Origin of the sequence: Anaeromyxobacter sp. K, assembly GCF_000020805.1 — a bacterium.
Taxonomy (GTDB): domain Bacteria; phylum Myxococcota; class Myxococcia; order Myxococcales; family Anaeromyxobacteraceae; genus Anaeromyxobacter; species Anaeromyxobacter dehalogenans.
In genome coordinates this window covers 2,409,704-2,522,336 of the sequence record NC_011145.1, presented here as the reverse complement: position 1 = coordinate 2,522,336, position 112,633 = coordinate 2,409,704, and the positions used below count along the sequence as shown (strand labels likewise).

Sequence of the window (112,633 nt, the reverse complement as noted above, 5' to 3'; positions counted from 1 at the left end):
GGGTGTCGCACGTTCGGTGAAGGGGCGCGCCGATATCGTCCGGAAGCGGGAGCGTCCGGCGCGGGGACCGGCGCCGTGGTCCCCCCGCCGCCGCCGTGTTAAAAGCCTGCCGCCCCGATGGCCGAAAAGAACTCACACATCCGCAACTTCTCCATCATCGCCCACATCGATCACGGGAAGTCCACGCTCGCCGATCGCCTCCTCGAGCACACCGGGACCGTGACCAAGCGCGAGGCCCAGGCCCAGTTCCTCGACAACATGGAGCTGGAGCGGGAGCGCGGGATCACGATCAAGGCCCAGACCGTCCGCATGAAGTACCGGGCGAAGGACGGCCGCGACTACGAGCTGAACCTGATCGACACCCCCGGGCACGTGGACTTCGCGTACGAGGTCTCGCGCTCCATGGCGGCCTGCGAGGGCGCCATCCTGGTGGTGGACGCGACGCAGGGCGTGGAGGCGCAGACGCTCGCGAACGTCTACCAGGCGCTCGACCACGACCTGGAGATCGTCCCGGTCATCAACAAGATCGACCTCCCGTCGGCGGACGTCGAGGGCGTCCGCCAGGAGATCGAGGAGGTCATCGGCCTCGACGCGAAGGACGCGGTGCCCGCCTCCGCCAAGGAGGGGATCGGCATCGGCGAGATCCTCGAGCAGATCGTGCACCGGGTGCCGGCGCCGGAGGGCGATCCCGACGCGCCGCTGAAGGCGATCGTGTTCGACTCCTGGTACGACTCGTACCGCGGCGTGGTCATGCTGGTGCGGGTGTTCGAGGGCACCGTCCGCCCGAAGCAGAAGATCCGGCTCTGGTCGAACCGCAAGGAGTTCGAGGTCCAGGAGCTGGGCGTCTTCGCGCCGTTCGCGAAGGCGGTCGGCGAGCTGCAGGCCGGCGAGGTGGGCGTCGTCGTCGCGAACGTGAAGGACGTCCACGACGCCAAGGTGGGCGACACCATCACCGACGCGGCCCGGCCCACCGAGGAGCCGTTCCCCGGCTTCAAGGTCGTGAAGCCGATGGTGTTCTCCGGCGTCTTCCCCATCGAGGCGGCGGATTACGAGCAGCTCCGCGACGCGCTGGAGAAGCTCTCGCTCAACGACTCGGCCTTCACCTACGAGCCGGAGACGTCGCAGGCGCTCGGCTTCGGGTTCCGCTGCGGCTACCTCGGCCTGCTGCACATGGAGATCGTGCAGGAGCGGCTGGAGCGCGAGTACCAGCTCGCGCTCATCACGACCGCGCCCTCGGTGGTGTACCGGGTGACCGACACCTCCGGCGCGGTGGAGGAGATCGACAACCCCGCCAAGCTCCCGCCGGTCCAGAAGATCGCGAAGCTGGAGGAGCCGCACCTCACCTGCCACATCCACGCCCGCACCGAGGACGTGGGCGCCATCCTGAAGCTGTGCCAGGAGCGGCGCGGCCTGCAGCGCGACCTCAAGTACCTGGGCACCAAGCGCGTCCAGATCACCTACGACATCCCGCTCGCCGAGGTGGTGTTCGACTTCTTCGACAAGCTGAAGAGCGTGTCGCGCGGCTACGCCTCGCTCGACTACGAGCTGAAGGGCTACGAGGAGGCGGACCTCGTCAAGCTCGACATCCTCATCAACGGCGAGCCGGTCGACGCGCTCTCCGTGATCGTCCACCGGGAGCGCGCGTACCAGCGCGGGCGCGACCTCTGCCAGCGGCTGCGCGAGGTGATCCCGAAGCAGATGTACGAGGTGGCCATACAGGCGGCCATCGGCGCCAAGGTGATCGCGCGTGAGACCGTGAAGGCGTTCCGCAAGAACGTCCTCGCGAAGTGCTACGGTGGCGACATCTCGCGCAAGCGCAAGCTGCTCGAGAAGCAGAAGGAGGGCAAGAAGCGCATGAAGCAGGTGGGCTCGGTGGAGATCCCGCAGGAGGCGTTCCTCGCGGTCCTGAAGGTGGAGGAGTAGCGCCGCCGTGGCGGACGCCGCCCGCCTGGCGCGCGCGCGCCGCGACGCGCTCCGCTTCGCGCGCGACGCCCGCCGGCTGGCCGCCCGGCACCGCCGCGCCCTGGGCGACGCGCGCGGCGCGGTGGACGCGGCCGCCGCCGAGGTGACCGCCGCGGCGCGGGGCGGGGAGCCGGACGCGCTCTCCGCCGCGCTCCGCAGGCTGGACGCGCTCTGGGAGGAGCACCTCGCGGCGCGGGTCAAGCCCTGGTGGCGCGAGTACGCCGAGTCCATCGCGCTCGCGGTGGTGCTGGCGCTCCTGGTCCGCGCGTTCGTGCTCGACGCGTTCCGGATCCCGTCCGGCTCGATGGTCCCGACGCTGGTGGTCGGCGACTACATCTTCGTCTCCAAGGTCGCCTACGCGGTGCGGCTCCCGTTCACGCACCTGCGCCTGGTCGAGACCGGCGCGCCGCGGCGCGGCGACGTCATCGTGTTCGAGAACCCGCGCGACCCGAGCAGCGACTACGTGAAGCGGGTGGTGGGCGTCGCCGGCGACGTCATCGAGATCCGCGAGCAGGTCCTCTACGTGAACGGCGTCCCGCAGCCGCGCGCGGCGGCCGGCGAGTACGCCTACGCCGAGCGGAGCCCGTCCACCGGCGAGCCGCTGGCGGAGCGCTGCCGCCGCTACCGGGAGGCGCTCGCCAAGGGGCCCATCCTCCCGCCCCGGGGCGATCTCCCCGGCGACGCCGAGTCGAGCTGGCAGGCGGCCGCCGCCGACGGGGTGGCGAGCTACGACGTGCTCCAGTGCCGGCGGGCGCGCCTCGCCTCGCGCGAGGGGCCGTTCGAGGTGGTCCGCCCCGGGCATGTGTTCGTGATGGGCGACAACCGCGATCTCTCGGCCGACAGCCGGGGGATGGGCGGGTGGCAGGTCCCCGTGGGCCACATCCGCGGCCGCGCCGCGCTGGTCTTCTGGAGCTGGGGGGACGGGGGCCTGTGGCCGCGGGGCGCAGGAGGCCTCCGGCTCGACCGGCTTTTCAAACCCATCGACTAGCGCTAGAAACACCCCCTGATGCCCAGCCTCTCCCCGTCCTCCCTGCCGCGCTCCGCGCGCGGGCAGATCACGTGGGTCACGGCCGCGATCCTCGCTGCGCTGCTGGGCGGTGGCTACCTGGCCTGGGTCTGGGTCCCCGTCTACGTCGTGGACTTCGAGGCGCGGCAGGTGGTGCGGGACTTCATGAACCGCGCCGTGAAGGACCGCGACGACGAGCGGCTGCGCACCGAGATGATCCGCCGCCTGGAGATGCTCGCCACCGACCAGATCGTGGACGAGCGCGGCGCGCCGGCCACCGTGCCGGCCGTGGCGCTCGAGCCCGGCGACCTGGTCTGGGAGCGCGACACGAGCGGCCCGGCGCCCACGCTCCACGTGGCCTTCGAGTACGTTCGCGTGGTGGAGCTGCCGTACCTGGATCGAACCGTGGAGAAGTCGTTCACGGTGGACTTCACGCAGGACATCTCCATCCCGGACTGGGGTCCATCGCGGTAGGGGGGGCGCATGAACGCTGCGGAGATCGAACGAGCGGTACGACGCCTGGGCCGCGACATCGCGGAGCGTGCCCGCGCGGCGGGCGCGGCCGGCGACGTCGCCATCGTGGGCATCCGGCGGGGCGGGGTGCACCTCGCCCAGCGGCTCCGCCGCGAGCTGGCCCGGGAGCTCGGCGCCGAGCCGCCGCTCGGGACGCTGGACATCGCGCTCTACCGCGACGACCTCGCGGAGCAGGGCGCGGCCCCGGTGATCGGCCCGACCGACGTGCGCTTCCCGGTGCAGGGCAAGACCCTGGTGCTGGTGGACGACGTGCTCTACACCGGCCGCACGGTGCGCGCGGCGCTCGACGAGATCGTCGACTTCGGCCGCCCCCGCCGCGTCTGGCTGGCGGTGCTGGTGGACCGCGGCGGGCGCGAGCTGCCCATCGCCGCCGACTTCGCCGGCGCGCGGCTGGAGGTCTCGGACCGGGACGACGTGCAGGTGCGCCTGGTGGAGTCGGGCGCGCCCGAGGACGCGGTGGTGGTCAAGCCGAGGAGGGCGCCGTGATCGGTCGACACAAGCACTGCATCGCGCTGGAGGACTTCTCCCGCGAGGAGATCCTCGAGGTCATCGACCTCGCCGCCTCCATGAAGGAGGTCCTGCAGCGGCCGATCAAGAAGGTCCCGAGCCTGCGCGGCAAGATGGTGGTGAACCTCTTCTTCGAGGCCTCCACCCGCACCCGCAGCTCGTTCGAGACCGCCGCCAAGATCCTGTCCGCCGACGCGCTCAACTGGACGTCCTCCTCCTCGTCGGTCACCAAGGGCGAGACGCTGGTGGACACGGCCAGGAACCTCGAGGCGATGCGCCCGGACGTGCTCGTCATCCGGCACTCGGCCGGCGGCGCCCCCCGCCTCGTGGCCGAGCACGTGGGCTGCTCGGTGGTCTCCGCCGGCGACGGCGCCCACGAGCACCCGAGCCAGGGGCTCCTCGACTGCTTCACGCTGCGGGAGAAGCTCGGCACGCTGGAGGGCAAGACGGTCGCCATCGTCGGCGACGTCAGCCACTCGCGCGTGGCCCGCTCCGACCTGCACGCGTTCCCGAAGCTGGGCGCGAAGGTCCGGCTGTGCGGGCCGCCCACCATGATGCCGGCGGGCGTGGAGCGGCTCGGCGCCACCGTCCACACCGACCTGCGCGAGGCGGTGGACGGCGCGGACGCGGTCATCATGCTGCGCATCCAGCACGAGCGCATCGGCGACCCGCTCATCCCCGGCACGCGCGAGTACTCGAAGGTGTGGGGCCTCAACGCGAAGAAGGCGGCGGACTGGCTGAAGCCCTCCTGCGTGATCCTGCACCCCGGCCCCATCAACCGCGGCGTGGAGCTCTCCCCCGAGGTGGCGGACGGGCCCCGCTCGGTGATCCTGGACCAGGTGCAGAACGGGGTGGCGGTCCGGATGGCGATCCTGTACCTGCTCGCGGGCGGCGCGGGCGAGGAGGCCAGGGCGTGACGGCGCGGCTCGGGACGGGAGGCAGGCGCGATGTCTGACGTGCTCTTCATCGAGGGCGGCCGGGTCATCGACCCGGCGAGCGGCGTGGACGGCGTCCGCACCGTGGTGATCCGCGACGGCAAGGTGGCGGAGGTGGCCGAGCGGGTGGAGCGCCCGCGCGACGCCCGCGCCGTGGACGCGCGGAACCGGTGGGTGACGCCGGGGTTCGTGGACCTGCACGTGCACCTGCGCGAGCCGGGGCAGGAGTACAAGGAGACGGTCGCGACCGGCGCGCGGGCGGCGGTGGCGGGCGGCTTCACGGCCGTGTGCGCCATGCCGAACACGAAGCCGGTGAACGACTGCGCCGCGGTGACCGAGCTCGTGCTGGCGCGCGCGGCAGCGGCCGGCCTGGCCCGCGTCTACCCGGTGGGCGCCATCTCCCGCGGCTCGAACGGCGAGGAGCTGGCCGAGTACGGCGAGCTGAAGGCCTCGGGCTGCGTGGCGCTCTCCGACGACGGGCGGCCGGTGATGTCGTCGGCGCTGATGCGCCGCGCGCTGGAGTACGCGCGCGCGTTCGGCCTGCCGCTCACGGTGCACGAGGAGGACCTGCACCTGGTGGGCAAGGGCGTGATGCACGAGGGCGCCGCCGCGACGCGGCTCGGCCTGAAGGGCATCCCGTCCCAGGCCGAGGACGTGATGGTGCTGCGCGACATCGCGCTGGTGGAGCTGACCGGCGGGCGGCTGCACGTGGCGCACGTCAGCACCGCCGGCGCGGTCCGCGCCATCCGCGAGGCGAAGCGGCGCGGCCTGCCGGTCACCGGCGAGGTCACCCCGCACCACCTCGCGCTCACCGACGACGACGTGGGCGCCTCGGGCTACTCGACCGACTTCAAGATGAACCCCCCGCTGCGCTCGGCGGAGGACGTCCGCGCCTGCCGCGAGGGGCTCGCCGACGGCACGCTCGACGCGATCGCCACCGACCACGCGCCGCACTCCGCGGTGGAGAAGGACGTGGAGTTCGACGCCGCCGCGAACGGCATCGTCGGGCTGGAGACCGCGTTCTCGGTCTGCCTGGGCCTGGTGCGGGAGGGCGCGCTGACCGAGCGCCGGCTCGTCGAGGCGCTCACCGTGGGGCCGGCCAGGGCGTTCGGGCTGCCCGCCGGCACGCTGGCGCGCGGCGCGGCCGCGGACGTGGCGGTGCTCGACGCCGCCGCGGAGTGGACGGTGGACCCGGCCCGGCTCCACTCCAAGGGCCGCAACACGCCGTGGAAGGGAAGGCGGCTCGCCGGGCGTTGCACGCACACGATCGTGGGTGGCCGGATCGTCCACGAGGAGGGCAAGGCAGACCGATGAAGCAGGCGATCCTGGCGCTGGCGGACGGCACCACCTTCGAGGGGTTCTCGCTCGGCGCGACCGGCGAGGCCACGGGGGAGGTCGTCTTCAACACCTCCATGACCGGGTACCAGGAGATCCTGACCGACCCGTCGTACGTCGATCAGATGATCTGCATGACGTATCCGGAGCAGGGGAACTACGGCGTGAACCGCGCCGACGAGGAGTCGGCGCGCCCGCACGCCACCGGCTTCATCGTGCGCCACGCCGCCGAGCAGCCGTCGAACTTCCGCGCGGAGCGGAGCCTCCACGCGTACCTCGCGGCGCACGGCATCGTCGGGATCTCCGGCATCGACACCCGGCGGCTCACCCGCCACATCCGCACCGCCGGCGCGCAGATGGGCGTCATCGCCACCGAGGGGAGCGCGAAGGCGCTGGTGGAGCGGGCGCGCGCGCTGCCCGGGATGGAGGGGCAGGACCTCGCCACCCGCATCTCGACGGCGGCCCCGTACGAGTGGACCGAGCAGGGCGCCGACCGATGGACCGACGCGGAGCGCGCGCCGCTCGGCAGGCCGCGCTTCCACGTGGTCGCGTACGACTGGGGCCTGAAGCGCGCCATGCTCCGCCTGCTGGCCGAGGCCGGCTGCCGCGTGACCGTGGTGCCGTCGCGGACCAGCGCCGCGGAGGCGCTGGCGCTGCGGCCGGACGGCGTGTTCCTCACCAACGGCCCGGGCGATCCGGCCGCGGTGGCCGGCGCGCGCGAGACCGTGGCGGCGCTGCTCGGCAAGGTGCCGGTGTTCGGCATCTGCCTCGGCCACCAGATCCTCGCGCTCGCCATCGGCGCGCGCACCTACAAGCTGAAGTTCGGCCACCGCGGCGCGAACCAGCCGGTGAAGGAGCTGGACACCGGCAAGGTGGACATCACCGCCCAGAACCACGGTTTCGCCGTGGACGACGCCAGCCTGGGCAAGCGCGCCCGGGTCACCCACGTGAACCTGAACGACGGGACGGTGGAGGGCATCGAGGTGCTCGACGCGCCCGCGTTCAGCGTCCAGTACCACCCGGAGTCGTCGCCCGGGCCGCACGACGCGCGCCCGCTGTTCGCGCGCTTCGTGGCGATGATGGAGCGGTCTCGATGACGCTGCAGCTGCTGCACGAGCGCCTGCTCGCCTGGGCCACCGACGGCGCGCGCAAGGAGGAGCTCCTCGCCGCGCGCCGGTTCCACTTCGACCGCTACGGCGAGCCGCACGAGGAGGATCGCACCTACGAGCCCCGGCTGAACGGGATGCTCGACTTCTACCTGTACGACTACCGGCCCGCGGGCGGCACCGGCACCACCATCGAGCGGTTCATCGAGGCGGAGGGGCCGTCGCTCTCGCCGGAGGAGCTGGCGGCGTACCAGGACCTGGCGCGCAACGTCCACGGGCTGTTCGAGGTCCGCAAGATCCGCGACGGCCTGCTGCGGCTGCGGGACGTGTTCACCGCAGGTGACTACGACGTCACCGAGCGGCGCCACGTGGCCGGGCTCGACAAGGGCGACGTGCTGGAGGCGCGGCTGCTCCCGTTCCAGGGCGCGCTCTACTTCTCCGGCGCGTTCCTGTATCACCCGCGCGAGGCGCACAAGGCCATCCACGCAGAGGTGAAGCGCCTGCGCAAGGCGGCGGGCAAGGGCGGCACGGTGGACGTGAAGGAGTTCCTGGCGACGCTCTCGCGGATGGCGTTCAAGCTGGAGCGCTACCGGAACGTCCGGCTCGAGTCGATCTACGACTTCGCCGCGGAGTCGCGCCTGCCGACCCCGCGCCCGGCGCGCCCGCCCGGCGAGCCGAGCGCGCAGTAGCCGCTACATCCGCTGCGGCTCCCGGGCGTCGCGCGCGGCCCGCTCGCGCGCCCGGTCCACCTCGTCCGGCGACAGGCCCGACTCGTCCATCACCCGGCGGCTGGTGAAGATCGGCGCGCCCGCCGCGACCGCGAGCGCGACCGACTCGGAGGCCGCGCCCGGGAGCTCGAGCCGCCGCGCCCCCTGCACCAGCCGCACCCGCGCGCCCCCCGGGCCCTCGTCCGCCGACGCGATCTCCACCTCGCGCACGCGCCCGCCCAGCGCGCGGATGGTCTCGGCGAGCAGGCCCGGGGCCGCATCCCTGCGCACCCGCCGGCCGAGGTCGTGCTCCTGGGCGCCCGGCACCACCAGCGGCAGCAGGTTCTTCGCGCCCTTCTCCCGGAGCACCAGGATCGACGCGGCGCCCTCCGGCATGGGCAGCACCCCGGCGACCTCCAGCTCGACGCGCGCCGCGGGCGGCGGCGCCGCGTGCGCGGAGATCCCGGCCAGGCCCGTCATGAGCACGAACCACGGGATGGAGAGGGAGGCGCTGACTCGCATGGACGCTCCGGGTCCGCCGCGGGACCACCTTGAAGGTGGGCTCCGCCGGCCCGCGGGGCCGGGGCGGGCGGGCGAGCGCGGGCTCGCACCGGGAGGGCGCGGGACTTCACGGAGCGCGCCGGACGCCGCATCTCAGAGGGCGGCGTGGACTTCTCCCTGCTCGACTCGGTGCCGGACGCCATGGTCATCGCCGACGACGCCGGCGCGATCGTCTTCGTGAACGCGCACGCCGAGCGCCTCTTCGGCTACCGGTGCCAGGAGCTGGTGGGCAGGCCGGTGGAGCTGCTGCTCCCGGCGCGCTACCGGACCATGCACCAGGTGCACCGGACGGCGTACCAGGCGGCGCCGCGCACGCGCCCCATGGGGCTCGGCCTCGATCTCTCCGGGCTGCGTCACGACGGGGCCGAGTTCCCGGCCGAGATCAGCCTGTCGCCGATCCTGGTGGACGGGCGCCCCTGCGTGATTGCGGCCGTGCGCGACGCGACCGAGCGGCGGAAGATCGAGGAGCGCGCGCGGCTGTGGCGGCGGGCGCAGGAGGAGGTGCGCGAGCGCGACGAGTTCCTGTCGGTGGCCTCGCACGAGCTGCGCACCCCGGTGACCGCGCTCCAGCTCCAGCTCCAGCTGCTCCACCGCGCCGCGCTCCGCTCGGGCGAGGGGCTGCCGGCGGTGGTGGTGGAGCGGCTGGAGACGCTGGAGCGGCAGACGCGCCGCCTGGGCGCGCTGGTGGGTGAGCTGCTCGACGTCTCGCGCATGCGCCTCGGCAAGATCGAGCTCCGGCGCGAGCCGCTCGACCTGGCCGAGGTGGCGCGAGAGGCGGCGGGCCACGCGGTGGGCGATCTGGAGCGCTCCGGGTCGAAGCTCGCGCTCGACCTGCAGCCGGTGACTGGCGCCTGGGACCGCACCCGGCTCGAGCAGGTGATCGCCAACCTGCTCGTGAACGCCGCCAAGTTCGGGCAGGGGCGGCCCATCGCGCTGCACGTCGCGGGCGACGACGGCACCGCGCGGCTGCGCGTCAGCGACCAGGGCATCGGCATCGCGCAGGACCAGCAGGCGCGGGTGTTCGACCGCTTCGCGCGCGGCGTGCCGGCCCAGAACTTCGGCGGGCTCGGGCTGGGGCTCTACATCGCGCGGCAGATCGTGGAGGCGCACGGCGGCACCATCGACGTGACGAGCGAGCCCGGCGCCGGCGCCACGTTCACCGTGGACCTGCCGCGCCAGCCGCCGGCGTCCGGTCCCGAGGCCCGCCCGGACGCCGGCGCGGAGGAGCCGCAGCCCGGCGACCTCCACTGAGCGCGATGCGGCGGCGCCGCGCTTGACTCCGCGGACCGGGCGCGCGACGGTCGCGGGCGTCGCCATGCGCTGGCTGATCGTGAACGCCGACGACCTCGGCTACGACCCGGAGATCGACCGGGGCATCCTCGAGGCGCACGCGCGCGGGCTGGTCACGAGCGCCACCGCCATGGTCGAGACGCCGTTCGCGGCCGCGGCGCTCGCCGGCGCGCCGCGCTCGCTCGAGCTCGGGCTGCACGCCGTCGTCGACCCGGGCGCCGGGCGGGCCGGGGCGGAGGCGGCGCTGCGGCGGCAGCTCGACCGGTTCGAGGCGCTGCGCGGCGCCCCGCCCACGCACCTCGACAGCCACAAGCACGCGCACGCCGCGCCGGCGGTGCGGGAGGCGTTCTGCGCGGTGGCGGCCGCTCGAGCGCTGCCGGTGCGGTCCATCGACCCGGCCATGCGCGCGGCGCTCCGCGCGGCGGGGGTGGCGACCGCCGACGCGTTCCTGGGGGACGCGTCGCGGCGCCCGGCCTGGACCGAGGACGCGCTGCTCGCGGCCCTGGACGCGGTGGGGGAGGGCGTGACCGAGCTGATGGCGCACCCGGGTCACGCCCCGAGCCACGCCCGCACCTCATTCGGGGCCGAGCGCGAGATCGAGCTCGCGGCGCTCTGCAGCCCCCGCGCACGCGCGCGCGTGGAGGCGCGAAACCTCCGTCTCTGCGGCTGGTCGGCCGTGGGACGCCCTTCTCAGGGGTGACCCGTGGACGGGCCAACATCGACCGCGACAGTCGTGTAAAGTGCCGCGAATTCCAAATGTTGGAGCGGTCGGCGCCTTTACACCCCACGCGGCGCGATGCTAAGACCCCGGCTCCACCTCTCCCCAACGCGAGGACGCTCGTCATGGCGGACGCGAAGCCGGTGGTCCCGAAGGATGGAGCGAAGATCTCGCTCGTCGACGGGAAGCTGAACGTTCCCGACCGGCCCATCCTGCCGTTCATCGAGGGCGACGGCACGGGCCGCGACATCTGGCGCGCCAGCGTGCGCGTGCTCGACGCGGCGGTGGAGAAGGCCTACCGCGGCCGCCGGAAGATCGCCTGGACCGAGGTCTACGCCGGCGAGAAGGCGTTCACCAAGTTCAACAACTGGCTGCCGGACGAGACGATCCAGGCGTTCCGCGAGTACCTCATCGGCATCAAGGGGCCGCTCACCACGCCCATCGGCGGCGGCATCCGCTCGCTCAACGTCGCGCTGCGGCAGCTCCTCGATCTCTACGTCTGCCTCCGCCCCGTGCGCTGGTTCCGCGGCGTGCCCTCTCCGGTGAAGCGCCCGGAGAAGGTGAACATGGTGATCTTCCGGGAGAACACGGAGGACATCTACGCCGGGATCGAGTGGGAGGCGGGCTCCGAGCAGGCGAAGAAGCTGCTCGCGTTCCTCGAGCAGGAGTTCCCGAAGGAGTACCGGAAGATCCGCTTCCCGGCGACGTCCGGCGTGGGCGTGAAGCCGGTCTCGCGCGAGGGGACCGAGCGGCTCGTCCGCGCGGCGCTCGAGTACGCCGTCCGCGAGCGGCGCCGGAGCGTCACCTTCGTGCACAAGGGCAACATCATGAAGTTCACGGAGGGTGCGTTCCGGAACTGGGGCTACGCGCTCGCCGAGCGGGAGTTCGCCGACCGCGTCTACACCTGGGAGCAGTGGGAGCGCACCAAGGCCTCGCGCGGCGAGGAGGCGGCGAACGCCGAGAAGCAGGCCGCCGTCGCCGAGGGCCGCATCCTGGTCAAGGACGCGATCGCCGACATCACGCTGCAGCAGGTGCTGACCCGGCCCGAGGACTTCGACGTGGTCGCGACGCCGAACCTGAACGGCGACTACCTCTCCGACGCGCTCGCGGCGCAGGTGGGCGGCATCGGCATCGCGCCCGGCGGCAACGCCAACTACGTCACCGGCCACGCCATCTTCGAGGCCACCCACGGCACCGCGCCGAAGTACGCCGACCTCGACAAGGTGAACCCGGGCTCGATGATCCTCTCGGGCGAGATGATGTTCCGGCACCTCGGCTGGAACGAGGCGGCCGATCTCATCGTCAAGGGCGTGGACGGCGCCATCGCGGGCCACCGCGTCACCTACGACTTCGCGCGCCTCATGAAGGCCGAGGGGGTGACGGACGCGGTCGAGGTGAAGTGCTCCGAGTTCGGCGACGAGATCATCAGGCACATGTAGCGTAGCGGCTTCCCAACCCCGGAGAGACCACATGGCCCAGCGGAAGAAGATCGCGCTCATCGGCGCGGGACAGATCGGCGGCACGCTCGCGCTCCTGGCCGGCCAGAAGGAGCTCGGCGACGTCGTCCTGGTGGACATCATGGAGGGCGTCGCGAAGGGCAAGGCGCTCGACCTGCAGGAGACGCGCGGCGTCGGCAAGTGGGACGTGGACGTGACCGGCGGCGGCACGACCGACTACTCGGTCATCCGCGACGCCGACGTGTGCATCGTGACCGCGGGCGTGCCGCGGAAGCCCGGCATGAGCCGCGAGGATCTCCTCAAGGTGAACCTCGACGCGATCACCAAGGTCGCGCACGGCATCAAGCAGTACGCGCCGAACGCGTTCGTCATCGTCATCACGAACCCGCTCGATTCGATGGTGTACGCCATGTACAAGGTCACCGGGTTCCCCAAGAACCGGGTGGTCGGCATGGCCGGCGTGCTCGACACCGCGCGCTTCCAGTACTTCGTGGGCGACGCGGCCGGGGTCTCGCCGCAGGACGTGCAGGCGATGGTGCTCGGCGGCCACGGCGACGACATGGTCCCGCTGCTCCGCTACTCCTCGGTCGCCGGCGTGCCGCTCACCCGGCTGCTCGACAAGGCCAGGCTCGACGCCATCGTCGAGCGCACGCGCAAGGGCGGCGGCGAGATCGTCGCGCTGCTCGGCACCGGCTCGGCCTTCTACGCGCCGGCCGCCGCGGCGATCTCGATGGCGGAGGCGTACCTGCGCGACAAGAAGCGGGTGCTGCCCTGCTCGGCGCTGCTGGAGGGCCAGTACGGGGTGAAGGGCCTCTTCGTCGGCGTCCCGGTGGTGATCGGCGCCGGCGGCGTGGAGCGGGTGCTCGAGGTCGAGCTGAACGACGACGAGCGCGCCATGCTCCAGCGGTCCGTGGACAGCGTGAAGAAGTCCGTCGCAGAGACCAAGCTGTAGTAGGTTTCTCGGGCCGGTCGTCCACCCCATCCGGGGGCGACCGGCCTTCGTCGTCCCAACGAGAGCGAGCTCGGCTTGAAGATCCACGAGTACCAGGCGAAGGAAATCCTGCGGAAGTTCGGCGTGGCGGTCCCGCGCGGCTACCTCGCGGTCACGCCGCTCGAGGCGGAGGGCGCGGCGCGCCAGCTCGGCGGCGGCATCAGCGCGGTGAAGGCGCAGATCCACGCCGGCGGCCGCGGCAAGGGCGGCGGCGTGAAGCTGGCCCGCTCGCCGGACGAGGCGCGCCAGCACGCCGAGGCCATGCTCGGCATGATGCTGAAGACCCCGCAGACCGGGCCGGACGGGCAGGAGGTCCGGAAGGTCTACGTCGAGGAGGGCTGCCGGATCGCCCGCGAGCTGTACCTCGGCATGACGCTCGACCGCGAGATCGGGCGCCTGGCGGTGATGGCCTCGGTCGAGGGCGGCGTGGACATCGAGGAGGTGGCCGCGAAGCACCCCGACAAGATCCTGCGGGAGTGGATCTCGCCGCTGACCGGCCTCATGCCGTTCCAGGCCCGCCGGCTCGCGTTCGGCCTCGGCCTCACCGGCGACTCGGTCACCGCGTTCGTCCGCTTCGCCACCGGCCTGTACAACGCCTACGTCGCCACCGACGCGTCGCTCGCCGAGATCAACCCGCTCGTCATCACGGTGGGCGGCGAGGTGCTCGCGCTCGACGCGAAGATGAACTTCGACGACAACGCGCTCTACCGGCACCCGGACATCGCGGCGATGCGCGATCCGGACGAGGAGGATCCGAAGGAGACGCAGGCCAAGGAGTACGACCTCTCGTACATCGCGCTGGACGGCGACATCGGCTGCATGGTGAACGGCGCCGGCCTGGCCATGGCCACCATGGACGTGATCAAGCTGTCCGGCGGCCAGCCGGCCAACTTCCTCGACGTGGGCGGCGGCGCCGACGAGGACAAGGTCACCGCGGCGTTCAAGATCATCCTCTCCGACCCGCACGTGAAGGCGGTGCTCGTCAACATCTTCGGCGGCATCATGAAGTGCGACGTGATCGCGAACGGCATCGTCGCCGCCGCCAAGCAGGTGGGGCTCTCCATCCCGCTGGTGGTCCGGCTCGAGGGCACCAACGTGGAGCTGGGCAAGGACATCCTCGCCCACAGCGAGCTGAAGATCATCCCCGCGGACGACCTCGGCGACGCTGCCCGGAAGGTCGTCCAGGCCGCGCGAGCCGCCTAGATCCAGGTCCATTCGTCGCGTGAGCGGCGGGAGGCACACGCCTTGAGCATCCTCGTAGATCGCAACACCCGGGTCCTCGTCCAGGGCATCACCGGCTCGGCGGGCAGCTTCCACGCCGAGCAGATGCTCGCCTACGGCACGAACGTGGTGGCGGGCGTGACGCCCAACCGCGGCGGCACCCGCTTCCAGGGGACGGTCCCCATCTTCCACACGGTCGCGGCGGCGGTGAAGGAGACCGGCGCGAACGCGGCCGCGATCTTCGTGCCGCCCCCGTTCGCGGCCGACGCGATCATCGAGGCGGCCGAGTCCGACATCGAGCTCATCGTGGCGATCACCGAGGGCATCCCGGTGCTCGACATGGTCCGGGTGCGCCGCTACGTGGAGAGCCGCCCGAAGACGCGGCTGGTCGGGCCGAACTGCCCCGGCGTGATCACGCCCGGCCAGTGCAAGATCGGGATCATGCCCGGGCACGTGCACCGGCCCGGCCGCATCGGCGTGGTCTCGCGCTCGGGCACGCTCAACTACGAGGCGGTGAAGCAGCTCAGCGACCTGGGCCTCGGCCAGTCCACCTCGGTGGGCATCGGCGGCGACCCGGTCCATGGCACGGACTTCGTGCAGGCGCTGCAGCTGTTCGAGGACGACCCGGAGACCGACGCCGTCATCATGATCGGCGAGATCGGCGGCGGCGAGGAGGAGAAGGGCGCCGAGTTCGTCCGCGACCACATGACGAAGCCGGTGGTCGGGTTCATCGCCGGCCGGACCGCGCCCCCAGGCAAGCGCATGGGCCACGCCGGCGCGGTGATCTCCGGCGGCGCCGGCACCGCCGACGCGAAGATGGCGGCCATGCGCGAGGCCGGCATCGTGGTGGTGGACGGTCCCCACCTGCTCGGCCGGGCCATGAAGGACGCGCTGTCGCGGCGCGCCCGCCCCAAGCCCGCCAAGGCGCCGGCCGGCAAGCGGCCCGCCGCCCCCGCGCCCGCCCGCAAGGGCGCCGCGTCGCGCAGCGCCGCACCCTCGCAGCGCGGCGGCAAGGCGCTGAAGAAGGCTGCCAAGGGGGAGCGCGACTAGCGCGCCCCCGAGGATCCAGGGACGCTCGCGCCCCCGTGCTCACGGTGAGCCGGGGGCGTGGCTTTCCCGCAACAACCCGGAACACCGGACGAACGGAGAGCATCACATGGCGATCGAGCGCACGCTGTCCATCATCAAGCCCGACGGCGTCGAGAAGGGCATCATCGGGAAGATCATCGGCCGCTTCGAGGAGAAGGGCCTGAAGCCGGTGGCCATCCGGCTGACGCAGCTGTCGAAGGCGGAGGCCGAGGGCTTCTACGCGGTGCACAAGGCCCGGCCGTTCTTCGGCGACCTGGTGAAGTTCATGACCAGCGGGCCGGTGGTCCTGATGGTCCTCGAGGGCGAGAACGCGGTCGCCCGGAACCGCGAGATCATGGGCGCCACCGACCCGAAGAAGGCCGACGCGGGCACGATCCGCAAGGACTTCGCGACCGACATCGAGAAGAACACGGTCCACGGCTCGGACAGCGCGGAGAACGCGAAGATCGAGGTCTCGTACTTCTTCCCCGAGGTGCAGGTGCACGCCTACGAGTGGAAGAAGCTCGCCTAACCGGCCGATCTTCCTGCACTCCTGGGGGCGTTCCCCCGCTCGGCCGGGCGCGCCGCGCCCGGTTCGGGCTACAATGCACGAACCCGTCCCGCCCCAGGGACGGGTTTCGTCGTTTCAGGGGACGCGAGGAGAGCCGCAGTTTGGACGCAGTACCGACATGGAAATGGTTGCTGGGGGTGGCGTTCCTCGCCGCCTCCGCCTTCTGCTCGGGGACCGAGACCGCGCTGACCGCGCTGGGCGAGCCCCGGGCCCGGCAGCTCCGCGAGACCGGCGGCCGGCGGGCCCGCCTGCTGGGCCTGTGGATCGAGCACCCGGAGCGCGTGCTCTCGACCCTGCTCATCGGGAACACGCTCGTGAACGTGGGCGCGGGCGCGCTGGCCGGCTCGGTCGGCGCGGACCTGGCCGCCGGGGGCGGCTGGGCCCACGGGACGCTGGTCGCCATCGCCACCGGCGTCACCACCGTGGTGATCCTGTTCGCGGGCGAGATCGTCCCGAAGACCATCGGCAAGCGCCACCCGGCGCCGGTCGCGCTCTGGGCGATGCCCATGGTCCAGGCGCTCTGCCTGGCGATGTGGCCGCTCTCCGCCGCGGTGACCCGGCTCACCGGCCGGGTGGTGGGCCTGCTCGGCGGCGGCAAGGCGCCCACGCCGGCGGTGACGAGCGAGGAGATCGAGTACCTCATCGAGATGGGCACGCGCGAGGGCGTGCTCGACGAGGTGAAGGAGGAGCTGCTCAACAGCGTGCTCGAGTTCGCCGACCGCGTGGCCAAGGAGGTCATGATCCCGCGCACGCGCATGGTCGCCGTGGACCGCGCGGTGGAGCCGGACGAGCTGGTGCGGATCGTCACCGAGAACCCGTACAGCCGCATGCCGGTGTACGAGGGCTCGATCGACAACGTGGTGGGCATCCTGCTGGTCCGCGACATCATCCAGGAGCTCCGGCACGGGCCGCTCAGGCGCATCGCGCTCGACCGGTATCTCAAGCCGGCGTTCTTCGTCCCCGAGCAGATGAAGATCTCGCGGCTGCTGAAGGAGATGCAGCGGCGGCGGACGCACCTCGCGGTGGTGGTGGACGAGTTCGGCGGCACGAGCGGCCTCGTCACCATGGAGGACGTCATCGAGGAGATCGTCGGCGAGATCCAGGACGAGGCGGACGTGGAGTCCGCCCCGGTGAAGGCGGTCGCGCCGGGCGTGTGGCTGGCGGACGCCGCCATCCCGCTCCACGACCTGCAGTCCTTCCTGAACGAGCAGCGCGAGGAGCCCGCGCCGCGCCCCGCCGGCGACGACGCGCCCGAGTTCGAGGACGGCGAGCCGCCGCCCGAGATCCGCTTCCCCGAGCAGGGGGACTACGAGACGCTGGGCGGCTTCGTGACCGCGACCGCCGGCCGGGTCCCGCCGGTGGGGGCCACGCTGGCCTGGGACGGCCTCACGTTCACGGTGCGCGCCGGCGACGAGCGGCGGGTCACCCGGGTCGAGATCGCGCGGCGGGGCGAGGTGGCCGCACCCGACGTCGCGCCGGCCGCGGCCCGGTCTTAGGAACAGGCGCGCATGGACGTCCTGCACGACGACACGCCCGACCTCCGGTCGCTCCCGCAGGAGCGGCTCGCCGCCCTGATCGCCGGGCTGGGCGAGAAGCCGTTCCGCGCCCGCCAGGTCTACCGCTGGCTTCACCTGCGCGGCGCCGCCTCGCTCGAGGAGATGACCGACGTGCCGCGCGCGCTGCGCGAGCGGCTCGCGGAGGGCACCCGCCTCACCACGCTCGAGCGCGCCACCGAGCAGCGCTCGGCCGACGGCACCATCAAGTGGACCTGGCGCACGGGCGACGGGAAGCTGATCGAGTCCGTCTACATGCCCGAGACCGACCGCAAGACGCTGTGCGTCTCGACGCAGGTGGGCTGCGCGGTGGGCTGCACGTTCTGCATGACCGGCACCATGGGCCTCGCGCGCAACCTCGGGCCGGGCGAGATCGTGGACCAGGTCCACCGCGCCAACCGGCGGTTGATCGAGCTGGGGGAGGGGGAGGGGCCGCGGCCGCTCACCAACCTCGTGTTCATGGGCATGGGCGAGCCGCTCGCGAACTACCGCAGCCTGAAGGTCGCGCTCGACCTGCTCCTCTCGGAGGACGGTCCCAACTTCTCGCACCGCCACGTGACGGTCTCGACGTCCGGGCTGGTGCCGGTGATGCGCCGGCTGGGCGAGGAGACGCAGGTGAAGCTGGCCGTGTCGCTGAACGCCACCACCGACGCGCAGCGCGACGCGATCATGCCCATCAACCGGCGCTACCCGCTGGCCGAGCTGCTCCGCGCCTGCCGCGAGTTCCCCATGAAGCAGGGGCGGCGGATCACGTTCGAGTACGTGATGCTGGGCGGCGTGAACGACGCGCCGGAGGACGCCGAGCGCCTGGCGCGGCTGCTGCGCGGCATCCCGGCCAAGGTGAACCTCATCCCGTACAACGAGAACCCGGGCCTCGGGTTCGCCGCGCCGGCGCCGGCCGCGGTGGAGCGCTTTCGCGACCTGCTCGTCGCGCGGAACGTGACCGCGGTCGTCCGCAAGAACCGCGGCACCGACATCGCCGCCGCGTGCGGCCAGCTCGCCGCGGAGGGCGGCCCGGGCGATCCGCGCCGGCGGGCCGGTGCGCCGTTGACCGGGACGCCCGCGGCGGGCTAGGTACGGGTCGCCCGCCGCTCCCGGCGGGCGGAAAGGCTCGATCCCGGATGGCCCTGCTCGTCGTCGGCTCCGTCGCGCTCGACTCGCTCGAGACCCCCTTCGGCCGGCGCGAGGAGGTGCTGGGCGGCTCCGCGTCCTACTTCTCGGCCTGCTCGAGCTTCTTCGGCCCGACGCGGCTGGTGGCGGTGGTCGGGGAGGACTTCCCCGAGGAGCACGTGCGCTTCCTGGCCGGGCGCGGCGTGGACCTGGCCGGCCTCTCGCGCGAGCCGGGCAAGACGTTCCGCTGGAAGGGGCGCTACGAGTTCGACCTCAACACCGCCCACACGCTCGACACGCAGCTCAACGTGTTCGCCGGGTTCCGGCCGGTGCTCCCGGCCAGCTTCCGCGGCTCGGAGTTCGTGTTCCTCGGCAACATCGACCCGGACCTGCAGCGCGCGGTCCTCGACCAGGTGGAGCGGCCCCGCTTCGTGGGCTGCGACACCATGAACTACTGGATCACCTCGAAGCGCCAGAGCCTGCTCGAGACGCTGAAGCGCGTGGACATGCTGTTCGTCAACGACGCGGAGGCGCGCCAGCTGGCCGGCGAGCACAACGTGGTGAAGGCGGCGCGCGCCATCCTGTCGATGGGGCCGCGCTCGCTGGTGGTGAAGCGCGGCGAGTACGGGGCCCTGTTCTTCTCGGGCGACGAGGTGTTCGCCGCCTCGGCGTTCCCGCTCCCGGAGGTGTTCGATCCGACCGGCGCGGGCGACAGCTTCGCCGGCGGGTTCATGGGCTACCTCGCGCACCGCGGCCGCGCGGACGCCCCCACCATGCGGCGGGCCATCGTGCTCGGGAGCGTGCTCGCGAGCTTCGCGGTGGAGCAGTTCTCGCTCGACCGGCTCCGCACGCTCCGCCCGGACGAGATCCGGGCGCGCTACGCCGAGGCGCGCGGCCTGGCCCACTTCGACGACCTCGAGAGCGATCTCTTCAACGGCGCGGCCACCCCGGGTTGACCTCCGATCCGCGCGGCGGCTACCATGCGCCGCCCGGCACGGGTCGAGCATGCGCATCGGGATCATCTCCGACATCCACTCGAACCTCGAGGCCTTGACCGAGTCGCTGGCCGCGCTGGAGCGGCTGCGCCCGGATCGCATCTACTGCCTGGGCGACGTGGTCGGCTACGGCGCGAGCGTGAACGAGTGCTGCGCGCTGGTGCGCAAGGTGGCCGAGGTGACGCTGCTCGGGAACCACGACGCCGCGGTGGCCGGGCGGATGGACTACAGCTTCTACTACGACGCCGCCCGCCACGCGCTGGACTGGACCGCGGCGCGCATCGACCCGGACCACCTCGAGTGGCTGCGCGCGCTGCCGTACACGCACCGGCTCCCCGGCGTCGGGCTGAGCCACGGCAACCCGGCCGCGCCGCAGGCCTACGAGTACGTGTTCGCGAAGGAGCAGGCGAAGGACCTCGTCCCGCACCTCGACGCGCTCGAGGACGTGAACTTCGTCGGCCACTCCCATCTGTGCAAGTCGTTCGCGATCCACCCCTCCGGCGACGTCAACGAGGTGGTGGCGACGCGGTTCGGGCTGCGCCGCGGCTACAAGTACGTGATCTCGGTGGGCTCGGTGGGGCAGCCGCGCGACTGCGACAACCGCGCCTGCTTCGTCACCTACGACACCGAGGAGCGCGTGGTGGAGTTCCACCGCGTGCCCTACGACATCGAGACCTCGGCGCAGAAGATCTTCGACGCCGACCTGGCGCTGAACTTCGGTAAGCGGCTGTTCCTGGGCGTCTGAGCCGCCCGCGGCTCACACCACGCTGAGGTGGGTGGCGAGCCGGAACCCGGTGGTCAGGCCGTCGAGGTCCATCGCCGCGACGCGCAGCGCGCCGTCCACCGCCAGCCGGGCGGGGGCCACCGCCGCGATCGCGCCCACCGGCTCCCCGCTGCGCAGCGACAGGCAGGCGATCCCCTCGCCCGGCACGAGCAGCGTCCCCCGGGCCACCGCCGGCGCGGCCGCCCCGGGCGGCAGGTGGCCGGGCGGCGCGGCCCGGCTCCAGCGCACCGCGCCGTCGCGCCCGAGCGCCACCAGCGCGCCGGCGGCGTCGCGGAGCGCGAGCAGCGGCCCGGCGGCGGCCGCCGCGGGCGCGCCGGCGAGCGGCGGGGCGTCGGTCCAGTCCGCGCTGCCGTCGCCGCGCAGCGCGGTGACCGCCGGATCGCCGCCCACCGTCCCGACCACCGCGAGGCGCGGGCCCCACGCGATGGGCGGGCCGGCCGGGACGAGGTCGAGCGGCGCCTCCCAGCGGCGCGCGCCGGTGGACGGGTCGAGCGCGAGGAGCGCCGTCGCGGCGCCGGCCTCGGCCAGCACCAGGCAGGCGCCGGCGCCGGAGGAGGGGGCGCAGCAGGGCGCTCCGGGCGCGCGCACGCGCCAGGCCAGCCGTCCGGCCGCGTCCACCGCGTAGACGAAGCCGGCGTCCGACGCGGCCACGGCGACGCCGCCGAACGCCGCCGCCCGCAGGCGCGGCCGCCCGGGGAGCTCGAGGCGCCACAGCGTGCGCCCGGTGGCGGCCTCGAGCCCGGTGAGCGCCCCGGGCTCCACCAGCACCACCGGCCCGCCGGCGAGCGCGACCGCGCCGTCCGGATCCGCCCCCGGCGGCGTCCGCCCCCAGCGCAGCCGCCCGGTGCGGAGCGCGAGCGCCTCCAGCCGCCCGGGCCGGAACACCAGCACGGCGCCGGGCAGCGGCGCCACCCGGAGGCCGCCGCCGGCGCGCCACGCCACCTCGCCGCGGGCGCGGTCCACCGCCACCACCGCCTCGGCACCGGCGGCGAGCGTGAGCGCCCCGGCGTTCCACAGGCCCGGGCCGGCCGGCGCGCCCACGTCCACCGACCAGGCGCGGCGGAAGGAGAGCCGCCGCAGGCGCCCCGGGCCGAGCGGTGCGCCGGCGGCGCCGGCGGGGCCGCGCGCTCGCGCCTCGCCGGCGGAGGCGCCGGCGGAGAGATCGCCGCCGGCCAGCTCCTCCACCTGCGCCAGCCGCTCCGCCGCGGCCGCCTCCAGCTCGGCCAGGTACGCGTTCTCCGACTGGCGCGGGTTGCGCGCGCGCGCCAGGCGGCAGAGGTCGAGCGCGGCCTCGGCGACCGCCCTCGCCAGCGCCAGCGGCGGCGCCGGTCGCGCCACGCCGCTGGCGCGCACCCGCCCGCCGGCGAGGTCCAGCTCCAGGGTGCGCGCCGGCGCGCGGCCGGCCCGGGAGAGCGGGACCTCGAGCGCGGCCTCGCGGCGCCGGACCGCCCCCACGATCGCGCCCGCGGCCGCGACCAGGTCGCGCAGCGCCAGGAACGGGAACCCGTGCAGCGCGAGCAGCTCGGCGCCGTCCTCGGCCAGCACCCGCACCGTCCCGGGCGCGAGCAGCGAGCCGAGGTCGGGCCGGCCACCGGGGTAGGCGAGGAGGACGCCCTCGTCGTCGGCGAGCTCCACCGTGCAGGCGACGCGCCCCGGGCGCGGGGTGGGGCCCGGCCGGCGGGCCCGCACCGGCGGCCGGGGCCCCGGGGCCGGCGCCGCCTCGGTCCGGCGCAGGTCCCGCGCGGCGGCGCGCAGGCGGCTCGCGTCCCGGGCAGCCGAGGGGGCGGCCTCGGCCAGCTCCCGGCACAGCTCGGCGGCGGCCTCGAGGGCCGCGGCGGCGAGCGCCTCCAGGTCGACCTCGACGTCCCGCGCGAGGACGCCCGACGGCCGGGCCAGCGAGACGAGCGTGAGGAGCGCGCTCGCGCCGCGCCGCCGCAGCACCAGCTCCAGGGCGCCCTCGTGGAAGGCCACCGCGGCGTGCGGGGCGCCCCCCACCACGCGCGCCACCGCGCGCAGCAGCGCCTCCAGGGAGGGGAGGAGCGGGCCCTCGGCCCGGCCCCCGGCGATGTCGATGCCGTCCACCTCGATGGCCAGGGCGTCCACGATGGCGCGGGTGGCGGCGGTCCGCGCCGGCCCGGCGGCCCGGCGGAGCGCGGCGCTCAGGTCGGGGTCGAGGCGCCAGCTGGTACCCGTGCGGATCCGGATCATCGAACCGGAAGAATCATCGCGGAATCAGGCACTTTCAACGTTGACAGGCCCGGTCCACGGCACGAAGATGAGGGTACCGATGCGGCCGCCCGCCTGCTGGCGGCCCCGACAGCTCGTGACCTCCGTCCAAGGACGTACATGACCTTCACCGAAGCCGCCATCGAGGTGCTGCGGCGCGAGGGGAAGCCTCTCCACTTCAGGAAGATCGCCGAGATCGCCATCCGGGAGAACCTGCTCGACCATGTCGGCAAGATCCCGGAGGAAACCCTGGCGGATCAGCTCGCCGCACACTGCCGGCTCCCCCACGCCGATCGCCGCATGCTGCCGGTGCAACCCGGCACGTTCGCCCTGTCGGAGTGGGCCCTGGACGAGGATCCCCACGGCCTCGACAACCTGATCGAGCCGCCGCCCGAGAACGAGCTGCCCTACCGCGGGCGGGAGCGACACCCGGCGCCCTCGCGCGAGATGGCGCGGGCGACCGGACGCGGCGAGGCCGGCCGCGGCCGACGCCGCGAGGAGGAGGATCGCCGCGCGCGGCGCTTCCCGCCGCCCGCCGAGGTCGCCTACGAGATCCTGGCCGGCGCCGGCCGCGCGCTCACGCTGGCCGAGATCGCGCTGCAGGGCGCCGAGCGGATGCTCATGCCGGACGCGTTCGTCCGCGACACGGCGTCGCTGTCCGCCGCGCTCGCCGAGGACAACCGCCGGCGCGAGGCGGCCGGCCGCCACCCGCTCTTCCAGGTCGAGGGCGAGGCCGTCACGCTCATCGCCCAGCCCGAGCCCGGCGAGCGTCCCGCCGCGCCGGCCCCGCGCCCCGCGGCCGCCGCCCCCGGCGACCTGCGCCGCGCCGCGCTGGCCGCCCTGCGGCGACGCCTGCGCGAGTGCGAGCCGCCCACGGTCGAGCACGTCGCCATCCGGATGCTCGAGAAGCTCGGCTACCGCGAGGTGAAGGTCGCCAAGCGCGGCCGCGAGCACGTGGTCTGCACGGCGCGGAAGCGCATGGGCCTCGCGGACCTGCGCCACGCGGTCCGGATCGTGCGCACCGGCACCGAGGCGTCCCGCCGCGACGTGACGGACCTGCGCCGCGACCTCGTCCACTACGGCGCGCAGATCGGCGTCGTGGTCACCGCGGGCGACGCGGCGCGCGACGCGCGCGGCGAGGCGTCCGCGGCCGGCCAGCTCCCGGTCATCCTGCTCTGCGGCGAGGGCTTCGCCGAGGCCCTGGTCGAGGCCGGCGTCGGCTGCGTGCCGGTGGTGGTGCCGGAGGTGGACGACGGGTTCTTCCAGGCCGCCGCCGCGGCCGCCGCGGCGGAGGAGTCCGCGCGCCTGGCGCGGCGCGAGGAGCGCGACCGGCGCGAGGATCGCGGCGATCGCGACCGCCGGCGGGAGGAGCGGCGCGAGCCGCGGCGCGACGAGCGCCCGCGCCCCGCGGCGGGGGGCATCGCCGTCGAGGCGTCGTCGCCCGAGGCGCCCGAGGTGGTCGAGCTCGCGGGCACCGCCGGCGCGCGCGTGGTCGAGGTCCCGGCGGAGCTGGCGGTGGAGGAGCTCCCCGCCGCGCTCCCGCCCGGCGCCGGACCGCTCGAGGACGACGAGGAGGGCGGCGAGGACGAGGGACCGGAGGGTGCCGAGGGCGCCGAGGGCGAGGAGGAGCCGGCGGAGGTCGCCGCGAACGGCGCCGCGGGCGAGCCCGGCACCGGCGAGCGCCGCCGCCGCCGCCGTCGCCGCCGCCGCCGCGGCGGCCGCGGGCGCAACCGCGAGGGCGCCGGCCCGCAGCCCGCGGGCGCACCGGCCGAGGGCGCTGCGCCCGGCGCCGGGGCCGCCGCCTCCGGCGAGCCGGCCTGGCCGGTCGCGGTGCCGGAGCCCGCGCCGCAGGCGTCGCCTCCGCCCCTGCCTTCCGAGCCGCGGGAGCGCGCCGAGCCGCCGCCTCCGGCCGCGGCCCCGGTGGCCGAGCCCGAGCGCGAGCGCGCCCCCGAGCCGCCGCCCCCGGAGCCCGGCCGCGGCGATCCCGAGGCCTGACGCGCGGCCGAACGCGATGCCCGGACCGGCGCGATGGCGGAGGGCGGTGGGGATCGCGGCGGGCGCGCTCCTCCTCGCCTCGGCCTGCCGGCCGGGGACACCGCCGGTGCACGTGGTGTCGATCCGCGCCGAGCCCGGGGCGCTGGCCGGACCGCTCGTGGAGGCCGGCCTGGACGCCGCCGCCCTCGAGGCCGCCGCGCGCGACGCGCTCGCCGGCGCCGGGTTCCGCCTCGGCGAGGGGAAGCGCCCGCACCAGGCGCGCGTGGACGTGGTGGGCATCCGGTTCGTGGCCGGCCCGCCCGGCGGCGTGGCGCGGGTGGAGACCGCGGTGCTGCTGGAGCTCGTCCCGGCCGACGGGGGCGACGGCACCGCCGTGCGCGAGACCGCCGCAGGCGCCGCCACGCTCGCGGCCGGTCCCGCCGAGGCGTGGCGGTCCGCGCTGGCCCTCGGGGCGCGCGGCGCGGCCGAGGCGCTCGCGCTGGCGACGGCGGAGGACGCGAAGTCCACCGGCGCCGTGGTGCGCGACCTCGGCGCCGACGACGCGCGGGTGCGGCGGCACGCCGTGCGGGTGGCCGGCGAGCGGCGCGCCCGCGAGGCGGTGCCGGCGCTCGTGGAGCGGCTGCGGGATCCGGAGCCGGAGGTGGCGCACCTCGCGGTGGGCGCGCTCGGCCAGATCCGCGACCCGCGGGCGGTGGGACCGCTCATCGACCTATCGCAGCGCGGCGACGGCGGCATGGCGCTGGCGCTGGTGCGCATCATCGGCGACATCGGCGGGCCCGAGGCGAAGGGGTACCTGCTCACGCTCGAGGCCGGCCACCCCGAGCCGCGGGTCCGCGCCGCGGCGCGCGACGCGCTCGCCGACCTGCGCGCCCGCGACGCCGAGGCCGGCCGCGTGGCCGGCAAGTAGCCGCGAGGCCGCGGGGGCCACCTCGCGCCGGCTTTCCGCTAAGATGCGACCCTCATGACGCTCCGCACCCTGGTCCCGATCCTCGCGCTCGCGCTCGCCTGCGCGCGCGCCCCGGCGCCGGCCGCGCCCCGCGCCGCCGCGCCGGCCGAGTACTTCCCGCTCGCGGTCGGGAACAGCTGGACGTACGTGGACGAGTCGCCGGCGCTGCCGCCGGAGCGCCGCGGCGCCCTCCGCACCGTGCGGATCCTGGAGCGGACCGCCGACGGCTACTTCCGCGACAGCGATCGCGGCGAGCTGCGCGCGGACGGCGCCTGCGTGCACGACCGGCTGCGCCGGCTGCTCTGCGCGCCGCTGGCGCAGGGCCAGCAGTGGTCCTCGGTGGTCTCGGCCAGCTCCACCGAGCGCTACGAGATCGCCGCCGTGGGCGAGACGGCGGAGACGCCGGCGGGCCGCTTCGAGGGCTGCGTGCGCGTGCGGGCGCACAACCGGGCCGGGCCGACCACCGACAACGTGCTCGAGATCACGTACGCGCCGGGCGTCGGGCCGGTGCGGATCGAGACGTGGGCGGTGGTGGAGGGGAACGTGGCGCCGCAGGTGCGGGCGGTGCTCGGCTCGTACCGGGTCGGAGGCAAGTGATGCGCGAGGTCGGGATCGGGATCGCCGGGTTCGGCGTGGTCGGCGGCGGGGTGCTGTCCATCCTGCGGCAGCACGCCGGGGACATCGAGGCGCGGCTGGGCGGGCGGATCGTGGTCCGGCGCGTGGCGCTGCGCGACCTGGAGAAGGAGCGCTCGATCGACGTCGATCCGGCGCTGCTCACCACGCGGCTCGAGGACCTGCTCGAGGACCCCGGCATCCAGGTGGTGGTCGAGCTGATCGGCGGCGTGGACCAGGCGTTCGAGCTGGTGTGCGGGGCGCTGCAGCGCGGCAAGCACGTGGTCACCGCGAACAAGGCGCTGCTGGCGGCGCGCGGGGATGAGATCTTCCGGCTCGCCCGCGCCCGCGGCGTGGACGTCTACTACGAGGCCGCGGTCTGCGGCGGCGTGCCCATCATCCGCACGCTCCGCGAGGCGCTCGCCTCCGACCGGATCACCGCGCTGCACGGCATCGTCAACGGCACCACCAACTTCATCCTCACCGCCATGGCCGAGAAGGGCGAGCCCATCGAGCGGGCGCTGGCCGAGGCGCAGCGGCTCGGGTACGCCGAGGCGGACCCCACGCTCGACGTGTCGGGCGGCGACGCGGCGCAGAAGCTCTGCGTCCTCGCGCAGCTCGCGTTCGGGGCGGCGCTCCGGCCCGCGGACGTGCTCACCGAGGGCATCATGGCGCTGAAGCCGGAGGACTTCCGGTGGGCGCGCGAGTTCGGCTACGCGCTGAAGCTGCTGGCGGTGGCCCGGCGCTGCGGCCCGGCCGAGGGCGCCGCGCCCGGCGCGCAGGACCAGCTCGAGGCCCGCGTGCACCCCGCCTTCATCCCGGCCGGCTCGCTGCTCGCCGGCGTGCGCGGGGCCATGAACGCGGTGGTGCTGCACTCGGAGGCGCTGGGCGCCTCCATGCTGTACGGGCAGGGCGCCGGCGCGATGCCCACCGGGAGCGCGGTGGTGTCGGACATCATCGACCTCACCCGCAACATCCTGGCCGGGAGCCCCGGGCGCGTGCCGCTGCCGCCGGCCGAGCCGCTCGTCTCGGTGCGGCCGCACGCCGAGGTGCGCTGCGCGTACTACCTGAACTTCTCGGTGCAGGACGCGCCCGGCGTGCTCGCCCGCATCGCCTCGCAGCTCGCCGCCCGCCACATCTCCATCGCGGCGGTGCAGCAGCGGGAGCAGAACGACCAGGGCCAGCCGGTGCCGCTCGTGATCGTGACGCACGTGGCCCGCGAGGCGGACCTGCGCGCCGCCATCGCCGACATCGACCGCGACCCGACCACGCTCGCGCCGACGCGCCTCATCCGCATCGAGAGCGTCTGACCCGCGCCGCACGCCCGCCGCGACCGGCCCCGCGCCGGGCGCCGCGCCGCGCCGCGCCCGAGGTGAACGCATGGTGAAGACGGAGCTCCGGGTCATCTACGGCGACACCGACCAGATGGGCGTCGTCTACTACGGCAACTACCTGCGCTTCTTCGAGGCGGGACGGAACGAGTTCATCCGCGCCAAGGGGCTGCGCTACCGGGACTTCGAGGAGGCGTACGCGCTGCGGCTGCCGGTGGTGGACGCGCAGGTGAGCTACCGCAGCCCGGCCCGCTACGACGACCTCGTCGCGGTGGAGACCTCGCTGGCCGAGGTGCGCCGCGCGTCGGCCCGCTTCGAGTACCGCATCGTCCGGGGCGGCGAGCTGCTCGCCACCGGCTCCACCGTCCACGCCTGCGTGGACCTGGACGGGCGCGTGCGCCGCATGCCGCCGGAGCTGCTGTCGCGGCTCGCGGTGGGCGAGGCGCCCGCCGGCCCGGGGAAGGGAGGCTGAGCCATGGATCGGAACCTCGCGCTCGAGGTGGTCCGCGTCACCGAGGCCGCCGCGCTGGCCTCCGCCCGGCTGATGGGGCGGGGCGACCGCAACGGCGCCGACCAGGCCGCGGTCGAGGCCATGCGCAAGGCGTTCAACGACATCGCCATCCGCGGGGAGGTGGTGATCGGGGAGGGCGAGCGCGACGAGGCGCCGATGCTCTACATCGGCGAGAAGGTGGGCCGCTGCCGCGACGGCGACGCCGAGATGGAGATCGCGGTGGACCCGCTGGAGGGCACGAACCTGTGCGCCACCGGGGCGCCCAACGCGCTCAGCGTCATCGCCATGGGCGAGAAGGGCCGGCTGCTGCGCGCGCCCGACACGTACATGGAGAAGATCGCGGTCGGGCCGCGCGCCCGCGGGGCGGTGGACCTGCGGCGCACGCCCACCGAGAACCTGCGCCGGGTCGCGGACGCGCTGGGCAAGTACGTCGAGGACCTCACCGTCGTGATCCTCGACCGCCCCCGCCACGCGAAGCTGGTCCGCGAGGTCCGCGAGGCGGGCGCGCGCATCAAGCTCATCGGCGACGGCGACGTGGCCGGCGCGCTCAACACCTGCTTCCCCGACACCGGCGTGGACCTGCTGATGGGCGTCGGCGGCGCGCCCGAGGGCGTCATCGCCGCCGCGGCGCTCCGCTGCGTGGGCGGCGACCTGCAGGGCCGGCTCGTGTTCCGCAACGACGCGGAGCGCGAGCGGGCCCGCGGGTACGGCGTGAAGGACCTGGACCGGGTCATGGGCGCGGAGGAGCTGGCCGGCGGCAACGTCATGTTCGCCGCGACCGGCGTCACCCACGGCGACTTCCTGAAGGGCGTGCGCTTCACCGGCGACGGCGCCCGGACGCACTCCGTCGTGATGCGGTCGCGGACCGGGACGCTCCGCTACATCGAGACCGAGCACCACTTCACCCGCAGCCCGGACTACGGCTGGTAGCCCTGAGGAGGCCCCGATGTCGGTCGTCACGCAGGAGGTCTTCATCGACGCGCCCATCGACCGCGTCTACGACGTGATCGTGGACTACGCGCGCTACCCGGAGTTCGTGCCCGGCATCAAGGGCTGCCGCGTGCTCGCCGGCGGGCCCGGCAAGCGGGTGGAGTACGAGCTCGATCTCGGCATCAAGCGCTTCAAGTACGTGCTCCGGCACGAGGAGGAGCGCCCGCGGAAGGTGACCTGGTCGCTCCAGTCCGGCGATCTCATGAAGGTCTCGAACGGCTCCTGGGAGCTCCACGCCGAGGGCGACCGCACCCGCGCGCACTACTCCGTCGAGATCCTCATCTCCAAGCCGCCCCTCGTGCCGCAGGCCGTGATCGACCGGATCAGCGACGAGCTCACCAAGGTGAACCTCCCCCGCAACCTGCACGCCTTCAAGGCACGGGCGGAGTCGCTGCGCTGAGATGCGGCAGGGCGGTGTCGCCGCGGCAACGTTTGCACCGGGAGGCGCAGCCTGCGGCACCGCGCGCACATCCTGCCGCGTGCAGTTGACCCCCGGATGGGACGGGTGCTTTACTGAACCGGGCCCTCCCGGGGCGAAGTGAATTGGCGCGAAGGGCCCATGCGTCATTAAAGATGTGCGAACCGCGCCGCGGAGGAGGGGAACGAGGTCGCGAGGAACGCGACTTGCAGCTGCAGCGAGGACGATGGCCCGGAGACCCGCCATGCTGGACGCCTACGTCATCGAGGAGATCAAGCGGCGTGAGCGCGAGCAGCGCCGCGAGGACCGCCCGTCGGTCGAGCTCCCGCTGCCCTCCTATCCGGACGAGGGGCCGCGCGGTCACGACGACCGCGACCGCGAGCCCGGCGACCGCGACCGCGGCGTGGTGATCATCGACTACTCCGGGTGAGATGATCCGGACCAGCCGGGCGTTCGCCAGGGGCGAAGCGCTCGACCGAGAGGGCGCGGACCGGCCGGTCTCGCGCCCGTCGTTTTCTCGGGCGCACGCGCGCCCGCGCGCCGGTAAAACCGATTGACCCTTCGGCTGCGCGCGGGGCACATTCGCGGGCCTGCGAGCGGACCCCTTGGGCGCGGCGACCGCGCCGGGCGCTCGGGGAGACCAGCCGATGACCGAGATCATCAACGTGACCGCGCGGGAGATCCTGGATTCCCGCGGCAACCCCACCGTCGAGGTCGAGGTGGCGGTCGGGACCGGCGACGTGGGGCGCGCGGCGGTGCCCTCCGGCGCGTCCACCGGCGAGCACGAGGCGCTCGAGCTCCGCGACGGCGACAAGGGCCGGTACCTGGGCAAGGGCGTCCGGAAGGCCGTCGCGAACGTGATCGACGAGATCGCGCCCGCGGTGGTCGGCCTCGACGCCTCCGACCAGGCCTCGCTCGACGCGCGCATGATCGCGCTCGACGGCACGCCCACCAAGTCGAAGCTGGGCGCGAACGCCATCCTGGGCGTGTCGCTGGCCGCGGCCAAGGCGGCCGCCACGGCGCACGGCCTCCCGCTGTACCGCTACGTCGGCGGGGCCGGGGCGCGCACGCTGCCGGTGCCGCTCATGAACATCCTGAACGGCGGCGCGCACGCCGACTCCAACGTGGACATCCAGGAGTTCATGGTGGTGCCGCTCGGCCTGCCCACCTTCGCCGAGGCGCTCCGCTGCGGCGCCGAGATCTTCCACGCGCTGAAGAAGGTGCTGAAGGGGAAGGGCGCGGCGACGGGCGTGGGCGACGAGGGCGGCTACGCGCCGAGCCTCGCCTCCAACGAGGAGGCGCTCGCGGTGATCATGGAGGCCATCGGCCAGGCCGGCTACGAGCCGGGCAAGCAGGTGGCCCTCGCGCTCGACTGCGCGGCCAGCGAGTTCTACGACAAGAAGGCCGGCAAGTACGAGCTGGAGGGCGAGGGGAAGCGCTTCGACGGCAAGGGGCTGGTGGAGTACTACGCCGAGCTCGCCGCCAAGTACCCCATCGTCTCGATCGAGGACGGCTGCGACGAGGACGACTGGGCGACCTGGAAGCTCCTGACCGAGCGGCTGGGCGCGAAGCTGCAGCTCGTCGGCGACGACCTGTTCGTCACCAACGTGACCCGCCTCTCGCGCGGCATCGAGCAGGGCGTGGCGAACTCGATCCTGGTGAAGGTGAACCAGATCGGCTCGCTCACCGAGACGCTGGAGGCGGTGCGCATGGCGCACCGCGCCGGCTACACCAGCGTGATGAGCCACCGCTCCGGCGAGACCGAGGACACCACCATCGCCGACCTGGCGGTCGCCTGCGACTGCGGGCAGATCAAGACCGGCTCCGCCTCCCGCACCGACCGCATCGCCAAGTACAACCAGCTGCTCCGCATCGAGGAGGAGCTGGGCGGAGCCGGCCGGTACGCCGGCCGCAGCGCGTTCGAGGCGCTCCGCTGAGCCCCCGGCGAGCGGGCCCCGGACCTCGCGCCGGGGCCCGCCGCGCCGACCCCGAGCAGCCGCGCCGCACGCGCCCCGGGTGCGGGCGCAACCCCGCGCCCGCCCACGCGGATTTCCGGGCGCGGCGCATTGACACGCCCGCGGCCCCTCGCTAGCTTCACGTCCCTTGCATCGACCCTCCCGTCACAGGTGAAGAGCATGCGCGCCGACTGGATCGCGAAGCGTCGTGGGCAGGCCAACGTCAGCCAGATGCACTACGCCCGCAGCGGCGTCGTCACCGAGGAGATGGCGTTCGTGGCGGCGCGGGAGCGCCTCGAGCCCGAGCTGGTCCGCGCCGAGGTGGCGCGCGGCCGGATGGTGATCCCGGCGAACGTCCGCCACCCCGAGCTCGAGCCGCTCGCCATCGGCATCACGGCCTGCTGCAAGATCAACGCGAACATCGGCAACAGCGCGGTCACGTCGAACATCGACGAGGAGCTGGCCAAGCTGCGGGTGTGCCTGAAGTACGGCGCCGACACGGTGATGGACCTCTCCACCGGCGGCGACATCCCGCAGATCCGCGAGGCGATCCTGCGCGCCAGCCCGATCCCGGTGGGCACGGTGCCGATCTACGAGTGCCTGGCGCACGTGAAGGACGTGGCCGACCTCACGCCCGAGCTGATGCTCGAGATCATCGAGGCGCAGGCGGCGCAGGGCGTGGACTACATGACCATCCACGCCGGCGTGCTGCGGGACTTCATCCCGCTCGCGGCGCACCGGATCACCGGCATCGTCTCGCGCGGCGGCGCCCTGATGGCGCAGTGGATGCTCGCGAACAAGGCCGAGAACCCGTTCTTCACGCACTTCGAGCAGATCTGCGAGATCTTCAAGCGCTACGACGTCACCTTCTCGCTCGGCGACGGCCTGCGCCCCGGGTGCCTGGCCGACGCGTCGGACGCGGCGCAGTTCGCGGAGCTGAAGGCGCTCGGCGACCTGACCCGCAAGGCGTGGGAGCACGGGGTGCAGGTGATGGTCGAGGGCCCGGGCCACGTCCCGCTCGACCAGATCCCCATGAACATGGAGAAGGAGCGGGAGCTCTGCAGCGAGGCCCCGTTCTACGTGCTCGGGCCGCTCGTCACCGACATCGCGCCGGGGTACGACCACATCACCAGCGCCATCGGCGCGGCGGTGGCGGCGCAGCACGGCGCGGCCATGCTCTGCTACGTCACGCCGGCCGAGCACCTGGGCCTGCCGGACATCGACGACGTGCGCGAGGGCATCGTCGCCTACAAGATCGCGGCGCACGCGGCCGACGTGGCGCGCCACCGGCCGGGCGCCCGCGACCGCGACGACGCGCTCTCGCGCGCCCGCTACGCGTTCGACTGGAACAAGCAGTTCGAGCTGTCGCTCGATCCGGACACCGCGCGCGCCAAGCACGACGAGACGCTGCCGCACGAGGCGTTCAAGTCGGCGGAGTTCTGCTCGATGTGCGGGCCGAAGTTCTGCTCGATGAAGATCCACGGCCACCTCGCCGAGGCGGCCGCCGCGCAGGACGCGGCGGCGAACGGCGCGGCCGGGAAGCCGGCCGGCGGCCTCCAGGTCCTCCCGTAGGCGGACCCGGAGGCGCCTCACCGCCGCTGGGGGGCTCCCTTCTCCACCGGCCTGCCGGCGGCCACCCAGCCGTCGATGCCGGCCGGCATCACGTACACGTTGCGGTGCCCGAAGCTGGCCGCCCGCCGGGCGGCCTCGTGGCTCGCGCTTCAACGCGTGTTCTTGCAGTAGAAGACCAGCGGCGCGTCCCGGTCCGGCGGCAGCTCACGCGCCTCGTACGTGCGGTACGCGATCAGCGTGGCCCCGGGCAGGTGGGCCTTCGCGTAGGTCTCCGGGCCGTTCGCGTCGAACACGCGCACGCCGGGCGTGCCGAGGAGCCTCGCGACCTCGTCCACCGAGGCCTCGCGGTACGGCGCGCCCTCGGCGCGGGCGATGCCGGCGCTGGCGGCGAGGGCCGCCGCGGCGACCACGGTGAGACGCAGGAACCGGATCATGTTCACCTCTCGTGGGGTCGTTGGGTCCGGGGAGGGGAGTTAACCCGGGGCGCGGGCGACGTCATCGCCCCGCGCGGACCCACGCGGGATCACCGGTCCGGCCCGGACCTGGGCCTTAATATCCGCCACATGGCCCACCGGGTGACGGTGTACGAGGTCGGCCCGCGGGACGGGCTCCAGAACGAGGCGCGCACCGTCCCGACCGCGGACAAGCTGGCGCTCATCGGGGCGCTCGCGGCCGCGGGGCTGCGGCGCATCGAGGCCTCGAGCTTCGTGTCGCCGCGCTGGATCCCGCAGCTCGCCGACGCCGCCGAGGTGACCGCGGCGCTCCCGGCGGTGGACGGGGCCTCGTACGTGGTGCTGGTGCCGAACGCGAAGGGGCTGGACCGGCTCGCCGTCGCGCTGGCGCGGGCGGGCGAGGGCCACCCGCCGGTGGAGGCCGCGGTGTTCCTCTCGGCCTCCGAGACGCACAACCGCAAGAACCTGAACCGGACGGTGGCGGAGACGCTGGCGGAGCTGGAGGCGCTCGTGCCCGCGGCGCTCGCCCGCGGGCTCCGCGTGCGCGGGTACGTCTCCACGGTGTGGGGCTGTCCGTACGAGGGCCCGGTCGATCCCGGCCGCGCCGCCGGGATCGTCGAGCGGCTGCTCGCGCTCGGCTGCCACCAGGTGTCGCTCGGCGATACCATCGGCGTGGGGACGCCCAACCAGACGCGGCGCATCCTCGGGCTGCTGCGCGCGCGCGTTCGGCCGGAGCAGATCGCGCTCCACATGCACGACACCCGCGGCACCGCGCTCGCGAACGTGCTGGCCGGGCTGGAGGAGGGCGTCACGACGTTCGACGCGTCGATCGGCGGCCTGGGCGGCTGCCCGTACGCGCCGGGCGCCTCCGGGAACCTCGCCACCGAGGACCTCGTCTACATGCTCGACGGGATGGGGATCGAGACCGGGGTGGACTTCCGGAAGCTGGTGGCCGCCGGCGCGCTGGCGCAGCGGCTGGTGGGGCGGACCTTGCCGGGCAAGGCGCTCCAGGCGGAGCTGGCGCGGGCGGGAGGCTGACATGGATCTCCGGGTGGAGCGCAAGGACGCGGTCGAGGTGTGGACCATCGACGGCGCCTCGCGCCGGAACTCGATCACGGTGGGGCTGCTGGGCGCGCTGCGCGCGCAGCTGGCGCGCGCCGGGGGCGACCGGGCCCTGCGCTGCGTGGTGGTCACCGGCGACGGCGACAAGGCGTTCTGCGCCGGCGCCGATCTGAAGGAGCGCGCCGGGATGTCCGCCGACGACGTGCACCGGTTCCACGAGGGCCTGCGCGACGCGCTCCGCGGCATCGAGCAGGCGCCGCAGCCGTTCGTGGCCGCGCTGAACGGCGCGGCGCTGGGCGGCGGGCTGGAGCTGGCGCTCGCCTGCGACCTGCGCGTCGCCGCCGACTCGGCCCAGCTCGGGCTGCCCGAGGTCGCGCTCGGCATCATCCCGGGCGGCGGCGGCACGCAGCGGCTGGCGCGGCTGGTGGGCGTGGCGCGCGCGAAGGACCTCGTCCTCACCGCGCGCCGGATCGGCGCCGCCGAGGCGCTCGCCATGGGGCTCGTCACGCAGATCGCGCCGCCGGGGCGGCTGCTCGACGAGGCGCTCGCGCTGGCCGGGCGCATCGCCCGGAACGCGCCGGTGTCGCTGCGCCAGGCGAAGCGCGCCATCGACGGCGGGTTCCACCTGCCGCTCGAGGAGGCGCTCGCGCTGGAGCACCGGATGTACCAGGACTGCCTCGGCACCCGCGACCGGCGCGAGGCGCTGGCCGCGTTCGCCGAGAAGCGCCCGCCGGTGTTCACGGGCGAGTGAGCCGGGGCGCGCAGCGCGCCGCGAGGACACGACGGGGGAAGGCACCATGGACGCGGACGGAACGCCCGGAGGTGGCGCAGTGGCCCGAGACGAGTCGCCGGACGCGCGCATCGCGCGGGAGCTGCGGCGGGTGGAGCAGGGCGGCGCGGCGAAGTACCACGCCAAGAACGCCGAGCAGGGCAAGCGCTTCGCGCGGGAGCGGATCGCGCTCCTGCTCGACCCGGAGAGCTTCGTGGAGGACGGCGCGCTCGCGAACGCGCTCGACCCGGAGCTGCCCGCCGACGGCGTCGTCACCGGCATGGGCCGGATGGACGGCCGCCCGGTCTGCGTGATGGCGAACGACTCCACCGTGAAGGCGGGGAGCTGGGGCGCGCGCACGGTCGAGAAGATCCTGCGCATCCAGGAGGTCGCGGCGGCGCAGCGCCTGCCGCTGCTCTACCTGGTGGATTCGGCCGGCGCGCGCATCACCGACCAGGTGGAGATGTTCCCGGGGCGCCGCGGCGCCGGGCGCATCTTCCACAACGAGGTGCACCTCTCCGGCGTGGTCCCCCAGATCTGCCTGCTGTTCGGCCCGTCTGCGGCGGGCGGCGCGTACATCCCGGCGTTCTGCGACGTGGTCGTGATGGTGGAGGGGAACGCCTCCATGTACCTGGGCTCCCCGCGGATGGCCGAGATGGTCATCGGCGAGAAGGTGACGCTGGAGGAGCTGGGTGGCGCGCGCATGCACTGCTCGGTGTCCGGCTGCGGCGACTTCCTGGTGAAGACCGAGGAGGAGGCCATCGCCCTGGCGCGCCGCTGGCTCTCGTACCTGCCCTCCAGCCACCGCGCGCTGCCGCCCGAGGCGCCGGCCCGGCCGCCGCGCCCCGGCGCCCGCGCGCCGGCGGACGTGGTGCCGCGCGACCAGAACAAGCCGTTCGACATGCTCGAGCTCGTCGACGCGATCGTGGACGAGGGCTCGTTCCTGGAGGTGAAGCGCCTCTGGGCCGGCGAGCTCGTCACCGGGCTCGCCCGCATCGACGGCCAGGTGGTGGGGATCGTCGCGAACCAGCCCAAGGTGAAGGGCGGGGTGCTGTTCGTGGACTCCGCCGACAAGGCCACCCGCTTCATCTGGCTGTGCGACGCGTTCAACGTGCCGCTGCTCTACCTCGCCGACGTGCCCGGGTTCATGATCGGCACGAAGGTCGAGCGGGCCGGGATCATCCGGGCGGGGGCCAAGATGATCAGCGCGGTCTCGGAGGCCACCGTCCCGCGCATCTGCGTGGTGGTGCGCAAGGCGTACGGCGCCGGTCTCTACGCGATGGACGGCCCGGCGTTCGGCCCGTCCGCCACGCTGGCGCTGCCGGAGGCCATGATCGCGGTGATGGGGCCGGAGGCGGCGGTGAACGCGGTCTTCTTCAACAAGATCCAGGAGCGGCCCGAGGGCGAGCGGGCCGCCTACGTGCAGGCCCTGCGCGAGGAGTACCGGGCCGACATCGACCTGCTCAAGCTGGCGAGCGAGCTGGTGGTGGACGCGGTGGTGCCCGGCGAGCGGCTGCGCGAGGAGCTCTCCCGCCGGTTCCGGATCTACGCGGCCGGCCACGAGCCGACGCGCGAGCGCAAGCGCGGCGTCCTCCCGGTCTAGGAGCCCACATGGACTTCGAACTCCCCGAGGAGCTGGTCGAGATCCAGCGGACCGTGCGCGCGTTCTGCGAGGCGGAGGTGCGGCCGCACGCCGCCGCGTGGGACGCGAGCGAGACGTTCCCGCGCGAGGTGGTGGCGAAGCTCGGCGCCATGGGCCTGCTCGGCATCACGGTGCCGGAGCGGTACGGCGGCGCCGGCATGGGCGCGCTGGCGGTGGCGGTGGTGGTGGAGGAGGTCGCGCGCTTCGACGGCTCGCTCGCCCTCACCGTGGCGAGCCACAACGGGCTCGGCACCGGCCACATCGCGCGGTTCGGCACCGACGCGCAGAAGGAGCGGTACCTGCCGTCCCTCGCGACGGGCGAGCGCCTGGCCGCCTGGGCGCTCACCGAGCCGGGGAGCGGCTCGGACGCCTCGGCGATGCGCACCACCGCGGTGCGCCGCGGCGACGCCTGGGCGCTCTCCGGCTCGAAGACGTTCATCACGCAGGGGACGGTGGGCGGCAGCTTCGTGGTGCTGGCCCGCACCGACCCGGGGCGGCGCCACCACGGGATCACCGCGTTCATCCTCGAGCCGGGGATGAGCGGGTTCACCCAGCGTCCCATCCACGGCAAGCTCGGCATGCGCAGCTCCGACACCGCGCAGCTGTTCCTGGACGAGGTCGAGGTCCCGGACGCGCAGCGGCTCGGCGAGGTGGACCACGGCTTCATCGACACGCTGCAGATCCTCGACCGCGGCCGGATCACCATCGGCGCGCTCGCGGTGGGGCTGGGCCGGGGCGCGCTGGAGGAGGCCCGGGCGTACGCGAAGGAGCGCCAGGCGTTCGGCAAACCCATCGCCGAGTTCCAGGCGATCGGCTTCATGCTCGCCGACATGGCCACCGAGCTCGACGCGGCGCGGCTGCTGGTCCGGCGGGCGGCCGCCCTGTGCGACGCGGGCGAGCCGTTCGGCACGGCGGCCTCGATGGCGAAGCTCTACGCGAGCGAGGCCGCCATGCGCGCCACCTCCCGCGCGATCCAGATCCACGGCGGCTACGGCTACACCCGCGACTTCCCGGTGGAGCGCCATTTTCGCGACGCCAAGCTGACCGAGATCGGCGAGGGGACGAGCGAGGTGCAGCGGATGGTCATCTCGCGGGAGATTCTGAGGTAGTCTCTCGCGCGGAAGGGGAGCGCGCCGGACGGGCGGGACGCCCGTGGCGCGCGCGCGTGGGACACCATGGGCGAAGGCGAACACACCATCATCGGAAAGATCCCGCGCGAGCGCCTGAACCAGATCGCCTCGCGCAAGCTGTCCGCGCTCGGGATCCCCGTCCGCCTCGGCGCCGACCGCGAGACGCTCGAGGGCGAGCTCGCGTTCGCCGGGCGGGTCCAGCACCCCGTCACCGGCCAGACCATCGCCCGCGGCCGCTTCGTGGTCACCGGCCACGACCACCTCCGCTTCCTCGACGCGCCGCTCGCCGCCCTCGGCGAGGTGAACTTCTACGAGCACGAGCGGGCCACCGGGCTCGAGGTCTCGGTGGCGCAGGCGCTCGGGCGGCACGCCGCGGCGCTCCAGGACCTGGCCGCGCGCATGCGATCGCTGCGGCTGGAGACCGCGCTCGACCCGGAGCGCCTGGCGGTCCGGGCCCTGGTGAAGACCGCCACCCACGCGTTCGAGGTGCTGGGCGGGCCCGAGTCGGTGCGGGTGTCCCGCGTCGCGCCGGTGGGCGGGCGGCCGTTCGAGGTCGCGCCGGACTTCCCCGCGCTCGACCTCTCCGACTTCGCCAGCCCGACCGACCTCGAGATCTACCTGGTCGGCTCGGTGTCGCGGATGCGGCCCGCCGCGCCGGCGCCGGCGCTCACGCCGCCGCCCACCTCCGCGCCGACGCTCGCGGCCACGCCGGCGCCGCGCAACGCGCTCACGCTGGCGGCGCTGGCGCAGGTGTTCGGCGACGACGCCATGCTCGCGCCGAACGCCATGGTCGAGCTGGTGAAGGAGTTCGCCTACGGCAACACCCGCTACCGGTTCGTGGCCAGCAGGGAGATGGGCACCCGCTTCAAGGGGCGGGTGATCGGCCCGAACGGCGACGTCTGGTCGGACCGCTTCGAGCTGGCGAGCTTCCCCGGCACCGCCAAGGTGGTGGCGCTCGCGCTGGGCGCGGCGGATCCGGGCGCGGCCCCGGCGCCGGCGCCCGGGCCGGTCGCGGTGGCCTCCGAGGTCCCGAGCCACCTCATGCCGCACCCCGGCGAGATCTGGGTGATGAGCGTGGTGGTGGAGGAGGCGGGCCCGGACGAGGTCCGCTACGTCGGCACCGACATCGACGGCCGGCCCTACGGCGCGGCGCGCGTCCTGAAGCGCTCGGACTTCGAGGCGGTGTTCGCCCAGGAGCGCGGCGGATGGCGCCTGCTCATCCAGATCGACCAGGTGCAGGACGGCAGCGTGATCTACCGGCAGCTCGATCGCCAGCGGCAGCCCATGGGCGCGCCGCGCAAGATGTCCAGCGCGATCCTCGTCGCGAACTTCGTCCCCGAGGCGGCGGCCTACTGATGTCCTCCCGATCCATCGCGGAGCGCGTGCTCGCGGGCGAGATCCGCGCCGCCGCCCGCCTCATGCGCGACCTCGACGACCGGCTCCCGGAGGCCGAGGCCACGCTGCGGGCCCTGTTCCCGCGGACCGGCCGGGCGTACGTGGTGGGGCTCACCGGCGCGCCCGGCGCCGGCAAGTCCTCGCTCACCGACCGGCTCATCGGCCACTACCGCCGGCTGGGCAAGACGGTCGGCGTGATCGCGGTCGACCCCACCAGCCCGTTCTCGGGCGGCGCCATCCTGGGCGACCGCATCCGGATGCAGGACCACGCGCTCGACGAGGGCGTCTTCATCCGCTCGCTCGGCACCCGCGGCCACCTGGGCGGCCTCTCGCGCTCCACCTCCGACCTGGTCCAGGTGATGGACGCCATGGGCAAGGACGTCATCCTGGTGGAGACGGTCGGGGTCGGGCAGGACGAGATCGAGGTCGCCACGCTGGCGCACACCGTGGTGGTGGTGGCGGTGCCGGGGCTGGGCGACGACGTCCAGGCCATCAAGGCGGGCGTGCTCGAGATCGCCGACGTGTTCGCGGTGAACAAGGCCGACCGGGAGGGCGCGGACCGGACCGTGCGCGACCTGCAGACCATGCTGGAGCTGCGCCGCACGGTCATGGGCCTGGGTCCCGCGCCGGCCGACCACGACGCGGCGCACCGCTTCACCGGCGGCCCGGTGCCGCCCCAGGGCCCGGCCCAGGCGCCCTGGGAGCCGCCCATCGTGCGCACCGTGGCGGTGCGCGACGAGGGCGTGGCGGAGCTGATCTCGGCGGTGGACGCGCACCGCGCGCACCTCGAGGCCACCGGCGGTCGCCGCGAGCGCGAGGTGGCCCGAGCCCGCGCCGCGTTCGTGGCGGTGCTGCGGGAGCGGCTGATGGCCGGGGCGCTGGCGCGCCTCGAGGCGGAGAAGGGGCGGCTGGACGCGGTGGCCGAGCGGATCGCGGCGCGGAGCGCCGACCCGTACCAGCTCGCGGAGGAGCTGGCCGCGCTGCTGCGGGCCTGAGCGGGAGAGCGGACGATGGGCGAGGATCGAGGACCAGCGCAGGAGCCCGCGGGCGCGCCGCCGGAGCCGGACCCGGCGCTCGACCCGGTGGGCGCGCTGGAGGCGCGGCTCGGCATCGCGGTCACCGACCGCCAGGCCGCCCTGGCCGCGCTCACGCACAAGTCCTACGTGAACGAGCACCGCGAGGACGGGCTGCAGGACAACGAGCGGCTCGAGTTCCTGGGCGACGCGGTCATCGACCTGGCCGTGTCGCACCGGCTCATGGAGCGCTTCCCGTCGGCGCGCGAGGGCGACCTCTCCAAGATGCGCGCCGCGGTGGTGGACGAGCAGGGGCTCGCCGGGATGGCGCGCGCGCTCGACCTCGGGACGCTGCTCCGCCTCGGGCGCGGCGAGGAGCTGACCGGCGGCCGGCAGAAGTCGTCGCTGCTCGCCGACGCCATGGAGGCGGTGATCGCCGCCGTGTACCAGGGCCAGGGGCTCCCGGCGGTCCTGTGCTTCGTGGACCGCTTCCTCGGCGAGGCGTTCGCGCGCGCCGCGGCCGGCACGCTGGACCGCGACTTCAAGACCCAGCTCCAGGAGCTCTCGCAGAGCCGGCTGCGCGCCACCCCGCGGTACCGCGTGGTCGCCGAGCACGGCCCCGACCACTCGAAGACGTTCGAGGTCGAGACCGACCTGCGCGGCGAGGTGCTGGGGCGCGGCGCCGGACGGTCGAAGAAGGACGCGGAGCAGGCGGCGGCGCGGCTCGCGCTGGATGCGCTCGGGCGTCGCCTCGCGGTGGAGGCAGGCCAGGCCGGGGCGGAGCCCGCGGCCACGAGCCCCGCGGCCGCACCGCGGGCCGAGGTCGCCGAGGCGCCGGCCGCCCCGCCGGCGCCGGACGAGGCGCTCACGCCAGCCCCGGCGCCCCCTGCGCCCCCGGAGGCGATCGCCCCCGAGCCGGAACCGGAGGACCGCCGCGCGGCGCGCGAGCCGGCCGGGGTGGTCGAGGACCCGGCGGCGACCGCGCACCCGCCGCACGCCCCGGCGCCCCGGCGCCGCCGCGCGGCCCCGTCCGGCGGCCGGAAGGCCGCCGCCCCGGCGCGGACCCGCAAGGCTGCGCCGAAGCGGAAGACGGCGGCCGGGAAGGGCGCCGCCAAGGGAGCCCGCAAGGGGACGCGCCCCCGGCGCTGAGGGGCGCCGTCTTTCCATTTGCCGGGGCTCCCACCCGCGACTAGCATCCCGCGGCATGACGCGCTCCTCCCTTCTGGTGATTTCACTGTTCGTGTCGCTGGCCGTCCCGCCCGCCGCCCGCGCGCAGGCGCCCGCGGCCGCCCCGGCCAAGGGCAAGGACCTGTACGCGGTGTTCGAGACCTCGCGCGGCAAGATCGGCGTGAAGCTGCTGCCGGCCGAGGCGCCGAAGACGGTCGAGAACTTCGTCCAGCTCGCCGAGGGCAAGAAGGCGTTCACCGACCCGCTCACCGGGCAGCAGCGCAAGGCGCCGTACTTCGACGGCCTGCTGTTCCACCGCGTGATCCCCGGCTTCATGATCCAGGGCGGCGATCCGGCCACGCGCGGCGCGCCGCTCGGCAGCGCGGCGCAGAAGAACCTCCCGTTCGGCGTCTCGGGGCCCGGCTACAAGTTCGAGGACGAGCTGCCGGCGCCCGGGACCCGGCTGTTCGAGAAGCCCTGCGTCCTCGCCATGGCGAACTCGGGCCCGAACACGAACGGCTCGCAGTTCTTCATCACCGAGGGCGCCGGCGACCGCGTGCCGCAGCTCGAGCCGCGGGCCTGCGACTCGAAGTCGGGCGTGTGCGGCTACACGCGCTTCGGGCAGGGCGTGTGCGGCTGCGACCTGGTCGGCGGCATCGCCCGCGCCGGGAACTCGCAGACGCGGCTGGTGAAGGTCACCATCACCGGCGAGCGCCCCACCTGCAAGTAGCGACAACCCGGGCCCGCGCGCGGGCCCGCCACCCGGCGGCGCGCCGGGAGAGGTGAACCATGGCCGAGGAGATGTACGCGACGTTCAAGACGTCGATGGGCGACATCGTGGTGAAGCTGCTGCCGGAGAAGGCGCCCAAGACCGTGAAGAACTTCGTGGACCTGGCCGAGGGCGCGCGCGAGTGGACCGACCCGCGCACCGGCCAGAAGGTGACGAAGCCGCTCTACGACGGCACGGTGTTCCACCGCGTCATCCCGGACTTCATGATCCAGGGCGGCGATCCGCTCGGCACCGGCACCGGCGGCCCCGGGTACCGGTTCGAGGACGAGATCGGCCCGGACAACGTGTTCTCGAAGCCCGGCCTGCTCGCCATGGCGAACGCCGGCCCGAACACGAACGGCTCGCAGTTCTTCATCACCGAGGTGGAGACGCCCTGGCTGAACAAGGGGCACACCATCTTCGGCGAGGTGGTCAAGGGCGGGGAGCTCGTCCCGAAGATCACCCGCGCCGGCAACGCCAAGGTCAAGCTCGAGAAGGTCACCATCACCCGCGGCGCGCAGCCCTAGCGCGCGCCGCCGCACGAAGGAACCCGGGCGCCCGCGCCCCCTCCGCCTCGAGCGGACGGGCGCGGGCGCGATCACCTCCATGGCCAGCAAGAAGAAGACCCCGTTCCGCGCCGGCTTCGTCGCCATCGTCGGCCGGCCGAACGTGGGGAAGTCCACGCTGCTGAACCGCGTGCTCGGCGAGCACGTGGCCATCGTCAGCCCCCGCCCGCAGACCACCCGCACCCGCATCCTGGGCGTCCACAACGTCCCGGGCGCGCAGGTGGCGTTCTTCGACACCCCCGGCCTGCACAAGGCCAAGGGCGCGCTCAACCGGCGCATGGTCGAGACCGCGCTCTCCACGCTGTCGGAGGTGGACGCGGTGCTCATGCTCATCGAGGCCGGCACCGGCCCCGAGGGCCGCGTCGAGGTGGGCGAGTCCACCCGCTGGGCGATCGACGAGGTCCGGCGCGCGCGGAAGCCGGCGGTGCTGGGCGTCAACAAGATGGACCGCGCGCCCCGCGCCACGCTGCTGCCGGTCATCGACGCGTACCGCGGCCTGCACGACTGGGCCGACATCGTCCCGTTCTCGGCGCTCACCGGGGAGAACGTGGACACGCTGGTGCAGGCGCTCATCCGGCGGCTGCCCGAGTCCGACGCCCCGCTGTTCCCGGCCGACGTGCTCACCGACCAGGCGGAGCGCGCGCTGGCGGCGGAGTACGTGCGCGAGCAGGTGATGCTGCAGACGCGCCAGGAGATCCCGTACTCGGCCGCGGTCGAGGTGGAGGAGTTCGACGAGTCCGGCCGGCGCGAGCGCGGCGGGCTGGTCCGCATCTCGGCGCTGGTGGTGGTCGAGCGCGACTCGCAGAAGGCGATCGTGATCGGCAAGCAGGGCGCGATGCTGAAGAAGATCGGCACGCGCGCGCGAGAGGGGCTGGAGCGGCTGCTCGGGTGCAAGGTGTTCCTGTCGCTGACGGTGAAGGTGGACGAGCGCTGGAGCGAGCGCGAGGGCGCGCTGAAGAGGTTCGGCCTGTGACCGCCCCGCGTCCCGTGGTGGCGCTGGTGGGCCGCCCCAACGTCGGGAAGTCCACGCTGTTCAACCGGCTGGCCGGCCGGCGCGTCGCGATCGTGGAGGACGTGCCCGGCGTGACCCGCGACCGCAACTACGCCGACGTGATCTGGGAGGGCCGCGCCGTCTCGGTGGTGGACACCGGCGGCTTCGAGCCCGAGTCGCGCGACCGGCTCATGTCGCAGGTGCGCGAGCAGGCCCAGCTCGCGGTGGACGAGGCCTCGGCGGTGGTGCTGGTGGTGGACGGCCGCGACGGCCTGACCGCGCTCGATCGCAACGTGGCGGACCTGCTCCGGCGCGCCGGCAAGCCGCTGTTCGTCGCGGTGAACAAGGTGGACACCGCCCGCACCGAGGAGGACGTGCCGCTGGCCGAGTTCTACGGGCTCGGGTTCGGCGAGGTGCACGCCGTCTCGGCCGAGCACGGGCGCGGCGTGTCCGGGCTGGTGGACGCGATCGTCGAGAAGCTCGCGCTCCCGCCGCTCCCGCCGGCGCCGGAGGAGGCCGACGAGCCGCAGGAGGTGTCGGAGGCGGAGCGGCCGGTCGGCGACATCCGGCTCGCCATCGTGGGCCGGCCCAACGTGGGCAAGAGCACGTTCGTGAACGCGCTGCTCGGCGAGGAGCGCTTCGTGGTCTCCGACGTGCCCGGCACCACCCGCGACGCGATCGACTCGCTCGTCGCGCACAAGGGGCGGCGCTTCGTGGTCACCGACACCGCCGGGATCCGGCGCAAGCGCTCGATCGCGCTGAAGGTCGAGTCGTTCTCGGTGGTCCGCGCCATGAAGGCGATGGATCAGGCCGAGGTGGTGGCGTGCCTCCTCGACGCGACCGAGGCCGGCGTCGAGCAGGACGCTCGGCTCCTCGGCCTGGTGGCGGAGAAGGGCAAGGCGCTGGTCATCGTGGTGAACAAGTGGGACATCGCCGAGCGCGAGGGCGCCACGCAGGACTGGTACCGCAAGGAGCTCACCAAGCGGCTGCCGTTCGTGGGCTTCGCGCCGATGCTGTTCGTCTCCGCGAAGGAGCGGCGCGGCGTGCACCGCGTGCTGGAGAAGGCCGCGCGCCTGGTGGAGCAGTACCGGGCCCGGTTCCCCACGCCGCAGCTCAACGAGCTGCTCGAGGCGCTGCAGGACGAGCACCCGGCCCCCATTGCCCGCGGGCGCCGGGTGAAGCTCTACTACGTCGCCCAGGTGGCCTACGCCCCGCCCACGTTCGTCATCCAGGCCAACCACCCGGACGGCCTGACCGACCACTACCGCCGCTACATCGAGAACCGGTTCCGCGACGCGTTCGGGCTGGAGGTGCCGATGCGCCTGGTGTTCAAGGAGCGCCAGCACCGCGCCCGCCCGCGGCGGCCCCGCGAGTAGGGCGGTCGGGCCGGCCCGGCGGGGCGGGCTTTCGCTTGACGCCCCCCGGGTAGCCGCCTAGATTGGCCCGGTTTTCCTCACATTTTCGCCGAGCACGCACCCGAGAGGCGCCATGTCGAAGGACACCGTGATCACCCGGAAGGACATGAAGGAGCCGGACAAGTTCCAGGTGGCGGCCACGCAGGCCGCGAGCTGGGCCGCCTCCCGGAAGAAGCACCTCGTCATCGCGGGCGGCGCGGTGGTGGCGGCGCTGGTGATCGTGGCGGCCGTCTCCGCGCTGCGCGCGCAGCGCGAGCAGACCGCCGGCGCGGCCGCCTCGGCCCTGCTCGCGGCCATGGGCGGCGAGGTGTCGAGCGTGCCGCTCCCCGGCGTGCCCGGGCCGTTCTTCCCGACGCAGGAGGCGAAGCAGCGCGCGGTCATCGCCGAGGCCGACAAGGTGATCGCGGCGCACGGCGGCACCGGCCCGGCGCTGCTGGCCGAGCTGGCCCGCGGCGACGCGCACTACAAGCTGGGCGACTGGGACGCCGCGCTCGCGTCCTACGAGCGCTACCTGAAGGACGCCCCCGCCGACGACTCGTTCCGCTTCGGCGCGCTGGAGGGCGTCGGGCTGGTCCGGGAGGCGAAGGGCGATCTCGCCGGCGCGGCGCAGGCGTACGAGCGGCTCGCCACCGAGGCGCCGAAGATGGCCGACCTAGCCGATCTGGAGCGGGCCCGCGTGCTCGCCGCCGCGGGGAAGGCGTCGGAGGCCAGGGCGCTGCTGGCCGGCTTCGCCGAGAAGCACAAGGACTCGCTGCTCACGCCCGAGGCGTCCGAGCGGCTCGCGCGGCTGGGTGGCAAGGAGTGACGGCGCTCGCGCTGGCGCTCGCGCTGGCGGCGGGGCCGGGCGTGTCGTCGCGCCTGCCGGCCGGCCCGCTGGACCTGTACCGCATCGCCTGGATGCGCCCGGTGGTCGGGCCGCAGGCGATGGAGTCGCGCCCGCTCGAGCCGGGCGGCGTGGCGGTGGACCCGGAGACCGGCTACGCGGTGTTCGGCACGCGCGACGGCTGGGTCCACGCGCTCCGGCCGGACGGCTCGGTGGCCTGGGAGCTCCGCACGGCGGGCAGCTTCTGGGCGCCGCCCGCCATCGACCACGGCGTCGCCTACGTCGGGTGCACCGACGGGCGGCTCTACGCGCTGGCGATGGCCACCGGCAAGGAGCTGTGGCGCTACGACGCGAAGGAGGAGCTGGGCACGCGCCCGGCCGTCGCGGACGGCACCGTCTTCGTGATGAGCCTGCAGGACACGCTGTTCGCGGTGGACGCGAAGACCGGCGCCTGGAAGTGGCACCACCGGCGCGAGGCGCGCGGCGGGTTCACGGTCCGCGGCGCCGCCTGGCCGGTCGCCCGCGGCGGCACGGTGTGGGCCGGCTACTCCGACGGCTGGGTGGCGGCGCTCGACGTGGCGAACGGCGCGACGCGGTGGGAGCGCACCGTGGCGCCCGCCGGCGACTACCTCGACGTGGACGCGATCCAGCTCGACGGCAAGCACCTGTACGCGACCGCGTTCTCCGGCGCGGTGCTGGCGATGGACGCGGCCACCGGCGATCCGGTCTGGGCCTTCCGCGCCCCCGGCGCGGCGCGGCTCGTGCTCGGGCGCGGGGCCGTGATCGCGGTCACCTCCAGCTCGGTCCACGCGCTCGACCCCGCGGCCGGCCACGTCCTCTGGACGGCGCCGCTGGGCGGCGCGCCCGGCGGCGGCGCGCCGGTGATCGCCGGGCCGTGGGTGCTCGTGCCCGCCGGCCAGGGCGGGCTCCGGTTCCTGGAGGCGTCGAGCGGGCGCACGCTGCGCGTGCTCGACCCCGGCACCGGCATCTCCTCCACGCCGGGCGTCGGCGGCGAGCGCGTGTACGTGCTCTCCAACGGCGGCGACCTGCTCGCGCTCGACCTGCGGTGAAGCGGATCCGCGTCGTCGCGGCCGTCGTCCGGCGGGGCGACGCCATCCTCGTCACCCGCCGGCCCGACCGCGACGGCCTGCGCGGCCAGTGGGAGTTCCCCGGCGGCAAGGTCGAGGCCGGCGAGTCCGAGCCCGACGCGCTCCGGCGCGAGATCCGCGAGGAGCTGGGCTGCGAGCTCGCGGTGGGCGCGCTCCTGCTCCGGCACGAGCACCGCTACCCGGCGCTCGAGGTCGAGCTGGCGTTCTACGCCGGCGCGCTCGCCTCGGACCAGGTGCCGTGCGCGCTCGGGGTGGCCGAGATCGCCTGGGCGCCGGTGGGCACGCTGGCCGGCTACGACTTCCTCGAGGCGGACCGCGCCGTGCTGGGCGAGCTCGAGCGCCGCTCGGCGCCCTGACGCCCCGTCACCGCGCGCGGCGCTTGCGCTTCGCGGGCTGCGGCTTCGGCTCGGGCGGCGGCGGCGTGCCGGCGACCAGCACGCTGAGGCCGGCCGGCGCGTACGCCTTGCCGGCCGCGTCGTGGAACTCGCGGGTGGCGGCGCCGTCGAGGCGGAGCGTGTAGCGGCTGCCCGGCCGCAGCGGCTCGGAGGGCGAGAGGGTCAGGCGCGTGGTGGTGCCCACCTCGTGCGTGCCGGCCGCGGCCACCGCCGCGTCGTTCGCGTCGAGCAGGGCCAGGCGGGCGTCGGCGCTGGCGACCGTGAGGTCGAGGCGGAAGTGCGCGCCGGCGTCCACCACCGTCTCGGCCTGGAGCGCGAGCGGCAGCGCCGCGCCGCCGGGCTCCAGCGCGACCGGGTCGCGGAGCACGGTGAACGCGGCGGCGGGATCGGCGGCGGCGCCGGGCTGCGCGGGGGCGGGTGCCTCCGCGGGCGCGGCGGCGCCGGCGGCGCCGGGGGAGGGCGCCGGCGGGGCGTCTGCAGGCGCCGCGGGCGCGGGGGCCGCGGCGCCGGGCGCGGGCTGCGGCGGAGCGCCGGCGGCGGGCTGCGGTGAGCGCTCACAGCCCCCGGAGAGCAGGGCGGCGAGCGCGGTGGCGAGCACGGCTCGGGGCATCGGCATGGCGGCCCAAGCTACCACGCGTGCCGCCGCGGCGGGAGCGGAAGGCGCGCCCGGCGAGATCCTTGGGGCGCCAACGTTCTCACGGGGCGAGCAGCTTCAGGACGGCCGGGTCCTTCTCGTCCTGCGCGAGGATCTCGTGGCACAGATCGCAGTCCGCGCGGATGGCCCGGCCGTCCTCGGTCTCGTGGTCGCCGTCGTGGCAGCGGAAGCACCCGGGCGCGGCCTCGTGGCCGAGCAGCGACGGATAGGTCCCCCAGGCGATGCGCATGGAGGGCCACACGTTGCGCGCCCACGCGTCGCCGAGCTCGCTCGCGGCGCGCTCCACCGCCTCGCGCGGCGCGCCGTCGCCCTCCGGCCCGGCGTAGAACGCGCCGAGCGCCGCGGCGATGCCCGCCCGCGCCGCCTCGTGGGACGGGTACCCGGCGCGGAGCGCCTTCAGCGCCTCGCGGCGCGCGAACGGGAGCGCCGCCGCGTCGATGCGCCCCGCCGCCAGCGCGGCGTCCACCTCGTCCTCCGGCGACCGGTACACGTGCGTGGGCCGGTTGTGGCAGTCCACGCAGTCCATCTCGCGCCAGCGCGCCTCGCCGGCGGGCGCCTTCGAGCGGAACGTGGCGCGTGCGCCGTCCGGGCCGGTCAGCTCGACCGTCCCGATGGTCTCGCGCTTCTCGTCGGCGAGGTAGCGGATGCGCACGCCGGGGTCCACGTGCCAGTGGATGCCGCGGGTCCGCGCCCCGAGCCCCTGCGCCCCGCCCACGTGGACCACCAGCACGGTGCGCAGCGGCGTGCTGCCGGCGTCGTCGGCGTGGCGGGTGATCACCTTCAGCCGGTCGCCCACCAGCTTGGTGGGCCAGTGGCACTGCTCGCAGGTGTCGCGCGCCGGGCGCAGGTTCTGGACGGGCGTGGGGATCGGGCGCGGGTAGAGATCGAGCGCGACCGACACCACCTGCCAGGCGCCGGAGAGCTTCGACTTCACGAACCAGCTCGCGCCCGGGCCGATGTGGCACTCGACGCAGGCGACCCGCGCGTGCGCCGACCGCCGGTGCGCCGAGGCCTCCGGGTCCATCACGCTGTGGCACGACCCGCAGAACGCCGGCGAGTCCATCACCTCGAGCCCCTTGTACGAGGCGATGCCCAGCAGCAGCAGGTTCACGGTGGTGAGGCCCAGGAACACCAGCAGCCGGCGCCGGGTGCGCGGCTGGTTCAGGTCCATCACCGGGAGCGGCGGCTCCGGTGCCCCCCGCGCCGCGAGGCGCACCCGGCGGCGGCGCTCCAGGGCCGCGCCCGCCGGCACGAGGATCAGGCCCGCCACCAGCAGCCCGGGGAGCAGCAGGTAGGCGAGGATGCCGAGGTACGGGCCGCCCTCCAGGCCGAGCAGGCTGGCGGCGAACAGCACCACCACCAGGACGCCGGAGACCGTGGCCAGCGCCGCCCCGGCGAGGCTCACCGGGTGACGCAGCCAGTCGGGTCCGGGACGGGACGAGGGCATGGGGCGCGCTCCTGCGCCGCGCGGAATCCGCTGCGCGCGCGCCACTCTAGCGCCGGGCAGGGGCGGGGGCGCCGCCGGGAGCGCCCCTGCGTCGCTCGGCCGCGGGTCCCGCTCGCCACGCCTCGGCGTCCCCTCACGGGGCTCCACCGCACTTCCAGTTAACCTCGGGGCGGCGGGCAGGGTACTCACCGGGTGGAGGGTTTCACGATGAGGCCGTCCGCCGCGTTCGCCGTGCGCGCCGCGTCGCTCGCCGTGCTGCTGGCGGGCTGCGCCGGATCGAAGCTCCCCATGACCGCCGCCGGCCTCGCCGGCACCGGATCCCCGGAGGCGCTCGTGGCGTACCTCGGCCAGCCCGGGGCCGACGGACGGGTGTGCGCCCGGGGCGGAGCGGTGCCGGAGGACGTGCGCCGGTCCCGGCGGACGCCGGGCGTGCTGCTGGGCGCGCTCCGCGCCGACACGGTGCCCCCGCCGACCTGGGCCGAGTGCGTCGAGCCGCTGCTGGCGGCGATGCCGGACGACCGGGCCCGCGACCTGGTCGATCGGATCGTGGGCGCCGAGGCGGACCTCGTCGAGGCGCCAGAGGTCGAGCGCGACCCGGCGCTCCAGGCGCAGCTGGAGGCGCTGCACCGGATCGCGCTCGAGCGCGCGCCGGGCCTGGCCGGCTCGCGGCAGGTCCGCGCGTCGGTGCTGGCCGAGCTGCGGCCGCGGCTGGACGGCGATCGCCTCGGCCCCGTGGCGCGCGCGCGGGCCGGCGCCCTCGTGGCCGCGCTCGAGGCCGAGCAAGGGGACTGGCAGGGCCGGCGCGTGGACGCCGCCCGGCTGGCGGCCCTGGCCGCGTCGCAGGACGAGGCCGCGCTGCGGCTCCTCGCGCACCGGCTGCTGGACCCGGATACGCGCGCCGAGGCGGAGCGCGCCCTGGTCCGGGTGCGGATCGCCGCGTCGCCGTTCCCCGAGGTGAAGGCCCGGGCGACCGAGGTCGAGGCGGCGGTCGTGCGCGACGGCGCCTACCGGATCTCGCCGCAGGAGCACCGGCCGCTGCGGGCGGCGCTCGAGACCGATCGGATCCCCGCCGCGACGATCCTGGCGCGGCAGTCGCCCGCGGACGGCACCGCCACGCTGCTCGCGCTCGGCGACGGCGGCAGGCCCGGCGTGCTCCCGCCGGTGCACCTGGCGGAGGCGCTCACGGTCGAGGTCGCCGGGCTCTCGCGGCCGGGCCGCCCGTGCGCGCCCGGGCGCCCGCTGGATCCCACGCCGTGCCTCGATCCGGCGGCGCTCTCGGTGGACACGCCGCTCGCGGCGCTGCGCGGCGCGGACGTGGTGGTGCGCGAGCGCGTGGACCTCCCGGCGCTGGCCGCGGTCGCCCGGGGCGGCGCCCGGCTCGAGGTGGCGATCCGGGCCGGCGGCGTGCTCGCGGGCGTGGTGCGCTGGCCGGTGCGGTACGAGCGGCCCGGCGCATGGGTGTTCGAGGGCGCGAAGCCCGGGGCGCCCGGGCCGGACCTCGCGGTCGAGCTCGAGCGGGTGGACGCCGATCGGCTGCTGGTCACCGCCACGTCCCCGGGCGGGCGCCGCCTGGCCGTGCTCGAGCGCGCCGACGCGACGGCGTTCCGGGTGGTGAGCCGCGGTGCCGCCGGGTCGTCGGGACGGAACGGCAGCCGCGGCCGCGACGGCTCGACCGGCACGCGCGGGATGGACGCCTCGTGCATGATGGGCTCGGACGCGACCTCCGGCGGCCCCGGGGGCGCGGGCGAGGACGGGGAGGCCGGCGGCTCCGGCCAGCCGGGCGGCCGCGGCGGCGCGGTGCACGTCGCGGTGCGCGCGCCCGCCGCGCTCCTCGCCGACACGCTCGCGCTCGCCGGCACCCTGGCCGCGAGCGAGGGCGGCCGCGGGGGACGCGGCGGCCGGGGTGGGATGGGCGGCCACGGCGGCGACGGGGGCGCCGGCGGGCGCCGCGCGTCGCTGTGCCCGGAGGGCGGGCGCTCCGTCCACCTGTCCGGCGGGTTCGACGGCCCGTCGGGCCCGAACGGTGCCGCCGGGCCCGACGGAGCCTCGGGCGCCGATGGGCCGGCGGGCCCGGTCCGGATCGAGCCGGTCGCGACGGCGTCCGTCGACTGAGCGCCGCCGCCGGGGCGGCGCGCTCAGAGCGCGTGAATCAATCCCCGGACCGAGCCAGGCGGTCGAGACGCGAGCAGCGCGAGGCGCGACGACCGAGCATGCCCGTCGGCATGTGAGGGAGGAGCAACGACGCGATGCGACGCGGATCGGCCGCCGCGGCGACGGGAGGGGATGGGTTCACGTGCTCTCACAGGGTTGATCAGAATTCCTCGACGAGCACGTAGACACAGCGAACCCGCTTCGCCGTGACGAGGCGACCGACGTTGTGGGCGAGGATCTTGAGCAGGATCTCCGCCCGGACCGTCTCGGGGAGCCGCGAGCTGACGCGACGGAACCCCATCGTGTCTTCGATGGCGGAGAACACCGGCTCAACGGTCGCGATGCGCCGGTTGTAGCGCTCGCGTGCCCCCTTGCCCTGTAGCCGGTCCCGCATCGCCTCCGCAGCCGGACTCACGGTGAGGGCGCGCTCACGTCCGGGCGTGCACTGCGGCTTCTGCGGGCACTCCGCGCAGCCGACGCCGATCCACTTCAGCCGGCCGACCGCCGAGTCCTGATAGGGGCCGCGCATACGCGTGCCTGCCGGGCAGACGGCGGTTTCGCCGTCGATCTCGAAGGCGCGCCGCCCAAAGTACGGAGCCGTCCTGTCGTCATGCCCGTTCTCCTTGCCGGGTTCGGCGACGAGGATGTCGGCCCACTCGCGGGAACGCAGTGCGAACGAAAGATCCGGCTCGCTCCAGTAACCTGCGTCCGCGGCGAACTGGAGCTTCGATTCCTCCGGCACACCCGCCCGCAGGAGGGCCTCTCGCGCTTGGTTCACCGCTCCCTCGAGCTTGCCGTAGTCGTTCGTCGCCGCGTCCACCAGCACGGAGATCACGAAGCGGGTCCTCTGCCCGCTCGCGGTGACGGTGACGCGATGACCCGGCAGACCCGCGCCCGACGGGAACTTCATCAGTGCGGCCGCGGGGCTCGTCAGCACCACGTTCGTGACGTCGCGCTCGTCGCACAGCGCCAGCGCCTCGCGATGCTTCTTGAGCTTTGCCGCGTGCTCCATCCGGCTGCCCTTCGGCAGGTCTCGCGGATCGATCCCCTCGAGTTCGCGGAGCCGCCGCGTGGAGCGCTCGCGCGTCCTCACCGCCTTCGTCGAGGCGTGCGCCCGGATTCGGACGCTGTCGATGGCGAGGTCCTTCGCGTCGAGCAGCCCGCGCTCGTGCGCGAGGCGCACCGTGGCGTCGATGGCGGCGGCGAACAGCACGGCATTGCGCTGCCGGAACCGGCGCAGCGTCGCGCCCGAGTGCTTCCCGCCACGTGCGACGAGCCGCATCGCCGCGTCCGTCCCCAGCGCGCGGGCCACCTTGGTCGAGTGATGAAGTCCGATGAGGCTCGCGTACACCCAGACGGCGAGCGTGCTCTTCGGGTGATAACCGTGACGGCCGAGCGACGAGTAGCCGGCCTCGACCGCCGATGTGTCGAGCTGCTCGACGATCTCGAGCACCGCCCAGGCGAGATGATCCTTCGGGACGCTCTCCGCCGGGCAGCCCAGGATCGCGTCGAGCTGGTGGCTCGTGTCCGGCTTGAAGTGCGGATCGGGATCTCGGCGCTGCCTGCGGCGAACTTGGGCGGGCTCGGTCGGCGGGGGCGTGAGCGTCATCGCGCGCAGAAGATCATCCCGCGCCTCTGACCTCAACTCCTGTTTTGGGCAACCGTGTCAGGCCTGCGGCTGGAAGGGCCGGCCGTTCACGATCAGCTCGTCGATCTCGAGCCGGTGGATCCGCGCGCGCTTCACCGCGAGCCGCCGGATGACGAGCGCGCCCACCGCGACCGCGCCGAGCGCGAGCGCGCCCATGCTCGTCGCTGCGAGCGCGGTGCCGATGCGGGCGAGCGCCAGCTGACGGCGCGGCCGCTCGAGCGGCGGGATCCTCGAGGTCCTCGAGAGCAGCGCCATGGCGGGCTTCCTCCGTGTGCGTCGGGTCGGGTGAAGGGTGCGGCGCCAGGGCGACGCCGGCAACCGCGGCCGAGCGCACCGGCGGCGACCTCCGGGGCGCGCGAAACGGCTGCCGCCCAGGGAATCCAGCAGATCCCGCGATCCCCACAGGACGTCCGATAATATGGATTATGGTAACTCGACGCGGGGCCGGGTCGGCCGGCCCAGGCGGCGCTCGCCTCGAGCCGTCGGGGGTCGCCTTCGAGGCGTCGCTGCGGTGAGGATCGCGCGCGCCCTGCCCGGCGCGCGACGGCGAACGTCGGAACCGCGAGGTCGGGTCAGAAGCCGGCGCCGCGCTTGGCGGCCGGACGGAGCTGCGGGTCGGCGGCGGGATCGTCGTGCTGCGGGTGCGCCGCGACGGCCAGCCCGGGCAGCGGCACCTGGGGGTCGCCCGCGACGACGGACCGCCCCGCCGGCTCGCCCGCCGCGTCGTGCACGTGGTGGTGCTCCGGGTGCTTGCAGCACCCCTCCTGCCGCGCGAGGACCTTCACGATGCGCGGCGCGCGCGCGGCCTCGGCGACCGCGCACGGGCACTGCTCGGCGCCCTCCGACGACAGCCGCTCCTGGATGCTGGCGAGCGCGTCGAGCAGCTCCTTCTTCACCCGCCGCATCCGCTCGAGCCGGCGCTGCGCCTGCTCCAGGTGGCCGGCCAGGACCTGCTGGAACCGGATGGCGAACTCGGCCGCGGTGACGCACCCGCTGCGCAGCTCGAGCAGCGTGCGGATCTCGCCCAGCGCCAGGCCCAGCTCCCGCAGGTCGGTGATGAGCCGCAGCCGCTCCAGCTCGTCCTCGGTGTAGCGCCGGTGCCCGCCGTCGCTGACCTCCGCCGGGCGCAGCAGGCCCTCTTCCTCGTAGAAGCGGATGGTCCGGACGGTGTTCCCCGTCGCTCGGGCGAGGTCCCCTGACGAGAGGTCGGCACTCATGGCGCGAGTCACCTAACCGCGCGAATCGACGATGTCAATGCGCTCACCCGCGCACCTGCCGCACCCCGATTTCGGGAGAGCGTTCGGCTTGACCGGGGTCGCCGTCGGCCGTTATGTGCAGCCCGCTGGCGCACCGCTTCGCGGGCGCGACCCTGAGGAGCATCCGAGATGAGCAACCTGGTGGCGGTCGCCGGCCGCAAGGGACGCGCGGCCCACGAGGCGAGCGCCGCGACCATCGACCTGTACGCGGAGGCCCCGCTGCCGACGGAGCGCGGCCTGTTCCGCGCGGTGGTGTTCCGGGAGCGCCGCACCGGCGTCGAGCACGTGGCCATGGTGATGGGCGACGTGGCCGGCGAGTCCGTCGCGGTGCGCGTCCACTCGGAGTGCCTCACCAGCGAGGTGCTCGGCTCGCTGAAGTGCGACTGCCGCGCGCAGCTCGACCGCGCGCTCGACCTCGTCGCGGCCCGCGGCCGCGGCGCGCTCCTGTACCTGCGCCAGGAAGGCCGCGGCATCGGGCTCGGCAACAAGATCCGCGCCTACGCGCTCCAGGCCCAGGGGCACGACACCTACGAGGCGAACCGGCTGCTCGGGTTCCCCGACGACCTGCGGCGCTACGACGTCGCCGCCGAGATGCTCCGCCTGCTGGGCGTCCGCTCGGTGGAGCTCATCACGAACAACCCGCAGAAGCTCTCCGGGCTCGCCGAGGCCGGCATCCCGGTGCGGGGGCGGATCCAGCTGCCCTCCCCGGCCAACCCGTTCAACGTCGAGTACCTGCGGGTGAAGCGCGAGCGGACCGGGCACCTCATCCAGACCGACGACGACGGCACCGCGCGCACCGCTTGAGCGCCCGCGGCGCGGCGCACCTACCCGCGCGCCGGCTACCCGCCGTCCTTCAGGAGCTCCCGCGCGATCACGAGGCGCTGGATCTCGCTCGTGCCCTCGTAGATCGTCTGCACCCGCGCGTCGCGGAAGTAGCGCGCCACCGGGAAGTCCTCGGTGTAGCCGACCCCGCCGTGGATCTGCACCGCCCGGCCCACCGCTCGCTGCGCGGCCTCCGAGGCCCACAGCTTCGCCATCGACGCCTCGCGCGTGAACGGCCGCCCGGCCTCCTTGAGCGCCGCCGCGCGGAGCGCCAGGAGGCGCGCCGTGTCGTGCTCCACCGCCGTGTCCGCGAGCATGAACGCGACCGCCTGGTGCTCGGCGATGGGGACGCCGAACGCCTGCCGGTCGCGCGCGTAGCGGACGCTCGCGTCGAGCGCGGCGCGGATGGTGCCGGTCGCCTGCGAGGCGATGCCGACCCGGCCGCCGTCGAGCGCCGCGAACGCCACCCGCAGCCCCTGGCCCACCTCGCCGAGGCGCGCCGAGTCCGGCACCTCGCACCCGTCGAACGAGAGCGCCACGGTGGAGCTGGCGCGGATCCCGAGCTTGTCCTCGTGCCGCCCCACCTGCAGCCCGGGGGTGCCCGCCTCGACCAGGAACGCGGTCACCCCGCCCCCGCCCTCCGCCGGCCCGGTGCGCGCCCAGACCACCAGCACCCCGGCCACGTCACCGCTCGTGATCCACTGCTTGGCGCCGTCGATGACCCAGCCACCGCCGCGGCGGACCGCCCGCGTGCGCATGGCGCCCGCGTCGCTGCCGGCCTGCGGCTCGGAGAGCGCGAACGCGCCGGCCAGCACCTCGGCGGCGGCGAGCCGCGGCAGGTGGCGCTGCTTCTGCGCCTCGGTGCCGAACCGCGCGATGAGCTCGCCCACCATGTTGGTGACGGCCATGGTCACCGCGGTCGCGCAGTCGGCCGCCGCGATCTCCATGATCGCGAGCGCGTACGCCACCGCGCCGGCCTCCGAGCCGCCGTACGCCGCCGGGACGTTCACCGCCAGCAGCCCCAGCTCCCCGAGGCCGCGGATCAGGTCCGCCGGGAAGCGCCGCAGCCGGTCGTTCTCGGCCGCGGCCGGCGCGACCTCCTCGCGGGCGAAGGCGCGCGCCGTGTCCTGGATCGCGCGCTGCGTGTCGTCGAGCTCGAAGTCCATGCAGGATCCGGGTGTGGCTCCGCCCGGCGCGGGGCCGCCCTGGGCGGGGCGCCGGTGGAGCGCTCGGTCGGGGTGCGGGCGGCTAGCCCTTCAGCACCGAGGCGGAGATCACGAGGCGCTGGATCTCGCTGGTGCCCTCGTAGATCTCGGTGATGCGGCTGTCGCGCCAGTGGCGCTCCACGTCGAACTCCTTCACGTATCCATAGCCGCCGTGGATCTGGATCGCCTTGGAGGTGACGCGCTCGCTCATCTCGGAGGCGAAGAGCTTCGCCATGGCGCTCTCGGCGCTGTGGCGCACGCCGCGATCCTTGGCGGAGGCGGCGCGCAGCACCAGCAGCCGGGCCGCGTCGATCTCGGTGGCCATGTCGGCGAGCATGAACTGGATGGCCTGGAACTGGGTGATGGGCTGGCCGAACGCCTTGCGCTCCTTCGCGTAGGCCACCGCCTCCTCGAACGCCGCCACCGCGATGCCGAGCGCCTGGCCGGCGATGCCGATCCGGCCGCCGTCCAGCGTGCCCATGGCGATCTTGAACCCGTCGCCCTCCTCGCCGAGCCGGTAGCGGGCCGGGAGGGCGCAGCCCTCGAAGAACAGCGAGCAGGAGCCGGAGGCGCGGATGCCCACCTTGTCGTCCGGCTTGCCCCGGCTGAACCCGCGCGCGTCGGTCGGCACCAGGAACGCGCTGATGCCCTTGTGCCGCTTCGCCTTGTCCGTCATGGCGAACACGAGCACCGCGTCGGCCTGCGGCCCGTTGGTGATGAAGTTCTTGGTGCCGTCGAGCACGTACTCGTCGCCGCGCCGGACCGCCACGGTGCGCATCTCGGCCGCGTCCGAGCCGCTCATGGGCTCGGTGAGCGCGAAGCAGCCGAGCTTCTCGCCGCGCGCGTACGGCTCGAGGAACTCCTTGCGCTGGGCGTCGGTGCCGTACTTCAGCACCGGGTCGCAGTAGAGCGAGTTCGACACGCTCATGATGACGCCGGTGCCGGCGCAGCCGCGCGAGATCTCCTCCATCGCGAGCGCGTACGACACGTTGTCCATCCCGGCGCCGCCCCACTCCGCCGGCACGGCCACGCCCATCAGCCCCATCTCGCCGAGCTGCTTCACGGCGGCGGCGGGGAACTCGTGGTCGCGGTCCCAGCGCCGCGCGTGCGGCTTGAGCTCGCGATCGGCGAACTCCCGGCAGAGGTCCCGGACCTGGCGCTGCTCCTCGGTGAGCTGGATGTCCATGGAACGTCCTTTCTGGAAGGTGCAGCCTCGGCCCGCAGCGTCTCAGGCCACCGCGCCCTGCGTCAACGGTGCGTCAACGCCCGCTCCAGCGCGCCGGCCGCTTCTCCAGGAACGCGCGCATGCCCTCCTTCGCGTCCTCGCCGCCGAACAGCGCCGCGAAGCCCTGCCGCTCGAGCGCGTTCGCCTCGGACAGCGCCAGGTCGGCGCCCTGCTGCATGACCTTCTTCGCCTGGGCCACCGCCACCGGGCCGCGCGACGCCACCGCCCGCGCCTTGGCCCGCGCGTGGTCGAGCAGCGCCGCCGGCGCCAGCACGTCGAGCGCCAGGCCGATGGCCTTCGCGGTGGCGGCGTCCACGCTCTCGCCGGTGAGCACCAGCTCCTTCGCGCGCATCAGGCCCACCCGGCGCGTGAGCCGCTGGGTGCCGCCGAACCCCGGGATGAGCCCCAGGTTCACCTCGGGCTGGCCGAACTTCGCCCGCTCGCTCGCGTAGACGAGATCGCACGCGAGCGTCAGCTCGCAGCCGCCGCCCAGGGCGAAGCCGTTCACCGCCGCGACCGTCACCACCGGCAGCGCCTCGAGCTGCGCGAACACCCGGTGGCCCAGCGCCGCGAACTCGCGCGCCTCCGACGGCCCCATCCCCGCCATGGCCGCGATGTCGGCGCCCGCCACGAACGCCTTCTCGCCGGCGCCGGTCACCACCACGGCGCGGACCGCCGGATCCCGGGCCGCCTCCTCCAGCGCCGCGCCCAGCTCCTGCAGCGTGCGCTGGTCGAGCGCGTTGAGCTGCTTCGGCCGGTTCACGGTGAGGGTGCCGATCCCGTCGGCGACCTCCCAGAGCACGTTCTCGTAGGCCATGGCGTCCTCCCGCTAGCCGTAGGTGTAGAAGCCGCGCCCGCTCTTGCGGCCGTTCCAGCCCGCCGCCACGTAGCTCCGCAGCAGCGGCGCGGGCCGGTACTTGTCGTCGCCCAGCTCGCGGTGGAGCACCTCGGCGATGAACAGGCAGGTGTCGAGCCCGATGAAGTCGGCCAGCGTGAGCGGGCCCATGGGGTGGTTGAGGCCGAGCTTCACCGCGGTGTCGATGTCCTCCGGCGAGGCGAGGCCCTCCTGCAGCGCGAAGCAGGCCTCGTTCAGCAGCGGGATCAGGATCCGGTTCACGATGAAGCCGGGCGAGTCCTTCGAGGTGACGGTGGTCTTCCCGAAGCGCTTCGCGAGCGCCATCACCGCCTGGTAGGTCTCGTCGGAGGTCTGCAGCCCGCGGATGACCTCGATGAGCTGCATCACCGGCGGCGGGTTCATGAAGTGCATCCCCACGAACCGGTCCGGCCGGCGGGTCCCGGCGGCGAGCTTGGTGATCGAGATCGAGCTGGTGTTGGACGCGAGGATGGCGCCCGGCGCGAGCACCGCGTCGAGCCGGCGGAACAGGTCGGCCTTCACCGCCTCCTGCTCCACCACCGCCTCGATGGCGAGGTCGGCGCCGGCGCAGTCCTCGATCCGGTCCACCGCGCGGATCCGGCCCAGCACCGCCTCGCGCTCCGCCGCCGCGAGCTTCCCCTTCTCCACCAGCTTCGCGAGCGCCGCGCCGAGCCGCTCCACCGCGCGCCGCGCCAGCTCGGGCGTGGCGTCCGCCACCTGCACCGAGAGCCCGGCCTGGGCCGCCACCTGCGCGATGCCCGAGCCCATCTGCCCCGCGCCCACCACCGCCAGCCGCTCGATCCCGCTGCCCATGCTCCCTCCGTCGCTCGGGTGTGGCCCGGCGGCCGTGCGCCGTCGCGGCGCGACCATGCCGGGCTTGTCAGCGAACGTTCGAGCGTGTGACGATCCGGCGCCGAGCGCGAGATCCCAACCGGGGTGCGCGCCGCTTTCATGCTCAGGATCCACCGGGAGATCGCGCGGGATGCGGCTCGGGCCGCCGGGGTTCCGCTGGCCCAACTCCTGGCCGTGGCGCCCGGCGAGGCCGCGCCGGCGGTCACGCTGGCGGTCGAGGGACCTGCCCTCTCCTCCCGCACCCTCAGGGGGCGGATCGCCACCCTCCTCGACGGTGCGCCGGGCCACCTGCCCGCGAGGCCGCTGCTGGCCGCGCCACGGGCGTTCCGGCTGACCGCGCCGTGCGAGTCGGCGCTGGCCGACGCGCTCTGGCCGGACCACGTCCAGCCGCCGGCCGCGACGTCCGTGTTCTTCCGGCTCCAGGCCGGCCCCGGCGAGGCGGTGCTGCTGCGGATGGTGGCCGCCGGGCGGCTCGACGCGGGCGAGCTGCGCGCGCTCGACGCGGTGGCGCGCCTGGCGGCGGGCCGGCTCGCGGGCGAGAGCTACCGCCGCGAGGCGGCCGGGCGCCGCGCCGCGTACCGCGTCTACCAGGAGGCCGCCGGCGAGCCGATCCTGGTGCTCGACGCCGGGACCGGGCGGCTGCTGGAGGCGAACCAGCGCCTGTCGCAGCTCACCGGGTGGGGCCGCCAGGAGCTGCGCCGCCTCACGCTGGGGCGGCTCGTGGAGCATCCGGCGCTCGACGCGGGGGCGCTGCTGGAGGCGCTCTCGGGGACCGCGACGGCCTCGGTGGACGACGCCCGGCTGCGGCGCCGGCGCGGCGAGCCGGTGCCGGTGGCGCTCACCAGCGCCCGGATCGAGCTGGACGGACGGCCGGTGCTCCACCTCATCGCCCGCGACGTGAGCCGCGAGCGGCGCGCGCTCGCCGAGCAGCGGGAGGCGCGCGAGCTGCTGGCGGCGCTGCACCTGGCGGGCGCGCACCTCAGCGTCGAGACCGACGAGGAGGCGGTCTACGGCGTGCTGGCGCGCGAGCTGGCGCGGCTCGGCTACCACTGCGGCGTCCTCGCCCCCGCGCCGGACGGCCCGCCCGCCTTCACGTGGCGGTTCCTGTCCTTCCCGCCGTCGCTCCGGCGCGCGCTCGATCGCGCGCTCGGGACCCCGCTCGCGGCGGTCCGCGTCGATCCCCTGGAGGCGCCGCTGCTCCGGCGCTGCCTGGCGGAGCGCCGGACCGTGCACACCGACCGGCCGCGCCGCGCCGCCGCCGGGCTCCTCGGCGCGGCGACGCCGCTCGACCTCCGGCGGCTGGCGCGGCTCGTCGCCATCCGGCGGGTGATCCTGGCCCCGCTCCTGCGCGAGGGGCGGGCCGCCGCGGCGCTGGTGGTGGCGGCGCCGCGGGTCCGGCGCAGCGATCCGGAGGCCATCGACGCGTTCGCGCTGCAGGCCTCGATCGCGCTCGACAAGGCGCGGCTGGTGGGCGCGCTGCGCGACGAGCGCGCCCGGCTGGAGAGCGAGGTCGAGCGGCGCACCGCGGAGCTGCGCCGCGCGGTGACGGCCCTCGAGGCGGCGGACCGGCGCAAGGACAACTTCCTCGCCAACGTCTCGCACGAGCTGCGCACGCCGCTGGTGACGGTGCTCGGGTACGCCGACCTGCTGCTGGCCGAGAAGCTGGGGCCGCTCGCGGCGCGGCAGCGGACCGCCCTCCAGGTGGTGGCGAGCAGCGGCCGTCGCCTGCGCGCGTTCATCGAGGAGCTGCTGGAGCTGTCCCGCCACGAGCTGGCGCGGCCCGCCGAGCCGTTCGCGCCGTTCCCGCTCGCGGACGTGATCACGCAGGCGGTGGTGGCCCTCGCGCCCCGGTTCGCCGAGCGCGGGCTGCGGGTCCGGGCGCGCGTGGCGCGGGGGACGCCCGCGGCCCTGGGCCAGCGCGAGCGCGTGCTGCAGGTGCTGGTCAACCTGCTCGGGAACGCCGAGCGCTACGCGCCGGAGGGCTCGGCCATCCACCTCGCCGCCGCGGCGGTCGGGGACCGGGTGGCCGTCTCGGTCACCGATCGCGGCCCCGGCATCCCGGAGGAGCACCAGGCGCTCATCTTCGAGCGCCTGTACCAGGTCCGCGACGACGCCCCGCGCCGCGAGGGCGGCGCGCTCGGGATCGGCCTCGCCATCGCGAAGGGGATCGTGGAGGCCCACGGCGGCGAGATCGGCGTGCGCTCGCGCGTCGGCCGGGGCACGCGGTTCCGCTTCACCCTCCCCGCCGCCGCGACCGCGCCCGGCGGGCGCGAGCTCGACGCGTCGTGAGCCTCGCACCCGGCCACAAGAAAAACGGCGCCCGCGCGCTCCCTGGAACGCGCGGGCGCCGGGCTGCGGCGCAGGGGGGAAGGCGCCGCCGCCTGTCCCTGCCTAGAAGCGCACGCCGACGTGGCCGGCCAGCTGCAGGTCGATCCGGGTGGTCGAGTCGCGCTCGCCCGCGAGCCCGTCGTACGCGCTCATGGTGTCGCGCGCCGTGACGCCGAAGGCGATCGGCCCGCGCTCGACGTTGGCGCCGAGCTCGCTGTACCAGACGAAGTCGGTCTCGGAGTCCACGTTGAGGTCGCGGAACTCGTAGGTGCGCGCGCCCACGCCGACGCCCACGAACGGCTTGAGCGTCCAGTCGGCGGTGATCGCGACGGGGTACTGGCCCTGCAGGCCGAGGTCGTACTGGAACAGATCGAGCTTGGCGTCGCCGTACTGCTTCGCCTCGGTGGGCGACCACGCGAACGAGCCGACCACCGCGACGTACGGGTGGACGTCGTACTTGAGCTTCAGGCCGAGCAGGAACGCGTCCTTGAGCGTGTCGCGCTGGTCGCCCAGGCCCAGGTAGGCGCCGGCGTACGGCGAGATCTCGAACTTGCGCGCGGGCTCCTGCGCCTGCGCGGTACCGGCCATGCCGACGAGGGCGGCGACGACGATGAGCAGCTTCTTCATGGTGACCTTCCTTCCTTCTTGGGAGACGCTGGCCGGCTCGGCTTCCGCGGACGGGGCCGTGCCGGCGCGTCCTCCCGTATTGCATCCGTCGCGCCGGAACGGATCTGGCCAGAATGCCGCGATCTCCGGCGCGCGCGGCGCCCGACGCGTCGGGGGACGGACAGCGCCCTGTCGGCGCGCTGAACAGGCCGCAGCGCGCGCGATCAGGCGGCGGCGAGCGCGCGCCGGAGCGCGCTCTCGGCGCCGGCGCGCGCGCCCTGCCGCCGCACCCGCTCGGCGGGGTCGAGCGCCCCGTCGCCCGCGGCGAGCGACCAGCGCGCCAGCTCCAGCGCCGCGCGGCAGACCCGGTAGAACGGCAGCAGCCCCGGCGGCGCGCCCGGCGCAGCGGCCCGCACCCGCTCCGCCAGCGCCTGGCCCTCGGAGGACGTGAGGCCGAGCGCGAGCTCGGCGCCGGCGACGTCCCACAGCGCGTCCTGGCAGCCGGCCAGGCCGTGGTCGGCGTGGTGGTCGAGCGCGTCCGCCTTCACCAGCGCGCCGTCGCGGCGCACCAGCCAGTCCCAGGCGTCGGCGGTCCCGTCCACCTCCACCGGCCGCGCCCACCGGACCACCTCCGGCAGCCGCGCCGCCGCCGCGTCCAGGCCGCGCCGCGCGTCGCCCCCGATCGCCTCGAGCGCGTTCGCACGCGCGGCCTCGAGCAGCGCGGCCGGCCCGGCGCCGGCGTCCGGCGCGGCGGGGAACGCGCGCGCGACGAACGCGAGGTGGCGGGTCGCCGCGTCGAGCAGCACGGCCCGCGGCGGAGGACGCGCCGCCGGCAGCGGCACCGCGTCCTCCAGCCAGGGCAGGAACAGGAACCCGTGGCGCAGCGTCGCGGGCGCGGGCCCGAGCCCCGCGCCCGCCAGCGTCCGGGCGCGCGCGAGCGCGGCCTCGCCGGCCGCCCCCAGCCCGGCGAAGCGCGCCAGCCAGCTGCGCCCGCCCGCGCGCAGCAGGTACTTCCGCCGCTCCCGCCAGCCCTGCGACGGCGGCCAGGCGCCGTGGTCTCCGGGCGCGAACGCGTGCCGCCTCCACCCGCCGGCGGAGAGATCCGCGGGCGGCGCCTCGGCGCGCCCGAGCACGTCCTCGGCCGACCGGTGCAGCGCCAGCGGGTGATCCGCGAGCAGGAGCGCCTCGAACGGCACGTGGTGCCTGGCCGCGCGCGCCCAGCGGTCGAGGATCTCCGCGCCGGCCTCGGGACCGGGCCCGCCGGCGTGGCTGGGGAACAGGTGCACCCGCTCGGCAGGGACGCCGAGCGCCTCCAGCGCGGCGACCGCGGCGGCGAGGCTGCTCCCCGACTGCCCCGGCCCCTCGTCCGCCACCGCGAACACGCCGCGGCGCGCGGCCGCGACGCGCGCCGCGAGCGAGGGCCCGAGGTGCACCTCGCGGCGGAACGGCGGGCCCACCGGGCGCACCGTGGCGAGCGGCGGCGCCAGCCCGGCGCCGGCGGCCACCGCCGCGGCGAGGCCGGGCCCGATCGACCGGATCCCGATGACCACGGCGTCGGAGCCCGCCAGCGCGCGCGCCGCGGCGGCGTGACACTCCGGGTAGACCGCGTACAGCGCGTGCCCCTCCGCGCGGCGCAGCCGGATCGCGGCGGGGCGCGGCAGCCGCTCGAGCGGCGCGAGCAGCGCTTCCGGCCCGGGCGGCGCCGCCCGCCCGCCGGCGCGCCAGGAGGCCCAGAGCGCGCGCGCCAGCGCCGCCAGCAGGTCCAGCGCGGCGCGATCGGCCGGGCCGCCGTCATCGGCCCCCGCCGCCGCGCGCTCGGCGTCGGCCAGCCCCTGCGCGAGCGCCGAGGCCTCCACCAGCGCGCCCGCGAGCAGGCCGTGGCGCTCGGGCCCGGGGGCGGCGGCCGCCACGCCCGCCAGCCGCGCCCGCAGCGCGGCGAGCGCCGCGCCGGGCTCCGCCTCGCGCTCCCGGTCGCCGAACCAGCGCACGCTCACGCCCGCGTGGACGCCTGCCGCGCCGCGTCCGGCGCCGGCCCCGCCCCGCGCCCGTCGTGCAGGTGGCGCCAGGCGATGATCCCGAGCGCCTCCAGCGTCGGCACGGGCCAGGCCGCCCCGGCCTCGTCCCGCACGCGCGCGGCGAACGCCGCGAACGCCTCCAGCTGCTCGGGGCTGGGCGAGATCACCGGCCGCGCGTCCTTGGCCTGCGCCAGCGCGTCGAGCGGCGGGACGCCGCGCGCCACCAGCACGCAGAGCGCCACCAGCGCGCTGCGGCCGATGCCATACTGGCAGTGCACCAGCACGCGCTCCCCGCGCTCCAGCCCCTCGCACGCGAACGCCACGCCCTCGCGCAGCCGCTCCTGCGAGACCGCGCAGGTGTCGCGGGTGGGCAGGTGCAGCAGCCGGATCCCGCACGCGCCCAGCGCCTCGGCGTCGTCGCAGGCCTCGCCGCGCACGTCCAGCACCCGCTGGATCCCGTGCTCGCGGGCGAGCCGCAGCGCGGCGTCGGCCGGGAAGCAGGCCCCGACCGCCAGGCCGGGCGCGACGAAGTGCAGGTCGATCACCCCGGAACGTTGCACCCGCCGCCGCGCCGCGGCACGCGCGCGCAGCCGACGCCCGGGCGGCGCCCGCCGCCGCGCGCGCTCAGCGGGCGAGCGGCAGGACGACCGTGCCGGCCTCGCGGACCTCGAGCGGCCGCTCGAGCGCCACCGCGCCGTCCGGGGACTCGACGCGGATGTCGAGCCGGTACGCGCCGTCGGGCAGCCGGACCGGGTGGTGCACGAGCGCCTGCCCGGCGGCCACGCGCAGCTCCGCGCGGCGCATCAGCTCGGCGCCGCGCCGCACCTCCACCTCGAGGCCGGTCGCGCCCGGGATGCCGCGCACGTCGTAGACCAGCTCCACGTCGCGCGGCGCGGCCCGGAACAGGAGCGCGCCGACGCCGATCGCGCCGACGAGGAGCAGGAGCCGCGGGAGCGGCTTCCGGGTCACGCCCGGTCCTTCCGGGTCCGGCGCCCGCGGGCTGCCCCGGGGCGCCGCGCCTTCACCTCGGCCTTCACCTCCGGCCGCGGCGTCCCGCCCTCGGCCGAGGGCTTCAGCCGGATCTCCGCCTTCACCTCGATGGCCATGGAGGAGAGCGCCTTCAGGAACTCGCGGCGGACCGCCTCCGACTCCAGGAAGCGGCGCACCTCGTCGGAGAACACGCGCAGGACCTCGCCCTTGGCGCCCTGCGCCTGCTGCCCGATGAACGCGATGACGTCCTTCGGCAGCTTCCAGTCCCGCGCCATCCGGCGGGCGCCCTCCTCGGTCATGAACAGCGCGCCCACGCCGGCGAGCAGCGCCTTCTTGACCGTGTCGGGGATGAGGCCGCGCACGCCGGGGCCGGCCGCCGCGTCCGGCTCCAGCCCGGGGGCGTCGAGCGCGTCGTCCGGCTCGCCCGCCGGCACCTCGTCGTCTTCGAACGGCGGCCGCCCCTCCACGGCGCCTCCTCGGTCAGGCGCGCGGCTGCGCGCCGATCACCGGCAGGCGCGGCGCCTTCAGCACCTGCGTGCTGACCGCGCCGGCCACGTTGCGGGCCACGCTCAGGAACGCCTCGGCCTGCGGGCTGTCGGGCGCGCCCGCGACCACCGGGACGCCCTTGTCGCCGCCCTCGCGGATGGCGAGGTCGATGGGCACCGCGCCCAGGAAGCGGACGCCCATCTTCTCCGCCGCGGCCTGCGCGCCGCCCTTGTCGAAGATGGCCGTCTCGTGGCGGCAGTGCGGGCACACGAACGACGACATGTTCTCGACGAGGCCGAGCACCGGGATGGAGACCTTGTCGAACATGAGCTTGGCGCGGATGACGTCGGCGAGCGCCACGTCCTGCGGCGTCGAGACCAGCACCACGCCGGCCGCGCGCACGTTCTGGGCGAGCGTGAGCGGGACGTCGCCGGTGCCCGGCGGCAGGTCGAGCACGAGGTAGTCCAGCTCGCCCCAGTTCACGTCCCGCAGCAGCTGCACCAGCGCGCCGGTGACCATCGGGCCGCGCCAGATCAGCGCCTGCTCCGGGTCGATGAGGAAGCCGATCGACATGACCTTGATGCCGTGCGCCTCGAGCGGATCGAGCTTCTGCCCGTCGCGCGAGGTGGGCTTCTGGTCGAGGCCGGTGAGGATCGGCACCGAGGGCCCGTAGATGTCGGCGTCGAGGATGCCGACCTTGGCGCCCTGCCGGGCGAGGCCCACCGCGAGGTTGATGGCGACGGTGCTCTTGCCCACCCCGCCCTTCCCGGCGCCCACCAGGATGATGTTCTTCACCCCGGGGGTGAGCGACGACTGCGCCACGCCGGGCGCGGAGCGGACCTGCGCGCCCCAGTGGATCTCGACCCGCGCGAAGCCGGCGCGCCGGAGCGCCCCCTCCACGTCGCGCCCGATGGTGTCCTTCAGCGGACAGGCCGGGGTGGTGAGCTCCACCTTCAGGCGCACGGCGTCGCCGTCCACCGAGAGATCCTTGACCATCCCGAGGGAGACGAGGTCCCGGTGAAGCTCCGGGTCCATGACCTTCTTCAGGGCTTCGAGCGCGGCGGCGTTGTCGAGCGGCATGGTCGGCCTTTATAGCGGGGCGCCCTCGCCTTCTCAACGCCGCCGCTCACTCCAGCGCGTCCACGCGCCAGCGCCCGCCCTCGGCGACCAGCACCGCGCGCCGTCCGCCGCCCACGTCCAGGACCCGCGCGCCCCCCACGTCGCGGAGCGACGCCCCCTGCCCGAGCAGCGCGCGCACCCGCTCGGCCGCCTCCCTCCCGGCCGGCCCGGCGCCGCCGGCGTCGGTGGCCAGGCGCGCCGGGGTGTACGCCCCCTGCCAGCGCGCGGAGAGGAGCGCGTGCGCGTCCGGCCAGCGCTCCTGGCGGAGCGCGTCGGCGAAGCGCCGCAGCACCTCGCGGGCGGCGGCCTCGTCGAGGCCGGCCGGCGGCGGCGCGGGAGCACGCGCGCCGGGGCCGGCGCAGGCGAGCGCGGCGGCGACGCACAGGGGGAGGAGCCAGCGGGACGGCACGGGCCGACCGATATCACCCCGGCCGCGGGCGCGCCACGCCGCGCGAGCCCGGTGATACCCTCCGCGGATGCGGGTGCTCCGGGTCGAGGGCGGGCAGGTGCGGTCGGGCGGCGAGGAGCTGGCCGGCCCCGGGGCGCCGGTGTGGATCGACCTCGCGCCCACCGCGGAGAACATGGCGTTCCTGGCGGCGCGGTTCCGCTTCCACCCGCTCGCGCTCGAGGACGCGGCGCACGAGGACCAGCGCGTCAAGCTGGAGCAGTACACGGACAACCTGTTCACGGTGGTCCACCGCATCTCGCCCGCGCCGGACGACTCCGAGCTCCTCACCCACGAGGTGGACGCGTTCCTCACCGCCGAGGCGCTGGTCACCGTGCACGCCGCCCGCATCGCCGAGGTGGACCGGGTGTTCGAGCGGTGCGCCACCGAGCCCGAGCTGCTCGCGCGCGGCGTGGACTTCGCGCTGTACCTGGTCCACGACGCCATCACCGACGCCCACTTCACGCTGGTGGACGCGCTCACCGCGGACGTGGAGGAGCTGGCCGAGTCGGTGCTCGCGGAGCGCCGGGACGAGAGCGACCAGGAGCTGCTCGACCGCGTCCTGACGGCGCGGCGGCAGCACGTGCTGCTCCGCAAGCGGTTCGCCCCGCAGCGCGAGGTGTTCGCGGCGCTGGCGCGGCCCGGCCAGGCGCTGGTGCGCGACCAGACCGCCATCTACTTCCGCGACGTGGTGGACCACGCCGTCCGGCTCACCGAGGAGATCGACACCGGGCGCGACCTGCTCGCGTCCGCGATGGACGCCTACCTGTCGTCCACGAACAACCGGCTCTCCTCGGTGATGACGCGCCTCACGCTCATCTCGACCATCTTCCTGCCCCTGAACTTCATCGGCACGTTCTTCGGCATGAACCTCGACATCCTGCCGCCGCGCGTCGCGGTGCCGCTGGTGCTCCTGTCGATGGTGGGGATGCCGGTCGCGATGTACGCGGTGTTCCGGCGGAAGCGCTGGCTGTAGCGCTCAGCGACCGATCGGCACCACCTCGCCGCGGGCGCCGGGCGGCTGGACCCGCACCTCGCCCTCCTGACCCTCGCCGCCGTCCACCGCGATCTCCACGTCGAGGAACCGGCGGATCACCTCGGCGTTGGTGGTGAGGTGCCGCGTGATCGCGGCCACGCTGTAGCGCGTCACCGGCACGACGCCCGGGGCGGCGGGCAGGATCCCGGCCGCGGCCAGCGCGGCCGGCAGGAGCAGCTGGTCCCCGAGGTGCAGGTCCACCGCGGCGCCGCCGCGGAGGTGGTCGCGCAGCCCCTCCACCGCCACGTCCGCGACCTCCTCCGGCGACCGCTCGCGCGCGCCGACCGCGCCGTGGCCGGTGCGGGTCCGCTCGAACGTGGAGACCAGGAGCACGTGCCCGCCGCGCGAGGCGCGCGAGGGCACCGGCACCCGCTCGGCCTCCGCGGGGATGCCCGCGTCGCGCAGGCCGCGCAGCGCGCGCGCCGCCTGCCGCTCGGCGATCTCGAAGCCGAGCCCGCCCACCATCGACACCACCTCGACGTCCTGCAGCGTGCCGCGGTGGCGCAGGTCGAGCGGCGGCATCGGGTGCGCCGGCTCGATGCGGGCGGTCATCTCGCCGCCGCCCTCGGGGTAGAACCCGGCCGCCTGCAGCTCCAGGCCGAAGCGGAACCCGAGCCGCGCCACCGCCGGCGCCCACACCAGCGCCAGGTAGTGGAACGTGGGCGCGTGGTCCTGGTGCGTCCCGCCGCGCAGGGTGAGCGTGGAGGGCGCGCCGGCCAGCGCCAGCGGCCAGCACACCGTCTGGAACAGGAGCGGCGTCGAGCCGGCGGTCCCGATGTCGAAGGCCCAGTCGCCCGCGCGCGGCGCGTGGCGCGGCCGGAACTCGAGCGCGCTCGAGCCGACCTCGTCGCCCGAGAGCTCCGCCTCCACGATCCGGGCGGTGGCGCGCGCCGCCTCGCGGTGCTGCGGGCGCAGCCCCGGCTTGAGCCGGTGCGCGCGGATGCGCTCGATGGTGAACGGCCGTCCGGTGACCGCCGACAGCGCGAGCGCGGTGCGCAGGATCTGGCCGCCGCCCTCGCCGGCGCTGCCGTCCAGCACGATGGGGAGATCCGCCGGCATCGGCGCAATGTAGTCCGGCGACGCCGCGGCGTTAAGCGGTGCGTGGGCTGGGCCGGCCGCCCCCTCCCCGGGGCGTGCTACAAGGCGCGGGTGATCGCCGCCGTCGCCGTCTTCGCCCTCACCTACGTGGCCGTCGCCGCGGGACGCTTCCCCTATCTCTCGGTGGATCGCCCCGCGGCCGCCCTGCTCGGCGCCGTCCTGATGGTCGCCCTGGGCGTGCTCACGCCGGCGGAGGGCGGCGCGGCGGTGAACGGCGAGACCCTGGGCCTGCTCCTCGGGATGATGGTCCTGACCGCCTACCTGGGGGAGGCGGGGTTCTTCCGGTGGGCGAGCTGGAGGGTGCTGCGCGCGGCCGGGACGCCGCGGACGCTCCTCTGGGGCGTGGTGTTCACCGCCGGTGCGCTCTCGGCCCTGCTGGTGAACGACACCGTCTGCCTGATGATGACCCCGCTCGTGCTGCGGATGGTGGACGACGCGGACCTGCCGCCGCTGCCGTACCTGCTGGCGGTCGCGTTCGGGTCGAACGCGGGCTCGGCGGCCACGCTCACCGGCAACCCGCAGAACATGATCGTCGGGACGCTCTCGGGCATCGGCTACGGCCGCTTCGCCGCGGCGCTGGCGCTCCCGGCGCTCGCCTCGCTCCTGCTGGTGGCGGCGCTCCTCCACGCGCTGTTCCGCCGCACCCTGCCCCGCGGCGCGCTCACCGGCGGGCGGCCGGCGGCGCCCGAGGTGGACCGGGCGCTGCTCGCGAAGGCGCTCGGCGCGCTCGCGCTGGCGGTGGCGGGGTTCCTGCTCGGCCTCGAGCTCGCCTGGACCGCGCTGTTCGCCGCGACGCTCTGCATGGCGGTGGCCGGGCGCGCGCCGCGGGAGGCGCTCCAGCGGGTGGACTGGCCGCTGCTCGTGTTCTTCGCCGGGCTGTTCGTGGTGGTGGCGGGCATCGGGCGGGCCGGCGTGACCGAGCGGATGTACCAGGCGGTGGCCCCGCTGCTCGGGGCGGATCCGGCGCGCCAGTCGGCGGTGTTCGGGCTGTTCTCGATCGGGGCGTCGCAGGTGGTCTCCAACGTGCCGTTCGTGATCCTGGCCGGCGAGTGGATCCCCCGGCTCGCCGATCCCACCCTGCTCTGGCTCGCCACCGCGCTGTGCGCCACGCTGGCGGGCAACCTGACCATCGTCGGCTCGGTCGCGAACGTCATCGTGCTCGAGCTGGCCGGCGCGCGCGGCCGCATCGGCTTCTGGCGCTTCTTCCGCGTGGGCGCGGTGATCACGGCCGCGACGGTGGCCGCCGGGCTCGGCATCCTGCTCCTGGAGCACCGCCTCGGCCTGATCGGGTAGCCCTTCAACTCGTTGGGATGACAGCGGCTTTTGACGCCTCCCGGGAAGCACCCCGGACAGGGCGGGACGGAGCGTGAGATCGGCCGCGCCGCCGAAATAGAACCCGCCGTTCTCCGTAGGGTTCTGCATGGTTGCGGTGGCCGCACTCCCCGATCTAGCTTTCGCGCTCACCTGTCCCGCAGAGGAGCGCTCGTTGGGTCCCTCACTGTCCGGCGAGGCCGCGTGGACGCGGGCGGCCGCGCGAGGCGACCGGCAGGCCTTCTCACGGCTGGTGGACCTGCACAAGCGCACGGTGTTCGCCCTCTGCGTCCGGCTGCTGCGGGACCAGGACGAGGCGCAGGACGCCGCCCAGGAGGCGTTCGCGCGCGCCTACGCGAGCCTGGCCGCGTTCGATCCCTCGCAGCCGTTCGCGCCCTGGCTGCTCCGCATCGCCCGCAACCACTGCCTCGACGTGCTCCGCCGCCGCCTGCCGCAGGCGCAGCGGGTCGAGCTGGACGCGGCCCCGGAGGACGGCGCGCCGCGCGATCTCGCCGACCCGGACGCGCCCCGCGGCGACGACGCGCTGGAGCGCCGCGAGCTGGCGCGCACCATCGAGGCCGCGGTCGCGGCCCTGCCGGCGAACTACCGCGAGGTCGTGCACCTCTTCCACGTCGAGCACCTCTCCTACAAGGAGATCGCCGCCGCCATGGACGTCCCCATCGGCACCGTGATGACCTGGCTGCACCGCGCCCGCGCGCGGCTCAAGGCGACCCTCGACGCGAGCGCCCCGGAGATCACGCCATGACGACCTTCACCGGACACCTCACCGACGCCCAGGCGCAGCGCCTGGTGGACGGGATGCTGCTCGAGGCCGAGGCGGACGAGGTCCTGGCGCACGCCGGCGACTGCGCCGAGTGCCAGGCGCTCGCCGAGTCCTACCGCGTGCTCGGCGACGCGCTGGGCGAGGCGCTCGGCGCCCTCGAGGTCCCGGAGCTGCCGCGCGACTTCACCGCCGGCGTGCTCTCCCGCATCGACGCCCGCGAGCACGCGGTGCGGCGCGAGCGGCGCTTCGCCGTCGCCATCCTCGCCGCCGTGCTGGTCGCGATCGGCGTCACCGTGGTGGCCGCCGGGGCCGGCACCTGGGCGCCCGCCGCCAGCCGGCTCGCCGGCGGCCTCGGCTCGGCCGGCGAGGCGCTGCGGCTCGGCGCCGGCCTGGCCGCCACCGTGCTGTCGGCGCTCCGCTTCCAGCTCGCGCTCGCGTGCGCCGTCCTCGCCGTCCCGCTGCTGTTCGCGCTCTCGCGCCTCATCCCCTCGGCGCGCGCAGAGCTCGCCTGACCGGAGCCAGAATGCTCTTCGCCCTCCTCCTCGCCGCGCTCACCCTCGAGAGCCCCGAACCGCCGCCGCCGGTCGTGAACGCGCAGGCGACCGCCCCGGCGCCGCGGCCGCCGCAGAAGCCGGCGCCGCGCGCCCGGCCGGAGGCGGCCCCCCCCGCGCCGCCGGCCCCGCCCGCGCCGCCCCAGCGCCAGGCGCCGCCGTCGGTGCTGCAGGGCGAGTGGCCGGCGCCCTCCGGGAAGCGGGTCACGATCGACGACACCACCTCGCTCGACGACGCGCTCGAGGAGATCTCGAACGCCGCCGGCTGGGACGTGGTGCTGAACACCGGGCGCACCGGGAACAAGCTGCTGGTGCTGAAGCTCCGGAACGTGCCGGTGGAGGACGCGCTCAAGGCGGCGCTGGCCGGGACCGAGCTCGTCGCCACCCGCACCGGCGACATGGTGGTGGTCGCGCCGGCCGGCGAGCGGGTCGGCGCGGCGCCCGGGGCGCTCTCGGGGTTCGACAAGCCCAGCGGCAAGCGCTTCACCGGCGACTTCGACCATACGCCGGTGGCCGAGGCCATCCGGGTCATCTGCAAGTCCGCCGGGCTCTCGGTGGTCATCCCCGACGAGGCGGCCGGGACCGTGAGCGGCCACTTCGTGGACATCCCGGTCGAGGAGGCGCTGCAGGCGGTGCTGGTGCAGGCCGGGCTCTCCGCGGAGCGGGCCGGCTCGCTCATCACGGTCCGCGCCGGTCGCGGCTTCGGCCTGCGGATCCCGCAGGGCTTCGCCGACGAGGCGCGCCGCTCCGCCGAGGAGGCGCTGCGCCAGGCCGAGCGCGAGCTGCGCCGCGCCGGGCGCGAGGTGGACGAGAGCGGCGGGCGCGATCGCCAGTCCACCGGGCAGGACGTGGTGGTCCGGTCCGGCGAGGTGGTGCGCGACGTGAACGTGGTGCGCGGGAGCGTGCAGGTGCAGGGTGGCGCCGCGGCGCGCGACGTCTCGTCGGTGTTCGGCTCGGTGCAGCTCGACCGCGGGGCCGCGGCGCGCGACGTCTCGGCAGTGTTCGGGACCGCGAAGCTGGCGGGCGGCGCCGTCACGCGCAACGTCGTGGCGGTGGGCGGGGATGTCGAGATCGGCCCCGGCGCCGCGGTGGAGCAGGACGTGACGAGCGTCGGCGGCCGCGTGATCGTGGACCCGAGCGCCACCGTGGGCGGCGACACCAAGTCCATCCCGTTCCCCAGCATCCCGGGCGTGTTCGGCCGGACGGCCTCGAGCGTCTTCCGGGAGGCCTCGCCCATCCTCACGGTGCTCGAGGCGCTCATCTCCTTCGTGGTCCTGTTCGTGCTCGGCCTGCTGGTGCTGGCGCTGTTCCCCCGGCGGCTGGAGGCGGTGGCGAGCTACATGGTCGCGAGCCCGGGCAAGTCGCTGCTCGCCGGCACGCTCGGCACGGTGGCCATGCCGGTGCTGCTCGTGCTGCTCGCCGTCACGATCGTCGGCATCCTGCTCATCCCGGTGCAGATCCTGGGGATGATCGCGGCCGGGGTCCTCGGCGTCACCGCCCTCACCTTCCACGTGGGGCGCGCGCTCCCGGTGCCGGAGAAGCGCCGCACCGTGGTCCTGCAGCTCGCGCTCGGGACGGCGATCTTCGTGGTGCTCGCGCACATCCCGTTCGTCGGGGCGCTGGTCTGGATCGCGACCTGGCTCATCACCTTCGGCGCGGTGCTCCGCTCGCGCTTCGGCCAGCAGTCGCCGCCGGTCCTCCCGACCACGCCGGTGCCGCCGCCCGCCGCGTTCTAGGCCGCGGTCAGCGGCGCAGCCGCGGCGCGCCCGCCGGCAGCCGCGAGAGCGCCTCCACCGCGGCGCGCCGGACGCGGCCGTGGTAGTCGCTCCGCAGCGCCTCCAGCCGCGGCGCGGCCGCCTCGTGGCGCAGCCGGCCGATGGCGCGCGCCGCCACCGCCCGCACCTCGGCGCGATCGGCGGTGAGCTGCGCGGCGATGGCCGGCCCGGCGTCGCGGGCGGCGAGCTGCGCGAGCGCCTCGATGGCCTCGGCGTCCGCGAGCGAGCCCGGGCGCGCCAGCCAGTCCACCAGCGGCTTCACCGCGGCGGGCGCGCCGGTCTTGCCGAGCGCGAACGCCGCCGCCGGGGCGGAGGCCCCCTCGAGCAGCGCGGTGAGCGGCGCCACCGCGCTCGCGCCGCCCGCGTCGCCCAGCGCCACCGCCAGCGCGGAGCGCCAGCTGCCGTCGTCGGGCGCCGCCTGCCCCGCCGCGCGCGCCAGCGCCGGCACCGATCGCGGCCCGGCCCGGCCCAGCGCCGCGGCGGCCGCGAGGCGCACCTCGGGCGCGCCGTCGTCGAGCGCGGCGGCCACCGCCCGCAGCGCCGCGTCGGTGCCCAGCCCCGCCAGGCCGGCGACCGCGCCGGTGCGCACCGCCGCGTGCGGATCGCGCACCGCCTCGAGCAGGAGCGGCTCCGCGCCCGGCGCGCGGAGCCCGCCAGCGGCGGCGAGCAGCGCGCCCAGCTCGCGCGCGTCGCCGTCGCCGGTGGGCGGGCGCGCCCCGGCCCGCGCCGCGGCGGTCCCCGCCCCTGCCGGCAGCGGCTCCGGGGTCGGCCGCCCGAGCGCGGCCGCCCGGCGCGCGGAGAGCGCCGCGGCGCGGTCGCGGAGCGGGCCGGCCGAGCCCGGCGCGCCGAGCCTGGCGAGCGCGCGCGCGGCCGCGGCGCGCAGCCCGGGGTCGCCGCGCGCAGGGTCGAGCAGCGGGAGCAGGCGCGCGGCGGCCGCCTCCGCCGCGGCGCCGGTGAGGCCCAGCTCGCCGAGCGCGGCCAGGGCGGCCTCGGCCCCGGGCCGGCCCAGCCGCGCCAGGAACGGGCGCGCCGGGCAGTCCGCCTCGCGCAGCCGGACCTCGCGCGCGGCCCGCGCCGCCACGGCGGGATCCGCGCTCCGGACCGCCACCTCGCACAGCGCCGCCCCGACCTCGAGCGCCTCCGGCAGCGCGGCGAGCGCGTCCGCCGCCGCGGCCGCGATCCGGCCGGAGGACGCGAGCGCGACCGCCTCGAGCGCGGCGGTCGCGCCGGGATCGCCGAGCCGGCCCAGCCCGCCGGCCCCGGCCTCGATCAGCTCCGGATCCGGCGAGCGCAGGAGCCCCTCGAGCGCCGGCCGCGCCCCCCAGTCGCCGGCCTCGCCCAGCCCGCGCGCCGCGCCCGCCGCGAGCGCGCGATCCGCGTTGCGCGCCGGGTCGAGCAGCGGCACCAGCCGCGCCACCACCTCGGCCCGCCCGCTCGCGCCGAGCTCCTCGGCCGCGCCCGCGCGGGCCGGCCCGCGCCCGCCCAGGGCCGCCAGGTTGCGCTCCCACAGCGTGCGCGCCTCCTGCTCGACCGCCTCGCGGAGCGAGACGCCGACCGCGTCGAGCGCGTCGGCGATGGCGGCGCGGCCCGCAGGCGACGCGTCCGCGTAGGCGACCCGCAGCGCGCCGCGCGCGCGCGGCTGGTCCGGCATGCCGGCGAGCCCGCGCGCCGCCGCGGCCGCCACCGTCGCGTCGGGATCCGCCAGGAGCGCCCCGAGCGCCTCGGCCCCCTCGACGCCGCCGCGCGCCGCGAACGCCTCGGCCGCCGCCCGGCGCACCTCGGCGCTGCCGTCGCGCTGCGCGACCAGCAGCGTGGCGAGCGCGTCCGCGCCGCCGCGCGCGCCCGCCGCGCGCACCGCCGCGGCGCGCCGCGCCGGGTCCGGCGACCCGAGGTCGCCGCCGCCGCAGGCGAGGCACGCGGCGAGGATGGCCGCAAGGGCTGCGCGGGATGCAAGGGCGGCGAAGGGGGCGGCTGCGGGCACGCGGGACACGGGCCGCCATGCTCGCCGCGAACCCCGCCGCGCGCAAGCGCGGGCGCCCGCCGCGGCCAGCGCCCGCGGTCAGCGGCGGCGGGCGCCGGCGCGGCCCGGGCGCGACGGGCGCGAGGGCCGGGACGCGCGACCGCCGGGGCCCGGGGCGGTGGCCCTCGGTCCGGCCGGCCTCGGACCGCCGCGGCTCGCGCCGCGAGCCCGCGGCTCGACCTCGTCCGCGCCGGGCTCGGCCGGCGGCGGGACCGCGCCGGGCGCCGCCGGCGGCCCGTGGCCGTGGCGGCGGGCCGCCTTCGGGAGCTCGCGCACCGACGGTCCGCGGGCCGGCGTGCCCGACTCGAGCCCGACCCGCTGCCGCAGCGCGCGCACCTCCTCCGGCTCCAGCCGGCGGAACTTGCCGGGCCGCAGCCCGCCGACGCCGATGCCGCCGAACTCCGGCCGGAACAGGCGCTGGACCTGCAGCCCCACCGCCTCGCAGAGCCGCTTCACCAGGTGGAAGCGCCCCTCGCCCACCACCACGCGGATCCACACGTTGCGGTCGGCGTGCTCGTGGACGGCCACCTCCAGCGCGCGCGCCGGACCGTCCTCCAGCCGCACCCCGGCCTTCATCCGCTCCAGCGCCTCCGCCGGCGGATCGCCCTTCACCTTCACCAGGTACACGCGCTGGTGGCCGTAGCGCGGGTGGGCCAGCCGGTTCGCCAGCTCGCCGTCGTCGGTGAGCAGCAGCGCGCCCTCCGCGTCGTAGTCGAGCCGGCCCACCGGGAACGGCCGCCCCGGCACGCCGCGCAGGTACTCCATCGCGGTGGGGCGACCCTGCGGATCCGACGCGGTGGTGACACAGCCGGACGGCTTGTAGAGCAGGTAGTAGCTGCGCTGCTCCGGCTGGGAGACGAGCGCGCCGTCCACGGTGACGAGGTCGCGCCCCGGGTCCACCTTGGTGCCCAGCTCGGTCACCGTGCGCTGGTTGACGCGCACCCGGCCGGCGCTGATGAGCGCCTCCGCCTTGCGCCGCGAGGCGATGCCCGCCCCCGCCAGGAACTTCTGCAGCCGCTCCTCGGCCATCCGCTAGCTCCCCGCCGCCGGCGGTCCGCCGGGCCCGGCGCCGGCGCCCGGCTCCGCGTCGGCCTGCGCCTCGGCCTCGTCGGCCCGCTTCTTGTCGGCGAGCGCGGCCTCGGCCGCGCGCGCCTTCTCGTCCGCCGCCACCATCGCCTGCTCCAGCTCGTCGAGCGCCGCGTCGCTCTCGGCGCGCTTCGCCTCCAGCTCGGCGCGGAGCTTCTCGTCGGAGAGCTCGGCCACGATGCCCTCGATCCCGGGCGCCTGCTCCGCCGGCGCCTCCTTCTCCACGATGTCGCGGTGCTCCTCGGAGAGCTCGTGGAACTCGCGCAGCGTGGGGAGCGAGGCGAGGTCCTTCAGCGCGAAGAACTCCAGGAACTCGCGGGTGGTGCCGTACAGGATGGGCCGCCCCGGCTCCTCCTTCTTGCCGAGGATCTTGACCAGCTTGCGCTCGAGCAGCGCCTTCACCACCGCGCCGCAGTCCACGCCGCGGATGTCCTCGATCTCGGGGCGGGTCACCGGCTGCCGGTACGCGATGATGGCGAGCGTCTCGAGCGCGGCGCGGGTCAGCCGCTGCGGCTTCACCTTGAGGAAGCGGCGCGCGAAGTCGGAGTTGTCCGGCGAGGTGCGGAGCTGCCAGCCGCCGGCCACCTCGTGCAGCACGATGCCGCAGGGGCCCTCGCGGTAGTGGCCGGAGAGCTTGTCGAGCGCCTTCTCCAGGCGCTCCACCTCGACGCCGCTCGCGGCGCGCATCTCCTCCACGCTCAGCGGGCGCTCGGCCAGGAACAGCAGCGTCTCCACCACGGTGCGGACCCGGTCGGCGCTGAGCCGCCGGGCCGCCGCGGCCAGCTTCTCGAACGGGAGCTCCTTGTCGTCGGCCACGTCGATGTCGGCCGGATCCACCTCGTCGAGCGCCGGGTCGCCCTGCTTCGCCTCCTCGGCGGCCTGGAGCGCGTCCAGCTCGGCCGCGGAGACCGACGCCGCGGGCGGCGCGTCGCCCGCCGGCGCGTCGGCAGCGGGCGCCCCGGTGGCGGGCGCGGCCTCGGGCTGCGCGGCGGAGCCCTCCGGCCCCGCGCCGTCCGGCGCGGGCACGTCCTCCGCGGCGGTCGGCCGGTCGGTGGGCTCGGTCATCGGTAGTCCTCCTGTCCGACGGGGACGTCGTCGCCGAGGGTGTCCTTCGCCTCGACGAGGATCTCGGCCCCGGGGCCGGCGTCGTCCAGCGCGGCCTGGTAGATGCGGATGAGCTTCAGCTTCGCCATCTCCAGGATGGCGAGGAACGTGGAGATCACGTTCGCCTTGGTGTTCCGGTTCTCGGCCGGGCCGGCGAGCAGCTCCTCGAACGTGGCGCGCCGCCGCAGCCGGAGCACGTCGGCGACGCGCGAGATGGCGTCGCTGATGGTGAGCCGGTCGGTGATCACGTCGTGCGTGTGCTCCGGGCGCGCGTGCGCGATGGCGCGATCGAGCGCCTCGATGAGCTTGAACACCGAGACGTCGGCGAGCCCCTCCGGCCCGTCCGGCGCGGCGGGGCGCTCGGCCCGGACGCGCCGGGTGAACACGGTGCGGTCGAGGATGTCGCGCCCGCCCAGCTCCTCGCCGGCGGCCTTGTACTTCTGGTACTCGAGCAGCCGCCGCACCAGCTCGGCGCGCGGGTCCACCCCGGCGTCCTCGGGACCGGCCGCGTCCTCGGCCACCTCGGTGCGCGGGAGCAGCAGCTTGCTCTTCATGAGCAGGAGCTGCGCCGCCATGTGCAGGAACTCGCCGGCGATGTCGATGTCGAGGTCGCGCATCGCCTCGAGCGTGGCGAGGTAGCTCTCGGTGATCCGCGCGATGGGGATGTCGAAGAGATCGACCTCGTGCTCCTTCACCAGGTGAAGGATGAGGTCGAGCGGCCCCTCGAACGGCGGCTGGCCCTCGCGGAGCGGGGGGAGCGTGACCCGGAACGCGTCCGCAGCGGCGCGCGCGTCGGCGTCGTCGGCGCGCGGCGAGTCCGCGCCGAGCCCGGCGTCCGTGTCGCTGTTCCTGGCCATCCCGGCGGACCGCCCCCCGTGGTGGGTCCTACTCGAGCTTCATCGCGGCGCGGACCTGGACCATGTTGGCCTCCGCCGCGGCGCGCGCCTTCTCGTTCCCGAGCTGCACGATGTCGTCGAGGTCCTTCGGCTTCGCGAGCAGCGCCTCGCGCCGCGCGCGCATCTCCTCCTGCTGCGGCAGGAGCCGCTCGAGCAGCTTCTTCTTGCAGTCCACGCAGCCGATCCCGGCGGTGCGGCAGTTCTGGTCCACCCAGGAGACGGTCTCGGCGTCGCTCGTCACCTTGTGCAGGTAGAACACGCCGCAGACGTCCGGGTTGCCCGGGTCCTGCCGCCGCTTCCGGGCCGGGTCGGTGACCATGCCCATGATCTTCTTCTGCGTGGACTCGGCGCTCTCGCCCAGGTCGATGGTGTTGCCGTAGCTCTTCGACATCTTCCGGCCGTCGGTGCCCAGGATCTTGGGCGCGGCGGTGAGCAGCGGCTGCGGCTCGGGGAACACCTCGCCGTAGTGGAAGTTGAACTTGCGGACGATCTCGCGCGACAGCTCCAGGTGCGGCACCTGGTCCACGCCCACCGGCACGCGGGTGGCCTTGTACAGGATGATGTCCGCGGTCATCAGCACCGGGTAGCCGAGGAAGCCGTACAGGGCGAGGTCGCGGTCGGTGATGTTCTCGCGCTGCTCCTTGTACGTCGGCGAGCGCTCCAGCCAGCCGAGCGGCGTGATCATGCCGAGCAGCAGGTTCAGCTCGGCGTGCTGCTTCACCCGGCTCTGGATGAACAGCGTCGACCGCGCGGGGTCGATGCCCGCGGCGATGAAGTCCACGAACATCTCGCGCTCGGCCTGCCTGATGACCGAGGTGTCGTGGTAGTTCGTGGTGAGCGCGTGCCAGTCCGCGCTGAAGTAGAAGCACTCGTTGTCGTCCTGGAGCTTGACCCAGTTCGCGAGCGCGCCGTGCAGGTGGCCGAGGTGGAGGCGGCCGGTGGGCCGCATGCCGCTGACGATGGTGGGGCGCTTCGCTTCCGACATGTTGCCGATCCCGCGGCCCTAGGCCGCGCTGATGAAGTTGACGAGGTTCGCGAGCAGGCCGAACAGGTAGGAGAACGGTCCGGCGATCAGGCGTCCGCCGAAAATGAACACGGCGAGCAGCAGGAAAGGCGCGAGCGCGGTCACCCGTTCCCACCCCGCCCGGAAGCGAAGCGGCATGTAGCCGTCGACGATCCGGCTTCCATCGAGCGGAGGCACCGGGATCAGGTTGAACAGCGCGAGCGCGAGGTTGACCACCAGGATGTTCTCGAGCAACTCGCGCACCCCGCCGCCGGACGCCAGAGCGGCTGGCGCATACCGCCCGAGGAGGCCGAACGTCACCGCCGCGAGCAGAGACAGGAGGAGATTGGAGAGGGGGCCCGCCCCCGCCGTCCAGGCCATGCCGCGCCCCATGTGCACTCCGCGCCGGAAGCGCGCCGGGTTCACCGGGACAGGCTTGGCCCATCCGAACATGAACCCCGTGCCGGATATCAAAAGGATGAGCGGCAGCACGAGCGTGCCGAAAGGGTCGATGTGCGAGAGCGGGTTCAGCGTCAACCGGCCGGCGCGGCTGGCCGTATCGTCCCCGAGCTTCTGAGCGCTCCACGCGTGCGCGTATTCGTGCACGGAAAGCGACAGGATCAGGGGAATGAGGGCGGCAACCGCGTGAGCGATGTTGAAGGACGGCAAACGTAAGCCCCGAACAGGAAAGCGGTTCTTTAGCAGCGTGGGGCCGGGCGGTCAACGCGCTCGGCGGCCGCCGGACGCGCCGGGACCGCGGCCCGCTCCCCCCTCCGAACAGCCGGGGCGCGCCGATTCCGCCCGGGATCGCGACGCGGCTCAGGCGCGGGGGTGGAAGCGGTCGTACAGCCGCTTCACGTGGGTGCGATCCACGTGGGTGTAGATCTGCGTGGTGGAGACGTCGGCGTGGCCCAGCATCTCCTGGACCGCGCGCAGGTCGGCGCCCCCCTCCAGCAGGTGGGTGGCGAAGGAGTGCCGCAGCTTGTGCGGCGAGATGCGCCGCCGGATCCCGGCGCGCCGGGCGCAGCGGTCCAGGATCTTCGCGAACCCCTGCCGCGTCATCCGGCCGCCGCGCGGGGTGACGAACAGGTCCTTCGAGCGGCGGCCGTGGAGCAGCCGCTCCCGCGCGACCGCCAGGTACGCCTTCACCGCCTCGGCGGCGGGCGCGCCCACCGGCACGATCCGCTCCTTGTTCCCCTTGCCGCGGGCGATGAGCACCCGCGTCTCCAGGTTCACGTCGTTCAGCTGGAGCGAGACCAGCTCCGAGACGCGCAGCCCGGTCGCGTAGAGCAGCTCCAGCATGGCGCGGTCGCGGATCCCGGCGGCGCTGCGCACGTCCGGCGCGGCCAGCAGGCGGTCCACCTCGTCGTGCGAGAGCAGCCCCGGGAGGCGGCGCCCGGGCCGCGGCGACTCGATCTCGTCCGACGGATCGGCGGAGGTGACGCGCTCGGCCGCGAGGAGCCTGTGCAGCGAGCGGATGGCGGAGAGCGCCCGCGCCTGCGAGCGCGGCGAGAGGCCGCGGCGGACCAGCTCGGCGAGGTGGGCCTGGATCTCGCCGCGGCCCACCCGCTCCCAGGCGTCCACCCCCAGCTCGTCCAGGTGCTCGAGGTAGCGGCGCAGGTCGCGCCCGTAGGCCTCGACGCTGTTCTCGGCGAGCCCCTTCTCCACGCGCACGTGGGCGAGGAACAGGTCGAGGGCGGGCTCCAGCGCGGACATCGCGGCGACGATAGCGCCGGGCCCGCGCCCGTCCAGTTCGCGGCCGGCGCGCCGCTCAGGCCAGCAGGTCGGAGACGTCGCCCTTGCCGGCGCGGACCACCACCGGCTCCGGGCCGGAGAGGTCGATGACCGACGACGGCTCGGCCGGGCGGAACCCGCCGTCCAGGATGAGGTCGAGCCCGTGGCCCAGCTCGTCCTTGATGTCGTGCGCGTCGATGAGGATCTCGCCCTCGGGCTTCGCCGCGGAGGTGGAGATGAGCGGGTGGCCCAGCCGGCGCACCAGCTCGAGCGCGATGGGGCTGTCGGGGATGCGGATGCCGACCGTCTTCTGCCGGCGCAGCACCAGCTCCGGGACGAGCCGGGTGGCCGGGAGGATGAACGTGAACGGCCCGGGCACCTTGCGGCGCAGCACCCGGTACGCGGCGTTGTCCACGATGGCGTAGCGCGAGATCTCCGCCAGGTCCTGGCAGATGAACGCCAGCTCGTGGGTGCGCGGGAGCTGCTTCAGCTGGTAGATGCGCTCGATGGCGCGCTTGTCGAACAGGTCGCAGCCGATCCCGTAGAACGTGTCGGTCGGGTACGCGATCACGCCCCCGGACGAGAGCGCCGAGACGGCGCGCTCGACGACGCGCGGCTGCGGGTGGAGGGGGTCGATCTCGACGATGGGCGCGGCCGGCATGAGCCCGCGATCTAGCAGCTTTCCGCCGGCTCCCCAAGCACCGCGGCGGAGGCGCGCACCGCGGGCGCCCTCCCGGCACGCCGGGCGGGCGTCCGCGGCGCGGACGACCCTGCGTCAGCTCCGGCTCTTCCCGCGCTCGATCAGCTCGCGGACCTTCTGGCCGCCCTTCTTGCCGATCTCCTCGTAGAAGGCGTGCCCGCGCTCGTCCCGAACCGCGATGCCGCCCTTGCGGCCCGCCTCCGAGACCGTCATCCCGCGCCGGCCCTCGTCCGGCTCGCCCCGACCGACCTTCTCCTCGTTGTCCGCCATTCCCGTCCCCCTCCCGTCCGCGTGCTAGCGATCGTCCCCCATCCCCTCGCCCTTCCCCGCCTCCTCCTCGGCGCCAGCCTTCCCCTTCTCGATCAGCTCGCGGACCTTGTGCCCGCCCTTCCGGCCGATCTCCTCGTAGAAGGGCGTCCCGCGCTCGGCCTTGATGGTCTCGCCGCCCTTCTTGCCGATCTCCTCGTAGAAGCGCGGCCCGCGCTCGGCCTTGACGGTGTCGCCGCCCTTCTTGCCGATCTCCTCGTAGAACTTGCGGCCGCGCTCGGCCTTCACGGTCTCGCCGCCCTTCTTGCCGATCTCCTCGTAGAACTTGCGGCCGCGCGTCTCGCGGACCCGCACCCCGCCCTTGCGACCGGCCTCCGAGACCGTCATCGCCCCCTTGCTGCCGCCCTTCTTCTCTTCAGCCATGTGTCGCCCCCGTCCGTTCACGCACAATGTGGTCGCTGGTCTTCCGCCGGCGCAGGGCCCGGGCGAGCACGTGCTCGGCGATGGCCTCCGCCATGTCCAGGCCGGTGGCCTCGAGGATCCCCTGCCAGCTCGGGTTCCCGTTCACCTCGATCACCGTCGGCCCCTCGTCGCCCAGCACGAGGTCCACGCCGGCGTAGTCCAGCTCCAGCGCCGCCGCCGCCGCCTCCGCCACCGCGCGCACCGCGGCGGGGCACTCCACCGCCTCCACCCGCCCGCCGCCGCCCACGTTGGTGCGCCACTCGCCCGGCGGCGCGTGCCGCACCATCGCGGCCCGCGTCGTGCCCCCGACCACGAACACGCGCAGGTCGCGCCCCGGGTGCGGGACGTACGCCTGCAGGTACACGGCGCCGTCCCTTCCCGCCCGCTCCCGGACGCGGTCCCGCCCCGCCCGATCCGGGCGGACGCGCTCCACGCCCTCGCCGAGCGAGCCCGCCAGTGGCTTCACGACGGACTCGCCGAGCCGCTCCAGCGCGTGCTCGGCGCCGGCCGGCGCCTGGGCCACCGCCGCCGGCGGGGTCGGCACGCCGGCGCGGACCAGGAGCCACGAGCTGCGGAACTTGTCCTGGGCCGCGAGCAGCGGCTCGATCCGGTTCACCACCACCGCGCCGGCTCCCTCCATCGCGCGGTAGATCTCGAACTGCGCGTCGGGGTCGCCCTCCCGGCCGAGGCCGCGCGCGAGCACGAACGCATCGACCTCCTCCATCCGCATGGTGCCGAGCGAGACCCCCACGCCCTCCGCCCCCACGCCGGCCGCCATCGCCGACGGATCGATCACCACCGCCTCGCCCCGCCGGGCACACGCAGCGAGCAGGCGCTTGCTGTGCCAGTCCTCCTCCGGCCAGGCGGTCACCACCCCGATCCGGACGAAGCGTTCCATGCGAGGCTTGCTTCCCTTCCCCCACCCCGACCGCCGCGCAACATGGTGACCATGCCCGGCTGGCTGGACAAGGGCGCGCCATCCCGAACCTTTCTCGGAGGTCCCGCCGGGTCCGGCCCGTGGCGCGGCCCGGGCGGCCGCCGGGCGTGCGTCGGCCGCCGCCGCGCGCGTGCGGGCGGCGGGGTGCGGAGGAACGGACCGTGAAGTGCGCCGGTCAGTCGGCGCGGGCGAGCGCCGCCTCGAGCGCAGCCACCACGCGCCCGGCCTGCTCGCCCTCGAGCGGCCGCCCGTCGGCCGCGCGGACGTAGAACGCGTCGGCCGCCCGGTGGCCCTCGGTCGCGATGCGCGCCAGGTCCACCGACACGCCCAGCTCGAAGAACGTGCGCGCCACGGTGTGCAGCAGGCCCACCCGATCCGCGGTGAAGACGTCCACCACGCTGTGGGCGCGGGCGCTGTGGTTGTCGATCACGATCTTGGTGGGCACCCGCGGGAGCGGCTTCGCCGCGACCGAGGAGGCGCGCAGGCGCCGGGTCATCAGGGCGTCGAGCGGCTCCTCGCCCGCGAGCACGCGGACGAGGTCCCGCCGCGCGGCGCGCCAGCGCGCCGGCTCGACCGGACCGTCGTCGGGGCCCCGCAGCTCGAACACGTCGAGCGCCCGGCCGGCCAGCCAGCCGGCCGCCGCGGGATCGGGCGAGCTGGAGAACACCTCGGCGTGCTGGATGTCGATGCGGTGGGCCGCCAGCACGCCCGCCACGGTGGCGAGCAGGCCGGGGCGATCCCGGGCGGTGAGCGCCAGCTCGGTCAGCCCCAGGTCGCGCCGGTGGCGCAGCGCTCCGGCGAGCACCCGGTCGCGCCCGAGCTGGAGCAGGCGCAGGTGGTGCGGCGCCTCCCCCGGCGCGGCGGTCAGGAAGTACCGCGCCGGCATGGCCGCGACGAAGCGCCGCTGCTCGGCCTCCGACCCGTGGCGCGGGCTGGCGGCGAGCGCGGCGGCCACCCGCGTCCGCCCGGCCGCCTCCGCGGTCCCGGGCTCCGGGCGCCGCTCGCCCCGCTGCAGCACCTCGCGCGTCTTCCCGAAGAGCTCGAGCAGCAGCCGCGCCTTCCACTCGGTCCAGGTGCGCGGGCCGACCGTGGCCATGTCCGCGTAGGTGAGGAGGTACAGCTTCTCCAGCCGGTCGAGGGTGCCGACCTCCTCCGCGAACGCGTGGATGAGATCGGGATCCGAGAGATCGCGCCGCTGCGCGATGGCCGACATGCGCAGGTGCTTCAGCACCAGCCACTCGATGTCGCCGGCGTCGTCCGGGTCCACGCCCATGCGCACGCAGGCCTCGGCGGCGATCTCCGCGCCGCGCACCGAGTGGTCCTTGCCGGCGCCCTTGCCGATGTCGTGGAACAGGGTGCCGAGGTAGAGCGCCAGCGGGCGCGCCTGCGCCTGCATGAGCTCGCCCAGCACCGGCTCCTTCACGTCGCCGCAGCGGAGCGCGAACAGCCGGCGCACCGCGAACAGCGTGTGAACGTCCACCGTGTACACGTGGTACACGTCGATCTGCCGGCGGGCGGTGATCCGCGCGAACTCCGGCAGCACCTTGGGCAGCACGCCCAGCTCGTGCATCTGCGTGAGGAAGCGGCCGCGCGTGCCGGCGCGCGTGAAGCACGCCAGCAGCTCCTGGTTCAGCTCCGGGTCGGCCGCGCCCTCCGGCGGCAGCTCCTCGGCCACCTGCGCGGCGAGGTCGCGCGCGTACGGGTACAGGTCGAGCTGCTCCCGGTCCGCCGCCGCGAACAGGCGCACCAGCGCCGCGGGCGAGCGGCGCAGCACGTCCTTGTCGGACACGGTCAGGCGGCCGCGGAACACCTTCAGCTCGCCGCCGGGCAGGAACCGGTCCGCGGCGCGGGTGGGCTGCCCCTGCAGCACCGGCACCGGCCGCTCTGCGCCGATGGTGGCGGCCGGCGGCGGCACCATGCGCCAGCCGGTGGCGGTCTGCGTCTCCAGGCACCGGTCCACGATCGCGTCGCACGCCACCAGCACCGCCTTCGCGGCCAGGTAGTAGTGGCGCATGAACTCCTCGACGCCGCTCGCGCCCTCGCGGTCGCGGTACCCCATCGCCTGCGCCACCTGCGGCTGCACGTCGAACGTGAGCTGGTCCCACTTGCGGCCGGCGAGGTAGTGCATCTCGTTGCGTACCCGCCAGAGGAAGTCCCGGGCGCGGCGCATCTCGCGGATGTCGCGCTCCGGCAGCAGCGCCCGGGAGAGCAGCTCGGTGATCCCGGCGACCTTGAAGCGCACCCGCGCCAGCCACAGCGCCGACTGGAGATCCCGCAGCCCGCCCTCCGACTCCTTCACGTTCGGCTCGAGCAGGTAGAGCGAGTCGCCGAAGCGCTCGCGGCGGCCGCGCATCTCGTCGAGCTTGTCCTGCAGGAACTTCTCGACCTTGGCGGTGGAGAGCCCGTGCAGCTCCTCGCGCTCCAGCTCGCGGTAGAGGTCGCGATCGCCGCCCAGCCACCGGAGGTCGAGCAGCGCGGTGCGCGCGGTGTGGTCCTCGGAGGCGAGCTGGTCGCAGGTCTTCAGGTCGCGGACCGCGTAGCCGACCTCGAGCCGCAGGTCCCAGAGCGCGTAGACCAGCCGCTCCGCGGCGGTCTTCACGAACGCGTCCGGCTTCCCCGGCGCGTGGAGCACGAGCAGGTCCACGTCGCTGAAGGGGGCCAGCTCGCGCCGGCCGTAGCCGCCCAGCGCCACCAGCGAGACCGGCGAGGGCGCGTGCGCCTGGCCCGCCTCGGCCAGCGCGCGATCCCACAGCGCGCCCACCACCCGGTCCATGGCCGCGCTCTGCAGCCGGACCACCGTGTGCCCGCTCGCCCCGGCGCGGTGGACGTCCTCGACGTAGCGGCGCAGCTCGGCGAACGCGGCCTTCGGGTCCCCCGTCACCTGCGGCAGCTCGGCGAGCTTCGCCTCGAACTCGAAGGGCGCGGCCACGGGGAGGTTGATCAGGGCGTCGAGCGCGGGGGGCGTCATCGCGGCGGAGTATAGCGTCCGCCGGCCCCGCGCTCCCGCCGCGGATCACGGCGCCGGCGCGTGGATGGCGGCGAACGCCCGCGGGGCGGCGATCGCTGCCAGCAGATCGGGCACCCCTGCCTCCCGGACGAGCACCGGGTAGCGCAGCCCGCCGCGCCAGGCGATCGCGTGCGTCCGGAAGCGGTCGCCCGCCTCGACCAGCAGCTCCAGCGGCCCGCCGCGCTCGGTGGCGCGCAGCGCGTCCTCCAGCCGCTGGCGCGTGTGCTTGCGGCCGTTCACCGCCACGAGCCTCGCGCCCGGCGGGATCCCCGCCCGCGCGGCCGGCGAGCCGGGGACGACGTCCACCACCCGGTCCTCGGAGAGGTAGAGGCCGATGGACGCCTCCAGGTTGAACGACCCGAGCACCCGCTCCTGCGCCACCTGGAGCGAGGTGGGCGTGGCGCCGGTGGTGAGCCGCCACCCCGCCGCCTCGATCCCGGCGGTGGGCGCCTCCGGGCGCGGGCGGGCCACGCGCGCGTCGAGGAGGCCGGCCCAGTCGAGCGGCGCCACCTTGCCCAGCGCGGCGATCACCTCGTCGAGCCGGTACGCCGACACGGTGGGCCCGCCGGACCGCCCGCCCAGGAACGCCCGCACGAAGTCGTCGAGCGAGCGGGCGCCGCGCGACTCGCGGCGGATGCGCGCGTCCACCTCCAGCCAGACCAGGGCGCCCTCCCAGTAGAAGTCCACGCTGCGGCGCGCGTACGCGCCCTCGGAGCGCGCCGAGTACCCCACCTGCGCCGCCGCGGCGGTGTCCTCGAGCGAGCGCCAGGCCCGGCCGGTGGTGCTGGCCATGCCCTGCGCGGCCACGGCGATCGAGTCCGGCAGGCGCGCGCCGCCGAGGCCGCTGCGCGCGGCGAGGACCCAGCCCAGGTAGTGCGTCAGGCCCTCGTAGACCCAGAGCAGCCGCGCGTCCGGCGGCGCCTGGAAGTCCGCCGCCGCCATCCCCTGCGGCCGCCGCGACTTGCCGTTCCAGGCGTGGACGTACTCGTGCGACAGCAGCCCCGCCCGCGTCCGCCGCGCGACGGGGTCGGCCAGGGCGCGCTCCGGCATGCGCATGTCGGCGCACTGGTGGTGCTCCAGCCCGGAGAAGACGATCTCGTCGGAGAGCGTGACGAGGAACCGGTAGCCGGCGAACGGGTAGCCACCGAACAGCGCGCCGGCCTCCGCCACCAGCCGCTCCACGTCGGCGCGCAGCTCGGCGGGGACCGCCAGCGCGTCCTCCGACTCCGCCGCCACCACCAGCAGGTGCGGCGGGGCGCCGGGCGCGTGCACCGGCAGCTCCACCAGGTGACGGCCGGAGAGGACCGGCGAGTCCACCAGCAGCTCCAGGCTGGCCGGCGCGAACCGCATCGCGTCGCCCTCGCGCGCGGCCACCGGCAGCGCCGTGCTCGCCTTCCAGCCCCGCGGCAGCGTCACGCGCGCGCGGACCGGCTGATCGGCGGCGGGCACGCCGGCGGGTACCAGGACCACCGTCCCCCAGCCCAGGATCCCGAGCTGCGAGGTGAAGGAGGAGCCGGCGGCGGAGCTCCCCTGCCCGGCCGGCGGCGCGAGCTGATCGAGCGCCACCTCGACCCGCTCCGCGCCGCGCGGCACCTGCACGTGGAACGCGTACGGATCGACCGGATCGCGCGCCCACGCGAGCGGCCGCCCGCCCGCGGTCACGGCCAGCGAGGCCAGCTCCGCGACCGCGTTGCTGGGCCGGTGATCGCCGGGCAGCCACTTCGGCGCGACCAGGGTGAGCGGGCCGGGCCGCGCCGGGATCACCAGCCGCGCGTGGATCACGCCCGACGGTGCGTCGCGGAGGTCCACCTCGAGGTCGATCGGCGCGGCCGCGGCGCCCAGCACGGCGAGGCCCACGGCGACTGCGGCTCCCAGCATGCACGCTCCCGGAGAGAGCGTTCACGCATAGCGGAGGCCGGGCGCCGTGTCGAGGGCTTCCGCGACCGGGCACCGCGCGGGGCGCCGCCCGCTCCCCGACGCGCGCTCACAGGGTTGATCAGAATTCCTCGACGAGCACGTAGACACAGCGAACCCGCTTCGCCGTGACGAGGCGACCGACGTTGTGGGCGAGGATCTTGAGCAGGATCTCCGCCCGGACCGTCTCGGGGAGCCGCGAGCTGACGCGACGGAACCCCATCGTGTCTTCGATGGCGGAGAACACCGGCTCAACGGTCGCGATGCGCCGGTTGTAGCGCTCGCGTGCCCCCTTGCCCTGTAGCCGGTCCCGCATCGCCTCCGCAGCCGGACTCACGGTGAGGGCGCGCTCACGTCCGGGCGTGCACTGCGGCTTCTGCGGGCACTCCGCGCAGCCGACGCCGATCCACTTCAGCCGGCCGACCGCCGAGTCCTGATAGGGGCCGCGCATACGCGTGCCTGCCGGGCAGACGGCGGTTTCGCCGTCGATCTCGAAGGCGCGCCGCCCAAAGTACGGAGCCGTCCTGTCGTCATGCCCGTTCTCCTTGCCGGGTTCGGCGACGAGGATGTCGGCCCACTCGCGGGAACGCAGTGCGAACGAAAGATCCGGCTCGCTCCAGTAACCTGCGTCCGCGGCGAACTGGAGCTTCGATTCCTCCGGCACACCCGCCCGCAGGAGGGCCTCTCGCGCTTGGTTCACCGCTCCCTCGAGCTTGCCGTAGTCGTTCGTCGCCGCGTCCACCAGCACGGAGATCACGAAGCGGGTCCTCTGCCCGCTCGCGGTGACGGTGACGCGATGACCCGGCAGACCCGCGCCCGACGGGAACTTCATCAGTGCGGCCGCGGGGCTCGTCAGCACCACGTTCGTGACGTCGCGCTCGTCGCACAGCGCCAGCGCCTCGCGATGCTTCTTGAGCTTTGCCGCGTGCTCCATCCGGCTGCCCTTCGGCAGGTCTCGCGGATCGATCCCCTCGAGTTCGCGGAGCCGCCGCGTGGAGCGCTCGCGCGTCCTCACCGCCTTCGTCGAGGCGTGCGCCCGGATTCGGACGCTGTCGATGGCGAGGTCCTTCGCGTCGAGCAGCCCGCGCTCGTGCGCGAGGCGCACCGTGGCGTCGATGGCGGCGGCGAACAGCACGGCATTGCGCTGCCGGAACCGGCGCAGCGTCGCGCCCGAGTGCTTCCCGCCACGTGCGACGAGCCGCATCGCCGCGTCCGTCCCCAGCGCGCGGGCCACCTTGGTCGAGTGATGAAGTCCGATGAGGCTCGCGTACACCCAGACGGCGAGCGTGCTCTTCGGGTGATAACCGTGACGGCCGAGCGACGAGTAGCCGGCCTCGACCGCCGATGTGTCGAGCTGCTCGACGATCTCGAGCACCGCCCAGGCGAGATGATCCTTCGGGACGCTCTCCGCCGGGCAGCCCAGGATCGCGTCGAGCTGGTGGCTCGTGTCCGGCTTGAAGTGCGGATCGGGATCTCGGCGCTGCCTGCGGCGAACTTGGGCGGGCTCGGTCGGCGGGGGCGTGAGCGTCATCGCGCGCAGAAGATCATCCCGCGCCTCTGACCTCAACTCCTGTTTTGGGCAACCGTGTCAGAGCGCGTGAATCAATCCCCGGACCGAGCCAGGCGGTCGAGACGCGAGCAGCGCGAGGCGCGACGACCGAGCATGCCCGTCGGCATGTGAGGGAGGAGCAACGACGCGATGCGACGCGGATCGGCCGCCGCGGCGACGGGAGGGGATTGTTTCACGTGCTCTCAGCGCGCCGCCGCCACCCGCGCGTCACCCCGGGCGAACTGCGCGACCGCGCGGGTGATCCCGGACGCCACCTCGTCCTGGTAGCGCGCCGAGCCGAGGCGCTGCTCCTCGGCGCGGTTGGAGATGAACCCGGTCTCGACCAGCACCGCCGGCATGCGCGCGCCCAGCAGCACGTAGAACAGCGCGCTCTTCACGCCGAGGTCCTTCACGTCCCCCACCCGCGAGCGCACGCCCGCGCACACCTCGCGCTGGACGAGCTGCGCGAGCCGGCGCGAGCTGTCCGCGCTGGCCTTCGCGTCGAGGTCGCTCAGGATGCGCGCCACCTCCGACGGCGCGTCCTCGGCGTCGAGCCCGTTCTCGCGGGCGGCGAGCCGGGCCGCGTAGCGGTCGTCGGCCACGTTCAGGAAGTAGGTCTCCACGCCGGCGCGGACGCGGCGCGGGTGGGCGTTCGCGTGCACCGAGACGAACAGGTCGCCGCGGGCGGTGTTCGCGAGCGCGGTGCGCTCCTCGAGCGCCAGGAACCGGTCGTCGCGCCGCGTCAGCACCACCTGGAAGCCCTCGGCCTCCAGCTTGCGCGCCAGCCGCCGCGCGATCGCGAGCGTCACGTCCTTCTCGCGCACGCGGGTCGGGCCGATGGCGCCGGGATCGTGGCCGCCGTGCCCGGCGTCCACCACGATGCGACGGATGGGCCCGAGCTCGCCCTCGCCGGCGGACGGGCCGGCCTTGCCCGCGGGCGCGGCCGGGCCGGGCGCCGGCGGCGGCTCCGGCGCGCGGGTCGCGCCGGCGATCGCCTGGTGGATGGCGGCGTGCGTCCCGACGTCCACGATCAGGCGCGGCGGATCGTCGAGCGTGAAGAGCTGCACCTTGTCGTCGCCGGGCAGGTCCAGCACCACGCGCACGGTGTCCGGGCCGTTCTGCGCCGCGCGCACCCGGTCCACCTGGTCGCCGGCCACGGCGCGCTCGACCGCCTTGCCGTCGAGGTGCGCCGGGCGCAGGTCGAGCGCGAGCCGGCGAGGGCGGTCGCCCTCGGGGGCGAGCTCCAGCTTGTGCCAGCCCACCCAGTGCGACAGGTAGATGGCGACGCGGGTGTAGTCGCCGCTCGACCAGGCCCGGACCTCGGACACCGTGGCCGTGCCCTCCCCGCCGGACTCGCCGAGCGGCATGGGCCGGGCGGGCTCGCCGCGCAGGTCGGCCAGGGCCGCGTCGAGCGCGGGCTCCGGGGCGGGCTCCTCGTCGGCGTCGGCGGGCTCCGGCTCGGGCGCCGCAGGGGCCGCGGGCGCGGGCGCCGGCGCCCGCTTCGGCGCGGCCCGGGGCGGCGCGGCGGCGCGCGCCGGACGATCGTCGCCGGCCTCGCGGCGGATCGCGGCGGCGAGCGCGGGCGCGTCGCGCGAGCCGAGGCGCGTCGCGCGCGCCGCGAGCCGGAGCGCCTCGTCGCGATCCGCCTCCACCGCGGACCAGCGGTACAGCGCGTACCGCGCGCGCGCCGCCTCGAGCAGCGCGGCCGGCGCGTCCCTCCCGCGCGCCGCCTGCTCGAGGCCGCGGATCGCCTTCTCCCAGTTGTGGCGGTAGCGGCGCCGGTTCCGGTCGCGCATCAGCGCGGACATCGCGGCCTTGGCGTCCTCCAGCCGGCTCGCCTTCGCCCGGGCCGCGGGCTTCTTCGGCGCCGGGGCCGGGCGCGCGCGGGCCGCCGTGCGCCGCGGTGCGTCGTGCTTCGCGGCCGCGGGCGTCCTGCCGCGGTTGCGCGCCGCCGGCGCTGCCTCCACCGGGGCAGCGAGCATCAGCACGGTGAGCAGGACGGCGGCGCGGCGCATGGGAGGGCGAATGTCCCCCCGCTCGATATCTCCGTCCAATTTCCGGCCGCCGGCGCGCATCCCATGCCCGGGGGCCATCCCGACCGGCCCGGGACGCTGCCCGGGCGCGCGCGGCGGCGGTATCCTGGCCCGTCCACACTCCGGGGAGGCCTCCGATGGCGAGCCAGAAGCGCGTGGGCGTCGTCCTGTCCGGCTGCGGGTTCCTGGACGGCGCCGAGATCCACGAGGCGGTGTGCACGCTGCTGTCCCTCGACCGCCGCGGCGCGAAGCTCGTCGCGACCGCGCCGGACGTCGAGCAGCTGCACGTCGTCGATCACGTGAAGGGGGCGCCGGCCGACGGCGAGCGGCGCCGCGTGCTGGTGGAGGCGGCCCGCATCGTGCGCGGGCGGATCACGCCGCTCTCCGCGGTGTCGGGGCGGGACCTCGACGCGCTGGTGTTCCCGGGCGGCTTCGGCGCGGCCAAGAACCTCTGCAGCTTCGCCGTGGAGGGCCGGGCCATGCGCGTGCTCCCGGAGGTGGAGCGGATCGTGCGCGAGGTGCGCGGCGCCGGCCGGCCCATGGGCTTCATCTGCATCGCCCCGGTGATCGCGGCGCGCCTGCTCGGGCCCGAGGGGGTCAAGGTCACGATCGGGAACGACCGCGACACCGCCGCCGCGATCGAGTCCTGGGGCGCGCGCCACGTGGACTGCAAGGTGGAGGACGCGGTCGTGGACGAGCGGCTGAAGGTCGCGAGCACGCCCGCCTACATGCTCGGGCCCTGGATCGCCCCGGTGGCGACCGGGATCGACAAGCTGGTCTCGGCGGTGCTGGAGATGGCCTGACGGTCCCCTCCCGGCGGGAGGAAAGGCCCTGAATTGATGCACGTCAACCGGGGATGCCGGTCAGGGCCCCCGTGCGACAATTCTTCCGGACCCCCCTGAATATCGAGTAATGTCGCGCGTCCGATAGCCGGGCGGGCTGGTCCGCCCCGATTCCGAGGAGCCTCTCGTGACCAAGTACCTCGCTGCGCTGTTCGCCGCACTGACCATCTCCGTCGTCGCCGTCGCCGCCGAGCCGCCCGCCACCCTCACCCTCCAGGCCAAGCCGGGCAACGTGACGTTCCCGCACAAGGCGCACGCCGACAAGCTCGGCAAGTGCGAGACCTGCCACGCCACCGCGGCGGGCGGGAAGATCGAGGGCTTCGGCAAGGACAAGGCCCACGGCCTCTGCATCGAGTGCCACAAGAAGGAGGCCAAGGGCCCGACGAAGTGCGCGGAGTGCCACAAGAAGGCGTAGCCCGCACCGCTTCGCCGCCGCACCGAGGGGGCCGCCGCGCGCGGCCCCTTTTCATTTGCTCCGCTTTGACCCTGCGTGCGGGCGCGTGTGCTCAATCCACGCCTGCGCGCGCGCGCGCATGCGCGCACTTGCCGCAGGCTCCCCGGAGAATGCGCGGGCTAGAGTGCCCGTCCAATTCGCGACGGGAATGGACCCGTCCGCTCTCACCAGGGGTACATCCCAATGAAGCTCCTCGCTTCGATCGTGGCCGCCTTCGTGCTCACCGGCTCCGCCATGGCGGCCGCGCCCGCCGCGCCGACCGTGCTGAAGGCAAAGAACGGCGACGTGACCTTCAACCACAAGACCCACGCGGCGGTGAAGTGCGAGACCTGCCACGCGACCGCCGCCGGCGGCAAGATCGAGGGGTTCGGCAAGGAGAAGGCGCACGCGACGTGCATCGAGTGCCACAAGAAGGAAGCGAAGGGCCCGGCGAAGTGCGCCGAGTGCCACAAGAAGGCGTAGCGATCCCGTCGGCCGGGCTTCCCGGTCACGACCGCAGCGCGAGGGGGCCGGGCGACCGGCCCCCTTCCTTTTTCCCTACTCCAGCGACTTCTTCCAGCCGGCCAGCAGGTTGAGCGCGTCGAGCGGGCGGAGCGCGTCGAGGTCGATCGCGCGGATGGCCTTCGCGACCTCCTCCGCGGCCGGGTCCGCCGCCGCCCCGCCGCCGAACAGGCCGAGCTGCGCGGCGGACGGGCCGGCGCGGCGCCGCCGGCCGCGCGCCAGCGCGGGGTGGCCGCCCTCGTCCACCTCCATCGCCTCCAGGTTCTTCAGGATCTCGCGGGCCCGCGCCAGCACCTCGGCCGGCAGGCCCGCCAGCTTCGCGACCTCGATGCCGTAGCTGCGCGACGCGCCGCCCTGGACGAGCTTGCGGAGGAAGACGACGCGGTCGCCCACCTCGCGCACCGCCACGGTGAGGTTCCGAACGGCCGGCCGCTCGCGCGCGAGGTCCTGCAGCTCGTGGTAGTGCGTCGCGAACAGCGTGCGGCAGCCGGTCACGTCGTGGAGGTGCTCCGCGACCGCCCAGGCGATGGACACGCCGTCGAACGTGGAGGTGCCGCGGCCGATCTCGTCGAGGACCACCAGCGACCGGCGGGTGGCGTTGTGGAGGATGGCGGCGGTCTCGGTCATCTCCACCATGAACGTGGAGCGGCCCCGCGCCAGGTCGTCGGAGGCGCCCACCCGCGTGAAGATCCGGTCCACCAGCCCGATGCGCGCGCGCCGGGCCGGCACGAACGCGCCCATCTGCGCGAGCAGCACCACCAGCGCCGCCTCGCGCATCACCGTGCTCTTGCCGGCCATGTTCGGCCCGGTGATGACCAGCAGCGCGCCGTGCTCGGCGCACTCCGGCGCGTCGCGCGAGGCCACCAGGACGTCGTTCGGCACGTACGCGGCCGGCCCGTCCGGCAGCACCGCCTCCACCACCGGGTGGCGCCCGTCCACGATCTCGAGCGCCTCGGACGCGTCCACCTCGGGGCGCACGTAGCCGCGCTCCGCCGCGACCCGCGAGAGCGACAGGAGCGCGTCCGCGGTGGCGACCGCGTCCGCCGCGGTGCGCACCCGCGGCGCCTCGGCGGCGACCGCCTGGCGCAGCGCCTCGAACAGCCGCTCCTCCAGCGCCGCCCGCCGCTCCTCCGCGGTGAGGACCTTCTCCTCGAGCGTCTTCAGCTCGGGGGTGACGAAGCGCTCGCCGCCGACGGTGGTCTGCCGCCGCTCCCAGTCCTTCGGGACGAGGTGAAGGTTCGGCCTGGTGACCTCGAGGTAGTACCCGAAGACCTTGTTGAAGCGGACCTTGAGCGAGCCGATCCCGGTACGCTCGCGCTCCTTCGCCTCCAGGGCGGCGATCCACCCCTTGCCGTCCTCGGCGATGGCGACGATCTCGTCCAGCTCGGCGGAGTGGCCGCGGCGGATGATGCCGCCCTCGCGCAGGGTGGCCGGCGGCTCCTCCGCGACCGCCGCGTCGAGGTGCGCCGCCAGCGCCTCCAGCCCGCGCAGCCGCGCGCCCGCCTCGCGCAGCCGCGCCGCGCCGCGCGCCTCGAGCACGGCCGCCAGCGCCGGCAGCGCCAGGAGCGCACCCGCCAGCGCCCGCAGGTCCCGCGCGTTCCCCTGCCCCAGCACCAGGCGCGAGAGCAGCCGCTCCAGGTCGGCGACCGGCCGGAGCGCCAGGGCCAGCTCCTCGCGGGCCACCGCGGCGCCGGTGAGCTCTTCCACGGCGTCGAGCCGCGCCCCGATGCGTGCGAGGTCGGTGAGCGGGTAGCGCAGCCACTCCGCCAGGCGCCGCCCGCCGGGCGCCGTCACGGTGCGATCCAGGAGCGCGAGCAGCGTCCCCTTCTTGCGGCCGCCGGACAGCGTCCGCTCCAGCTCGAGGTTCGTGCGGGTGGCCTCGTCGAGCAGCAGGACGTCGTCGGTGGAGAGCCGCGAGATCCGGTCCACGTGGCGCGGCGCCGCGCGCTGCGTGTCGGCGAGGTAGGCGAGCGCGGCCGCGGCCGCGGCGAGCCCGAGCGGCAGCCCGGAGACCCCGAAGCCGTCCAGGCTCGGCACGCCCAGGTGCTTGCGCAGCCGGTCCTCGGCGCGCTCGAACTCGGCCGCGTCGCGGCGGGCCGCCGGCGCCCCCACCGCGCGCGCGATCGCCTCGGCCCGCGCGCCGTCCGCCGCGCTCGAGAACACCAGCTCGCGCACGCCGGCCCGGCGCAGCTCGTCCACCAGCCGCTCGTCGCCGTCCACCTCGCCGCACTGGAGCTGCCCGGTCGAGGCGTCGAGCAGCGCCAGCCCGGCGCGCCCGTCGTCCAGCGCCACCGCGCCCAGCCAGCTCGCCTCGCGCGGATCGAGCACCTGGTCGTCGAGGACCATGCCCGGCGTCACCACCCGGGTGACCTCGCGCTTCACGAGCTGCGACTTGCCCGGCTCCTCGACCTGGTCGCAGATCGCGACCTTGAAGCCCTTCTCCAGCAGGCGCGCCACGTAGCCCCGCGCCGCGTGGTAGGGCACGCCGCACATCGGGACCTTGTCGTCGCCCTTGGAGCGCGCCGTCAGCGTGATCTGCAGCGCCTCGGACGCGGTGAGCGCGTCCTCGAAGAACATCTCGTAGAAGTCGCCGAGGCGGAAGAACAGGATGGCGTCGGGGTACCTCGCCTTGGTCTCGAGGTACTGCCGCATCATCGGCGTGTGGGCCTGGGCGATCTCCGGCATGGGCGACCGCGTTTCTACCGCAGGCGGCCGTCATTGCCGAGCCCCTCGAGGCTCGCGCGCGGCGGCCCGGACCGGCTCGGGCGAGCCGGCCGCGAGCGAGGCGGCGCTGACGAACGTGAACCCGGCCTGGCGGACTCCGCGGACGATCTCGACCAGGACGGCCGGGTCGTAGTAGCCGTGGAAGAAGAAGCTCGCGAACCCGTCGCGCACCACGCGGTTCGCGCGGGCGTTCGCGACGAGCTCGGCCGGGAGCCGCGGTGGATGCCCGTTGAACGCCTTGGGGGAGTAGTTCCCCAGGTTCTCCGGCAGCACGTGCCAGCCGTACGCGTCGTTCACCTCGTACGGGAAGAACTGGCCCATGGAGCGCGCGGGCGGGCCCTTCTCGCCCCCGAGCACGCCCGCGAAGTAGAGCCCGCGGTGGTACGCGTTCGGGAACACACCGGCGAGCGCGCGCGAGTCGGCCGCCGACCCGGCGTAGTGCGGGTACTCGAAGATCGCCGGCCGGCCCAGCCCCGCCCGCTCCAGCTCGCGGAGGCCGCGGCGGGCGCGGTCGAGCGCCCACGCCTCGGAGTCGCCCGGGGCCGGCCCGTCGAGGACCACCCGGTCGTTCGCGTCCACGTGCGCGGTCCAGAACTCGAAGTCGTCGCCGGAGACGCCGGTGTAGGGCGCCGGCCGCGTCCCGAGCTGGTGGGTGTAGCCGTGCATGACCAGCGTGCCGCCCTTCGCCACCATGTAGCGGAGCGCGGCCGCCGCCTCGGGCACGTCGCTCCAGGTCACGCGCTGCGGCCGGCCGTCGTCGCTGTACGCCGCGCGCGGGTCCACGTAGACGGGGATCACGGCCACGGCGAACGGGACGCCCTCGGCGGCGAGCGCGTCCGCCAGCGCGCGCAGACGCGCCGGGTCGTCGGTGGGGAGCACGTCCTCGATCCGGACCAGCGCGCGGTGGCGCTCGGGCGTGCCCGGCGCGAGCAGGTCGAACAGCAGGTCGCAGAGCGCGAGGTAGCGATCGCGCTCGGTCGCGTAGGTGAGCGGGTTCTCGGCCACGAACGTGAGGTGGCCGCCCCGCACCGCCCACGGGAGCGTGCCCCCGCCCCGGGCGACGCCGGTGGCGAGCACGCGCGCGCCGCCGGCGGGCGGCAGGGTCACGCCCACCAGCTTCGCGTCGTTGTGGACCGCGTCGCGGGTGAGCTCGACCCCCTTGTACCTGACCGCCTCGACGCGCCGCGGATCGTACTCGCCGGGGAGGAACCCGAAGCGCTGCTGGAAGCGCTCGCTCCCGGCGTGCCGGGCGAGCGCCCACAGGTTGTCACCGATCCACAGCACCGGCGTCCGCTGCTCGAGGACGTCGGTCAGGAACGCCGCCGGGAGCGGCTCGTCGTAGGTGGAGCCCACGTACACGGCGGCGTCGTGGCGGGCCAGGTCGCCGGCCCGGTAGCGCCCGACCGGCATGGCGCGCCAGCGGCCGAAGTGGGAGACGAGGTTGCCGACCGACGCCGCGTAGAGCTCGCCCATCCACCCCCACGGACCGCCCTCGTCGTAGAGCACCAGCGTCGAGGCTGCCCCGTCGTGGCGGACGTCGGCGCGGGGCGCGCTCGAGCCCTCGGCGCGCGGCGCGCCCGCCGCGTCCTGCGCCCCGGCCGCCGCGCCCCAGCCGGCCAACGACGCCAGCGCCAGCGCAGCCACCCACCCTCCCCACCGCTCCCGCCGTCGCGTCGTCATGTGACCCTTCCCGTGTGGTCCTACCTGCCGTGCGGGCGCGGGACGAGCGCGCGCGGGCTCACGAACGCGTAGCCCGCCGCCTGGATGCCGCGGACGATCTCGGCGAGCGCCCGCGGGTCGTCCCTCGCGTCGAAGAAGAAGCTCGCGAAGCCGTCGCGCACCACCCGGCTCGCCCGCGCGGTGCGCACGAGGTCCTCCACCCGCCGCGCGCGCACCCCGCTCCCGCCGTACGGCGCGTAGCGCCCGAGGTTCTCCGGCAGCAACCGCCACCCGTAGACGTCGGTCACCTCGAACGGGAAGAGCTGCGCCACCGGCTCACCGCCCCCGTCCGCAGCGGGGCCGCCGAGCCGTCCCGAGAAGTAGAGGCCGCGGTGGTACGCCGCCGGGAACAGCCGCGCGAGCGCGGCGGACGCCTCGGCCGATCCGGCGTAGTGCGGGTACTCGAAGATCTCGGGCCGATCGATCTCGGCGCGCTCCAGCTCCCGCAGCCCGCGCAGCGCCCGGCGCCGGGCGCGCTCGGCGCCGTCCCCGGGCACCGGCCCCTCGAGCCGGACGGTGCCGGCGGCGTCCACCCGGCCGGTCCAGAACTCGAAGTCCAGGCCGGAGACGCCGCCGAACGCCGAGGGCGTGGCGTCGCGCTGGTGCGTGTACCCGTGCATCACCGGGACCCCGCCCCTGGCCAGCATGTAGCGGAGCGCGGCGAGCGCGGCGGGCGCGTCCGTCCACCGCACCACCCGCCGCCGATCGGGACGCCGGTCGTCCACGTACAGCGGGACGATCGCGACGCCGAAGGGCACGCCGGCCGCCGCGAGCGTGTCGGCCAGCTTCCGCAGCCGGGCCGGGTCGTCGGTGGGCAGGACGTCCTCGATCCGGACCAGCGCGCGGTGGCGCTCGGGCGTGGCGGGCGCGAGGAGATCGAACAGCAGGTCGCAGAACGCCAGGTAGCGATCGCCCTCGGAGGTCGCCACCAGCGGGTTCTCGGCGACGTAGGTGAGGCTCCCCGACCTGACCGCCCACGGCACCTCCGCGCCGTCCGCGGTCACCGCGGCCGCGATCACCCGCGCCGCGCCGCCGCGGACCGCGACGGTGTGGAGCGGCCCCGCCGCGTCGGCGTCCCGGGACAGCTCGACGCCCTTGTACCGCACGCGATCGACCCGCTGCGCCTCCGCGGCGCCCGGCGCGAAGCCGTATCGATCGAGCAGGCGCGCCCGCGACCCGGGACGCTCGAGCCCCTCGTCCAGCCACAGGACCGGCGGTGTCCCCCGGAGCACCTCGTCCACGAGCGCGGGCGGGGGCGGCGCGGCACCGGCCGTCCCGATGTAGATGACGGCGCGCGCGCGGGAGGCGTCGCCGGGCTGGTATTCGCGGACCGCGAGCGTCCGCCACGGACCGAAGTGCGAGGCCAGGTTCGCCGCCGAGATCGCCGACGCCCGGGCCAGCGCGGGATCGCCGTCGTCGTACAGGACCAGCGTGGCGAGGCCCGCGCCGGCCGCGGCGCTCACCGTCGACGCCGGGTCCGGGGCGCGGGCAGCGCCCGCCAGCAGCCACGCCAGGCATGCGAGCGCCACCAGCGAGATCGGGCGGCGCGTCGTCACGCGGGAGGGCACCGACCACGCTAGGAACGCCGCCGGGGCGCTTTCAACCCGCGGCGGGTGCGGCGACCGCCCGGCGGCGCCGGGTGCACATTTCCGTGCGTCCGTTCGCTGCACCGGCCGGACCGGGAGGCTGCCACGTCCACGCTCCGCACCTGGTCGGCCCGCGCCTGCCTCGCCGCCGCCCTGGCGACGTGCGGCGTCGCGAGCGCCGCGTCGCACGCTCCGCCGGCCCCGAGCCGGCGCGTGTGGGGCGTCACCGTCGACGATCCCTGGAACACCGCGCCGACGGTCCAGGCGCTGGCCCGCCTCCCGCGCCGCCCGACCGCGCGGATCGTGTTCGACCTGCGGCCGCGGGCCACCGATTACGCCGCGCCGGTCGCCGCCATCCGCCGCGCCGCCGACGTCATGGGCCTGCTGGTGGACTCCTCGGACCTGGCGAGCCTCCCCCCGGACGCCTACGCCGCCCGTCTCCACGAGTACCTGGACGCGCTCTGGCCGCTGGTGGACGTCTGGGAGGTCGGGAACGAGGTCAACGGTGAGTGGACGGGCGACAGCCGGACCGTCGCGGCGAAGGTGGCGCTCGCGCACGCCGCGGTGAAGGCGCGCGGGGGCCGCACCGCGATCACGCTCCACTACGACGGCGGGTGCTCCGCCACCACCCCGGACCGCGGGGCGTTCCGCTGGGCGGCCCGCCACCTCTCGCCCGGGCTCCGCCGCGAGGTCGACTACGTCTGGCTGAGCTACTACGAGGACGAGTGCCCGGGGACCAGGCCGGACTGGCGCGCGGTGTTCGGCCGCCTGGGCAGGCTGTTCCCGCGCGCCGCCCTCGGCATCGGCGAGTGCGGCGCGGAGGACGCCCGCCGCCGGCCGGGCGCGCTCGCGCGGTGCTACGGGATCCAGGCGCCGCACCCACGGTTCGTGGGCGGGTACTTCTGGTGGCACTTCAGCGAGGACATGGTCCCGGCGTCGAGGCCGATGTGGCGGTCGCTGGCCAGCCTCGTGCCCGGCGACGCGGAGGCCCACGCCCTGCCCGGCGCGCGGCCCGCCCGCTGAGTCGCCCGCCACGCGTCGCGCGGGCGGGGGCCCGCAGGGCTCGACGAGCGGTCGAGCGGGTGGATCCGAGGCCGGGGCGGCCCGCCCTCCCCAAGCCACCGCCGCGTCCCCACGTTTCACCCGTCGCACGGACCGAATTCCACGGATCGTCAAATGGGCGCGCCGCCCCGCACCGCTCCAGCCGGCCCGACCTCGCCTGACGGTGAAGGTCCGCGGGAGGCCGAGCCACCCCCGGCGCGCCGGCGACGACGCTGGGGGACGCTGACGGCGGCGGTCGCGACCACGCTGCTGGTGGTGGGCTCCCAGGTGATGCTCTGCACCGGCGCCACGCCGTGGCGGGACCTCCGCCAGCGCGGGCCGGCAGGAGCGGTCCCCGCGCCCGTCCCCCCGGGCGCCGCGCGCGAGCGTCGGGCGCCGCCGCCGCCGCCCTCGCTCTCGCCGCGACGGGCGCCGCGGCGGGTCGGGCCGGCGATCGTGCTGGCCGCCTGGCGGCCCGGGGACGTGGACCCGGCCCCAGGTGGCGGTCCCGCGGTCGGCGCCGGCGGCGGTCCCGGCGCGGGGCGCGCGGACGCGCCGGGCGGCGCAGCCGGCGGTGACCGGGTACCGGATGCCGAGGCCGCGGACGCCGGGATCGATCCGCTCGAGGCGGCGCAGCGGGCGCGCCTCGACGCGGGCTACGCGGCCGCGGAGCGGGGCGACGACGGCGCCGCGCGGCGAGCGTTCGCCGAGGCGGCGCGCGGTCCGCGGCGCGAGCTCGCGCGCCAGGCGCTGCGGGAGCTGAACGAGTCCTGGCTCGACGAGGCCTACCGGCGGAAGGCGCGCGGAGACCTGCACGGCGCCTGGGAGGCGTTCGCGGCCGCGGCCGCGGCCGGCGCGGACCCGCAGACCGTGGAGTCGGAGCTCGGCTACCTGGCGGTGCAGCGGGGTCGGCCCACGGAGGCGGCGCGCCACCTGCGAACGGCCGCCACGGGACCGGACCGGACGCTCGCCGGCGACGCCGACGAGGCGCTGGCCGCGCTCCCCCGCCACCTGACGAGCGAGGTGTACCTCGAGGCGTTCGGCTGGCGTCGCGCCCAGGGCGCCGCCAGGGGACGCTACCTCGTCCCGTTCGCGCAGCTGACGCTCCGGTGGCGGCCCGACCTCGCCCGCGACGTGAGCCTGTACGCCCGGCTCGACCTGGCGCGCGACTTCGGCGGCGGCGCGCCCGTGGGCGGGGTGCCGCCCAGCTACGCGGACGGCATGGTCGCGGCGGTGGGCGTGCTCTACCGCGCCTGGCAGGAGCGGCTGGACCTGTTCGCGCAGGCCGGGTCGGCGACGCGCCTGTCGCCCACCGCCGGCGACCTGCAGCAGGGCGCGACCCGGCTCGACCTGCGCGCCGGCGCGACGCTCGGCCTCGAGACCGACGGGTGCTGGCCCCGTCCCGCGCACGGCGTCGAGCTGGGGTGGCGCCCGTGCGCCGACGCGTGGTGGGAGGCGAGCGTGCTCCACCGCGACCACGACGACGGCGGGACGTTCCTGCGCGGCCGGCTCGGGGCCTCGCTCCTGTTCACCGGCCCGGTGGCGTGGGGCGTGGTGGCGGAGGGGCGCTCCGGCCTCGACGTCCACGGCGAGATCTACGGCCAGTTCGTGGACGCCGGCGCGGGCCTCCGGGCCCGCCTGCTCGCCCCCATCCACGTGGACGTGGTCGCGACGGTGAACCGCGGGCGCATTCTGGGCGTGGCGAAGCCCACCCCCGACCCGGCGACCTACACCGACCTGCGCCTGCTCCTCGTCACCTCGTACGAGCGCTCGCCGTGATCGATCCCGACACGATCGCCCGCGTCATGGCCGGACCGCTCGGCGGCGCCATCCTGCTGAACCAGCTGGACGAGCTCTTCATCGACGTGAACTACCTGGCGCGGCGCCTCCACCGGCGCTCGGCGACGGCGGTGTCCGCCGCGCTCCTCCGGCGGGTCGAGCCGAAGCGGACCGCCATCCTCCTCCCGGCGTGGCGCGAGGAGGACGTCATCGAGCGCATGCTCGAGCTGAACGTCTCCCGCATCGACTTCCCGCGGGATCGCTACGTCTTCTTCTGCGGGACCTACCAGAACGACCCGGCCACGCAGGCGCGCGTGGACCGGGCGGCCGCGCGGGGCTGGCCGGTGCGCAAGGTGGTGGTGCCCCACGCCGGCCCCACGTCCAAGGCCGACTGCCTGAACTGGATCTACCAGGGCGTGGTGCTGCACGAGCGGGAGCGCGGGACGCGCTTCGACATCCTGCTCATGCACGACGCCGAGGACGTGATCCACCCGCTCGCGCTGCGGCTCTACAGCCTGCTCGTCCCGAAGCACGAGTTCGTGCAGACGCCGGTGTTCTCGCTCCCGCTCGACGCCTCGCAGGTCGTGGCGGGGACCTACATCGACGAGTTCGCCGAGCACCACCTGAAGGAGCTCCCGGTGCGCCAGGCCATCGGCGGGCTCATCCCGTCCGCGGGCGTGGGGAGCGCGTTCGAGCGGCGCGCGTTCGAGCAGATCGCGCTCGCCCACGCGCAGCAGCCGTTCGACCCGGCCAGCCTCACCGAGGACTACGAGATCGGGCTCCGCTTCCGGCTCGCCCGGAGGCGCACGCACTTTGCGTGCTACCGGATCGCCGCCGACCCGGACGACCCCGAGGCGCCGGCGCGCGACGACCCCATCGCCACCCGGGAGTACTTCCCCGATCGCTTCCAGGCGTCCGTCCGGCAGCGCTCCCGCTGGATCCTGGGCATCTCCCTCCAGACCTGGGAGAGCGCCGGCTGGCAGGGCCCGGCGGCGGTCCGCTACTGCCTCTGGCGCGACCGGAAGGCGGTCCTCACGAACGCCCTGCTCGCCCTGTCCTACGCGCTGCTCGCGTACGTGGTGGTGCGCGTCTGGACCGCGGGGATGACCGGCGCGTCCTGGTCGCCGGCCCGCATCGTCCCCGCCGGCGGGGCGATCCAGGCGCTGCTGCTCGTCAACCTCGCCGGCTTCCTGCTGCGCGTGGGCGTGAAGATGGGCTTCGTGGGGCGCCTCTACGGCGCGCGGCTGGCGACGCTCTGCCTGCCGCGCCTGCTGGTCGCGAACGTCATCAGCCTGGCGGCCACGGCGCGCGCGGTGGTCACCTACCTGCGCCACCTGGTGACCGGCGAGCCGCTTCGCTGGGTGAAGACCTCGCACGCGTTCCCGAGCGCGGAGGCGCTCGCCGGCGGGGACGCCCAGGCCGCCGGTGCCGACGACCGCGGCCGTGCCGCCCGCAGCGACGGGCAGCGGGTGATCCCGCTCGTGCGCGAGGCGCGCCGGACCTGACCGGCCGCGCCGCTGCGTCGGCAGGCGCGGCGCTCAGCCGGCGAGGATCAGCTCGCGCAGGTCCCGCCACAGCGGCGACGAGCTCGGGACCATGTCCTGGCTGAAGTACCACCAGAAGTACCCGCCCACGAACCGCGGGTGATCGAGCTGCATGCCGTAGTACCGGCTCAGGTAGGACGGCTTCGAGGCCGCGTCGGCGGTGCCGCACTCGCCGATGCCGAGCCGCGCGTTCGGGAAGAGCTCCCCCAGCCGCGCGAACACCGCCGGCCAGTCGGGCTGCAGGCCGAGGCAGTCGTCCTCGTAGTAGCTCACCCACACGTAGTCGAGCCCCTCGCGCACCGACGCCGGCAGGTTCGCCTCCGCCCACGCCAGCATCTCGTGGTCGGCCGACGCCCAGCACCCCGCGTTCTGGTAGAGCGTCACGGCGGCCGGCCTCCCGCGCGCCTTCACGAGGTCGTACGCGCCCGCGACCTTCGCGACCACGTCGGCGGTCTCGCCGAGCCACTCGCCGTTGATCTCGTTCCCGACCTCCCAGACGTCCACCGAGCCGTCCAGGGCGTCGAGGTACTCGCGCTGCCGCGCCAGGTAGGCGTCCACCGGGAGGCTCCTCACCTCGTAGGAGTCCACCAGCTCGCCCATCACGTCGCTCACGGCGTGGATGGCGGGGAGGAGCGGCGCATAGTCGCCCGCAGCCTGGCCCAGGTCGAACACCACGCGCGCCATCGGCCGGACCGGCAGCCCCGCCAGCGCGTCCACGGTGGGCTGGAGGTTCCAGGGATTGTCCACCGTCACGCCCCAGATCCGGGGCGGCGACGCCGGGTCGGTGGGCGTCCCCGGGGTGCCCGGCGTGCCGGGATCGGTCGGCGTGCCCGGCGCTCCGGGGTCGCCGGGCGTGGCGGGATCGGTGGGGATTCCGGGCGCTCCGGGATCCGCCGGCGGCGGGACGGGCGGATCGGCCGGCCCTGCGCCGCTGCAGGCGCTCGCGAGCAGCGCGGCGACGCAGGGGGCGCAGGCGGTGCGGAGCAGGCTGGACATCGGGAGCGACCTCCGTGGACGGGGGGGCGCGAGGCGCGCGCGGTCGAGGGCGAGCCAGCGGCGCACGCGACGTCCATCCCACACCGCGGCGCGCCCGGGCTCGCGACGGGAACCCGCGGCGGCGCCGTTCGATTCCTCGCCCGCGCCCTCGCCCATCGCGCTCGTGGCCACCCCCGGATCCCGGTGTTACAGTCGCGGGCCATGCTCGGGCGGGCGTTCCAGGATCTCAACCGGCTGCGGCAGATCTCGGCCGCCATGGCCCGCCACGGCTTCGGCGCGTACCTCGAGCGGATGCGGCTGCGCGACCTGCTCGGGCGCGACGCGCCGCCGCCGGGAGAGCCCCTCCCGCCCCCGGATCGCAGCACCGCGGCGCGCTTCCGCACCATGCTCGGGGAGCTCGGGCCCACGTTCATCAAGCTGGGGCAGCTCCTCTCCTCCCGGCCCGACGTGCTGCCCTCGCACTGGGTCGACGAGCTCGAGAAGCTGCAGGACGCCTGCCCGCCGGTGGGCGTCGCCGAGATCCGCGAGGAGATCGAGCGCGGCCTGGGCCGCCCCGTGGAGACGCTGTTCGCCGCGCTCGATCCGGTCCCGCTGGCCAGCGCCTCGATCGCGCAGGTGCACCGCGCCACCACGCACGAGGGCGTGCAGGTGGTGGTGAAGGTCCAGCGCCCGCGCATCCGGGAGCAAATCGAGTCGGACCTGGCGCTGCTCCACGACCTGGCCGGCCTGCTCGAGGCGGTGATCGAGGAGACCGGCATCTACACGCCCACCGGCGTGATGGAGGAGTTCGACCGCACCATCCACGAGGAGCTGGACTTCTCGAACGAGGCCCGCAACGCCACGGCGATGTTCGAGGCGTCGGTGGGGCGCGAGTTCCTGGTGATCCCCCGCGTGCACCGGGCGCTCTCCTGCGGCACCGTGCTCACGCTCGACTACGTCGAGGGCGTGAAGGTCTCCGACGTCACCGCCGAGGCCGGGTTCGACCTCGAGCAGGTGGCCCGCAACGTCATCGAGGCGTCGTTCCGGCAGCTGTTCGAGGACGGGCTCTTCCACGGCGACCCGCACCCCGGGAACATCCTGGTGCTGCCCGGGAACCGCATCGCCCTGCTCGACTTCGGCCTGGTGGGCCGGCTGTCGCGCGTGCAGCAGGAGGCGCTCGTCACGCTGATCGTGGCGGTCGCGCTGCGCGACCCGGAGACCGTGGCGCGGGTGCTGAACCGGATCGGCGTCCCGGACGCGCGCGCGCCCATCACCGAGTTCCGCGAGGACATCCGCGCCATCCTCGACCGCTACCTCGGCCTGCGGCTCGAGGAGATCCGCAGCGCCACGCTGCTGCGCGACCTCCTCGACCTCGCCATCCGCCACCGCATCCGCATCCCCAAGGAGTACGCGGTGCTGGCCAAGGCCTCGGTCACCATCGAGGGCATCATCCGGCGGCTGTACCCGAAGCTCGACATCCTCGAGGTCGGGCTGCCCTACGCGAAGGAGCTGCTGCTCTCGCGCTTCAACCCGTCCGACGCGTCCGGCCTGGTGATGCGCTCGCTGCTCAAGCTCCAGGGCCTCGCCGAGGACGTGCCCACCCAGCTCTCGCAGATCCTGGTGGACCTCGAGGGCGGCAAGTTCCGCGTGAACGTCGCCTCCGACGCCATCGACCGGATCGGCGGCCACGTGCGCGCGCTCGCGGTGCTGGTGTTCCTCGGGCTGCTCGCGGCCGGCCTCACCGTGGGCGGGCTGGTGGTGCTGGCGAGCGGCGAGGGCCTGCTGGGCGGGCTCGCGCTGGGCGCGGCGGCGGTGCTGTGCGCGTTCGCGGCGGCGTACCACCTCGCCACGCTGCGGATGCGCAAGATCTCGCTGCGACGCTGGCTGAAGCGCTGAGCCGGACCTGCGCTCAGCCGCGCTCCTCCGCGCAGGCGAGCGCGGCGACCGTCCCCAGCCAGGCGAGGTCCACCGCCGCCGAGACGCCGGCGGCCGCCACGGCCAGCATCACCGTCGCGCCGGCCACCGCCAGGCCCGGGCCCGCGGCGACGGCGCCGGGCAGCGCGCCCCCGAGCCCCTCGACCAGCGCGGGCGCGAGCGCGCCGGCGAGGCCGAACGCGAGCGCGGCGAGCACGAACGTGCCCGGGCGCGCGAGCAGCCGCCGCGCCGCGCCCGCGAACGCCGCGCCGGCCGGCTCGTCGAGGAGCGCGGCGCGGGCGACCGCCGCGTCCACCGCCACCGAGAGCGCGACGGGCACCGCCACCGCGAGCGTCAGGGCGAGCGCGGCCGCGGCCGCGAGCGGCGCCGCGCGGGGACCGCCGCCCTCGCCGGCACCGGCCAGCCGGGCCGTGCCGAGCGCCAGCGCCGCGGCGAACAGGCCGCCCGAGAGCTCCGCCACCAGGCCCAGGAGCGCGGTCGCGAGCACCCTCGGCAGCCGGTACGCCACCCCGGCCGCGAACCGGTCCGGGCCCCCTCGCTCCCCGCCCATCGCGGCCCCCAGCGCCGGCAGCGCGCCGGCGAGCCAGGCCACCCGCAGCAGCGCGCCCGCCACCCGCCCGGCCAGCCACAGCCCGCCCGCGATCGCGAGCGCGCGCGGCGCCCCGGCGACCGCCGCCATGCCGCGCACCGGCGCGAACGGATCGAGCGGCGCGGCGCGCGCGGTCTGGAACGCGGCCTCGGCGAGGATCGCCCAGGCGAAGGCGAGCGCGGGCCAGCCGAGCGCGCGGCGCAGCCCGGCGACGGCGAGGCCCGGCGCGACGAGCCACGCCTCGCGGAAGAGCGCGCGCACGCCGAGCGAGAGGGCGGATCCGAGGGTGGGCGGCACGGCCGGACCGTATCCCCGCCCCGCGTCCCGGGCAACCGGACCGGCGGCCGGGCGTTTGCTTGTCTTCTGAACGCCGAGCCAGTATACCGATGTTCAGGAGGTGGCCCCATGGAAGGCCTCACCGACCGCCAGCTCGAGGTGCTCCGCTTCATCGCCTCGCAGATCGAGGACCACGGCTACCCGCCCACCATCCGCGAGATCGGCGAGGCGCTGGACATCCGCTCCACGAACGGCGTCAACGACCACCTCAAGGCGCTCGAGCGCAAGGGCTACCTCTCGCGCGATCCGGTGAAGTCGCGCGCGCTCATCCCCACGTCTGCGGCGCGCGAGGCGCTCGGCGGCGGCGGCGGTGATGCCGGCTCCAACGTGGTCCCGCTGGTGCGCGGGCCGGCCCGGCCCGGCAGCCGGATGATCGAGATCCCCATCGTCGGCCGCGTGGCCGCGGGCATGCCGATCCTCGCGCAGGAGCGCGTCGAGGACACGGTGCAGGTGGACGCGTTCCTGCTCGGCACGAACAAGAAGGTCTACGGGCTGCGCGTCCAGGGCGACTCGATGATCGGCGACGGGATCCTGCCCGGCGACTACGTGTTCGTGAAGAAGCAGCTCAACGCCGACGACGGCGAGATCGTGGTCGCGATGATCGACGACGAGGCCACGGTGAAGCGCGTCTACTTCGAGGGCGACCGCGTGCGCTTCCAGCCGTCCAACCCGCGCATGGCGCCCATCTACGTCCGCCACTCCGACTTCCGCAGCACCATGATCCTGGGCGTGGTGGTGGGCGTGTACCGCAAGCTCACCTGACCGCGCGGCGGCCGAGCCGCCGGGCGACGCTCGTACGTCCGCCACCTGCGACGGGTCCTGCCCACCAGGGCGAGCCCGCCCTCGGCTTACCTTGCCCTTCCTCCACGCCTATCTTGCGCACAGGTCCTACGGACCCTGCGGAGGGGAGGCGGCATGGCGAGGTCGAGTGGCAGGCTGGACGCCGCGCGCAAGGCGTACCGGGAGGCGCTGGAGGCGGCACGCGCGCAGCCCACGCCGGAGGCGTGGGCCCGGCTGCTCGCGGCCGGGAAGGAGCTCTCGGCGGCGGAGGACCCGCGGTCCCGCAGCAGGCGCGGGCGCAGGCCCGAGCCGCGAGCGGCACCGGAGGGCGGGGCCGAGGTGGCGGATCACATCGAGGGGATCGAGTAGCGGCGGCGCCGCTGGCCGGACGTGCGGTCGAGGGGGTCGCACGTCCGGTCACCGGCGCGCCGTGCCGGGCCAGCGTCACTGCCGCGTCTTGGCCTGGCGCACGTAGCGGTCGAGGTCCTCCCGGTCGATGAGCGAGAGGATCTCGATCTCGTTCTGTCGCTCGCCGCGCCGGTACAGCAGCCGCACGTCGGTCGCGACCCGCACGCGGTAGTAGCCGGGCAGCCCCTCCAGCGGGAGCGCGCGGAGGCTCGGGTGGCGGTGGTCCTGCGCGAGCAGCGCCGCCTGCTTGAACGCGGCGCGCTGGATCCGGCGGTCCCACCCCGCGAGCGAGTCGTAGAACTCGCGGGTGTAGACCGGCATCAGCCACGAGGCCGGCGCGTCCTCCGGCTCGTCCGCCTCGACGCCCGCCGCCGCCGGCGCGCCGGCCGGCGCCGCTTGCGCCGCCGCGCGCGCGTCGCGCAGCGCCGTCTCCAGCTCCGCCTCGCGCGCCGCCTGTCGCGCCACCTTCGCGTCGAGCGCGGCCACCCTGCCCTCCAGCTCGCGCGCCGCGGCGCGCTGCCGGGCCGCCTCGGCGGCCGCGTCGGTGGCCTGCGCCGCCGAGAGCGCCGCCTCGGCCCGCTCGCGCGCCCGGGCGGCCGCGTCGGCCGCCTCGCGCGCGCGCGCCGCCTCGTCCACCGCCTGCGCCGCGCGGGCGCGCGCCTCCTTCAGCCACTCCTGGAGCTTCTCGCGCTGCTCCTCGCCCTTGCGCCGGACCGACTCGACCTGCTGCTCGGCGCGCTCGAGCGCCTTCTCCAGGGCCTGCACGCGCGCGGCCGCGGCGGCGGCCTCCTGCTCCGGCGAGGGCGCCTTCGGCCCCGGCCCGCGCGGCGCGGCGCCCTCCGGCGCGGGCCCGTAGTACTCCTTCGCGAGCTGCTCCAGCACGGGCAGGGCGCGCGCGCGCACCGCCGGGACCGGGTCGGCCAGCACGCGCCAGAGCGCGAGCGGCAGGCCGTGGTCCGAGCTGCCCACCGCGAGCAGGTCGTCCGCGTCGCGCGGCTCGAGGTGCGTCTCCGGCAGCGGCATCCCGCCGAACTCCTTGCGGAGCACGTCGAGCGCGCGCGCGCGGGTGGCGGGCGCGGCGCGGATCTCGTCCGCGAGCACGTCGCAGCGCTCCACGTCGGAGAGCGCGTCGGTGCGGAACCCGGGCACGGTCAGGCCGAGGTCCTTCACGAGCGCCCGCGTCTCGTCCGGGAGGAGCGCCACGTAGAGCAGCACCGACAGGCCGTCGCGCGACAGCTCGTGCAGCGGCGCGTCCCCGGACGGATCCGGGAGCGGCAGAGGAGGCGGCGCCGCCGCGGGCGGACGCGGGGCGCGCCGGGGCGCCTTCGCCTTCGCCTTCGCGGCCCCCGCGGCGGGCGCGGCGGCCTTCGCCGACGGCCTCGCCTTCCCGGGCTTCCTCGGCTTCCCGGCCTTCGCCGCGGTGGCCTTCGCCGGCTTCGCCGTGGGGGCGGCCACGGGTTACTGCGCCGCCTCGCGGACCTCGGCCTGGTACACCGCGCCGGGCGGAATCTTCCAGGCCTCCGCGACCGGCATCGAGACGTGGAACGAGGCCGGGACCGACGATCCGCCCGCGCCCCGCACGTTCACGCCGAGATCGAGCTCGACGGTGGCGGCCTCGCGCGGCAGCAGGTCCACCCACCAGGTGCCGAACATCACGCCCGGCGGGAAGTCCTCCACGAAGCGCTCCGCGTCCACCAGCTTCTGGTACGGCTCGCCGGGGCCGCTCATCTCGCCGTACGGCTTCCCGGCGGCGTCGAGGAAGCGGAAGCCGATCTTGTCGAACGACACCGGGGAGACGACCCGGGTGACGGTGCGGTCGCCGGTCTTCTCCCGGTCCACCAGGCGCGGCGCGCCCCACAGCGCGAAGTCGATGCGCAGCCCGGGGCCGCCGCCGGGCGACGCGCCCGGCTCGACGGCGACGAGGTCGAGGCGCAGGCCGTTCGCCTGCACCGACTGCACCGGCGCCCAGCGGGCCTTCAGGAGCGCGGCGCGCCCGTCGGCGTACTTCTGGAAGTCCTCGATCGCGGCGCGGTCCTTGTCGGCGACCTTGCCCTTGCGCTCCGCCTCGGCCGAGGCGAGCGCCGTCGGCGCGGGCTCCACGCCCGGGAAGCGGGCCCGGATCTCCTTCAGGCCCTCGTGGTACCAGCCCAGCAGCGAGGTGGCCTCGTCGGACCACTGCCCGGCGCGCTCCGGCGGCAGCGCGCGCGCCAGCGCGGCCCGCTCGGCGAACTCGCGCTTCAGGCGGGCGCGCTCCAGGCGCGACTCGGCGGCGGACTGCGCGGCGCGCTGGCCGGACAGGACCGAGGCGCCCCCGAGGATCGCGAGCCCGAGCGCCAGCGCGACGATGAGCAGCTTCTTCATGGG

The 112,633-nt window shown here is 75.2% G+C and carries 102 protein-coding genes; 60 read left to right on the top strand and 42 right to left on the bottom strand.

Annotation, left to right across the window (positions count from 1 at the left end; translation table 11 throughout):
* Positions 1 to 117: 117 nt before the first annotated feature.
* Genes lepA through ANAEK_RS11225 form a run of 8 tightly spaced genes read left to right on the top strand, consistent with a single transcriptional unit; the run spans position 118 to position 8,074 of the window.
* Positions 118 to 1,923 carry a translation elongation factor 4 gene (lepA, locus tag ANAEK_RS11260; RefSeq protein WP_012526272.1) on the top strand — a complete coding sequence of 602 codons (1,806 nt, stop codon included), beginning with the start codon at positions 118 to 120 and terminating at the stop codon, positions 1,921 to 1,923.
* 7 nt (positions 1,924 to 1,930) lie between these two features.
* Complete coding sequence (gene lepB, locus ANAEK_RS11255; RefSeq protein WP_012526271.1) at positions 1,931 to 2,950, top strand: signal peptidase I; 1,020 nt, start codon at positions 1,931 to 1,933, stop codon at positions 2,948 to 2,950.
* 18 nt (positions 2,951 to 2,968) lie between these two features.
* Positions 2,969 to 3,442, top strand: a complete 474-nt coding sequence (locus ANAEK_RS11250; protein ID WP_012526270.1) for a hypothetical protein — start codon at positions 2,969 to 2,971, stop codon at positions 3,440 to 3,442.
* Between the two features lie 9 nt (positions 3,443 to 3,451).
* Positions 3,452 to 3,988, top strand: coding sequence for a bifunctional pyr operon transcriptional regulator/uracil phosphoribosyltransferase PyrR (gene pyrR / locus ANAEK_RS11245; RefSeq protein ID WP_012526269.1), 537 nt, complete (start codon positions 3,452 to 3,454; stop codon positions 3,986 to 3,988).
* Positions 3,985 to 4,926: an aspartate carbamoyltransferase catalytic subunit gene (locus ANAEK_RS11240; RefSeq protein ID WP_012526268.1), complete on the top strand. Its 942-nt coding sequence runs from the start codon at positions 3,985 to 3,987 to the stop codon at positions 4,924 to 4,926. Before pyrR ends, ANAEK_RS11240 begins: the two co-directional genes overlap by 4 nt.
* A gap of 30 nt (positions 4,927 to 4,956) precedes the next feature.
* A complete protein-coding gene (locus ANAEK_RS11235; protein ID WP_012526267.1) occupies positions 4,957 to 6,258 on the top strand; it encodes a dihydroorotase in 1,302 nt (433 codons plus the stop codon).
* Complete coding sequence (carA, locus tag ANAEK_RS11230) at positions 6,255 to 7,376, top strand: glutamine-hydrolyzing carbamoyl-phosphate synthase small subunit (RefSeq protein ID WP_012526266.1); 1,122 nt, start codon at positions 6,255 to 6,257, stop codon at positions 7,374 to 7,376. The genes ANAEK_RS11235 and carA overlap by 4 nt, the downstream gene beginning before the upstream one ends.
* Positions 7,373 to 8,074, top strand: coding sequence for a hypothetical protein (locus tag ANAEK_RS11225; protein ID WP_012526265.1), 702 nt, complete (start codon positions 7,373 to 7,375; stop codon positions 8,072 to 8,074). The genes carA and ANAEK_RS11225 overlap by 4 nt, the downstream gene beginning before the upstream one ends.
* Positions 8,075 to 8,077: 3 nt before the next feature.
* Here ANAEK_RS11225 and ANAEK_RS11220 read toward each other — a convergent pair whose 3' ends face one another.
* Positions 8,078 to 8,614 (bottom strand): bifunctional nuclease family protein, encoded by a 537-nt coding sequence (locus tag ANAEK_RS11220; protein ID WP_012526264.1) that lies wholly within the window; start codon positions 8,612 to 8,614, stop codon positions 8,078 to 8,080.
* Positions 8,615 to 8,758: 144 nt separating this feature from the next.
* Here ANAEK_RS11220 and ANAEK_RS11215 point away from each other — a divergent pair, with 144 nt between their 5' ends.
* From ANAEK_RS11215 to ANAEK_RS11165, 11 genes are all read left to right on the top strand, one after another.
* Positions 8,759 to 9,904 (top strand): PAS domain-containing sensor histidine kinase, encoded by a 1,146-nt coding sequence (locus ANAEK_RS11215; protein ID WP_012526263.1) that lies wholly within the window; start codon positions 8,759 to 8,761, stop codon positions 9,902 to 9,904.
* A gap of 64 nt (positions 9,905 to 9,968) precedes the next feature.
* The gene (locus tag ANAEK_RS11210; protein WP_012526262.1) at positions 9,969 to 10,643 is read left to right on the top strand and encodes a carbohydrate deacetylase; all 675 of its coding nucleotides are present in this window, start codon (positions 9,969 to 9,971) and stop codon (positions 10,641 to 10,643) included.
* A 143-nt stretch (positions 10,644 to 10,786) separates the two neighbouring features.
* The gene (icd, locus tag ANAEK_RS11205) at positions 10,787 to 12,100 is read left to right on the top strand and encodes an NADP-dependent isocitrate dehydrogenase (RefSeq protein ID WP_012526261.1); all 1,314 of its coding nucleotides are present in this window, start codon (positions 10,787 to 10,789) and stop codon (positions 12,098 to 12,100) included.
* Positions 12,101 to 12,131: 31 nt separating this feature from the next.
* Positions 12,132 to 13,070 (top strand): malate dehydrogenase, encoded by a 939-nt coding sequence (mdh, locus tag ANAEK_RS11200; RefSeq protein ID WP_012526260.1) that lies wholly within the window; start codon positions 12,132 to 12,134, stop codon positions 13,068 to 13,070.
* 75 nt (positions 13,071 to 13,145) lie between these two features.
* A complete protein-coding gene (gene sucC, locus ANAEK_RS11195; RefSeq protein WP_012526259.1) occupies positions 13,146 to 14,312 on the top strand; it encodes an ADP-forming succinate--CoA ligase subunit beta in 1,167 nt (388 codons plus the stop codon).
* 42 nt (positions 14,313 to 14,354) lie between these two features.
* Entirely contained in the window at positions 14,355 to 15,380 is a 1,026-nt protein-coding gene (sucD, locus tag ANAEK_RS11190) for a succinate--CoA ligase subunit alpha (RefSeq protein WP_012526258.1), read from the top strand.
* A gap of 106 nt (positions 15,381 to 15,486) precedes the next feature.
* A complete protein-coding gene (ndk, locus tag ANAEK_RS11185) occupies positions 15,487 to 15,930 on the top strand; it encodes a nucleoside-diphosphate kinase (protein ID WP_012526257.1) in 444 nt (147 codons plus the stop codon).
* 176 nt (positions 15,931 to 16,106) lie between these two features.
* On the top strand, positions 16,107 to 17,465 hold the full coding sequence (locus ANAEK_RS11180) for a hemolysin family protein (protein ID WP_232288433.1): 1,359 nt from the start codon (positions 16,107 to 16,109) through the stop codon (positions 17,463 to 17,465).
* Between the two features lie 12 nt (positions 17,466 to 17,477).
* Entirely contained in the window at positions 17,478 to 18,596 is a 1,119-nt protein-coding gene (gene rlmN, locus ANAEK_RS11175; protein ID WP_012526255.1) for a 23S rRNA (adenine(2503)-C(2))-methyltransferase RlmN, read from the top strand.
* Positions 18,597 to 18,643: 47 nt separating this feature from the next.
* Positions 18,644 to 19,588: a PfkB family carbohydrate kinase gene (locus ANAEK_RS11170; protein WP_012526254.1), complete on the top strand. Its 945-nt coding sequence runs from the start codon at positions 18,644 to 18,646 to the stop codon at positions 19,586 to 19,588.
* 49 nt (positions 19,589 to 19,637) lie between these two features.
* Entirely contained in the window at positions 19,638 to 20,372 is a 735-nt protein-coding gene (locus tag ANAEK_RS11165; protein WP_012526253.1) for a metallophosphoesterase, read from the top strand.
* A 12-nt stretch (positions 20,373 to 20,384) separates the two neighbouring features.
* Here the strand turns inward: ANAEK_RS11165 and ANAEK_RS11160 are convergent, their stop codons facing one another.
* Positions 20,385 to 22,619 carry a PQQ-binding-like beta-propeller repeat protein gene (locus tag ANAEK_RS11160; protein WP_012526252.1) on the bottom strand — a complete coding sequence of 745 codons (2,235 nt, stop codon included), beginning with the start codon at positions 22,617 to 22,619 and terminating at the stop codon, positions 20,385 to 20,387.
* Positions 22,620 to 22,757: 138 nt separating this feature from the next.
* Between ANAEK_RS11160 and ANAEK_RS11155 the strand changes: the two genes are divergently transcribed.
* The 10 genes from ANAEK_RS11155 to thiC all read left to right on the top strand — a co-directional run bounded on the left by ANAEK_RS11155 (position 22,758) and on the right by thiC (position 32,967).
* Positions 22,758 to 24,632 (top strand): HTH domain-containing protein, encoded by a 1,875-nt coding sequence (locus tag ANAEK_RS11155; RefSeq protein WP_012526251.1) that lies wholly within the window; start codon positions 22,758 to 22,760, stop codon positions 24,630 to 24,632.
* Between the two features lie 46 nt (positions 24,633 to 24,678).
* Complete coding sequence (locus tag ANAEK_RS11150) at positions 24,679 to 25,539, top strand: HEAT repeat domain-containing protein (protein ID WP_012526250.1); 861 nt, start codon at positions 24,679 to 24,681, stop codon at positions 25,537 to 25,539.
* A 54-nt stretch (positions 25,540 to 25,593) separates the two neighbouring features.
* Positions 25,594 to 26,175: a hypothetical protein gene (locus ANAEK_RS11145; RefSeq protein ID WP_012526249.1), complete on the top strand. Its 582-nt coding sequence runs from the start codon at positions 25,594 to 25,596 to the stop codon at positions 26,173 to 26,175.
* Complete coding sequence (locus ANAEK_RS11140) at positions 26,175 to 27,500, top strand: homoserine dehydrogenase (RefSeq protein ID WP_012526248.1); 1,326 nt, start codon at positions 26,175 to 26,177, stop codon at positions 27,498 to 27,500. Before ANAEK_RS11145 ends, ANAEK_RS11140 begins: the two co-directional genes overlap by 1 nt.
* 70 nt (positions 27,501 to 27,570) lie before the next feature.
* Positions 27,571 to 27,993: a thioesterase family protein gene (locus ANAEK_RS11135; RefSeq protein ID WP_012526247.1), complete on the top strand. Its 423-nt coding sequence runs from the start codon at positions 27,571 to 27,573 to the stop codon at positions 27,991 to 27,993.
* Between the two features lie 3 nt (positions 27,994 to 27,996).
* The gene (glpX, locus tag ANAEK_RS11130) at positions 27,997 to 28,962 is read left to right on the top strand and encodes a class II fructose-bisphosphatase (protein WP_012526246.1); all 966 of its coding nucleotides are present in this window, start codon (positions 27,997 to 27,999) and stop codon (positions 28,960 to 28,962) included.
* Positions 28,963 to 28,978: 16 nt separating this feature from the next.
* Positions 28,979 to 29,422: a type II toxin-antitoxin system RatA family toxin gene (locus tag ANAEK_RS11125; protein ID WP_012526245.1), complete on the top strand. Its 444-nt coding sequence runs from the start codon at positions 28,979 to 28,981 to the stop codon at positions 29,420 to 29,422.
* 262 nt (positions 29,423 to 29,684) lie between these two features.
* Complete coding sequence (locus ANAEK_RS11120; protein WP_012526244.1) at positions 29,685 to 29,870, top strand: hypothetical protein; 186 nt, start codon at positions 29,685 to 29,687, stop codon at positions 29,868 to 29,870.
* A 217-nt stretch (positions 29,871 to 30,087) separates the two neighbouring features.
* On the top strand, positions 30,088 to 31,377 hold the full coding sequence (eno, locus tag ANAEK_RS11115; RefSeq protein ID WP_012526243.1) for a phosphopyruvate hydratase: 1,290 nt from the start codon (positions 30,088 to 30,090) through the stop codon (positions 31,375 to 31,377).
* Positions 31,378 to 31,575: 198 nt separating this feature from the next.
* Positions 31,576 to 32,967 carry a phosphomethylpyrimidine synthase ThiC gene (gene thiC / locus ANAEK_RS11110; protein WP_012526242.1) on the top strand — a complete coding sequence of 464 codons (1,392 nt, stop codon included), beginning with the start codon at positions 31,576 to 31,578 and terminating at the stop codon, positions 32,965 to 32,967.
* Positions 32,968 to 33,116: 149 nt separating this feature from the next.
* On the opposite strand, the gene ANAEK_RS11105 is transcribed toward thiC, so the two are convergent.
* A complete protein-coding gene (locus ANAEK_RS11105) occupies positions 33,117 to 33,401 on the bottom strand; it encodes a rhodanese-like domain-containing protein (RefSeq protein WP_012526241.1) in 285 nt (94 codons plus the stop codon).
* A gap of 129 nt (positions 33,402 to 33,530) precedes the next feature.
* Here ANAEK_RS11105 and ANAEK_RS11100 point away from each other — a divergent pair, with 129 nt between their 5' ends.
* The 14 genes from ANAEK_RS11100 (at position 33,531) to ANAEK_RS11035 (ending at position 47,626) form a co-directional block, all read left to right on the top strand.
* The gene (locus ANAEK_RS11100; RefSeq protein ID WP_012526240.1) at positions 33,531 to 34,457 is read left to right on the top strand and encodes a hydroxymethylglutaryl-CoA lyase; all 927 of its coding nucleotides are present in this window, start codon (positions 33,531 to 33,533) and stop codon (positions 34,455 to 34,457) included.
* Position 34,458: 1 nt separating this feature from the next.
* Positions 34,459 to 35,232 (top strand): enoyl-CoA hydratase-related protein, encoded by a 774-nt coding sequence (locus ANAEK_RS11095; protein ID WP_012526239.1) that lies wholly within the window; start codon positions 34,459 to 34,461, stop codon positions 35,230 to 35,232.
* Positions 35,233 to 35,278: 46 nt separating this feature from the next.
* A complete protein-coding gene (locus tag ANAEK_RS11090; protein WP_049778388.1) occupies positions 35,279 to 36,853 on the top strand; it encodes an acyl-CoA carboxylase subunit beta in 1,575 nt (524 codons plus the stop codon).
* An 8-nt stretch (positions 36,854 to 36,861) separates the two neighbouring features.
* On the top strand, positions 36,862 to 38,001 hold the full coding sequence (locus ANAEK_RS11085; RefSeq protein ID WP_012526237.1) for an acyl-CoA dehydrogenase family protein: 1,140 nt from the start codon (positions 36,862 to 36,864) through the stop codon (positions 37,999 to 38,001).
* A 66-nt stretch (positions 38,002 to 38,067) separates the two neighbouring features.
* Positions 38,068 to 39,378 carry a hypothetical protein gene (locus tag ANAEK_RS11080; protein ID WP_012526236.1) on the top strand — a complete coding sequence of 437 codons (1,311 nt, stop codon included), beginning with the start codon at positions 38,068 to 38,070 and terminating at the stop codon, positions 39,376 to 39,378.
* Positions 39,378 to 40,412 (top strand): methylmalonyl Co-A mutase-associated GTPase MeaB, encoded by a 1,035-nt coding sequence (gene meaB / locus ANAEK_RS11075; RefSeq protein WP_012526235.1) that lies wholly within the window; start codon positions 39,378 to 39,380, stop codon positions 40,410 to 40,412. Before ANAEK_RS11080 ends, meaB begins: the two co-directional genes overlap by 1 nt.
* Before the next feature lie 15 nt (positions 40,413 to 40,427).
* A complete protein-coding gene (gene rnc, locus ANAEK_RS11070) occupies positions 40,428 to 41,579 on the top strand; it encodes a ribonuclease III (protein WP_012526234.1) in 1,152 nt (383 codons plus the stop codon).
* 55 nt (positions 41,580 to 41,634) lie between these two features.
* Positions 41,635 to 42,327 carry a peptidylprolyl isomerase gene (locus ANAEK_RS11065; protein WP_012526233.1) on the top strand — a complete coding sequence of 231 codons (693 nt, stop codon included), beginning with the start codon at positions 41,635 to 41,637 and terminating at the stop codon, positions 42,325 to 42,327.
* Between the two features lie 59 nt (positions 42,328 to 42,386).
* The gene (locus ANAEK_RS11060) at positions 42,387 to 42,893 is read left to right on the top strand and encodes a peptidylprolyl isomerase (protein ID WP_012526232.1); all 507 of its coding nucleotides are present in this window, start codon (positions 42,387 to 42,389) and stop codon (positions 42,891 to 42,893) included.
* A 79-nt stretch (positions 42,894 to 42,972) separates the two neighbouring features.
* The gene (era, locus tag ANAEK_RS11055; RefSeq protein ID WP_012526231.1) at positions 42,973 to 43,905 is read left to right on the top strand and encodes a GTPase Era; all 933 of its coding nucleotides are present in this window, start codon (positions 42,973 to 42,975) and stop codon (positions 43,903 to 43,905) included.
* Entirely contained in the window at positions 43,902 to 45,299 is a 1,398-nt protein-coding gene (gene der, locus ANAEK_RS11050; protein WP_012526230.1) for a ribosome biogenesis GTPase Der, read from the top strand. Before era ends, der begins: the two co-directional genes overlap by 4 nt.
* 112 nt (positions 45,300 to 45,411) lie before the next feature.
* A complete protein-coding gene (locus tag ANAEK_RS11045; RefSeq protein ID WP_012526229.1) occupies positions 45,412 to 46,143 on the top strand; it encodes a tol-pal system YbgF family protein in 732 nt (243 codons plus the stop codon).
* Entirely contained in the window at positions 46,140 to 47,231 is a 1,092-nt protein-coding gene (locus ANAEK_RS11040; protein WP_012526228.1) for a PQQ-binding-like beta-propeller repeat protein, read from the top strand. Before ANAEK_RS11045 ends, ANAEK_RS11040 begins: the two co-directional genes overlap by 4 nt.
* On the top strand, positions 47,228 to 47,626 hold the full coding sequence (locus ANAEK_RS11035; RefSeq protein ID WP_012526227.1) for a (deoxy)nucleoside triphosphate pyrophosphohydrolase: 399 nt from the start codon (positions 47,228 to 47,230) through the stop codon (positions 47,624 to 47,626). Before ANAEK_RS11040 ends, ANAEK_RS11035 begins: the two co-directional genes overlap by 4 nt.
* 7 nt (positions 47,627 to 47,633) lie before the next feature.
* Here ANAEK_RS11035 and ANAEK_RS11030 read toward each other — a convergent pair whose 3' ends face one another.
* Both ANAEK_RS11030 and ANAEK_RS11025 read right to left on the bottom strand, forming a co-directional pair.
* Positions 47,634 to 48,281 carry a hypothetical protein gene (locus ANAEK_RS11030; protein WP_012526226.1) on the bottom strand — a complete coding sequence of 216 codons (648 nt, stop codon included), beginning with the start codon at positions 48,279 to 48,281 and terminating at the stop codon, positions 47,634 to 47,636.
* Positions 48,282 to 48,360: 79 nt separating this feature from the next.
* On the bottom strand, positions 48,361 to 49,767 hold the full coding sequence (locus tag ANAEK_RS11025) for a NapC/NirT family cytochrome c (protein WP_012526225.1): 1,407 nt from the start codon (positions 49,765 to 49,767) through the stop codon (positions 48,361 to 48,363).
* 207 nt (positions 49,768 to 49,974) lie between these two features.
* On the opposite strand from ANAEK_RS11025, the gene ANAEK_RS11020 reads away from it, so the two are divergent.
* Positions 49,975 to 51,879, top strand: coding sequence for a hypothetical protein (locus ANAEK_RS11020; protein WP_012526224.1), 1,905 nt, complete (start codon positions 49,975 to 49,977; stop codon positions 51,877 to 51,879).
* 199 nt (positions 51,880 to 52,078) lie between these two features.
* Here the strand turns inward: ANAEK_RS11020 and ANAEK_RS11015 are convergent, their stop codons facing one another.
* The 3 genes from ANAEK_RS11015 to ANAEK_RS11005 form a co-directional block, all read right to left on the bottom strand.
* Positions 52,079 to 53,527 (bottom strand): IS1182-like element ISAnsp6 family transposase, encoded by a 1,449-nt coding sequence (locus ANAEK_RS11015; RefSeq protein WP_012525172.1) that lies wholly within the window; start codon positions 53,525 to 53,527, stop codon positions 52,079 to 52,081.
* Between the two features lie 57 nt (positions 53,528 to 53,584).
* Positions 53,585 to 53,821 carry a hypothetical protein gene (locus ANAEK_RS11010; protein ID WP_012526223.1) on the bottom strand — a complete coding sequence of 79 codons (237 nt, stop codon included), beginning with the start codon at positions 53,819 to 53,821 and terminating at the stop codon, positions 53,585 to 53,587.
* Positions 53,822 to 54,138: 317 nt separating this feature from the next.
* The gene (locus tag ANAEK_RS11005; protein WP_012526222.1) at positions 54,139 to 54,783 is read right to left on the bottom strand and encodes a MerR family transcriptional regulator; all 645 of its coding nucleotides are present in this window, start codon (positions 54,781 to 54,783) and stop codon (positions 54,139 to 54,141) included.
* A gap of 168 nt (positions 54,784 to 54,951) precedes the next feature.
* Between ANAEK_RS11005 and ribA the strand changes: the two genes are divergently transcribed.
* Positions 54,952 to 55,626 carry a GTP cyclohydrolase II gene (gene ribA, locus ANAEK_RS11000; RefSeq protein WP_012526221.1) on the top strand — a complete coding sequence of 225 codons (675 nt, stop codon included), beginning with the start codon at positions 54,952 to 54,954 and terminating at the stop codon, positions 55,624 to 55,626.
* Between the two features lie 35 nt (positions 55,627 to 55,661).
* Here the strand turns inward: ribA and ANAEK_RS10995 are convergent, their stop codons facing one another.
* From ANAEK_RS10995 to ANAEK_RS10980, 4 genes are all read right to left on the bottom strand, one after another.
* Positions 55,662 to 56,810 carry an acyl-CoA dehydrogenase family protein gene (locus ANAEK_RS10995; protein WP_012526220.1) on the bottom strand — a complete coding sequence of 383 codons (1,149 nt, stop codon included), beginning with the start codon at positions 56,808 to 56,810 and terminating at the stop codon, positions 55,662 to 55,664.
* An 82-nt stretch (positions 56,811 to 56,892) separates the two neighbouring features.
* On the bottom strand, positions 56,893 to 58,035 hold the full coding sequence (locus ANAEK_RS10990; RefSeq protein ID WP_012526219.1) for an acyl-CoA dehydrogenase: 1,143 nt from the start codon (positions 58,033 to 58,035) through the stop codon (positions 56,893 to 56,895).
* A gap of 73 nt (positions 58,036 to 58,108) precedes the next feature.
* A complete protein-coding gene (locus tag ANAEK_RS10985; RefSeq protein ID WP_012526218.1) occupies positions 58,109 to 58,891 on the bottom strand; it encodes an enoyl-CoA hydratase/isomerase family protein in 783 nt (260 codons plus the stop codon).
* A gap of 12 nt (positions 58,892 to 58,903) precedes the next feature.
* Entirely contained in the window at positions 58,904 to 59,761 is an 858-nt protein-coding gene (locus ANAEK_RS10980) for a 3-hydroxyacyl-CoA dehydrogenase family protein (protein WP_012526217.1), read from the bottom strand.
* A 213-nt stretch (positions 59,762 to 59,974) separates the two neighbouring features.
* Between ANAEK_RS10980 and ANAEK_RS10975 the strand changes: the two genes are divergently transcribed.
* Complete coding sequence (locus tag ANAEK_RS10975) at positions 59,975 to 62,089, top strand: PAS domain-containing sensor histidine kinase (protein WP_232288432.1); 2,115 nt, start codon at positions 59,975 to 59,977, stop codon at positions 62,087 to 62,089.
* Between the two features lie 102 nt (positions 62,090 to 62,191).
* Here ANAEK_RS10975 and ANAEK_RS10970 read toward each other — a convergent pair whose 3' ends face one another.
* From ANAEK_RS10970 to ANAEK_RS10940, 7 genes are all read right to left on the bottom strand, one after another.
* Positions 62,192 to 62,755: an outer membrane beta-barrel protein gene (locus ANAEK_RS10970; protein WP_012526215.1), complete on the bottom strand. Its 564-nt coding sequence runs from the start codon at positions 62,753 to 62,755 to the stop codon at positions 62,192 to 62,194.
* Positions 62,756 to 62,958: 203 nt separating this feature from the next.
* Complete coding sequence (locus ANAEK_RS10965) at positions 62,959 to 64,728, bottom strand: hypothetical protein (protein ID WP_012526214.1); 1,770 nt, start codon at positions 64,726 to 64,728, stop codon at positions 62,959 to 62,961.
* On the bottom strand, positions 64,725 to 65,294 hold the full coding sequence (locus ANAEK_RS10960) for a dual specificity protein phosphatase family protein (protein ID WP_012526213.1): 570 nt from the start codon (positions 65,292 to 65,294) through the stop codon (positions 64,725 to 64,727). The genes ANAEK_RS10965 and ANAEK_RS10960 overlap by 4 nt, the downstream gene beginning before the upstream one ends.
* A 79-nt stretch (positions 65,295 to 65,373) precedes the next feature.
* Positions 65,374 to 65,718, bottom strand: coding sequence for a hypothetical protein (locus ANAEK_RS10955; RefSeq protein WP_012526212.1), 345 nt, complete (start codon positions 65,716 to 65,718; stop codon positions 65,374 to 65,376).
* Entirely contained in the window at positions 65,715 to 66,206 is a 492-nt protein-coding gene (locus ANAEK_RS10950; protein ID WP_012526211.1) for a hypothetical protein, read from the bottom strand. Before ANAEK_RS10950 ends, ANAEK_RS10955 begins: the two co-directional genes overlap by 4 nt.
* A gap of 13 nt (positions 66,207 to 66,219) precedes the next feature.
* Complete coding sequence (locus ANAEK_RS10945) at positions 66,220 to 67,305, bottom strand: Mrp/NBP35 family ATP-binding protein (protein WP_012526210.1); 1,086 nt, start codon at positions 67,303 to 67,305, stop codon at positions 66,220 to 66,222.
* A 46-nt stretch (positions 67,306 to 67,351) separates the two neighbouring features.
* On the bottom strand, positions 67,352 to 67,753 hold the full coding sequence (locus tag ANAEK_RS10940; protein ID WP_012526209.1) for a hypothetical protein: 402 nt from the start codon (positions 67,751 to 67,753) through the stop codon (positions 67,352 to 67,354).
* A gap of 67 nt (positions 67,754 to 67,820) precedes the next feature.
* On the opposite strand from ANAEK_RS10940, the gene ANAEK_RS10935 reads away from it, so the two are divergent.
* A complete protein-coding gene (locus ANAEK_RS10935) occupies positions 67,821 to 68,765 on the top strand; it encodes a magnesium transporter CorA family protein (protein WP_012526208.1) in 945 nt (314 codons plus the stop codon).
* 3 nt (positions 68,766 to 68,768) lie between these two features.
* Here ANAEK_RS10935 and rtcA read toward each other — a convergent pair whose 3' ends face one another.
* Positions 68,769 to 69,884 (bottom strand): RNA 3'-terminal phosphate cyclase, encoded by a 1,116-nt coding sequence (rtcA, locus tag ANAEK_RS10930; RefSeq protein WP_012526207.1) that lies wholly within the window; start codon positions 69,882 to 69,884, stop codon positions 68,769 to 68,771.
* A 42-nt stretch (positions 69,885 to 69,926) separates the two neighbouring features.
* On the opposite strand from rtcA, the gene ANAEK_RS10925 reads away from it, so the two are divergent.
* From ANAEK_RS10925 to ANAEK_RS10910, 4 genes are all read left to right on the top strand, one after another.
* On the top strand, positions 69,927 to 71,216 hold the full coding sequence (locus ANAEK_RS10925) for an SLC13 family permease (RefSeq protein WP_012526206.1): 1,290 nt from the start codon (positions 69,927 to 69,929) through the stop codon (positions 71,214 to 71,216).
* A 193-nt stretch (positions 71,217 to 71,409) separates the two neighbouring features.
* Positions 71,410 to 72,000, top strand: a complete 591-nt coding sequence (locus ANAEK_RS10920) for an RNA polymerase sigma factor (protein WP_012526205.1) — start codon at positions 71,410 to 71,412, stop codon at positions 71,998 to 72,000.
* Positions 71,997 to 72,530, top strand: a complete 534-nt coding sequence (locus ANAEK_RS10915; protein WP_012526204.1) for an anti-sigma factor — start codon at positions 71,997 to 71,999, stop codon at positions 72,528 to 72,530. The genes ANAEK_RS10920 and ANAEK_RS10915 overlap by 4 nt, the downstream gene beginning before the upstream one ends.
* Before the next feature lie 11 nt (positions 72,531 to 72,541).
* A complete protein-coding gene (locus tag ANAEK_RS10910) occupies positions 72,542 to 74,305 on the top strand; it encodes an STN domain-containing protein (RefSeq protein ID WP_012526203.1) in 1,764 nt (587 codons plus the stop codon).
* Between the two features lie 7 nt (positions 74,306 to 74,312).
* On the opposite strand, the gene ANAEK_RS10905 is transcribed toward ANAEK_RS10910, so the two are convergent.
* From ANAEK_RS10905 to ANAEK_RS10835, 15 genes are all read right to left on the bottom strand, one after another.
* Entirely contained in the window at positions 74,313 to 76,334 is a 2,022-nt protein-coding gene (locus ANAEK_RS10905) for a HEAT repeat domain-containing protein (protein WP_012526202.1), read from the bottom strand.
* 69 nt (positions 76,335 to 76,403) lie between these two features.
* Positions 76,404 to 77,393, bottom strand: coding sequence for a pseudouridine synthase (locus ANAEK_RS10900; RefSeq protein WP_012526201.1), 990 nt, complete (start codon positions 77,391 to 77,393; stop codon positions 76,404 to 76,406).
* Positions 77,394 to 77,396: 3 nt separating this feature from the next.
* On the bottom strand, positions 77,397 to 78,515 hold the full coding sequence (scpB, locus tag ANAEK_RS10895) for an SMC-Scp complex subunit ScpB (RefSeq protein WP_012526200.1): 1,119 nt from the start codon (positions 78,513 to 78,515) through the stop codon (positions 77,397 to 77,399).
* Positions 78,512 to 79,411, bottom strand: a complete 900-nt coding sequence (locus tag ANAEK_RS10890) for a ScpA family protein (RefSeq protein WP_012526199.1) — start codon at positions 79,409 to 79,411, stop codon at positions 78,512 to 78,514. The genes scpB and ANAEK_RS10890 overlap by 4 nt, the downstream gene beginning before the upstream one ends.
* Before the next feature lie 28 nt (positions 79,412 to 79,439).
* Entirely contained in the window at positions 79,440 to 80,435 is a 996-nt protein-coding gene (trpS, locus tag ANAEK_RS10885; protein ID WP_012526198.1) for a tryptophan--tRNA ligase, read from the bottom strand.
* Between the two features lie 18 nt (positions 80,436 to 80,453).
* The gene (locus ANAEK_RS10880; RefSeq protein ID WP_012526197.1) at positions 80,454 to 81,122 is read right to left on the bottom strand and encodes a site-2 protease family protein; all 669 of its coding nucleotides are present in this window, start codon (positions 81,120 to 81,122) and stop codon (positions 80,454 to 80,456) included.
* Between the two features lie 150 nt (positions 81,123 to 81,272).
* Positions 81,273 to 82,169 carry a site-specific tyrosine recombinase XerD gene (xerD, locus tag ANAEK_RS10875; protein ID WP_012526196.1) on the bottom strand — a complete coding sequence of 299 codons (897 nt, stop codon included), beginning with the start codon at positions 82,167 to 82,169 and terminating at the stop codon, positions 81,273 to 81,275.
* A 55-nt stretch (positions 82,170 to 82,224) separates the two neighbouring features.
* On the bottom strand, positions 82,225 to 82,848 hold the full coding sequence (locus ANAEK_RS10870) for an L-threonylcarbamoyladenylate synthase (protein WP_012526195.1): 624 nt from the start codon (positions 82,846 to 82,848) through the stop codon (positions 82,225 to 82,227).
* Between the two features lie 114 nt (positions 82,849 to 82,962).
* Positions 82,963 to 83,157 (bottom strand): hypothetical protein, encoded by a 195-nt coding sequence (locus ANAEK_RS10865; RefSeq protein ID WP_012526194.1) that lies wholly within the window; start codon positions 83,155 to 83,157, stop codon positions 82,963 to 82,965.
* A 24-nt stretch (positions 83,158 to 83,181) separates the two neighbouring features.
* On the bottom strand, positions 83,182 to 83,577 hold the full coding sequence (locus ANAEK_RS10860; protein WP_012526193.1) for a general stress protein: 396 nt from the start codon (positions 83,575 to 83,577) through the stop codon (positions 83,182 to 83,184).
* The gene (locus ANAEK_RS10855; protein WP_012526192.1) at positions 83,570 to 84,514 is read right to left on the bottom strand and encodes a RimK family alpha-L-glutamate ligase; all 945 of its coding nucleotides are present in this window, start codon (positions 84,512 to 84,514) and stop codon (positions 83,570 to 83,572) included. Before ANAEK_RS10855 ends, ANAEK_RS10860 begins: the two co-directional genes overlap by 8 nt.
* A gap of 214 nt (positions 84,515 to 84,728) precedes the next feature.
* Entirely contained in the window at positions 84,729 to 87,521 is a 2,793-nt protein-coding gene (glnD, locus tag ANAEK_RS10850) for a [protein-PII] uridylyltransferase (RefSeq protein ID WP_012526191.1), read from the bottom strand.
* A gap of 45 nt (positions 87,522 to 87,566) precedes the next feature.
* Complete coding sequence (locus ANAEK_RS10845) at positions 87,567 to 89,438, bottom strand: M61 family metallopeptidase (protein WP_012526190.1); 1,872 nt, start codon at positions 89,436 to 89,438, stop codon at positions 87,567 to 87,569.
* A 118-nt stretch (positions 89,439 to 89,556) separates the two neighbouring features.
* Positions 89,557 to 91,005 (bottom strand): IS1182-like element ISAnsp6 family transposase, encoded by a 1,449-nt coding sequence (locus tag ANAEK_RS10840; RefSeq protein WP_012525172.1) that lies wholly within the window; start codon positions 91,003 to 91,005, stop codon positions 89,557 to 89,559.
* A gap of 221 nt (positions 91,006 to 91,226) precedes the next feature.
* The gene (locus ANAEK_RS10835) at positions 91,227 to 93,038 is read right to left on the bottom strand and encodes an N-acetylmuramoyl-L-alanine amidase (protein ID WP_012526189.1); all 1,812 of its coding nucleotides are present in this window, start codon (positions 93,036 to 93,038) and stop codon (positions 91,227 to 91,229) included.
* 155 nt (positions 93,039 to 93,193) lie between these two features.
* On the opposite strand from ANAEK_RS10835, the gene elbB reads away from it, so the two are divergent.
* The 3 genes from elbB to ANAEK_RS10820 all read left to right on the top strand — a co-directional run bounded on the left by elbB (position 93,194) and on the right by ANAEK_RS10820 (position 94,814).
* Positions 93,194 to 93,859, top strand: coding sequence for an isoprenoid biosynthesis glyoxalase ElbB (elbB, locus tag ANAEK_RS10830; protein WP_012526188.1), 666 nt, complete (start codon positions 93,194 to 93,196; stop codon positions 93,857 to 93,859).
* Positions 93,860 to 94,025: 166 nt separating this feature from the next.
* Positions 94,026 to 94,313, top strand: coding sequence for a cytochrome c3 family protein (locus ANAEK_RS10825; RefSeq protein ID WP_012526187.1), 288 nt, complete (start codon positions 94,026 to 94,028; stop codon positions 94,311 to 94,313).
* A 222-nt stretch (positions 94,314 to 94,535) separates the two neighbouring features.
* Positions 94,536 to 94,814, top strand: coding sequence for a cytochrome c3 family protein (locus tag ANAEK_RS10820; RefSeq protein ID WP_012526186.1), 279 nt, complete (start codon positions 94,536 to 94,538; stop codon positions 94,812 to 94,814).
* A gap of 75 nt (positions 94,815 to 94,889) precedes the next feature.
* Here ANAEK_RS10820 and mutS read toward each other — a convergent pair whose 3' ends face one another.
* The 3 genes from mutS to ANAEK_RS10805 are packed head-to-tail and all read right to left on the bottom strand — an operon-like array spanning position 94,890 to position 100,852.
* A complete protein-coding gene (gene mutS / locus ANAEK_RS10815; RefSeq protein WP_012526185.1) occupies positions 94,890 to 97,538 on the bottom strand; it encodes a DNA mismatch repair protein MutS in 2,649 nt (882 codons plus the stop codon).
* Between the two features lie 30 nt (positions 97,539 to 97,568).
* The gene (locus tag ANAEK_RS10810; protein ID WP_232288431.1) at positions 97,569 to 99,257 is read right to left on the bottom strand and encodes a DUF2334 domain-containing protein; all 1,689 of its coding nucleotides are present in this window, start codon (positions 99,255 to 99,257) and stop codon (positions 97,569 to 97,571) included.
* Positions 99,258 to 99,277: 20 nt separating this feature from the next.
* Positions 99,278 to 100,852, bottom strand: coding sequence for a DUF2334 domain-containing protein (locus ANAEK_RS10805; RefSeq protein ID WP_232288430.1), 1,575 nt, complete (start codon positions 100,850 to 100,852; stop codon positions 99,278 to 99,280).
* A gap of 243 nt (positions 100,853 to 101,095) precedes the next feature.
* Here ANAEK_RS10805 and ANAEK_RS10800 point away from each other — a divergent pair, with 243 nt between their 5' ends.
* The 3 genes from ANAEK_RS10800 (at position 101,096) to ANAEK_RS10790 (ending at position 105,207) form a co-directional block, all read left to right on the top strand.
* Positions 101,096 to 101,905, top strand: coding sequence for a hypothetical protein (locus ANAEK_RS10800; RefSeq protein ID WP_012526182.1), 810 nt, complete (start codon positions 101,096 to 101,098; stop codon positions 101,903 to 101,905).
* A gap of 294 nt (positions 101,906 to 102,199) precedes the next feature.
* Positions 102,200 to 103,702, top strand: coding sequence for a hypothetical protein (locus ANAEK_RS10795; RefSeq protein ID WP_232288429.1), 1,503 nt, complete (start codon positions 102,200 to 102,202; stop codon positions 103,700 to 103,702).
* Positions 103,699 to 105,207 carry a glycosyl transferase family protein gene (locus tag ANAEK_RS10790; protein ID WP_012526180.1) on the top strand — a complete coding sequence of 503 codons (1,509 nt, stop codon included), beginning with the start codon at positions 103,699 to 103,701 and terminating at the stop codon, positions 105,205 to 105,207. The genes ANAEK_RS10795 and ANAEK_RS10790 overlap by 4 nt, the downstream gene beginning before the upstream one ends.
* 33 nt (positions 105,208 to 105,240) lie before the next feature.
* Here ANAEK_RS10790 and ANAEK_RS10785 read toward each other — a convergent pair whose 3' ends face one another.
* The gene (locus tag ANAEK_RS10785) at positions 105,241 to 106,242 is read right to left on the bottom strand and encodes a hypothetical protein (protein ID WP_012526179.1); all 1,002 of its coding nucleotides are present in this window, start codon (positions 106,240 to 106,242) and stop codon (positions 105,241 to 105,243) included.
* A gap of 201 nt (positions 106,243 to 106,443) precedes the next feature.
* On the opposite strand from ANAEK_RS10785, the gene ANAEK_RS10780 reads away from it, so the two are divergent.
* A complete protein-coding gene (locus ANAEK_RS10780) occupies positions 106,444 to 108,117 on the top strand; it encodes an AarF/ABC1/UbiB kinase family protein (protein ID WP_012526178.1) in 1,674 nt (557 codons plus the stop codon).
* Positions 108,118 to 108,130: 13 nt separating this feature from the next.
* Here the strand turns inward: ANAEK_RS10780 and ANAEK_RS10775 are convergent, their stop codons facing one another.
* Positions 108,131 to 109,042, bottom strand: a complete 912-nt coding sequence (locus ANAEK_RS10775; RefSeq protein WP_012526177.1) for a hypothetical protein — start codon at positions 109,040 to 109,042, stop codon at positions 108,131 to 108,133.
* 108 nt (positions 109,043 to 109,150) lie between these two features.
* Here ANAEK_RS10775 and lexA point away from each other — a divergent pair, with 108 nt between their 5' ends.
* Both lexA and ANAEK_RS10765 read left to right on the top strand, forming a co-directional pair.
* Positions 109,151 to 109,843 (top strand): transcriptional repressor LexA, encoded by a 693-nt coding sequence (lexA, locus tag ANAEK_RS10770; RefSeq protein ID WP_012526176.1) that lies wholly within the window; start codon positions 109,151 to 109,153, stop codon positions 109,841 to 109,843.
* Positions 109,844 to 109,996: 153 nt separating this feature from the next.
* Entirely contained in the window at positions 109,997 to 110,230 is a 234-nt protein-coding gene (locus ANAEK_RS10765; protein WP_012526175.1) for a hypothetical protein, read from the top strand.
* Between the two features lie 75 nt (positions 110,231 to 110,305).
* On the opposite strand, the gene ANAEK_RS10760 is transcribed toward ANAEK_RS10765, so the two are convergent.
* Positions 110,306 to 111,724, bottom strand: a complete 1,419-nt coding sequence (locus tag ANAEK_RS10760; protein ID WP_012526174.1) for a type II toxin-antitoxin system RelE/ParE family toxin — start codon at positions 111,722 to 111,724, stop codon at positions 110,306 to 110,308.
* 3 nt (positions 111,725 to 111,727) lie between these two features.
* On the bottom strand, positions 111,728 to 112,630 hold the full coding sequence (locus ANAEK_RS10755; protein WP_012526173.1) for a hypothetical protein: 903 nt from the start codon (positions 112,628 to 112,630) through the stop codon (positions 111,728 to 111,730).
* Between the last annotated feature and the right edge of the window lie 3 nt (positions 112,631 to 112,633).

Coding starts and splice junctions, on each gene's coding strand:
- ANAEK_RS10870 (WP_012526195.1), bottom strand. CDS start 82,848: ATGCCGGCCGCGCCCATCGTCGAGATCGACCCCCTCCACCCGCAGCCG.
- ANAEK_RS11140 (WP_012526248.1), top strand. CDS start 26,175: ATGCGCGAGGTCGGGATCGGGATCGCCGGGTTCGGCGTGGTCGGCGGC.
- ANAEK_RS11030 (WP_012526226.1), bottom strand. CDS start 48,281: ATGCCGATGCCCCGAGCCGTGCTCGCCACCGCGCTCGCCGCCCTGCTC.
- ribA (WP_012526221.1), top strand. CDS start 54,952: ATGAGCAACCTGGTGGCGGTCGCCGGCCGCAAGGGACGCGCGGCCCAC.
- ANAEK_RS11135 (WP_012526247.1), top strand. CDS start 27,571: ATGGTGAAGACGGAGCTCCGGGTCATCTACGGCGACACCGACCAGATG.
- thiC (WP_012526242.1), top strand. CDS start 31,576: ATGCGCGCCGACTGGATCGCGAAGCGTCGTGGGCAGGCCAACGTCAGC.
- ANAEK_RS11225 (WP_012526265.1), top strand. CDS start 7,373: ATGACGCTGCAGCTGCTGCACGAGCGCCTGCTCGCCTGGGCCACCGAC.
- ANAEK_RS10910 (WP_012526203.1), top strand. CDS start 72,542: ATGCTCTTCGCCCTCCTCCTCGCCGCGCTCACCCTCGAGAGCCCCGAA.
- ANAEK_RS10840 (WP_012525172.1), bottom strand. CDS start 91,005: ATGACGCTCACGCCCCCGCCGACCGAGCCCGCCCAAGTTCGCCGCAGG.
- ANAEK_RS11060 (WP_012526232.1), top strand. CDS start 42,387: ATGGCCGAGGAGATGTACGCGACGTTCAAGACGTCGATGGGCGACATC.
- ANAEK_RS11220 (WP_012526264.1), bottom strand. CDS start 8,614: ATGCGAGTCAGCGCCTCCCTCTCCATCCCGTGGTTCGTGCTCATGACG.
- pyrR (WP_012526269.1), top strand. CDS start 3,452: ATGAACGCTGCGGAGATCGAACGAGCGGTACGACGCCTGGGCCGCGAC.
- ANAEK_RS11025 (WP_012526225.1), bottom strand. CDS start 49,767: ATGCCCTCGTCCCGTCCCGGACCCGACTGGCTGCGTCACCCGGTGAGC.
- ANAEK_RS11125 (WP_012526245.1), top strand. CDS start 28,979: ATGTCGGTCGTCACGCAGGAGGTCTTCATCGACGCGCCCATCGACCGC.
- ANAEK_RS11020 (WP_012526224.1), top strand. CDS start 49,975: ATGAGGCCGTCCGCCGCGTTCGCCGTGCGCGCCGCGTCGCTCGCCGTG.
- ANAEK_RS11090 (WP_049778388.1), top strand. CDS start 35,279: ATGGACGCGGACGGAACGCCCGGAGGTGGCGCAGTGGCCCGAGACGAG.
- ANAEK_RS10915 (WP_012526204.1), top strand. CDS start 71,997: ATGACGACCTTCACCGGACACCTCACCGACGCCCAGGCGCAGCGCCTG.
- ANAEK_RS11145 (WP_012526249.1), top strand. CDS start 25,594: ATGACGCTCCGCACCCTGGTCCCGATCCTCGCGCTCGCGCTCGCCTGC.
- eno (WP_012526243.1), top strand. CDS start 30,088: ATGACCGAGATCATCAACGTGACCGCGCGGGAGATCCTGGATTCCCGC.
- ANAEK_RS11160 (WP_012526252.1), bottom strand. CDS start 22,619: ATGATCCGGATCCGCACGGGTACCAGCTGGCGCCTCGACCCCGACCTG.
- ANAEK_RS11015 (WP_012525172.1), bottom strand. CDS start 53,527: ATGACGCTCACGCCCCCGCCGACCGAGCCCGCCCAAGTTCGCCGCAGG.
- ANAEK_RS11100 (WP_012526240.1), top strand. CDS start 33,531: ATGGCCCACCGGGTGACGGTGTACGAGGTCGGCCCGCGGGACGGGCTC.
- meaB (WP_012526235.1), top strand. CDS start 39,378: ATGTCCTCCCGATCCATCGCGGAGCGCGTGCTCGCGGGCGAGATCCGC.
- mutS (WP_012526185.1), bottom strand. CDS start 97,538: ATGCCGGAGATCGCCCAGGCCCACACGCCGATGATGCGGCAGTACCTC.
- rlmN (WP_012526255.1), top strand. CDS start 17,478: ATGGACGTCCTGCACGACGACACGCCCGACCTCCGGTCGCTCCCGCAG.
- ANAEK_RS10995 (WP_012526220.1), bottom strand. CDS start 56,810: ATGGACTTCGAGCTCGACGACACGCAGCGCGCGATCCAGGACACGGCG.
- ANAEK_RS11165 (WP_012526253.1), top strand. CDS start 19,638: ATGCGCATCGGGATCATCTCCGACATCCACTCGAACCTCGAGGCCTTG.
- ANAEK_RS10835 (WP_012526189.1), bottom strand. CDS start 93,038: ATGCGCCGCGCCGCCGTCCTGCTCACCGTGCTGATGCTCGCTGCCCCG.
- ANAEK_RS10765 (WP_012526175.1), top strand. CDS start 109,997: ATGGCGAGGTCGAGTGGCAGGCTGGACGCCGCGCGCAAGGCGTACCGG.
- ANAEK_RS10990 (WP_012526219.1), bottom strand. CDS start 58,035: ATGGACATCCAGCTCACCGAGGAGCAGCGCCAGGTCCGGGACCTCTGC.
- ANAEK_RS11065 (WP_012526233.1), top strand. CDS start 41,635: ATGACGCGCTCCTCCCTTCTGGTGATTTCACTGTTCGTGTCGCTGGCC.
- trpS (WP_012526198.1), bottom strand. CDS start 80,435: ATGTCGGAAGCGAAGCGCCCCACCATCGTCAGCGGCATGCGGCCCACC.
- lexA (WP_012526176.1), top strand. CDS start 109,151: ATGGAAGGCCTCACCGACCGCCAGCTCGAGGTGCTCCGCTTCATCGCC.
- ANAEK_RS10810 (WP_232288431.1), bottom strand. CDS start 99,257: ATGACGACGCGACGGCGGGAGCGGTGGGGAGGGTGGGTGGCTGCGCTG.
- carA (WP_012526266.1), top strand. CDS start 6,255: ATGAAGCAGGCGATCCTGGCGCTGGCGGACGGCACCACCTTCGAGGGG.
- ANAEK_RS10860 (WP_012526193.1), bottom strand. CDS start 83,577: ATGGCTGAAGAGAAGAAGGGCGGCAGCAAGGGGGCGATGACGGTCTCG.
- icd (WP_012526261.1), top strand. CDS start 10,787: ATGGCGGACGCGAAGCCGGTGGTCCCGAAGGATGGAGCGAAGATCTCG.
- mdh (WP_012526260.1), top strand. CDS start 12,132: ATGGCCCAGCGGAAGAAGATCGCGCTCATCGGCGCGGGACAGATCGGC.
- ANAEK_RS10945 (WP_012526210.1), bottom strand. CDS start 67,305: ATGCCGCTCGACAACGCCGCCGCGCTCGAAGCCCTGAAGAAGGTCATG.
- era (WP_012526231.1), top strand. CDS start 42,973: ATGGCCAGCAAGAAGAAGACCCCGTTCCGCGCCGGCTTCGTCGCCATC.
- ndk (WP_012526257.1), top strand. CDS start 15,487: ATGGCGATCGAGCGCACGCTGTCCATCATCAAGCCCGACGGCGTCGAG.
- ANAEK_RS11120 (WP_012526244.1), top strand. CDS start 29,685: ATGCTGGACGCCTACGTCATCGAGGAGATCAAGCGGCGTGAGCGCGAG.
- ANAEK_RS10855 (WP_012526192.1), bottom strand. CDS start 84,514: ATGGAACGCTTCGTCCGGATCGGGGTGGTGACCGCCTGGCCGGAGGAG.
- ANAEK_RS10985 (WP_012526218.1), bottom strand. CDS start 58,891: ATGGCCTACGAGAACGTGCTCTGGGAGGTCGCCGACGGGATCGGCACC.
- ANAEK_RS11210 (WP_012526262.1), top strand. CDS start 9,969: ATGCGCTGGCTGATCGTGAACGCCGACGACCTCGGCTACGACCCGGAG.
- ANAEK_RS10785 (WP_012526179.1), bottom strand. CDS start 106,242: ATGTCCAGCCTGCTCCGCACCGCCTGCGCCCCCTGCGTCGCCGCGCTG.
- ANAEK_RS11105 (WP_012526241.1), bottom strand. CDS start 33,401: ATGATCCGGTTCCTGCGTCTCACCGTGGTCGCCGCGGCGGCCCTCGCC.
- ANAEK_RS11010 (WP_012526223.1), bottom strand. CDS start 53,821: ATGGCGCTGCTCTCGAGGACCTCGAGGATCCCGCCGCTCGAGCGGCCG.
- ANAEK_RS11170 (WP_012526254.1), top strand. CDS start 18,644: ATGGCCCTGCTCGTCGTCGGCTCCGTCGCGCTCGACTCGCTCGAGACC.
- ANAEK_RS10900 (WP_012526201.1), bottom strand. CDS start 77,393: ATGGCCGAGGAGCGGCTGCAGAAGTTCCTGGCGGGGGCGGGCATCGCC.
- ANAEK_RS11045 (WP_012526229.1), top strand. CDS start 45,412: ATGTCGAAGGACACCGTGATCACCCGGAAGGACATGAAGGAGCCGGAC.
- ANAEK_RS10980 (WP_012526217.1), bottom strand. CDS start 59,761: ATGGGCAGCGGGATCGAGCGGCTGGCGGTGGTGGGCGCGGGGCAGATG.
- ANAEK_RS10820 (WP_012526186.1), top strand. CDS start 94,536: ATGAAGCTCCTCGCTTCGATCGTGGCCGCCTTCGTGCTCACCGGCTCC.
- elbB (WP_012526188.1), top strand. CDS start 93,194: ATGGCGAGCCAGAAGCGCGTGGGCGTCGTCCTGTCCGGCTGCGGGTTC.
- ANAEK_RS10865 (WP_012526194.1), bottom strand. CDS start 83,157: ATGGCGGACAACGAGGAGAAGGTCGGTCGGGGCGAGCCGGACGAGGGC.
- ANAEK_RS11005 (WP_012526222.1), bottom strand. CDS start 54,783: ATGAGTGCCGACCTCTCGTCAGGGGACCTCGCCCGAGCGACGGGGAAC.
- rtcA (WP_012526207.1), bottom strand. CDS start 69,884: ATGCCGGCGGATCTCCCCATCGTGCTGGACGGCAGCGCCGGCGAGGGC.
- ANAEK_RS10845 (WP_012526190.1), bottom strand. CDS start 89,438: ATGCTGGGAGCCGCAGTCGCCGTGGGCCTCGCCGTGCTGGGCGCCGCG.
- ANAEK_RS11095 (WP_012526239.1), top strand. CDS start 34,459: ATGGATCTCCGGGTGGAGCGCAAGGACGCGGTCGAGGTGTGGACCATC.
- ANAEK_RS10890 (WP_012526199.1), bottom strand. CDS start 79,411: ATGGCCAGGAACAGCGACACGGACGCCGGGCTCGGCGCGGACTCGCCG.
- rnc (WP_012526234.1), top strand. CDS start 40,428: ATGGGCGAGGATCGAGGACCAGCGCAGGAGCCCGCGGGCGCGCCGCCG.
- glpX (WP_012526246.1), top strand. CDS start 27,997: ATGGATCGGAACCTCGCGCTCGAGGTGGTCCGCGTCACCGAGGCCGCC.
- glnD (WP_012526191.1), bottom strand. CDS start 87,521: ATGACGCCCCCCGCGCTCGACGCCCTGATCAACCTCCCCGTGGCCGCG.
- xerD (WP_012526196.1), bottom strand. CDS start 82,169: ATGTCCGCGCTGGAGCCCGCCCTCGACCTGTTCCTCGCCCACGTGCGC.
- ANAEK_RS10970 (WP_012526215.1), bottom strand. CDS start 62,755: ATGAAGAAGCTGCTCATCGTCGTCGCCGCCCTCGTCGGCATGGCCGGT.
- ANAEK_RS11155 (WP_012526251.1), top strand. CDS start 22,758: ATGACCTTCACCGAAGCCGCCATCGAGGTGCTGCGGCGCGAGGGGAAG.
- ANAEK_RS10780 (WP_012526178.1), top strand. CDS start 106,444: ATGCTCGGGCGGGCGTTCCAGGATCTCAACCGGCTGCGGCAGATCTCG.
- ANAEK_RS10935 (WP_012526208.1), top strand. CDS start 67,821: ATGCGGGTGCTCCGGGTCGAGGGCGGGCAGGTGCGGTCGGGCGGCGAG.
- ANAEK_RS11235 (WP_012526267.1), top strand. CDS start 4,957: ATGTCTGACGTGCTCTTCATCGAGGGCGGCCGGGTCATCGACCCGGCG.
- ANAEK_RS11085 (WP_012526237.1), top strand. CDS start 36,862: ATGGACTTCGAACTCCCCGAGGAGCTGGTCGAGATCCAGCGGACCGTG.
- ANAEK_RS11250 (WP_012526270.1), top strand. CDS start 2,969: ATGCCCAGCCTCTCCCCGTCCTCCCTGCCGCGCTCCGCGCGCGGGCAG.
- lepA (WP_012526272.1), top strand. CDS start 118: ATGGCCGAAAAGAACTCACACATCCGCAACTTCTCCATCATCGCCCAC.
- scpB (WP_012526200.1), bottom strand. CDS start 78,515: ATGACCGAGCCCACCGACCGGCCGACCGCCGCGGAGGACGTGCCCGCG.
- ANAEK_RS10755 (WP_012526173.1), bottom strand. CDS start 112,630: ATGAAGAAGCTGCTCATCGTCGCGCTGGCGCTCGGGCTCGCGATCCTC.
- ANAEK_RS11080 (WP_012526236.1), top strand. CDS start 38,068: ATGGGCGAAGGCGAACACACCATCATCGGAAAGATCCCGCGCGAGCGC.